Genomic DNA, 115,343 nt, shown 5'->3' on the forward strand with positions numbered 1-115,343 from the left:
ATTACTTCTCGTAAATTTTTGATTCGATTACCATGCTCTTCATAATCACCATGAGAGAAGTTTAAACGCATAACATTCATGCCTGCTTTTAATAATTTTGCTAACATCTCTTTTGATTCAGATTTAGGACCAATGGTGCAAACGATTTTTGTCTTTTTCATAATATTATCTACTAGTTGTTAAGGTTGAAGTTAAAATTTTAAATAAACTGTTTTTAAATAAAAAAAAATCAATGTCAGTACATTGATGGGAATGATAGGTAAAGGGAAATGAGTAACTGCAATATGGTTACTCAATTTAAATAAATTATTTGAAGAATTGATTATTTTCATCAAAGTGTGACCCTTAAAAAACTGTGGTCATTATATTCTTAACTATTGTTAAAATAAAGCTTTTTATCGTGATATGTGTCTTCTCTTTTTACAACTTAGTTACCTTAAAACCTTATGTAAAATTAAATACCTCAAGTGTTTTAAGGTAAACTATGGGGTTTGTGTCACATCCATTCTTTGACTTGATAGATAAGTTCGTTATCTTTATTTTTTAAAATAAGTTGATTATTTGTCAATTCAACTTTAGCGCCATTACTAATCAGTTGATCTATCACAATATCCAACTTATCAAGTTGGTCATCATTACAAAGCATTTTTGTCATAGCAACGCCAACACCTTTAATTTCATCATTTTTTAACGTAACTTGACCAGAAAATTGGTTGCACATTTTTCCTGTTATTGTCATCTTTTCACCAAATTCTAAGTCGGCTTGTTTATCTAAAGCAACGTCTTGACCATTGGCTTTAATCAACACAAAATGATGATGCATTAAATCTGTATCTTTAATTTTGCCTGACTCCCCACATCCAGATAAAGTGAAAAAAGCTGTGAGCAAAGAGATATAGCCAATCGTTTTTTTCATACCAACTCCTAATAATAAGTAAATTTTGCTATAATGACATAATTATAATTGTTTACTAATATACTTGACACTTTATGTTATCTCAACAACAATTCAAACTTCTCGAATCAACGACTTTAAGTGATAAACAAAAAATAATAAAACTGTCACGTACCAAAGCTGATTCATTAAAAATTAATGCTGCTATTTTGCAAGCTGTTGATCATTACCAAACTAAATTGCAATCTTTGCCGAAGCAAATTAGTTATCCTCAACATTTACCTGTTGTTGACAAAAAACAAGCAATTTATCAAGCTATAAAAAATCATCAAGTTGTGATTATTGCAGGCGAAACAGGATCAGGTAAAACCACACAAATTCCAAAAATTTGTTTAGAACTTGGTTTAGGTGTAAAAGGTTTTATTGGACACACTCAACCTAGACGATTAGCTGCTCGTTCGGTTGCTAATCGTATTGCGGAAGAGTTAAGCACTGAAATAGGGCAATTAGTCGGTTATAAAGTGAGATTCTCTGATCATGTTAGTGATAACACTTTAATCAAATTAATGACTGATGGTATTTTACTGGCCGAAATACAGCAAGATAAATTACTATTAAATTATGACACCATTATTATTGATGAAGCACATGAACGCAGTTTAAATATCGATTTTATTCTTGGCTATTTGAAACAATTATTACCTAAACGCCCTGATTTAAAAGTGATTATTACATCAGCAACAATAGATGTTGAGCGATTTTCTCAGCATTTTAATTGTGCGCCAATTATTGAAGTATCAGGTAGAACTTATCCTGTTGAGGTGAGATATCGCCCACAAGTTGCGAGTCGTGATTCAGATAATGACAATGAAAGTAGTAATGATTTTCAACCTATTGTTGATGCAATTGATGAGCTGTCTGCTGAAAGTCATGGCGATATTTTAGTGTTTTTAACTGGTGAACGTGAGATTCGTGATCTGGCCGATACATTAAATAAACTAGATTTACGTCATACTGAGATTTTACCTTTGTATGCTAGGTTATCTGCTTCTGAACAAAATCGTATTTTCCAATCGCATACTCAGCGACGCATTATTCTTTCAACCAATGTGGCAGAAACATCATTAACTTTACCCGGAATTAAATATGTCATCGATCCTGGTTTGGCGAGAATAAGCCGTTATAGTTACAGAACTAAAGTTCAACGATTACCGATCGAGCCGATTTCGCAAGCATCGGCTAATCAACGAAAAGGGCGTTGTGGTCGTACCTCTGATGGGATATGTATTCGTTTATATGATGAACAAGATTTTTTATCTCGTCCAGAATTTACCGAACCAGAAATTTTGCGTACCAATCTGGCCTCTGTTATTTTGCAAATGACCGCCTTAGGATTGGGTGATATCGCTGCCTTTCCATTTGTTCAAGCACCGGACTCTAAATATATTCGTGATGGGATTCGATTATTAGAGGAACTTGGTGCAATTAACGCTCATCATCATCAATATCGTTTGACCGAAATAGGAAAAATATTAGCACAACTGCCAATTGATCCAAGATTAGCGAGGATGTTGGTTGAAGCAAGGCGATCGGGCTGCACTAAAGAGATTATGATCATAACTGCAGCTTTATCTATTCAAGATCCGAGAGAGCGTCCTTTTGATAAACAGCAAGCGTCCGATGAGAAGCATAGACGGTTCACCGATAAGCAATCAGATTTTATTTCTTTCATTAATCTCTGGCATTATATTGAAGAACAACAAAACCAACTTTCAGGAAATCAATTTCGACGATTATGTCAAAAAGAGTATTTAAATTATCTTCGTATTCGAGAGTGGCAAGATGTTTATACTCAAATTAGACAAACAATCAAGCAATTAACTTTTCCAATAAATAGTCAACCTGCTGATTATCGTTCCGTACATCTAGCGTTAATAAGCGGCTTACTATCACATATTGGGATGAAAGAACTTGAAAAGCACGAATATATAGGTGCTCGCAATATTAAATTTGCTTTATTTCCGAATTCAACATTATTTAAAAATCAGCCTAAGTGGTGTATTGCAAGCGAACTTGTCGAAACCAGTCGTTTGTGGGGTAGGATAGTGGCAAAAATCGACGTTGAATGGATCGAGCCTTTGGCTAAACATTTGCTTAAGTATAGCTATAGTGAGCCTAGATGGTCAAAAAAACAAGGGGTTGCCATCGCCAATGAAAAGGCAACATTATTTGGTTTGCCAATTGTCATTAATAGAGTCATAAACTATAGCAAAATCGATCCTGATTTAAGCCGAACTTTATTTATTAGGCATGCACTGGTAGAAGGCGATTGGCAGACAAATTATCGTTTTTTTATACAAAATCAAAAGCTGATTAAAGAAGTCGAAGATTTAGAACATAAGTCTCGTCGACAAGATATTTTAATTGATGATCAAGAATTATTTGATTTTTATAATCATAGAATTGATCAGTCTGTTATTTCGGCCAAGCATTTTGATTCATGGTGGAAACAAAAACAAAAGTCAGATCCGGATTTGCTGAATTTTGAAAAAAATATGTTGATTAATCATTGTGCTCAACAAGTTAACCTTAATGAGTTTCCTGACTTTTGGCAACAAGGCAACTTCAAATTACCATTAAGTTATCATTTTGACATTGGCAATAAACGTGACGGCGTCACAGTTGAAATTCCTATCGATGCACTTAATCAAATTAAAAATAGAGGATTTGAATGGCAAGTACCAGGTTTTAGGAAAGAATTAGTTATAGCATTAATCAAGTCATTACCCAAATCACTACGTAAAAGTCTGGTTCCTGCACCAAATTATGCTGATGCATTCTTAAGTAGGGTGAGTTCAACTGACATTCCTTTACTTGAAAGTTTACAAAGTGAATTTAAAAAAATGACAGGTGTAAAAATACTCAATGAAGACTGGCAGTTAAATCAAATTCCTGATTATTTAAAAATGACCTTTGCTATTATTGATATCAATAATAAAGAATTAGCCGCAGGTAAAGATTTGGTTCAGCTTAAAGAACAACTTAAAGCACAAATACAGCATGCTTTGTCGAATATAAATACTAAAAAAACTGATTTAATAGAAAAAAAGAATATTATCGATTGGAATTTTGGAACACTACCCACTATTTATGAGGGACAACAAAAAAATTACACGATTAAAGCTTATCCCGCAATTGTTGATAATCAGACATCGGTAAGTATAAATCTAGTGGATAGTTACGAAGAACAACAACGATTAAGTAAATTGGGATTAAGGCGTTTGTTGTTGTTAAATATTCCTTCACCGATAAAGTATTTACACGAAAAATTACCCAATAAATCTAAATTAGGTCTTTATTTTAATTCGTTTGGCACTGTATTAAGTTTAATCGATGATTGTATTGCTTGTGCAATTGATGAGTTGATAGACAAAAATAATCAATTTGTCCAAAACCAAGAACAGTACCAGCAATTATTGAATTATACCAAAGCTAATGTGAATGAATATGTCTATCATATCGCCAAGCAAGTTGAATCAATTTTAACTTTACATTTCAGTATTAATAAAAAGCTTAAAGGGCGAGTTGACTTGTCTTTAGCTTTTGCATTATCAGATATAAAACAACAAATCGATGGACTGATTTATAAAGGGTTTGTATCTAAAACAGGTTATAAAAAATTATCTGATCTCTATCGCTATTTATCAGCAATCGAAAAACGTATCGAAAAATTAACAGTTAATCCAAATAAAGATAGACAAGCCATGAACATTGTTGAAGAAGTTAAAAATCAATACGAAAGTTGGCTAACTACTTTGCCTGAAAATCAAAGATTGCAAGATAATGTGAAAGATATACGTTGGATGATTGAAGAGTTGCGAGTTAATCTATTTGCTCAGCAGCTAGGTACACCATATCCAATTTCATCAAAACGAATAAAACAACAAATTGAATTAGTTAAATCGGAATTATAATTTTTATAGTGTTGAATTTAAATATGAACGCTGTTTAATCCGATTTAAATTAAGGTAGGAAAAGTTGAAAAAGTAGGGCGCCAAAGCGCCCAATACTGTTATTATCGATAAAGATCAACAAATACTGTGATATTTGGTCCGTTAGCATCTTGAGCGATGCGAGCAATATGATAATATTTAGCGCCAGCATCAATAGCACGTTTACCCGCTTGATACGAGATTTCCTGATCGGTTGGATAATATCCTCTAAACTTCACGGTATCATATGCAACCATTTTCGCCGCAGTTGCATCATTGAGTTCTTGAATTTTACGACCATCTGGCAAGGTGACAGTGTAACGGCTTGCTCGTTGTGGTGCATTTGCTGCATCTGCGGTTGCAGCTTCTGTTGTTGATGTACCACTCACTGTGCTAACATTGCTTGGTTTAGCGGTTTTATCAATAACTTTATTGTGGAATTTTTCGGCATAGAATTTTTCGTTAAATGCTGATGGTGAATAATAGCCTGGTTTTTCAACTTGCATTGCAGCTTCACCACCTTGAGCTAAGGCAAGTTGCCCAGCTTCTGAATCATAAGGAATAGCATTTTCAGGTTGTAATTTTCGTTCTGGCGCATCTTTTTTAAATAAATATGCAGCAACTTGCAAATTACTACCAAGTTCTGATCGCGAATCAATATAAAATGCATATGCACCTTGAGCTGAGGCTTCTTTTGCAATCGCTTGATTTACATCGTAATCATTAGGAAAATAACCACGAATTCTAACAATATTAAAAGGTTCTAATCGAATAGCTTTAGACTTAGGATATTCATAAACACCTTCAAATTTGCGAAGGTTTTCAGCGGGCTCTTCTAATTTTGGTGCATCTGATTTATATAATTTAGCATAAACAATACGCAAAGTATCATTTGAAGGACTAATATTTGTTGTTGTAATAAAAAAAGCAGCTGCTCCTTCTTTATCTGCTGCTTTAGACATTGCCATTACATAATCACTATCAGTGTAAAATGCACCACGAACAGTAATCTGTTTGAATGATTGCAAATTTTTAGCTTGCTCTTCAGTGAGCTGTTGTGCAGCAAATGAACTCATTGGCATAATGGCCACAGTTGCTGCTATAAGAGTTTTCTTTAAACTTATCATAGTTGTTAAACCTTAATATGAACTTTTTAAAATATTTTATCATGAAATAAATTACTTTCCCAAAACAATTAAAGCATTTAAATTTTTGATAAAAATATATTTTCCTTTTACTGATAATATATCTTGCTCTTGAAACTTAGACAAAATTCTACTAACTGTCTCAATTGTTAATCCTAAATAATTGGCAATATCAGTCCTACTCATTGATAATTTTATATTCAAAGAGGTGTGACCTCGTTTTTCATAGCGTTTATATAATGAATAGATAAAAAATGCTAATCGTTCATCCGCTTTTTTCTGGGAATAGCATAATAGTAATTTCTGATAGTTATAGATATCCGTACTTAACAACTTGAATATCATATCTCTAACGGTTTTATTGACTTCAATAAGTGACATTAATTCTTCATAATTAAGTTCACAAACGGCAACATTATTTAAGGCTTTAATAGTATAGTTATATACTTTTGTTGAAATAGAATCTAAACCAACAATGTCACCTGGCAAGTAAAACCCATTAATATGTTCATTACCATCGGCGGTGGTGATATAAGTTTTTAAAGCACCTGAATGAATAATATAAAATTTAGTGAAAGGTGTATTTTCTTCTATCAAGATCTGATCTTTGGTATAAGAACATTTACGATCTAAAACTGTATGCAATTTGTTATTGACTAACATAGGAATACATAATGAACCTACACTACATAATTCACAAGGGACTGAATAACTTTTGGAACGTAATGGCTTATAGTTACTTTGCATATTTTATTAAAAGGATTAATTCCAATTCGATAATTGATAATAATCGCATATTTTACAATAAAACAATATATAACAGTTAGCCATTATTTTTTTATATGTTAAAAAAGAACAAAATAAATGATAAATTCGATTAAAAGTGCCTGATTAAATTCGATAAGATCAAATCATAAATTTTTATGAGCTTCAACGTAACTTAAATTAAAAGCCTAGGTAGGTGAGAAGCATAGACTCAAAAGCTTGAATAAATAAGATGATATACGTAACATTTCACAATCAAAACTCAAGGTCTATAATTTAAATCAACAACAACTTAAACATTCAAATGAAATATTAATAATAAAATAACAATTTAATCAATTTAACATAATATACATTATGCGTACCGATATAAACGTAGATGAATTTTAGTAATTTAACTGACAGATTCATGACGCTAATTTAAAAATTTGTGGCATCTAATACCAATCTGGAATCGGTCAATCTGTAACACTATATAATCTCGGCACACTATATTGATAATTTATCGTTTAATCCTCCAGCTCCAGATCTTGCGATGTTATTTTTCCATGACTAATAAATTTTTCGGCTAACTTTTTTCTTGGAATATCCAATGTCCGGTCTAACATTTGACTTGATATCGTTGTGTACTTTTCTGGTTTAATTTCAGGGGGAAGTTTATCAAATGAAGTTTTATCTAATTGTTCAACATCATAAAATTTAATATTTCGTAATTTTTCATTATCTTTATATAAATCACTTTCAAAAAAGTTATCTTTCTCATCTGGTTTTATCTGTAAATTATGCCGCAGTCTATATAAATCATTGGCTTGATACACTTCTTGAGCATAGGGATTTTTAGGGTGATTGACATTGGTGGAGTCAAAATTTGAAATTCATTGTTTTTTTGCTGCCTGCGCTATCAGCTCAAAATTATCAAACATCTTTATTACACCTCAATTAGCCAAGAATAGTCTAAAGTTTCTTTAATTCGATTACGCACAAAATCTAAGGCTACAATTTTTTCATAATAGTTATTGATTTTAATCCAATCCTTATCATAAAAAGTTAAAGTATCTTTTATTTTTATAAAAGTAAGACGTTAATTTATTGAGCTCCTGCAGATAATTTCATGTTGTTCTAGTGTAATTAAATTTACCACAAATGCGTGTCTGAATTCATGTTTCATCATGCCTTCAATTGTTTCCGCTCGCTCTTTTTGGTCTCAAATACTGTACTCCTTAGCTAGTTTTGGTGATATTAACATTTGAATTATGAAAAATTTTTAAAAGACACCTAAGCGGAAAGCCTCGCGGTGCGTTCCTTCGACCCGCATTAAAGGATAAAACTTGGTGACTTCTCAATAGTTCACTGCGTGACTGCGACCGATTGACTATAGCAACACCGCGCAATTATTAACATAAAATGTAAATAACACTGTGTATAAAATTTAATTCATGATCTAAATCAATACGTTAATTAGATGCATAAAAAATAAACAGTATAAGAGCTACTAATCTTTCTATATCTTCTCAACATATAAAATAACAACAATATTAGTCTTATTGTCGTCACTTCCCTTTGATTTTAAGAATGGTAATAATGTAACCCTGTTGAATTATCACTAATTATTTTTTAGTCAAAATACCAAGCAAATAAAAATATTATTAATAATCAATAACATAAAGTTTGCATAATGTATATTATGTTAAATTAACATAATTATTGCGAACTTCTGTTTTGTTGTTACCTTACTAAACATGACTAAAAAATTTTTCATAATTAAATACTAAACTAAAAACGTCAAAAATTATTAACCAATTTACAATTTAACTATTTTTAGTCAGTAAAATGACCTCACTACCGGGTAATGGCATTTTTAGAATATGATTTTTTATTTTCCCCCAAACTTGCATTTCACACGCTTTACAATTAAATTTTAGCAGTAGCTCCTCATTGTTTTGAATAAGCTTCATTGGTGTAACTTTAGTTTTAACACCTTGTATACCTTTAGCTTGTTTAGGGCATAAGTTAAATGCAAAACGTAAACAATGTTTAGTTATCATTAATGGTGCATCATCTTTAACTTGGTGAGCTTCATAAGCACTTTCAATTAATTCAACCCCATGCTGAGTGTAAAATTCTCTAGCTTTATGATTATAAACATTGGCCAAAAACGATAACTGATTTTCAGGATATATTGGCTTTGGTATTAATTCAGGTTTGCGCTTTTGTCGACAGTAACTTTTTAGTCGTTCTGTGGTTAATTTTGCGATAATATCTCGTCTAAATTGGTTAAGTTGACTGCTGGGAATAAAATAGACTTTTGATAAATTAATTTTAAAATCAATTAGATAATATATAGTTTGACCAAGTTTTGAAAGATTATCACGAATATTGTTAATTGCTTTATCAGGTTGATCTGCAATAGCAAATACGCTATTTAGCTCTAATGTAACGCAAATGCCCTCTTCGCTTTTAGCTGAAAGAATAATTCCACCATCTTGATTACTTAATTCAAATATAACACCAATTCGTCGATCACTTGAGTTTTTAAGTAAATTTTGCTGCCAAATATGGTCTAAGTTTCGATTAACTAAATAAGGTAATTTCACCGAAAACAGCGCTTTAGGAATTTCATTCGGGAAAATTCGATAATGACCAACTGCAATTTTTTCTACTTTATCGGCTCTAAAACCATAAATTTCACGTTTAACTAAAACATTTAAACCATCACCGTTAGTTAACAATTTATCTGTTTTAACCTCTATCGTTTTGGATGTAACTTTTGTAATTTCACCTATGGATAAGCCAATAAATTTTGGTGAGTCAAAAGCCCCTATATCCGGTTTTCGGCCATGAACAAAATAATCGGTACTACCTCGATGGAAAGTTCGATTCGGATCGGGCGTAAAAAAGAACTCCGTTTTACCGCTTGATTCTGGAGATAAATCAGGATACTCACATAAAATGTGATCTAATTTTTGACGATAAAATGCAGTAATATTTTTTACATAACTTAAATCTTTATAACGCCCTTCTATTTTGAATGATCGCACGCCTGCGCTGATTAATTCCCGCAAATTATTTGATTGATTATTATCTTTCATAGATAAAAGATGTTTTTCGTAAGCAACAATTCGACCTTTATCATCTTTTAAGGTGAAAGGTAATCGGCATGCTTGAGAACAATCACCACGATTGGCACTACGCCCTGTTTGAGCATGAGAAATATAACACTGACCGGAAAATGCAACACAAAGTGCACCATGGATAAAAAATTCTATTTTTACATCTATTTGTTCATGAATTTTAGCAATTTCAATTAAATTAAGCTCTCGAGCAAGCACAATTTGCGAAAAACCAACTTCAGACAAAAATTTAGCTTTTTCAGGTGTTCTTATATCCATTTGAGTGCTGGCATGTAAATCAATCGGTGGGATATCCATATTTAATATGCCCATATCTTGTACAATCAATGCATCGACACCTGCATCATAAAATTGCCAAATAAGCTGTCTTGCAGCTTCAAGTTCATTATCATGTAATATGGTATTGAGAGTCACAAAAACTTTTGCATAATAGTGATGAGCAAATTCAACTAATTGAGCAATATCACTAACAGAATTACCCGCATTATGTCTAGCACCAAAACTCGGTCCACCTATATATACTGCATCAGCACCATGCAAAATAGCTTGTTTGGCAATTTCAATATTTTTAGCTGGACTAAGTAATTCTAATTTATTGTAGGTCGCTTTATGATGCAACATTTAACTATCTCACAAACTCAGGTTAAGCAGGTATGGAATTGACAAGTGTTATAGTGATTATCACAACACTTGTCAAGACAATATAAGATTAAATAATGGATTTAAAATTAACGGTTATATGAACCATTTCGTAAGGCATCGATCCGTTTTTCTAATGGTGGATGCGACATAAATAATTTAATTGTCAAACTATATAAATATTACCAATACAATTAAAAGGATTTATCTAATTCCCATTCAGCGGCAATTGGAAATGCTTTCATCATAAAACTAGCTACTTTCGATATTTGTTCTTCCGTAATAGTTCTATGATCATTTAGACAAAATACTTCACATTTACCTTCTTTAATTTTTAATAATAAGTTAGATAATTTAGAGTCCAAATTTGGATCATCAGAACTAATATATTCATATCTAATTGAAGATACAACGCTCTTTCCTTCTGAATAAGCGAAATACGATGACATAAGATATAAAGGAGAAATTGTTTCAGTCTCTCTAAATCTAGAACGACTTGTTTTATCTATTTGTTTTTGAAACAAATCAATCATTTTTTCAATAATATGTATATTTTTAATCATTGGAGCATGCAGAGGCCAAAATGAAGGCCACTTATTAAATTTTTCGTAAAAACATTGGGCTGTGAATAGAGATAACTGAGTTGTGGGCTCGCTATCTGCAAAAACTTCACCATAGGCATTAGGAATAGGCTCAAGAAATAACTTAGCTACACCATTAGGATGAATAAAATGTTGTTTGCTTACAGGAGAGCCGAAAAAATAGTCATCATTTGCATATATAAAATTATCCGATAATCCTTCTATTTTATGAATCCAAGATTCGATAGCTACAGAATTAAATACTGGTAAGCTCGTCTTATCATTACATATGTCATCATGGTTAATCATAACGATTTTGTCGTGATCTGTATCTAACCAATAAGGTATTTGATGATCAGTAACTATAAATATCTTTCTTATAAATTTAGCATACGCTGCAACACTACGTAGAGAATATCTTAGTTGTTCATAATCTATAAAACGTGTATCTTGATTCTGTATACTTTCTCCAGAATAATAACTTTTTTTTCTTAACCATTCAGGATCACTATCACTTACCCAAGTATATACTATATCAATTGGGCCTTCATATTCATCAAAAAGAAATGAATCTAGTCTTAGCATTGATTGAATATTGTCAATATGTTGAATATCTTTTCCTAATCTTATTGGAGCAAATGAATGCACCGTTCGATTAACATGAGCTTTTGGTATAAATTGAATTTGGGAGTTTTTATTTCTTGTCATAATTCCGTGTGGAGTCATATACCAAGGATCAAATTGAAATATTGTATTTTTATATACATATTTATCATCATGAAAATACAATCTAACTAAATCATATCGATTGCTCCCTTCTACAATATATACATTTTTTGTGAACTTCTCACTGCTCCTAATTAATTCAATAATGTTTGTTACAAATAGATCTTGCACAGCTATTCTAATAATATGATTCCAACCTGTATGAACAATATGATAATTTATCCCTGCTTTATCTAATAGGCTAAACAGCACTGCATCTTGTTCGTGAGGAGTAATAAAATCTTCAATTAAGGTTGATAATCCAATAGTGCTTGAATTAGTCTGTTTTACTTTTTCTGGAGTACTTTTAGTAGGTAAATTAAGCTGTTGCTCCATTCCCTTTGGAGTTTTTGTAAGAATAACATTCTCAGTTGAACTTGATTTTTGTGTTATGTTTTCTGGAGAATTTTTAATAATTACATTAGAAGCTTGTATTACGTTTTGCTTACGACTTAGTTTCTTAAATAAAAATGAATCTTCAACAAAAGCTTTAGGATTTTTTATTAGTTTACGAGTTTTTCTTATCAATTTAGACATTATAATTATCCTCAATAGTTACATTTTCAAATTCAAGGCAATTATGATTATTAGGAAAATATGCCAAGTCTAGTTTACGCATAGCATTTGATAATGAATATTGATCAATTTTTTTCTTATTTACAAACCCTATAGATGGATTGTCTATGTATTCTTTTATTTTATTTGATAATGCATTAACATTCTCATTTTCAAATAGATAATTATCCGACTCTAGTATTTCTTTAAATGATGGGATATTTGTTGCTATAATTCTGCAACCTGCATTTATAGCTTCTAGCAAAACAAGACCAAATGATTCAAAACGAGATGGAATAACACATATATCTGCAATATCTAGCATACATGCAGCATTGAATATTTTTCCAGTGAATATGATGTTTTTTGATGCAATTTTTTTTAAATACGCACTTTCTGTACCATCACCAATAATAATCAGTTTATATTTTTCTGAATTAAGTTTATTGAATGCTCTAATAAGTATATCAGCGCCTTTGACTAAATCTAATCTTCCTATATATACAATATATTTATAATGATCCCTAATATAAAACTTTCTTTTTAATAAGAATAATTGTTTTTTAAATGAATAAGTCGCATTACAAATAAAATTCTCTACAGTAAACACCTCTCCAGAATAATCATCAGGAATTTCTTGTTTTTGCCATTTTGCCACAGTAAATAATTTATCTGCAAAATAATACAACGGATGAAATCTTACATGCATTGTTACACAAATATTGAATGTTAGCCCAAATTTTTCTTTTATAAGTTTTCCAAGCAAACATCCATAAGGCAAATGAGCATGAAATATATCAACAAGAGAAATTTGGTGAATAAACAACTCATTTTTCATTAAATTTTTCATTTGATTATCTGGATGTGTTTCATTTTGTTCAACCCAAAATATATTTATAGCAGGCAGAAATTTTCTCAGAATATCTCTATCTTTAAATGCCTTATTACGTCTAAGTATAACGGTAACATTATCGCCTCTAGCTGCTTGTTCATTAGCAATACATGCTGCGATTGATTCTGAACCAGCCCACCCCCCGTGGGTTATTACATGAAGTATATTCATAAAATTAAAATCCAAACCAGTTTTAAGTATAAAATTTTTCTAGAAAAATCATTAAATTATCTTTATATTGTAATGACGAGTCTTTTTTTGATTGAAAATCATTTGCACAAAATGAATGAGGTAATAACTGCTTTTCCTTTTTAAAATTTAATAAACTATAATTTGTATTGGCAAAAGCAGAACGAATATTAAAATAATAGCAGATATCCCTCGCCAGCATGGATTGCCGTTCAAAATACATAATCCACGGAACTAAAAATGTAGCTAAATTAAGATCATTCTCATCTCTAAATCGATTACTAATAAAAGAGTTAATTTCAAAATTAAAATGTGACCATGCAAAAGAAAAATAAGCTTTTTTTAAAGGGATATATGTATGAACTAAAGGAACATTAATATTTTTTTTATACTGTTTGAATAATAATTTTCTTGAATTCAAACATGCTGATAGAGTTGGAGTTGTTATACCTTTTTGTAACATTTCATCTAAATTTCTTCTATTTAAGAAGAGTGAAGATATATTATTTCCAGACAAAAAGTGAGATTTTGGTAAGTATCTTGCAATAAATACATCATCATTGAAGTAAATAAAGTTCTCGGACAGATCAGGAACATTATGTAAATGAGCCTCAATAACATGAGAATTGAAAGTAGGAAGATATTTTTTATCAATAATTTGACTATGATTTATAATCTTAACTTTGCTAGAAAGATCAAATTTAGGAATTTGATTATCAGTAATTAAAAAGATAGTTCGAACCCAAGGCATATTTAGTTCAATACTTTTAATTACATAAAATAATTCTCCATGATCCTCAAACCTGGCATTGTCTATAGCAATAGGGTTAATATTATTAGCTTTTTGGTTTTTATAGTATTCAAATTTTATTATCCAATCAGGATCGCAATTATTTACCCATGTAATAACAACATCAACAGATTCATTTGTTTTGTTCTCGGTAATATCATATAGCCTTAAATCATTTTGAATTAAGATATTTTCATCTACCAAATTATGACCTTGTTCATCTAAAGACAAGGGATATTTTTTTATAAAATAATCTCTAAAAAATATTCCTGGATTTTTTAAAAATTTACTCAGTTTACTCATATAACCGCATATTATTTAAGTTTTTTTGTTATTTTTTCGAAATAAACAGTTTCTTGAATAAGATTTAATTTCAAAGAAACCATTTCATCTTCATAAAATGATTCCTTAAAATTTTCAATCTTTAGATCGCTATAATATTCCAATTCATTGAAAGTTGATTTAATCACTAATTTATATATGCCATCACAAATATCATCAATTAATAGCCCTTGATATTTAAAGGTGGACATACCAGCTTTATCATAGCTAATATAATCACCATTAAATAACTTTCGACTAATACTTGGGTCTGAAAATTTTGCCAATTTTTTGGAATAACATACATTTTCATTAATAAATAATAAGTAATTATTTATATGAGGGTTGAACTCTGGACAAGGCACACCAATAATAGCTGCAGTTCCTTTTAAATGAATCCTATTTTTTTTCAGATTAATTTCATATAAATCAATATAATGACGATGTTTTTTCTTATAAAGAAGTTTTTCTGGAGGCGTTAATTTGTATATATTATGAAATACACCTTGACCTACATATATAGGTCGATTCTCATTTGTTTCATTCCAATATTCTTTCTGAGGGATGATTTGATTTTCATGAGTCCTAATCCAAGGTTCATAAAGCATTACATGAGGCCTCTCCCAAGCAACATTCTTCTTAGTCACTTGAGCAGGCGTACCTACAATTACACAATTATTCGGATATTTGCCTTTAACTATACTAGCAAATCCTACAATTGAACCTTCTCCAATTTTACTTCCTGAAAGTACTACTGAGTTATAAGCAAACCAAACATGCTCACCAATAATAATATCGGTAGACTTATTTACTCTTTCTCCGGTATTAACATCATAAATCGCATGGGCATCATCAGAACGAATTTGATTTCCTGTAGAGAACATACAATCATCACCAATAATGATTTTTGTTTTTTCTGCTGATGTAATGTATATTTTATTAGTGGAAGTCACATTATTACCAATATTAATATAACAATGATATCCGGCCCTTATTTGCCCTGATAAATTTCCACCCTCTCCAATAAGAATAACGGCATTATGTGATGGAAAATCAAAATTAATATCATGAATTTTACTTGTATCTGAGATAATTAATTTATTGTTATTACCGACAAAATTTACAGTTACATTATTCAACATTTTTGGTGCAACAACTAGATTCCCTTTATTGTCTGAATAATTACCATCTACATTGATATTTGTTACTATATATCTCATTTGAATATTCTCTTTTAATTAAAATTATTTAGCATTTAACTTAAAGTCAGAGTAATAAACGGAACCTTTAATCTGAGATTTGTTATATAAATAGCTTCGATATCGTTCAAACAGTTCAGGATCAGGTTTTTGTCCTTCTTTCCAGAAACGATCAAGTCCGTCCTGAAAAGTTAATCCATTTATATCATAATGAGCATTACCTAAAGTTATTACAGGTAGTCCATGAATAAGCGCTGAAAGCCCACATGTACTGTTAACAGTAACTAATCCAATCGTTTTTCTAAGTAAAATTGGCATAGGAACACCATGAACATATATAACTCTTTTATCTACGCCATAACGGCTAGCTAATTTTTTTATTAAACGATTATAATTATTAAAGCCTTCATCCATAGGGTGATGTTTGATTAATAGATAGCTTTTATCATCTGCATACATAGAAAAAGATCGAATAACTCTAAAAATATATGACTTCATCGAATGATAGTGGCTATGAACTTGTATTTGAAAGTCTTGATTGCATTGCAAAGGAAAAACAAAAAAAGGTTTATATTCATTATTTATTACATTTTTTATTAATTTAGGTTGTATTAGTTTTGCCTTAAATTTTCGTAAAAGTGCTAATCCCCAACGAGATGCATAAAATGATAATGATGTTTTTCTATGATGTATGTAATTTGGATAATTATGTTTCTTCAACAACATAAAAATATAATAAATAGAGCTATAATAGACCATAGAGTAAAAATGAGATTTACTTTTATTTTCATCAATCGTTGTAACTTTGATGTTTTTATAAAAATCTTGGTTTTTAGGAATAAGAGAAAAGCCATTTACTCCATTTTTTTCAAACGTTATATAATGAGGTCTGAGATATCCCTCTTCAAAGGCCCAAAAAGATAAATTTGGATTAGAGTCAACTATTGACTTAGCAATTTTATGATAAGCGCGGCAATCACCAAAAACGATAATGGCATTAATTTGATGCTGTTTTATATAATCATCTAAAAAATGAGGAAATTTCTCAATTGATTCATAAAATGGAGTACTATTAATTGAATAGAAATGTTCATCTCCTCCATTGAAATTAATTTTATAAACATTACATCCAAATTTTTGTAACCATAATGATACCTTTTTAAAAAAAGGACCAACGGGACCTTGCAGCAATAATATATTTCTTTGAGTTGTGGCTAATTCATACAAATAATGACTCATTACAATCTTTATAACATATTATATATAAGAAAATTACTGTTCAAAATTAGATGATTAAGTTCCCACTAAGAACGAAATTTACTCTTATATTTTATTAATGTTATTCCTCAAATATCCGTTTTATGCAATACAAATCTTCCATTCAACTACTTTCCAGCCACTTATCTAAATGAATAAAAGCACAATAAAAATATGTTTTAAAAGTAATTAACGAAATACGTGTTCAAATGCAAAATATTTATGTTTAATGATTCTATTATGATAAAACAATATAAAAATTTTGTAAATTTTATTAATAAATATATGACATTTTTTATGTTAACTCATTAATAATAAATAATTTAATAAATATTAAGAAATACAATTTTTACAATTTAGTTTATAAAATGATAATTATCTAATAATATTAAGATTAAAAAATTAAAACCAATTAATTATTATTGGATAATGGTATGACATAGATTTAATGAGGAATTAAAATTTGAGTGATCAAAAGATCTTCAAATAAGCAGCGAAAGGAATTAGATAAATAATAGTTAATTATAAATGATAATATCATTGCTATGATAATTATCTAATTTTTGATGATTTTAGCTTATGAATAAGAAATATAATTTGTTTTAATTTGTTAAATTGCTTCTTAATCCAATTTTGCTTGATTGATGATTTATTACTTAATTTCTTATTATTTAGATAATGAATTAATGTTTCGGGATCAGTAAAATTTAATGAATCAGGATGTATATAAATAGCATATTCATACATTACAATATAAATTAATTCATGCAATGTTAATATCCGAGTTCTTCTGATATTAGGATATTTATCAACTGTTAATCCCCATCCTGAATAAAAAGGTTGTCCATAACATACAACTAGTTTATTGCGAATTAATGCTTCAAAACCAGCTAATGAAGTCATGGTATGGACTTCATCTACTTGCTCAATACAATCAATAATATCAACGAAATCAATAACTTCATTTACATATTTTAGTGCTTCTAATGTATCTATTTTACCTATACGATTTCCACTCAAAACATCTGGATGAGGCTTATAGATGATGTAATCATCAGGATTATTTTTTCTCACAAATTTTATTAAATCTAGATTTGTAGTGACCTTAGGAGAGCCATAAATAATAGATGCATCATCTTCAACCTGACCTGGTATCAATATAATTTTCAGTTTCTGATTAATTGACTTGATGCTAACCTTTTCGCCAACATTATACTTACCTAATTTTGTTTTTATTAGTAATTTTTGTAATGAAATGGCTTTTTCTATTTGGTACTGATCGACTTTTTTATTTTCAAGTAATAATTCTAATTCACTTTTATTTTGCGAATTAAAATAAATACCTAATTCATCAAAAACTAATGAATATGGCATTACTAAATTGGAGCCCAATCCAATTGATCTGATAAAACCATCCTCAACACGAATGGGATGTAAATTATCAATGAAGGGATATAAAGAATTTTTACCTTGTCCCCAAATTAAAATTTTTTGTGCTATCAGCTGGCTGTAATTATTTTGATTATTCGCTATATTTTTAAATTTTTTTATAGAATAAGCATTACATTTTATTGAAGGTAAATTTAAATAAGGTAATAAAACTTGCTTTTTCCAAAATGAAAATCCGACTAAATTAACACTACCCCTAAGTTTATTATTCAATTTTTTAATTTTAATTAAATAGTCAATAACATCAAATATTGTTCCTGTTTGGCCAGTATACGGATTAATATATTTACAATATAAAATATAACTGGCGATAAATAAATCAAGTATGCTAGCATCAGTTCTTCTATTATTATTCTTTATTTGATTTATACTTTTATGTCTATCATCTGTTACCCCCCATCCTGCATACCAAGGTAAACCAAAGGTAATAACTTTTTTTCCTAACAATAAAGCCTCAAATCCCATATGGGATGTTACAACATAAACTTTATCAATATTTTTTAATAGTGAAATTGGATTAACATCATCACTCATTAAAATGATTGATTTTTGATTAGCAACTTGAGTTAAATATCCTTTTTTGTATTTATTAATTACATCTGTATGAGTTTTTATATAAATAGTAGCATTTGGATTTTCTTTCTTCGCTGTATCCAACATTAATAAAAAAGTTTCTTGGTTAGCACCACCTAATTCAACGGCCATATCGCCATAAGTTTGATCAATAACTAATATCTTTTCATTTTCAGTATTACTTTTAAAACCAGAAAAAGTTTTAGCATGATTGTATTTTGATAACTCATTATCAATAATCAATTTTATGGCATGAGTTGCTTGTGCTTTATATTGATTTATAAGCACTTTATTTTTAATTAATCCTTCTAATTCTGAAGGTGTCCTTGAATCATAATAAATTCCTATAATATCAGCAATAAGAGATAAAGGAGGATATCCTTCAAGACCTAAACCAATAGAGCGTAAAAAACCGTCTTCTAATGCTATAAATGGTAATGAATTCTTTTTCGCATATGCTCTAGCTTTAATAGTCGTTGGGCGATAACCCCAACCAGCAACACAATCAGCATCATTTTTTCTATTTTTATAACTAAATGATAAATCGGAAAAAAAATGATTTATATTTTTTATAGATAAAATTTTTTTTGAGAAAACAACAACTTTTTTCATTCAAAGCTCTATTTAGTTATCAAGAAATTTTCTGTTGATTATTATGGTATTTATACGCTTCTTCTATTGTTTCGAACTGATATAGATTACCTGAATCTAATACCATTGCTTTATCACAATAATTTTTTATAGCATTCATATTATGTGAAACTAAAATAAGCGCACGATCTTTTTTATTTTCAAATAATTCTTTTTTACACTTTTCTGTGAATCTAGAATCACCCACAGCAATCACTTCATCGATTAGATAACAGTCAAACTCAATTGCTAATGATAAAGCAAAAGCCAGGCGTGCTTTCATTCCTGAAGAGTATTTTTTTACAGGTTCAAACAAGTAATCACCTAATTCAGCGAAATCTTCAACATATTTTTTGGTTTTTTCGATATTACATTCATAAATGCGGCAAATAAATTTTAAATTATCCATGCCAGTCAAACTACCTTGGAATGCACCTGAAAATGCGAGGGGCCAAGAAATACTCATATTCCTAATTATTGTTCCAGAAGTTGGTTTCTCAATTTCACTGATAAGCCTAATCAATGTAGATTTACCTGCTCCATTACGACCTAAAATACCTATTTTCTCTCCTTTTTTTAAGGAAAAATTAATATTATTCAGTACCGTTTTATAGCCTTTTCTAGTTGAATATTTTTTACAAACATCTTTAATGATTATCATTGGTTATTCTCAAGAATATAAGCTTCATTAGTTTTCACCATTGCTAAGCCCAAAAATAGCAAAGCAATATTACATAAGATTAGATAATTAACATTTTGATGTGTGTTTACTAAAGGTCCAAAATAGCCCGCACGAAACATCTCTGTACCATTAATTGGAGGAATTAGCAGCAAAACTTTCTGGACTTCGGGGGAGAAAGTATCAACCCAAAAAAAAGCTCCAGAAAGAGGAACAAGCAAAAAACTTAATGTTCCCCACATTTTATTAAAAACTTCATATTTAGCGGATAAAACGAAAATAATAAGCCCCAATCCTAAAGAAAACCAACACATCAACCCCCAAGCACATATCATGTAAAATGGATCATAAGGTATAACTATCAATCCTAGAAAAATAAATATAATCATAATAAATACCTGCGCAGCGCTTGCACCAATGATTTCAAGAGCAACACGTGCATAAACTAGATCTAAAATTCTTATATTTCGATGATATAATAGAGCCTGATTTGCGCTAACTGAATTTTTTGCTCGAGAAGATGCATTACGCCACATCATTACCATTGGATAACCAGTTATAACAAAAGCAATTATGTTGAGATTAGAAACGGAATTTATTTTAAAAAAAAACCACATCAAACTTATCAGTAAAGTAAATGACATTGGTTCAACAAATAACCAAAGAAAACCAATATTATTGCGCCCATAACGAGTAATAATCTCCCTTAAAACTAAAGCACTCAAAATATTAATTTGTATTTTAAGGGAACGTAAAAAAGAAGTTTTAGAGATAGAGTCAATCATCAATCTTTATGCTCTTTTATAGCCGCTACAAATAGGTTAACAATACCATAAATCATTAAACTAATAATAAATGTTGATAAAATATTATAGATACGAGCAGGTTTAAAGGAAACATCAGAAAGACTCGGTTGCTCGATTCGTTCAAGATAAAGTTGTTTTTTTGTTATTTCAACTTGCGCATTTCGTAATGACAATGTTGCAGCTTCGAATTGTTGTTTGGCTACAGTATTATTGATTAGAATTTGTTGATATTCTGCTAAATTAGCATCCTTATTTTTGTTTTTCTGAAATTCAGATAATGCTTGAGCCTCTTTTTTCATCAATAATTCAGCATTTTTCAATTCAGCCAAAGATGCAGTGATAAGATCTTGTTTTGCTCGTAAATTTATTTGGTTTACAAAACCTTCAGCTTTTCTCAACAATTGTTCATTAATCTCAGAAGCATCTTTAGCATCAAAAGCATTAACACTAATTGTAGCAATACCTGTAGAAGTATCAAAATTAACATTAATCATATTACTCATATATTGATAAAAGTACTCTTTTTTATTATAGAATGCGAAATCAAATCCATTAAAACGAGATATTACATCCCCTTTTTTTGTATACCAATCTTGCACAGGCAAAACTTTTTCAATTGAAGATAATGCATCTCTGGATTTGATGTATGAGATTACTACATAAGAATCATCATTAGAACGTGAAATTCCAACTTTTGAAAAAAAACTACCTAAACCACCTAATGAAGATTGAGTATCTGAAGAGCGTATGATATACGTAGCTTCCGATGTATAAATACTCTCGGCTATTAAACCAAAATAAATAATTGATAATAAAGTTGGCAATGTAACAATTAAATGTTTTAACCAATACTTTTTAGCTTTAACAATAGTAGAACTCATATGTTTTCGCAGGTAGATTAAAAATACTAATCGCTAATTTGATTGATCTGATTAACTACCCCTACCCCTGGTGAAAAAATCGCATATAAGAATTTTTGTAGTTCGATTATTGGAGCAGATGCAACATAAACAATATCATTATTCTGAATTTGAAAATTATTCATAATAAATAATGAATTAGGATCACTTAAATCAATTTGGTAAACTGTTGGGACCCGTTCTTGATTCTTACTAGTATTGATTGTATCTTGATACCTAAAAACAAATACTCCTTTGGCATTTGCTTGCGAATCACGTAAACCACCGATACGAGCTAAAGCTTGAGACAAATTAATACCAATAGCTTCAAAGCGTACCTCTTTAGTTGCCCCAGTTGCCCCCATTGAAATAAATGAACTAGGTTTATTAATTAGAGTAATCACATCATCTTGCTGAAGATGAATATTAAATTTAGGATTAGATAAGACTAGACTTAACGGTATTTGATCGATTTTATTGTTTCTAGTTATTTGTATTAAAGTATCTCGAATATCGTACATATTGTTACCTAGCATAGTAACAGCATCTAGTAATCGCTCTCCCTTAGCTGTGATGGGCATTTTCCCACTAAATTGATCGCCAATCACTGTAACACTTGATGATCTTTTTTCTAAAACTGTTACAATCACCTGTGGTCTATTAGCAATACCAGATAATTTTTCAACTATTTCTTTTTGTACTTGTGAAGGATTTCGATTAATAGCTTTTATATCACCTACAAACGGCAAGGAAATATAACCTTGAGAGTCAACAATAACAACAGGCAATTCGGTCAGTCCAGTTTTTGGAGCACTTGTATCACCGGTTCCTGTAAATAAAATTGCAGGCGGTGTCTCAATAACTGAAATTTTTAAGGCATCCCCTTTTCCAATATTATCAATTTTTCTTGATTTATCATTTGGTTCGTTGATGAATTTTGGATTATTAATTGGAAAATTTGTTTTAGGATTTTGAGATAAATTATTTAGATTAACAATTTTAACTTGACTATAAATCTTATCTAAATTTCCATTCTGCTTATCAATATTCTTAATTGCAGAAAAACTAGGTCCTGAATGAGGTAAAACAGAACAACCATTTAAAATCATTGCTATAGTTAATGGAAGAAGATATGGTGCTTTCAAAGTAAACTTCCTTATTCATCGATATTATCTATTCTAGGCTCTTATTTTATTAAGATTCAAGACCTATTTACTATTATATTTTATTATGAACTAGTTTGGAGGAGACCCTATCAGCCGCATCCCACACACATACTTTTTACTTTGGCTGCTTCCTTCCGGACCTGACCTGATGAGCAAAAAAACGTTGCAAGAGGACCCATAGAGCCTCCATAGAAGAGGCGTTATTATGCTTTATTTGGAAAAATAAAACAACTACTTTATTAAAAAAGAAAATAGCCTTTCCGCTTTTCAACTGAAGAAAGGCTATGTGATCAATGGATATAAGAAATTAATTTAGCGATTGATAACTAAATTTTTTTCAATTCGTTCTCTAAATTTTATCCCTGGTCTAAATGTGACAACTCGACGAGCTGAAATGTCTACACTTTCCCCTGTTTTTGGATTACGACCTGGGCGTGAATTTTTATCTCGTATAGCAAAATTACCAAAACCGGATAATTTAACTGGTTCCCCTTTTTCTAAAGCCACTCGAATCTCTTCAAAAAAAAGTTCAACAAGGACTTTAGCTTCTTGGCGATCTATATTAAATTTTTCGGCAAGACGATCTGCAATATCAGCTTTAGTTAATGTCATAGTTATTATTCTCTTAATAGGGCTTTAAAACGAATTTGTAAGGCTGTAATACATTTGCTTACAATGTTTGTTATATCTTCTTCTTCAAGTGTACGTGATTTGTCTTGTAAAATCAAACTGATAGCAAGGCTTTTTTGATCTTGTTTAATGTTATCACCTTGATAAACATCAAACAAATTGACTTTAATAAGTTGCTCTCCGCCAGCACGTTTACACTCAGCTATAATATCTGCTGCTGGAATTGTATTTGAGACGACAATAGCTATATCTCGTTTATTTGACGGATACTTCGATAGGTCTTGAGCAACAGGTACCTTCTTATCGCTAATTTTAGCTAAATTTATTTCAAAAACAAGCGATTTACTATTTAAAGATAATTTTTTTTCGATTTCTGGATGCAATACGCCAAAATAGCCAATAATTTCATTGTTCAAATATATGGCCGCACTTTGCCCTGGGTGTAATGCATTGATGTCTGCTTTTTTAAATTCAACAGTTTCGCTACAGCCTAATAGTGCCAAAATAGATTCTATATCCCCTTTTAAGTCATAAAAATCGATATTTCGTTTAGGCAATGCCCAATGTTCTTCATATAAGTTACCGGTGACAACGCCTGATAACATGAGTTCTTGACGAACGCCAAATTCACAACTTTGATCTGGAACAAAACGTAAACCAGTTTCAAAAAGACGAATACGTGATTGTTGACGGTTTTGATTGTACAACACTGCATCTAATAATCCAGACCAAAGCGATAAGCGCATTACAGACATTTCACTTGAAATTGGGTTTGGCAGCGTTATTGCAGTTTGCTCAGAATGAAGAAGACTTTGAATTTTTGGATCAACAAAGCTATATGTAACGGCTTCTTGATAACCACGATCAACCAATAAATCTTTAATTCGTTTTAACGCTATGTGGCTTTCTGGCTTCGGCTTCATAACTAATTCAATTTTCATATTCGCATTAGGAATATTGTTATAGCCATAAATACGGGCTACTTCTTCAACTAAATCTTCTTCTATTTGTAAGTCAAATCGCCAACTCGGTGCTTCAACGGTCCAAATCTCATTTTTGAATGAGACGTTACATCCTAATCTTTCAAGAATATCAATTATTTTTTGCGTTTCAATTTGATAACCGATAATGCGATCTATTTTTGAACGATGTAATTGAATGGTCGCTTGTTTTGGCAAGTGTTCTTCGTTGGTAATATTAACAACCGGACCTACCTCACCACCACAAATTTCAATAATTAATTGAGTTGCTCTTTCGATTGCAACATTTTGTAAAGCAGGATCGACTCCGCGTTCATAACGATGAGAAGCCTCAGTATGCAAACCATATTCACGTGCTTTACCGGTAATAGCTAATGGAGCAAAGAATGCTGATTCTAGAAAAATATCTTTGGTTGACGTTGTAACACTTGATTTTTCACCGCCCATAATACCGGCCATCGCGAGTACTTTTTGCTGATCAGCAATGACAAGCGTATTATCATTTAATTTGACTTCATTACCATTTAATAATGTGAGTTTTTCATCTTGATGTGCATAACGAACAACAATCCCTTTTTCGATTTGAGCTAAATCAAACGCATGCATTGGATGACCAAGTTCGAGTAATACATAATTAGTAATATCTACAATGGCATCAACTGAACGAATTCCACCACGACGCAACTTTTCTTTCATCCATAATGGCGTAGCTGCTTCGATATTGATGTTTTTGATTACTCTTCCTAGGTAGCGAGGGGCTGCCTTTGGAACATCTATTTGAATTGAGACGGTATCGGAAATTGACGCTGGTACGTTTGCTACTTTAAGCTCCTTCATTGGTATATTGTTAACCGCTGAAATATCACGAGCAACGCCAACAATACCAAAACAATCAGCTCGATTAGGTGTAACACTAATATCAATCATAACATCGTTAAGATTTAAATATTCTCGAATATCTTGTCCTAAAGGAGCATCTTCAGGTAACTCAATAATACCATTATGATCATCAGCAATACCTAATTCAGAATAAGAGCACAGCATTCCTTCTGAAGGTTCACCTCGGAGTTTTGCTGATTTGATTTTGAAATCTCCTGGTAAAACAGCCCCAACAGTTGCACAAGCAACCATTAAACCTTGACGGCAATTAGGTGCGCCGCAGACAATGTCTAATAATTCAGATTTACCAATATCGACTTTTGTCACGCGTAGTTTATCGGCATTAGGATGCTGTTTGCATTCTACCACTTTTCCAACAACGACACCTGTAAAATCACCAGCAACTTTTTCGATATCATCAACTTCTAATCCAGCCATAGTTAATTGATCGGCTAGTGTATCGCTACTTATTTCTGGATTGATCCATTCACGTAGCCAACTTTCACTAAATTTCATGTTTTGATCTCCAGAATTAATTAAATTGCTTTAAGAAACGTAAATCATTTTCAAAAAATGAGCGTAAATCGGTGACACCGTAACGTAACATGGTTAATCTTTCGATTCCCATACCAAAAGCAAACCCATTATAGACATCAGGATCGATACCGACATTACGCAACACATTTGGGTGGACCATACCACAACCTAGAACTTCAAGCCATTTACCGTTTTTCGCTTTGATATCAACTTCGGCTGAAGGTTCAGTAAATGGAAAGTAGCCAGGTCGAAAACGAATTTCCATATCATCTTCAAAAAAGCAGTGAAGAAAATCATGCAATAGCCCTTTCAAATGAGTAAAGCTAATATCTTTATCAATCAATAAACCTTCCATTTGATGGAACATTGGCGTGTGAGTTTGATCATAGTCATTGCGATAAGTTCGACCTGGAGCAATGATTCGAATAGGTGGTTTTTGTGTTTCCATTGTTCTAATTTGAACAGTGGATGTTTGTGTTCTTAATAAACGATTTGCATCAAACCAAAAGGTATCATGATCTGCTCGAGCAGGATGATGAGAAGGGATATTAAGTGCATCAAAGTTATGATAATCATCTTCAATTTCGGGTCCTGTTTCAACAACAAAGCCCAGCTCACCAAAAAATTCAACTAAACGATTTATTGTTTTGGTGACGGGATGTAATCCCCCTAATTCAAGCGTTTTACCCGGTAATGAGATATCGATGGTTTCGTTGGCTAATTTTGCATCAAGAGCCTGGCGCTCTAAAAGTTGACGTTTTTGATTTAATAATTCAACGACTATTTGCTTAGCATCATTGATTTTTTGACCGACCGCGGGACGTTCATCGGCAGGAACATCACGTAAAGAAGCCATTTGCATGGTAAAGTAACCTTTTTTACCAAAATATTCTACACGTATCTGTTCGATCGCATTAATGTCATTAGCACCTTCAATAGCGGATTTGGCATTATTCACCAGTTCAACTAATTGAGACATACAGTTCTCCTGCTTATTGTTCATTATATAAAAAAAGCCTCTTTTGAGGCTTTATAATTATTTTTCGTTTTTTCCTTGCCTCACGAACCAATATTGCTATTGAAGCTAAAAAACAAACGAAAAATAACTAAATTCATCATTAATCCACTTTTTTAAAATAAATCATTTATATTTAAAATAATAAAAGCCGAGATAACTCGGCTCTTATAAAGTTATTATAATGCAGCTTTTGCTTTTTCAACTAATGCAGCGAATGCATTTTTATCAAATACAGCAATATCTGCAAGGATCTTACGATCGATTTCAATTGATGCTTTCTTTAAACCATTAATGAAACGGCTATAAGAAAGACCACATTGACGAGCTGCCGCATTGATACGCACAATCCATAATTGACGGAATTGACGTTTACGTTGACGACGGTCACGATAAGCATATTGTCCAGCTTTGATTACTGCTTGGAAAGCAACACGATAAACACGTGAACGAGCTCCATAATAACCTTTTGCTTGTTTTAAAATTTTCTTGTGACGTGCACGAGCAATAACACCACGTTTAACACGAGCCATAAATCATATCCTCTAAATAGTTAACCAAAATTAAGCGTATGGAACACACGCTACAACTAAACCTAAATCACCTTTTGACACTGTTGTCAAACCACGTAAATGACGTTTACGTTTAGTTGATTTTTTAGTTAAGATATGACTTTTGTTAGCTTGCTTATGCTTAAAGCCACCAGAAGCTGTTTTTTTAAAGCGCTTTGCTGCGCCTTTTACAGTTTTAATTTTAGGCATTTTATTAATTCCTACTTCGCATTGTTAATAACACAAAATAATGGTGTAACGTTTAACAAAATTAAAAATTAACTTGATGAACCATTATTTCTTCTTCGGCGCAAGCACCATAATCATTTGACGACCTTCGATCTTAGTTGGATAAGATTCGATGATTGCCAAATCAGCTAAGTCTTCTTTAATGCGATCAAGCATTTCAGTGCCTAACTGTTGGTGAGCCATTTCTCGACCACGAAAACGTAGCGTTACTTTAGCTTTATCGCCATCTTCTAGAAAGCGCATCAGGCTGCGGAGTTTTACCTGATAGTCGCCTTCGTCTGTACCAGGTCGGAATTTAATTTCCTTAACCTGAACAACCTTTTGCTTCTTCTTCTGTTCTTTTGTTGCTTTACTCTTTTCATAGAGGAACTTGCCATAATCCATAATTCGACAAACAGGTGGCTCTGCATTAGGGCTTATTTCAACTAAATCTAGAGTTGCTTCTTCGGCTTGCTTTAAAGCTTCATCTAAGCTAACTATACCGAGCTGTTCACCATCGACGCCGGTTAACCTCACCTCGCGAGCAGTAATTTCATCATTGATTTTATGCGCGCGTGTTGACTGAATTCGTTTACTGACTTTAATATCTCATTCCTCCAAATTAATTTATCATTAATTCATCTGTTCTAATGAACGACTATGAATTTCGTTAAGCAACAATTCTATAACATGTTTCACTTCAAAGCTACCAAGATCTTTACCTTGACGAGTTCGAACTGAAATTGTTCCTGATTCCATTTCTTTGTCTCCACAGACAAACATATAAGGAACACGTTTTAGAGTATGCTCGCGGATTTTAAACCCTATTTTCTCATTTCTCAAGTCTGCTTTTGCTCTAATGCCAACTTTTTGTAGTTGCTCGGTTAATTGTTTTGCATATTCAGCTTGATTATCGGTAATATTGATGACAGCAACTTGTAGTGGTGCAAGCCATGTTGGGAAAAATCCTGCACAGTTTTCGGTTAAGATACCCATAAAACGCTCCATAGAACCTAAAATAGCCCTATGAATCATAACCGGTGTGTGGCGTTCATTATCTTCGCCAACATAAGTTGCATCTAAACGTTCAGGTAACATAAAGTCAAGTTGAACTGTACCACACTGCCATGCTCGACCTAAACAGTCATGTAACGTAAATTCGATTTTAGGACCATAAAATGCTCCTTCACCTGGTAAATATTCAAATTCAATACCATTTTCGGTTAAGCAATCAGCTAAATCTTTTTCAGCTAAATCCCAAGTTTCATCTTTACCAATACGTTTTTCAGGACGTGTTGATAATTTGACCGTAATATCAGTAAAGCCAAAAGTGCTGTAAGTGTCATAAACCATTTTAATACAGCTGTTTACTTCACCTCGAATTTGGTTTTCAGTACAGAAAATATGCGCATCATCTTGAGTAAAACCACGTACACGCATCAACCCATGCAAAGAACCAGAAGGTTCATTACGATGACAACTACCAAACTCTGCCATGCGCAAAGGTAAATCACGATAAGATTTCAAACCTTGGTTAAAAATTTGCACATGCCCAGGACAGTTCATTGGTTTAATACAATATTCACGATTTTCAGATGAAGTCACAAACATTAACTCTTTATAGTTACCCCAGTGACCAGTTTTTTCCCATAACACTCGATCCATCATAAATGGACCTTTTACTTCTTGGTAGTCATATTCTTTAAGTTTGGTACGAACAAACACTTCAAGCTCACGGAAAATAATCCAGCCATCATTATGCCAAAACACCATGCCAGGGGCTTCTTCTTGCATATGATAAAGGTCAAGTTGTTTACCGATTTTACGATGATCGCGTTTGGCCGCTTCTTCTAAAAATTGTAGATAACTATCTAATTGCTTTTTGTCAGCCCAAGCTGTCCCATAAATACGTTGTAACATTTTATTATCACTATTGCCGCGCCAATAAGCACCCGCAACTTTTTGTAATTTAAAATGATGACAAAAACGCATATTTGGTACATGCGGACCACGACACATGTCGATATACTCTTCATGATGATAAAGTGCTGGCGTTGAATCTTTCGGTATGTTTTCATCTAAAATAGCGATTTTATAAGGTTCATGACGTTCCCAAAAGACTTCTCTAGCTCTTTCCCAACTAACGACTTCCTTTATAACTTCATAATCTTTTTTAGCCAATTCATGCATACGTTTTTCAAGCGCATCAAGATCTTCTTGTGTTAAAGAATGTTCTAAATCAACATCATAATAAAAACCATTGTCAATTGTCGGCCCAATAGCCATTTTCGTATCCGGCCATAATTGTTTAATGGCGTGACCCAATAAATGTGCACAAGAATGGCGAATAATTTCAAGTCCATCTTCATCTTTAGCGGTAATGATTGCTAATGTTGCATCTTGATCAATGAGGTCACAAGCATCTTTACGCTGTCCATTAACACGCCCTGCAATACATGCTTTGGCAAGACCTGCACCAATACTTTGAGCGACTTCTAAAACAGTAACCGGTTTATCAAACTGACGTTGACTTCCGTCAGGAAGAGTAATAATTGGCATAATAAATCCTTATAACAGTGGTGCGCCACACGAAAGCGCACATGTGTGTAAATATTGCATCTAAAATAATAGATCGCGTATACTACCACTTATCATAAGGATTTCAAATAGAAATAGTGGTCTTATGAATATTAATAATGAATATTTTTTACTATACTGAATCGTATAATTAACATGAAATTTTTAACGAAATTTTCATCTTAAAACGGTTAAACGATTTATGATTGATAGTTGTTTAAGTTGAATGGTTTGTTAATGCTATTATGAACATTTGGATTGATGCTGATGCTTGCCCTAACCCAATTAAAGAAATTTTATATCGAATCGCTATTCGTAAATCAATCAAAATTAATTTAGTTGCTAATCAATGGTTAAATATTCCGCCTTCACCTTTTATTTCTCGATTGCTTGTTGAACATGGTTTTGATAAAGCAGATAACAAAATTGTCGAACTTGTTGAATTAAATGATTTGGTCATTACATCTGATATACCTTTAGCATCAGATGTATTAAATAAAGGCGCTTTTGTTCTTACACCTAGAGGTGAAGTTTATACGTTAGAAACAATTAAAGAGCGGCTAGTGATGAGAGATTTTATGGAAACAATGCGAGCAAGTGGAATACAAACTAAAGGACCCGCTCCCTTTTCAAGTAAGGACCGCGAAAAATTCGCCAATCAACTTGATATTTTAGTTAATAGGTTAACTAAATAAAGTTAATCATTTTGATAAGAAAATTATACCTATAATTTAAAATATTTATCTTTAATAACGTTACGACGTTATATTTTTAAAAATAATTCTCTACTTTTAAATGGTTTTGCACCTATATAAGGTTTCAATGCAATTCTGGTAAAACGTTTGGCCGCTTTAAGTGTATCTTCATTATTAAACTGACGTTTGCCAAAAGCTAAAACGTGTTCACCACTAAAACTAGTACTATTTTGCAGTAAACTACTAATAAACCCTTTTTCTGATTGATATTGATAATGCATTGTTTCAACAATATCATCACCGGTTGCACTGCAATGAAAAAAATCAACGTGATAACCTAAGTTTTCTAATAAAGATAGCTCAAAACTACGTAACACATTTTCAGCAGAAACTTGCTGTGCGAGTTGCTGTAAGCTTTGTAAATAGTCATCAAAAAGTGTAGGCATTTCTGTTTCGGCAACCAGCACTCGATGGAGTAACTCGTTTAAATAAAAAGCGCTATATAAATGAATTGAAACCAAAGGTAGTGTCAAAGATACCGCTTCAACCTGGCGTAATGTTTTTATTTCACCTTGACCAGAATATTGAACAATTAATGGAGTAAAGGGTTGTAAAATGCCCTTTAACGCGGATTTTTTACGTCTGGCACCTTTAGCTAAAATAGTTATTTTCCCTTTATTTTCAACAAATAAATCAGCTAATAGACTACTTTCACTGTAAGTTCTGGTATGAAGTATAAATGCTCTTTGCCAATTTTCCATTAAAAAAGCCTTTTAATTGCGTCGCAATTTTTTATCCACAAGGGTATCTGACCAAAATTTAAGTAATTTTATGAAATTTTCACCTGAAATCTAGCTGAAAATCCGATATAATCAATTGCTAAAAACTACAGGATTATAGGATAAATAAAAGACAAGCTATGGAACTTTTTTCAATAATTTTACTTATAGTATTAATTGTATCACTTTCTGGTGTCGTTGTTAAAATGTTACCAATACAAATTCCACTACCACTTATGCAAATATTGTTGGGATGTATATTGGCAGCGTTTGGTGTTTATGTGAAGTTCGATCCAGAACTATTTCTTGTTTTATTTATACCTCCTTTACTTTTTGCTGATGGTCGAAAAACATCAGTTAAAGATTTCGTCTATAATTTCAGAGAAATTGTTGGATTGGCCTTAGTATTAGTGGTGATATCCATCATTGCATTGGGTTATTTGTTACATTGGATTTTACCAAATGTGCAATTAGCCGCAGGTTTGGCTTTGGCTGCCGTATTATCACCAACCGATGCGGTTGCGTTAAGTGGCATTGTCGGTAAGGGTCGAATCGAAAAAGAAAAAATGGAAATAATTGAAGGTGAAGCTTTAATGAACGATGCATCTGGCTTAGTATCATTAAACTTTGCAATAGCCATCGCCGCAGGCGCGATACAGTTCGATTTATTACAAATTAGCGTGACATTCTTTGTTGTTGCCATTGGTGGATTAGCTATTGGTGTTTTATTTACCTGGTTATATGCACGCATTTTAAGAAAAATAAATAAACTTACCCATAATGATCCGGCAATCCAAATTGTGCTGTTATTCTTACTTCCTTTTGCTGCTTATATTATTGCCGAAGAATGCCATTGTTCAGGTATTTTAGCTGCAGTTAGCGCCGGCATGACAGTTAATCAATCTGGCATGATGAGAAATGCACCTTTAACAGCGCGTTTACAATCAGATAGTACTTGGTCAATGTTAACTTTTGTGTTCAATGGTTTTGTATTTATTTTATTAGGAATTCAATTACCAAGTATTTTAACGAATACTTTTGCTGAGAATCAAACCGATGCATCCATTGAAGTCTGGCAATTATGTTTAATTGTGCTGTTTGTCTTCATTGCTTTAATGGGAACAAGATTCGCTTGGCTTTGGGCAATGAAACATATGCCAACAATGCCATTTGGTACCAAACGCCCTCTTGCATTTCGATCTTATTCAACCCGAGATTTGTTAATTTCAACTTTTGCAGGTGTACGCGGCGCAATAACCCTTGCCGGTGTTCTCTCTATTCCAATGACAATCGGCGGCCGATATCAACTTGTCTTTATAGCAACAGGCATTATCCTTATTTCATTAATTGCCGCTGTGATTATATTACCGATATTATTAAGAGGTAGCGTCATTTTAGATAATTCCGAACAAGATAATGAAATTCTTACTGTAAAAGGTCATATGGCCGAAGAAGCCATTGTCAGTTTAGAAAAAATGCAAAATAACTTATTACAAGAAACAACCGAAAACAGCATGGATCAAGAAATTGTTAATGAAGTCGGTTCTCGTGTTATCGGTTCTTTAAGACGTAGAACGGGGCTGAAGGACTTAGAGCAAAAAGCACTTGAAGCCGAAAATCTTGAAAGGCGCATGCGTTTAGTTGCTATTGGTGCAGAGCGTACGTCGTTATTACAAATGAAAATTCGTAATGAAGTGAGTGAAGAAGTTTTCGAGCATTTAAATACAGATTTAGATATTTATGAAAAAATGATTTCTGGGGATGTATAAATGATAAGCAATCATCACTTATTAGGAAAAATACACTCAACATTTGTCGACAAAGCCCCTCAAATGTTGGGGGTAACGTTGCGTTGTATTCCTTTCAATTTAAAAAAACAAGTTATCGAACAATTGTTACAATTACAATTTAAGCATTCACTTGAGGATGGTGATCTTGATTTTTTAGAAAATCGTTGGCTCAAAATCGAAGTGACCGATTTACAACTAGTCTGGTTTGTAAGTCTGATTGAGAATAAATTAGTTGTTAGTCGTGAAGAGATTGCTGATGTTAGTTTTATAGGTAATGCAAACGATCTAATTATGATAGCAACTCGACGACAAGATCCCGATACATTATTCTTTCAACGTCGATTAATTGTTGAAGGCGATACTGAACTAGGTTTATATGTCAAAAATCTTATGGACTCGATTGAAATAGAAGCCATGCCTAAATTTTTAAGGATAACACTCGAAAAACTTGCAGATATTATCCAAACCGCACCTCAGAATTAAGTCAATTTGCTCAATTTTGTTTAAAATTGAGCAAATAAACGTTTCAAATACGACATTCTATTTTCAAAAACTAACAATAAATTATTTACTGTTATTTAGCTATCATTAAATAAACAACTAATTATATGTTTTGAGCCATAATAAATTTCTTAAAAATGGGGTTCTGTTTATTTTTCCTCTATTTATTAGACTGTTAGAAGATCAAATTAGACATAGCATTATCTCCTGTATAGCGTTATATTTAAGGGTGATGAAATAATTATCAAAGATATAACGAGTGTTCACTCCCCATGAACCTTAATCTTTGTTAAACAATTTATCAGCAAAACGGAAAAATATTACAGGAGGAACCTTTATGTCTTTGATGAAAAAATTGATGATAAGTATTGCGATTGTTACAACGTCATTTTCTAGCTTTTGTCTCGAATTTAATAATCAGCTTGAGGCTGACTACAACATACCTAATTTCAAATTTAATGATGGAAACACGGTCGAAAATTTACGAATACATTATACAACTCTTGGTAACCCAAATGGAAAACCAGTGCTAGTCTTACATGGTACAACGGGAAGTGGAAATGCAATGTTAAATAAAAGTTTTGGTCATGCCCTTTTTGACAAAGGTATGCCCTTAGATGCTGAAAAATATTATATTATTCTTCCTGATGCTATTGGTACGGGTAAATCATCGAAACCTTCAGATGGTCTAAAAAGTGATTTTCCACATTATGATTATACTGATATGGTAAATGCGCAGTATCAACTTGTAAAAAACGGTTTAGGAATAAAACATCTTACACTAATAATTGGTAATTCAATGGGTGGCATGGAAACTTGGAAATGGGTTACCCTGTACCCTGATTTTATGACTGCAGCAGTACCATTAGCATCCACACCAGCAGCAATGTCTAGTCGAAATTGGATAATGCGAAAAATGGTCATTAATGCAATTAAAAACGATCCTGATTGGCATAATGGCTTTTATGATAAACAGCCGACAAAGTTCCAAACTGTTTATAATTACTACAATATTGCAACCGATGGGGGGGATATCGCCTGGCAAAACCAAGCATATAATACCGAAATAACTGAACAGATTTTGACAAAAAAACTTAATGAACATGTGACAATGGATACTAATGATTTTCTATACCAATGGGATGCAGCAAGAAATTTCGATCCATCGAACGATTTAACAAAAATCAAAGCCCATCTATTAGTGATCAATTCAGCTGATGATGAAAGAAACCCTGTAAAAACTGGCGTGATGGAAAACGCATTAAAAAAAATTCCTAATGTTAAATATTTTTTAATCCCTGCCAGTGATAAAACTAGTGGACATAGTACAACCATGAAAGCGGATTTATGGAAAGATCAATTAACCACATTTCTTGAAGAAAACAAAATCAATTAATAATCGTAGTTTAATAAAAGTGGGTAATGCATTTTTACCTACTTTTTTCGCTATGTCATAATTGGTTTATTTAAGCCCGAAACACTTACCATTTGTTACAATGTCACAAAAAATATAATTCTCAATGAAATAATCCCCAAGAAAATACTTAGATTCTGTTATAATCAGCTAATTAACTAGTAACATTACTTTTTAGCCATTAAGCTGTCATTTTGAATATCAATAATCAACTATAAAATCATGCAACTTGGTTGACGGCTATAAGGCAGCAAAAACGATAAAAATGAAAAACAACACCGAACTTCCTACTTTTTACTTTCATGATTATGAAACTTTTGGTATCAATCCTGCTTTGGATAGGCCAGCGCAATTTGCTGGAATTAGAACAGATAGTGATTTTAATATCATTGAGGAACCTTTAGTCATCTATTGTCAAATTGCTCAAGACTATTTACCAAATCCAGAAGCAGTATTAATCACAGGAATTACACCACAAAAAGCAAATTCGAAAGGTCTGTGTGAAGCAGAGTTTACCAAATTAATTCATCAAGCATTCAGCCAAGCCAATACCTGCATCTTAGGTTATAACAATCTTCGTTTTGATGATGAAGTGACTCGCAATATTTTATATCGAAATTTTTATGACCCTTATGCCTATAGTTGGCAAAATGGCAATTCTAGGTGGGATCTTCTTGATGTTGTGCGTGCTTGTTACGCCTTAAGACCTGATGGTATCAATTGGCCTATTAATGATGCGGGTTTCCCAAGTTTTCGTTTAGAGCACTTAACAAAAGCCAACAATATTGAACATGAACACGCGCATGATGCGATGTCAGATGTTTATGCGACTATCGCTATCGGTAAATTAATTAAACAAAAGCAGCCTAAATTATTTGATTATTTTTTTAAACTTCGCCATAAAAATAACGTTGCGCAACTTATAGACATCATTAACATGACACCAATAATACATGTATCGGGCATGTTAGGTAGTTATCGAGGCAATATAACCATCGTGAGTCCAATAGCTTGGCATCCAACACAAAATAATGCGGTTATTGTCTGTGATCTTACTGGTGATATCGATTCAATCATTAATTTACCAATTGAACAAATAAGGCAAAAACTGTACACCAAAAACGAAGATTTAGCATTAAATGAATCGCGGATCCCATTAAAACTGATTCATATAAACAAATGCCCTATCGTTGCACCATTAAAAACCTTATTACCTGAAAATGCACAAAGGTTAAATATTAATGTAGCGCAATGTTTAATCAAACAGCAACAGTTATTTAAACATCAACACGCTTTACAAAACAAGATGAGAGAGCTATTTAACTCAACTGATGATTACTCCGCTAATAGCGATGTTGATGCTCAAATTTATGCAGGATTTTTAAACAACCAAGATAAATTACGGTGTGAAACTATTCGTACGACACCAATTCAATCACTTGAAAATTTATCAATGAATTTTGATGATGAACGATTAAAGACATTATTCTTTCGTTACAAAGCAAGAAATTATCCTCAAATACTAACCGAACAAGAGCGTATAATCTGGCAGGATTATTGTCAACATAAACTGAATATAACCAAAGTCCAAGATTATCTGTTAACATTAGAACAACTTGCTCAAACCTATATACAACAACCTGAAAAACTGAATTTAATTAAACAACTTTATCATTATTGCCATTATTTAGTTGGATAATTAAATTTGAGCGGCGTATCATATAAAGAAATATTCATATCATTTCTAAACTTTGAAGTGATCATCATTATCAAAGAAAAATTAATTAGTATTAACGTTATGAAACATTTTTTAGCAAAGCATGCCACAATCAAACACCGTATATACTCTTTATACTACACGTTATTTAGTTATGGTCGAGGATTACTCGTATTAACCGCTTGTTTATGGGTAGGTAATATCATCTCACTGATATTACCAATTATGATTCCAGGCAGTATTATTGGACTACTAATTCTGTTTTTCTTATTAGCTTTTCAATTAATTCCAACTTGTTGGATTAAAAACAGTTGTAATTTATTCATGCGTTACATGACCCTGCTATTCATCCCTGCTGCAATGGGGATTATGGATAATTACTCGTTATTATTAGACAACTGGCTCCCAATCATTTTTGGTAGTGTGGGTGGCTCAATTATTGTCTTATTATTAACGGCCTTTTTGACAGAACATTTACATAATAAATCAACAATAAAAGCCGCCAAAACAGTATCAGAAAATAATGGGGATAAGCAATCATGATATGGATGTTACCTTTAACGCTTTGTGTATTTCTTATTATTCGCAGAATTTCAATAAAAATTAAATCGCCATTATTTAATCCATTGGTGGTTTCTGTCATTGTTTTAATTCCTATTTTACTCATTACAAAAACTAGCTATATTCAATATGTAAATAACGTACAAATAATTAATGACTTACTACCTTATTCAGTGGTCGCATTGGCTTATCCTTTATACGAATTGATACCACAAATCAAAGCACGCTGGAAATCAATAATGCTAATCACCTTCACTGCATCAATCGCCTCAATGATAACGGGGGTATGCATCGTATTTTGGTTGGGGGGAAGTCATGAAATTGCGGCATCAGTTTTACCGAAATCAGTAACCACAGCTATTGCTGTAACTATTGCATCCAATCAAGGCGGCGTCCCTTCAATTGCTGCACTTTGTGTTATTCTAGTTGGCACCTTAGGCGGAATCTTTGGTCATCAATTATTAAATATGGTAAAAATTAAATCTGCTTCAGCAAGAGGTCTTGCAATTGGTGCGGTTTCACATGCTGTTGGTACTGCTCGTTGTATCGAAGTTGATTATAACGAAGGTGCATACAGTTCTTTATCTTTGGTACTATGTGGTATTATGACATCATTGACAGCACCTTTTTTATTCCCAATAATGGTTTTTATTTTTGATTGGTTATAGCATGAACTTAAAAAAGCTATTGGCTTATTTTATCGGATTTTGCTTTATTATAATAACGTTGATTCTTGGTCTTGATTACTGGATCAGTTATAAAACTGCGCCTTATATTTATCAAGACGAAAATCAACTACCGCATCGAGCTATTGGTGTCGTTCTAGGTACATCTAAATATGTACGAGGCGGCGGCATAAATGGATTTTATCGAAATCGCATAGATGGTGCCATAAACCTTTATTGGCAAGGTAAAGTGGATTACCTTCTGCTTAGTGGTGACAATGCATTACTCAGTTATAATGAACCAATTACAATGCAAAAAGATCTGATTAAAGCTGGTATTCCAAAAGAATCTATTGTTCTTGATTATGCAGGCTTTAGGACATTTGATTCGGTTGTTCGAGCAAATAAAGTCTTTGATGCCAATGATTTTACGATTATTACTCAAGAGTTTCATTGTGAGCGAGCAATCTTTATTGCATTAGCACAAGGCATTCAAGCACAATGTTTTGCAGTCCCCTCTCCTGACAATATGAAATTAGTAAGAATTCGTGAAATGTTTGCTCGTGTCAGTGCTTTTGTCGATCTTTATATTCTTAATCAAAAACCAAAATATTTAGGGCCAGTCATTCCTATTATTGCCCCTGATCGTTAACTTTGATGATCAGCATCTTAAAAAAATGAAAAATGTCGAACAAAACCAATAATTAATTTTTTGTCTCATTTTTGTGATTGCATTTTTATGCAAAAAAAAGTAATATTTAGTCAATTTGAATTTAAGAAAACGAATAATGAATATTGAATTAGACCATATAAACTGTTTTTATGGTACCCACCAAGCTTTAAATGATGTTTCTTTATGTTATCCCCTTGGCGAAACCATTGTTTTGTTAGGACAAAGTGGTGCAGGAAAAAGCTCTTTATTAAAAGTATTTAATTTACTTGAAATTCCAACATCAGGTAAAATGACAATTGCTGATTCTCATTTTGATTTCTCAACTAAAATTAGTGAATCAACAATACGACAATTACGTAAAAATGTTGGTATGGTTTTTCAAAACTACAATTTGTGGCCACATTTAACAGTACTAGAAAATTTAATTGAGGCGCCTTGTCAAGTTTTAAAGCTTTCTAAACAAGAAGCCAGTGACAAAGCTATGTCGATTTTAGCTCGGTTACAAATCGATGAAATGGCACATCGCTACCCACTTCATCTATCTGGCGGTCAACAACAACGTGTTGCTATCGCTAGAGCATTGATGATGGAACCACAAATTTTATTATTTGATGAACCAACTGCGGCTTTAGATCCGGCAATTACATCGCAAATAGCCGAGATTATTAATGAATTATCCCAAACAGGGATCACACAAATTATTGTCACGCATGAAGTTGATTTTGCTCGAAAAGTGGCTTCACAAGTGATTTATATGGAACACGGTAAAATTATTGAGCAAGGACAACTAGAATGTTTTGCTCATCCAAAAACCGAAGAATTTAAATCTTATTTATCACATTAATTAATATAAAATTGGGTGGATATATGAAAAAAACGTTACTAGCCATTTTGCTTGCAGGATCAGCTTTTGCTGCTCAAGCTGCAGAAACCTTAACCATTGGTACAGAAGCGACTTATGCGCCTTTTGAGTTTACCAACGAAAAAAATGAAATTGTTGGATTTGATATTGATGTGATTAATAAAATTTGTGATGAAATTAAAGCATCATGTAATATTGTTAATCAATCATTCGATGGATTAATTCCTAGTTTAAAAACTCGCCGTATTGATGCTGCAATTGCAGGTATTGATGTGACACCAGAACGCCAAAAACAAGTGGATTTTACTAAAATATATTATGATGATAGTTCTATTCAATTTATTACGCTAAAAGATTCATTAACCAGTTTAGATCAACTAAAAGGCAAACGAATTGGTATACAAAAAGGGACAACTTATTCAAAATATTTGAATGAAAAATATCCTGATGTTAAAGCCGTAAGTTATGACAGTTATCAATTTGCTTTTTTAGATTTAAAAGCCAAACGCATTGATGCGATTGTTGCAAGTTCATTTGTTGCTGGTGACTGGCTAGGTAAAGATAGTGAAATTGTCGCATTAGGTGATAAAATTACTGATCATGAATTTTTTGGTGAAGGTTTAGGTATAGCATTACGTAAAGGTAACGATAAATTACGTGATCAATTTAACCAAGCTATTGATAAACTGAAAGCAAATGGTCAATTAGACGAAATTTACAAAAAATGGTTTAATAAATAATCATTAAACTTTAATTTAGACTTTATGATGACCTCGCCGCATATTTTGCGGCGAGTTTATTTTTTTAATTTAACAACGGTTTTTTTATGTCAGACTTTCTTGCAAACGGGATGAACTGGATCTTATCATCAATGGATGGTTATATTTTGCCGCTTACTAAAGCGACATCTATTACCTTGTCATTAGCGTTTATATCGCTAATTGTAGGCATGTTTTTTGCGTTTATTTTTACAATTTTAGAATCCGTTCCTTTTAAACCCGTTGCATGGTTAATGTCACTGTTTAACTTAACCATACGTGCCCTACCAGAACTTTTGATAGTGGTAGCAATTTATACAGGATTACCTTTGCTATTAATGGCATTAGATGATGGTTTTTCTATATCATTAGGTTTTACATCATTCACACTACAAATGAATATCGAAAATACAAAACCCGATCCTTTTTTATGTGGTGTGATTGCCTTATCATTACTTTATGCTGTTTATGCATCACAAACATTACGAGGGGCATTCAAAGCGATTTCAAGTGGACAAAAACAGGCAGCACAGGTGCTGGGATTAAGTAAATCACGTACTTTTTTCCGTATTATTTTGCCTCAAATGTGGCGCCATGCTCTACCTGGATTAAGTAATCAATGGTTAATTTTACTAAAAGATACAGCACTAGTGTCAGCCATTGCTATTGATGATTTAATGATGCAAACGAAAACAATTATAGCTCGAACAAATCAACCCTTTCTCTGGTATTTTATTGCTATGATTATTTACTTGGTTATTTCGATTTTAAGCCAAAAAGTTATCGGGCGAATCGAAAAACGCTCAACCTATTTTGAACAATCTAATTCTGCTAATAACCAGTAAGGTCAATTTATGTTTGATAATTTTATTTACTATCTTAAAATCATTTTACAGGGGTTACCTAATACACTAAGTTTGGGTATTTTAGGGATCTTATCTGCTGGTTTATTAGCAATAATCTTTTCTTGCTTATTATCATTGAATTCGAAAGTATTAACTAAGGCAATTCGAACCTATATTATTATATTTACGGGTTCACCACTGCTAGTCCAATTATTTTTAATTTATTATGGACCATCACAATTTGGTCAAACGTTAAGTCATGTACCAGCATTTTATGATCTTATCTCCTCGCCTTGGTTTTGTGCTTACTTAGCTCTGACACTTAATAGTGCAGCTTATACTACTCAGATTTTTTATGGGGCTCTAAAAGCAGTGCCACAAGGGCAGTGGCAGGCTTGTAAAGCTTTAGGTATGAACAAATGGCAGACGTTGAAAGTTGTTATGCCTTATGCATTAAAACGATCATTATCAACCTATTCCAACGAAGTGGTTTTTGTAGTTAAAGGCACTGCTCTAGCGTCTATGATACCGGTAATGGACATTATGGGATACAGTAATGAATTAAATGGTGATTACTACGACTTTTCAATTTTTATTGTTGCAGGCTTAATTTATCTCTTGATAAATGGTTTATTAAGCACCATTATGAGAGTTATAGAGAAAAAAGCCCTCACATTCGAAAACTAATAAATATGAGCCAATTTGATTCGACATCTTTTTTAAAAACTGTTCCCCATAAACCGGGTATTTATCAGATGTTCAATGATAAAGACACGATTATTTATGTGGGAAAGGCCAAAGATCTCAATAATCGATTAAAAAGCTATTTTAATAATAGTAAAAAAACGTTAAAGACCGATAGACTGGTAAGTCACATTCATCGAGTTGAATTTACTATTACTAATACCGAAACAGAAGCTTTATTACTCGAACAGACTTATATTAAAAAGCATCAACCTCGTTATAATGTACTATTAAAAGATGATAAAAGTTATCCCTTCATCAAATTAAGTAAAGAACGTCATCCCCAATTATCACTTTATCGAGGGACAGTTAATCGCAAAAAAGATGAATTTTTTGGTCCTTACCCAAGTGGCTATGCAGTTAAACAAATTCTTGCACTATTGCAAAAAACGTTTCCGATAAGACAATGTTTAAACTCGACTTATCGTAACCGTACTCGCCCTTGCTTACAGTACCAAATAAAAAGATGCTTAGGGCCTTGTGTACCAGGGTTAGTCAGTGATGAAGATTATAACGAACAGGTTAATTATGTAAGATTATTTTTATCGGGACAATCTGAACAAATTTTACAAAAAATAACTGAAGATATGCAAACAGCAAGCCGCGAATTAAATTTTGAAAAAGCAGCGGTATTACGTGACCAGTTACAAGCTATCAAACACATTAATGAAAAACAGGCCATTTACAATAATAATGATAATCTTGATGTAATTGGATTCCATTATGAACTCGGTTTAGCATGTATCTATGTATTATTTATTCGTAATGGACAAACCTTTGGACATCGCTCCTACTTCCCTAAAGTTCCATCAAATACGGAATTAGAAGAAGTTATTGAAACATTTTTAGGTCAATTTTATCTACAAGGAAACCAAAATCGTAATATACCTAGAAAAATTTTACTCAATTTTTCATTATCAGATAAACTGCCAATGGAAGAGACACTGTCACTTATTGCTGAACATCAAGTTAAACTGATCGATGAGCCCAAAGGAGACAATTTAAAGCTTTTGAATATTGCAACGATTAATGCACAAACAGAAGTTAAAAATAAACTGCTAGAAAATTCCACAATTAAACAACGTTATGATGCCTTACAAACGTTTTTGGGAATTAAAAAAATTAATCGCATGGAATGTTTTGATATCAGTCACTTTATGGGAAAAAACACTATTGCATCTTGTGTAGTTTTTGATGACAAAGGTCCAGTTAAATCAGAATTTCGCCGTTATAATATCACCGGCATCACACCGGGCGATGATTATGCAGCAATGCAACAAGTGTTAACACGTCGTTACAGCAAAAAAGATCTACCTGAAGAAAAGATACCCGATATTATTTTTATCGATGGTGGTAAAGGTCAACTTAACCAAGCTCTACAAGTTTTTGAACAACTCGATGTAAATTGGGATAAACATCACCCTATTTTGATTGGTGTAGCCAAAGGGGCTGAACGTAAAGAAGGATTAGAAACACTCTTTTTTGAAGCGCATGGAATAGGACACTATTTAGATGACCATTCCCCTGCACTATTATTAATTCAACAAATACGTAATGCGTCACATGATCATGCCATTGTTGGTCAACGCAAAAAAGGGGTAAAACAGCTCACTGACAGCGCTTTAGAACACATTGAAGGCGTGGGAGGAAAGCGTCGACAAGCATTACTTAAACATTTTGGTGGTTTACGGGAATTAAAAAACGCCAGTATAGACGAAATTGCACAAGTGCAAGGGATATCTAAATCTTTAGCTGAAAAAATTTATCTCAATTTGCAACAATAACACATTGAAAAATTAAAATTTTTCAGGCAACATAATCATAATAAAAACACTGTTTTTTTAATTGTTACTAATTATTTGATTAATCAAACAAAAAAGAGCTTATGTCACATGAAAATTAATTTCCCTACAGTTTTAACCTTATTCCGAGTTATATTAATTCCTTTTTTTGTGATGGCTTTTTATCTATTTCCGCATGAGTGGTCAGGTTTTTTTTCTGCCTTAATTTTTTTAATCGCAGCAGTCACTGATGTGTTAGATGGTTACCTTGCGCGTCGTTTAGGTCAAACAACAAAATTTGGTGCTTTTTTAGATCCTGTTGCCGATAAAATTATGGTCACTATTGCTTTAGTTTTGATTACTCAATACTACCAATCGTGGTGGATCTCTATTCCTGCAATCATTATTGTTTCAAGGGAAATCATCATATCAGCATTACGTGAATGGATGGCTGAAATAGGCAAACGCGGTAATGTTGCGGTATCTTCAATCGGCAAAATAAAAACTATCGCACAAATGACAGCCTTGACTTGGTTACTCTGGCGGCCTTGTGATATTGTTATTTATGCAGGCCTTGCAGCTCTTTTTCTAGCAACAATTTTAACTTTACTATCCATGTTACAATATTTATGGATAGCACATAGCGATCTGTTGGATGAAGAGTAATTTATCTAAAAATCACTAAAAACCAGCTTTAGTGTAATTTTGTGATCGTCCATTATATTCACAAAATTACACGCCCTTTTCCCCAAAAAACACAATATTAAAACAACAATAAGTTAAACATTGAACAATTAAACAATTAATCAAAAATATCTGTTGACTGAAATCATAAGATAGGTAAAATGCACAGCATTCAAAACGAATTACATTTTAGTAAGCAGTTTTGAGCCCGGGTGGTGAAATCGGTAGACACAAGGGATTTAAAATCCCTCGGCCTTTTTGGCCGTGCGAGTTCAAGTCTCGCCCCGGGCACCATTTAAAACACGTCTAATGCGGGAATAGCTCAGTTGGTAGAGCGCAACCTTGCCAAGGTTGAGGTCGCGAGTTCGAACCTCGTTTCCCGCTCCAATATCACAATCCTGTATAATCTATTAAAGTCCGCAAAGTTCAGATATTGATTGATGCCTACTGATTCTGAACTGAAATGAAGTTTAAGCGATAGCTTATTTAAATACATCGACATTATTAATGTATCTTGCAATTCAAATTATCACCTCAAGCCCAAACATATTTTTCCTAAGCAAAATCCAATTCACGAGATGCTCCCGTGCTCAACCCTATTTTTTTATGAAATGAAATCCTCATAAACCATGGCTACAAAATGAAGTCCCCCATGGTTTTAATTTTTCAAGATATTATTTCACTCAAACTTTGAAGTATCGGTAGCACAAACACGGAGTCGATGACCATCGGGATCATTTCCTACAAATGTGTACCCGAAATCGAGCATTTGCGGTTCAAGTTCAATTTTGATGTTTAGTTCTTTCCAGGTCGCATAAATCTCATCTACTTTATTTTTTGTTACATCACTAAACGACAGCTCAAAACCGCCATAATGATTGGGTGCCTTTGGGGTTATTTTATTAGCCTCTTGAAGGCCCAAAATAAAATTATCATTCAATAAAAATACAGCAAAACCAGGATAAGTTTTAACTGGTGGGCGCCCTAGTATTTTTGTGTAAAACGCTGTACTAACATCGACATCTTTGACATAAACAATAACGCTATTAGGTTTAAACATTTTTCTTTCCTTTTAGTGATAAAAATTAGTTCAATTAATTTTAGTTGTCTCTATTTTGATGTAGCATTGCTGACAACTGTATGTCATATTTAAAATTCAATCTAAATTATTTTGCAAACATAAAGCATGAAAATTAATCGTATAATTACTACCATCATGGTATTGCTACAAAGAGAAAAAATAACTGGTAAAGAATTAGCAGAAAAATTAAATGTATCATTGCGTACTATTTACCGAGATATACAAGTTATCGAGGGAGCGGGTATACCCATTATTACCTATCAAGGAAGTGCCGGTGGAATAAGTATTTTAAAAAATTATAAAATTAGTAAAGGTCTATTCACTAAAGAAGATGTCATTGTTTTATTAAAGGGACTCAACTTATTATCCTCACCGGTTTTAAAAGAAAGTGAAAATTTAAGAACACTCGAGAAAATAAAGAGTTTTTTATCAGAACAAGAACTTGATGAAGTGACAAATAACTTAAATCAACTTATTGTTGATTTATCTCCCTGGTTTTCCAAACAAAATATTGATAACAAACTATCTATTATAAGACTGGCACTGAAAGAGCAAATGCTTTTATCGTTTGATTATTTGGGTGTTAGGAATAAACAAGCCTCACGTTTAATTGAGCCATATAAACTTATTTTTAAGGAAAAAGAGTGGTATTTACAAGCTTTTTGTCTAACTAAAAATGACTTTCGTGTATTTAAATTGTCAAAAATGTCAAACATTAGAAAAACAAACACTAAATTTATCAAGCAGACAACGCCTGAAGTCTTCTCTTTGTTCCAAACGGATATGAAAAAAAAGAGTTTTAAAATAAAATTACTAATAGATGAATCGCTTTTGGAACGTATTTTAGATTTTTGTGACGAAAAAGATATTAAGAAATTAAATGGACAACAGTATCTTGTAGATTTTAACTTTATTGATGATGACTACAGTTATGGCATTTTACTAAGCTTAGGCCATCAATGTATTTGTTTAGAGCCTGAGCATATACGTCAAAAACTTGTTGAACGAGCGGAAAAATTAGTTAAATCTTACAAAGAAACTGTCAATCCATTTAAGTCAAATTAGCCTCAATAACTAAAAATTTAAACATCTAATCTCCGGCTGGTTAACCATTTTACTTTTTCCGGATCTCGATGATCAAAAAATTGACTTGTATTTGTATCAAGCGCTGCTATTTGTTGCATATCTTTATCTGAAAGCTCAAAATCCCAGATATCTTGATTTTCAACTATACGCTCTTTACGCACAGATTTAGCCAAGCTTGCAATGCCTCGTTGTGCTAACCAACGTAATACCACTTGCCCTATTGTCTTACCATATTTAACGGCAATTTGACCTAACACAGGATGCGAAAATAAACCATTTTTCCCTTCAGCAAAAGGCGCCCAGGCTTGAGGCGTTATGCTCTCTTTTTGCATATAAGGCACGGCTTCAAGCTGTTGTTGGAATGGGTTAACTTCAATCTGATTTACGGCAGGAATAATAGAATGAAATGCAGTTAAATCAGCTAATCTATCAGGTTGAAAATTACTGACGCCAATAGCACGAGCTTTACCTGCTGAATAAAGCTCTTGCATTGCTTGCCAGGCACCATGAACATCACCATAAGGTTGATGAATTAAATATAAGTCAACATAGTCTAATTGCAAACGATTTAATGAACGTTCAAATTGAGCCTTAGCACCATTGTAATTGGCATCTTGCAACCATAATTTAGTCGTAATAAATAATTCTGCTCGATCAATCCCATGTGCACGAATAGCATTACCAACTTCAGTTTCATTTTGGTAACTTGCAGCTGTATCAATCAACCGATAGCCAGAATCAATCGCATCATGTACGGCTGTTTCACACTCTTTCTTATCTGTCATTTGAAAAACACCAAACCCTAAGATAGGCATCTCGATACCATTATTTAATGTTATTGTTCTTTTCATAGCTCATACCTCAGTTATTATAGTTAGCTTATTATTAAACAGCTTACTACAATGATAAAGTAGGTAATACAACATGCACTAATGAAAATTTTTCATTTATCCTACTTTTTAATATGTCAATGATTGCTATTGATGGAATTTTTTTAACGTAAAAACTCAATATAACCAAAAGGTTATATCATTAATTGTTAGATTAATTTTAAAAAAATCATTAAAATTGAGATCCATTGAGGTATTTACTGACACAAAATTAGCAGAATTAATTGAAAGACCAATATCAATAAGTAAGTTGGAAGTGATTATTCATTTTGTAACATCAAACTTTATAGTTGTGCATCTATTTTTAACCTCATGTCTAAATAAACTTTTTATTAATAACTGTAGGGCATCATCGTTTATTAAAACGCTAAAGTTTTTATAAAAAATTCCAGTAAACCATGCATACAAATGTAATAAGCATAATAGATAATAAAAACGTTAATAGTTTAATTCACCTTTTTCCACTAATAAAAGAATAAATGCGGCTATAGAAAACCAGTATTATCTACTAATTTTATCAGTAAAATACTCGATGAAAACCTTAAGTTTAGTTGAATTTTTATATGTAGAAGGATAAAGAAAGCAAAATTCCCAAGTATGTTCTTTATTATACTCAGACAAAATTTCAACTAATTCTTTTCTTTTTAACTCTTCTTGTACAGAGAAACTAAAAAGTTGAACTATACCGCCATCATTTAAGGCTAAAAATTTAGTCGCTTGAATACTATCAAAGATTTGTATTTGGCTATTTTCAATATTGTCTTTATCTATATTTTTATTTAAAGATGTCCATTGAAATCGTTTATTATTCTGACTTGAGCTAAAATTGATACATTTATGATTAATTAGTTCATCAGGACAAACAATCATGCCATTTTTGGCAAGATAATTGGGACTAGCATATAATCCAGTAGTAGCAATAAACAATCTTTTTTTGATGAGAAAAGCCTCTAGCTTGGTGTTTTCTTGTACCAGTCTAACTGATAGATCATATTCTTCTGCAACGAAGTCAATATTTCTATTAGTTACATGAAAATCAAGTTTTAAATTAGGATATTCTTCGGAAAAATTAGCCAGATAAGGTGATATTTTATAGTTAAAAAAGGTCTCTGGTACGCTTATTTTTAATCTACCACCAATTGCATTTTTTTCATTTTTAATAGAATGGCCAGCATTAATTAGCATATCGAATATTTCAGAACATTTCTTATAATAGATACGCCCTTCCTGAGTCAGTTTGACTTGGCGTGTACTACGTGAAAACAAGTCAAATCCGATTCTTTCTTCAAGTCTTTTAATAGAACGACTAACAGCAGCAGGAGTAATATTTAAGTATTGAGCAGTAACTGAAAAATTCTCATTTTCTGCTGCCACTAAAAATAACTCAAGGCTAGCGATATGCATAGTTTTAAACTGTTTTTTCATCGGATTGTCTTTATTTATGAATACTAACTGCTATCAAAATATTTTATATTTTGGCCTAATTGCTGACAAAAAAACTTATTTATAAGCAATGTAATGAATTACAAGAAATATTAATACATCAATTTTGCCACAAATTACATCTGTTTTTCATGCCCATTATGGATAAGTATCGTCTCCTAATTCTTATTAGGAATATCTTCAATGGCAATACTATTTTTCAATTTATTAAAATAGAAATAATCACTTAAAAAACCTGCTTACACTTTTGTGCGAATACATTTAGCAAGCGACGTTCTATTTTTTTTAGAATCCACTCCCTTTTTATTGATCCAATATTTATATTCCAACCATTATCTACAACCGTTTTAAAAAAGAATGAGAACTTATCATCACAAAACCAGTTTTATAACCGAGTTTAGCAATATGATGAATAAAAATAATAACAAATAATCTGTTTCTCATCGCAGTTTTTCTTATTTTTAATATTATGAATTTATTTATTTTTGTTTACTGTCATTTTTTCTCATAAAAATATTATTAAGAATCAGTGCAATTATAGTGATTATCGCACCTATAATTTCGATATATGAAATAGAATGACCTTGATAGATACCAATAATAAAAGAAATGACAGGGACTAAATTAACAAAAAGAATACCATTAATCGCACCAAGACCATTGATACCTGCATTCCAAGTAATGATCACTAATGTGGTTATGACAAGTATAAAAATATCAAATCCACTTGTGATAAATACACTCAGACTAGGAAGTTTTGCTAAGCCTAAAAAAGATGCAATTAAAGTAATCGTGATAATACTTATTACGCTAAGAGAAGAACTTAACGCTGTAACTCTTAACGCGCTCCATTTGTCTTTTGTCATCACCATATTTGCAAAATAGGTATAAATAACCCAACAAATTGTAGCGGCCAACAATAGTACATCACCTAAAAAGCTTGATGAAGCTATCAGATGATTAAAATCTCCATTCGTTATAACCAAAACTATTCCTACAAAAGCTAATAGCGTGCATAAACTTGTTTTAATGTTAGGTATATTGTGATTGAGGATAGATGATAAAATCATTGAGAGCATCGGCATTAACGCTAATATAATTGTTGCATGCTCAGCAGATGAAAAACCAATGCCGATAAACGTTAGGAAGTTTAATCCAGCAAAACCGATTGTGCCAAAAAGCCACAATTGAAAAGCTTTTCCTTCCGTTTGATAACTTTTTTTACCTTCGATAACAAGCAAAACAATGCTTACAAGAAAAGCACCAAGAACGTAGCGAATAACAGTAAGATAATAACCATCTATACCCGATGATACCGCATGTTTTGAAGCGGGATACATAATCCCCCAGCCAAAGACAGTCACCAATAAATATAATGTGTATTTATAATGTTCTATTCGAATATCCTTCATAAAAAAATAACCTACTTTTCGTATTATTTATTTTATTGACTTTTATAATATTTTTTTAAGAAAAGATCATTATCGTCGAGGTAATATCTTTTTTTACATTTTGTAATATCTGATATTGCATTCTTGAGTAAACATGATTTGATGAGTCTGTTTCTTACTGGATTTGGCTTATCAATGGTTTATCCACTTCTTGCCTTACCTGCAATAAAAAGTATGTCACATAAAGATATTGGTCTTGCTCTAAGTACCTATGAATCGTGTTTTGATATTGGAATTCTTTTATCTGGCTTTACAGGCGGAATTATTGTGTCGAGTTTTGGTTATAATGCAACGTTTATATTTGCATTTATATGTAGTTTATTCGCTATATTTCCTTCAATACTTTCATATAAACAAATTGAAAAAAATCAAAACTAAGCTAAATAACTAAACCAAGTTGGTACGCCAATAGCTATAAGTGCCACTTTAATTTATTAGGTTCATTAATAATTTTAATCCGTTTGAAGCTACGAGCATAAGATAAACTCAGTTCACAAGTAAAAAGCATTCAACTTGGGAGGATGCTTATAAATTACAAATAATCGGCAGAAATTATAACTTGTTATACTCTATTACCTTAGTTCACAATCATATTGTTGCCAGGAAGAGTATCGATGATGTCAGTTATTATTGATAATTTTATTGCTAGCAAAGTATTGCATAACTTTAATTATCTGAATTTTTTTGTTAAAAAATCAAACTATCCTCATCTAGCACTTGGCTAAATGAGGATGAGATTATTTAAATGATTAATGAACGCCAGGAATAGTGAATTCCATAATAAGTAATAACGTTGGTAAAATAAAGATAGATAAGATTGTTGAAGCAAAGAAAATACTCGATGCGTGCTCTTGTTCGACTTCCCAATCGTAAGCCAAAATAACTGCGGTTGATGCAGTTGGCATCGCTAATAAAAAGACTAACTCTTCGGCTTCGATACCTTTAAGTCCAAAAAGATGCACAGCAATTAATGCAACAACGGGAGTTACAAAACTCTTTAAAAGCACATTAACCACTAATAGTTTAGATAAATTTAATTGAACACCATATATCCCTACGCCAACAGCAATAAGTGAAATAAAGTTACATGCATTAGACATAATATCAAAAGTATTAAACACAAAATGCGGCATCCAAGTTAAACCATTAGTGACACTAACAATTAACCCTAAAATAACAGCCAAAAACATTGGTTTCATAAGCGAGTTTTTCACTGCGCTAAAAATCATATTGCCTGTTACTTTACCGCCAGATACTTTAGTATGACATAATTCTAATAAGAAAATTGTCATTGGAATTAATGATAAAGCCACAACAAAATTCGCAATAGCGACAGAAATGGTTGACGATGCACCTAACATTAATGTCAAAAATGGTACGCCCATCCCGCCCATATTAGGGAAACAGCATAACATTGAATTCATGGTGGTTGATTTTAAATCTTTACCCAATAAGTATTTATTAGTTAAAAAACAGATTATCCACAAAAATGACATTGTGCAGAAAAAAGCAATCATCCAAATGCCGTTAAATATCTCTGATGGCTTTGCATGGGCAGTGTGGACAAAAAGTAATGCTGGGAAGACAAAGTTTGATACCAAGCCAGATAATAGTTTTTTTGAATCTTTTGTGAAGATTTTTTGTTGAACGCAAAACCACCCCAGAAAGATCAATAAAAAAACGGGAAGACAAGAACTTACAACTTGCCAAACGGCAGACCAAATCAAATTCATTTTTTAAAACTCCTAAAATAATATTACTTAAAATACATATTCGGTATTTGGTTGGATTTTTGGATGAACGCTTATTTTTATAAACCAAATTAAATTAATTAGACAATAAAGCTGAACATACCTGATGTAAGCTTGGTATATTTAAGACATGGTTAACATTAAAATCCACAGCATCTTTATTGGTCACACTATAACTTGGGCGCTATTATAGCTTATTCCGATCTACCTTGTGTTAAGCAAGCCCTAGTAAGATTCTTAAAAAAAGAAAAAACCATTAAAACTTAGTCCGATTTATGTCAAAGGAATTTTTTTAAATCAATATAAAATATAATGTTATTAAAATCAAAAAGATGAGTGTTAAATTATAGTAAAAATAAAATCTATACAAAAAGGCCTTAAAGTATAGCCTAAGTATAGATTATTGGTGTAAATGTTCAGTCGATAATAAATCAATTTATTTAATTGACTTATATCTATTTATTTATCATTAAGCTGGTTTGTTATTTTACAAAAAAACCGCAAAATAATCATCAAAAGGTAACAGTATTTATGACAATTATCTTTAAAATTAATTAACGATTAATCAATATAATGTAAATTATTTATTGGTACGCAAAGATAAGGCATAAATTTTATAGGCAAATTATCGATTATTCGTTGTTTAACTCAATTTAAATTAAGATCATTTAGCCATCATTTTTTCATTTACTATATCGGCTAACCTAGCAGTAAACATATTAATTTTTGGCTATTATTTAGTCCATTTCGATCTATTTACACTAGTTTTTATTGAATCCTCAAAAATAAACTGTATATTTATACAGTATTATTCGTTTTTTATCACGAATTAAATAGATGTAATTCTGTTAGTATCGATAAATTATGTTAGGAGAGTATGCTTGCGTAAAGTTTCTATTATTGTGCTTGGCATGGTAGATGGTTCAGTAAAAAAACATTTACCTTTGGTTGATACGCCCGTCAGAGCGGGTTTTCCTTCTCCAGCGGATGACTATTTGGAAACTAAGCTTGATCTTACCGATCACTTAGTTAAACATCCAAGCGCAACCTATTATATCAAAGCACAAGGCGATTCAATGATTAATTACGGCATTTATAGTGGTGATCTGCTAGTTGTAGATCGCTCTTTAATGCCGCAGATAGAAGATATTGTGGTCGCCGCAGTTGATGGTGAATTAACCTGTAAATGTTTAGGGATTATTAATGGGCAACACCATTTATTATCGGGCAATGAATTTTATCCGCCTATTTCGCTAGCGGGTAAAGAGGTACATATTTGGGGCGTAGTAATACATACGATTCACTCCTTACGAAAGCGTGGCAACACATGATTGGTTTGATTGATTGTAATAACTTTTATGCTTCGTGTGAGCGAGTTTTTAACCCAAAACTAGAAAAAAGACCAATTGGTATTTTGTCCAATAATGATGGTTGTGTTATTGCTCGCTCAAATGAACTTAAGCCATTAGTACCAATGGGTATGCCCGCATATCGAATTGAACCCAAAATCCGTAAACACATTACCTTATTAAGCTCTAACTATGAACTTTATGGCGACATGAGCCAACGGGTTTTTAATACAGTCGGTCATTATACTGCCGATATTCAACCCTACTCCATTGATGAAGCTTTTATTCAATTAAATGGGTTTAACGATGTGATAGCACATTGCCAAAATTTAAGAACAATTGTAAAACGAGATACAGGTATTCCTGTCAGCATTGGTATTGCAACAACCCACACTTTAGCAAAGTTAGCAAATCATATAGCGAAAAAAGAGGCTAGATATCAGGGCGTCTACCACCTTCCTGACAAGCCTGTTTTATTGGATAAAATTTTAAAAACATTTCCAGTAGAAGAGATTTGGGGTGTGGGTAGACGTATTGCCCAAAAATTACAGACGTTAAATATTCATAGTGCATGGGATCTACGTCAAGCAAATTTAAAACAGATTAGGCAACAATTTTCAGTCGTGCTTGAACGTACAGTACTCGAGCTACAAGGTGTCAACTGCATTGAATTAGATGATCTCAACACGCCTAAACAAAACATCATGACATCGCGAAGTTTTGGACAACTAACTGGGGAACTATTTGATATACAAGAAGCCATTCGCATTCATGCCAGTCGAGGAGCTGAAAAACTAAGACAGCAAAATGCTATTGCTAATGCGGTGCTAGTCTTTTTGAAAACCAACCGCTTTCGTCAAGATTTAATGCAATATAACCCTTCAATTGTAGTCCCTTTATTAACACCAACTGATGATACAAGACTCATTATTCACGCTGCACAAAAAGGGTTACAGGCTATTTATAGAAAAGGTTTTTTGTTTATGAAAGCGGGCGTAATGTTACTTGATTTAAAGGTAAAAGATAACTTCTGTCAAACTGACTTATTTAGTTCTGAGCTTGCGCCTAACTCGCAACAAAAAAGTGATCAATTAATGAAAACAATCGATAACATTAATCAAAAAATGGGCAAAAATACCATTCAATTAGGGGGTAATAGAAAAACGGCACCTTGGCAAATTAAAAGAGAACTGCTCAGTAAACGTTACACTACGCGCTGGGATGAATTACCGCTAGTTAAATAAACATAAAGTTTACATCATAATCAATTTATGATATTGATTAATATCAACTTAATATCCTAAATAAAATAATAAATAAACGGTTTACGTTTGCTTAAATTTTGTTGCTAATAGATATAAAACACAGACTAGATAGTGAATTGCTTAATCAATCAGAACCGACCTTTTTAAAGGCTTTAGCGTCGAAAAATCAAATCACTGCAAATTATCACCATGATTAGATGGTAAATATTAAGATGCAGATGTTGTTAATAGAACAATCATTCAATTGTGTTATTCATGTTTTGAAAGTCAATATTTCAAATCTAATTAAAATCGCATCTAATATTACTAATTCATACAACTATGTAGCGATGTTTAAGTTTGTACACAAAATAGTCGTTCCAATAAAGAGACTATATAGGTGTAAGTCTCTTGCTTTAAACCTATATAGTAGCTAACTTGCAACTAATGAGGCATCTAAAAATACACCTAACTAACCATTACAACTTAGCTCCTATAAAATAGGAACTAAGTATATAGTTTCACAATATTTTTATCGACAAATCGGTGTACATCCCTGTGCTAACTGTAATAAGTTATAACCTATGGCTCCTGTTTCAATATCAGTACTAAACATCATTTTGTCCATGTATACTTGATTAGTCCAAGTACAACCTGTTGAGGTATCAAAGTTACTATTAGGATAAGCTTTATATAACTCGCCCCACTCTCCAGCAAACGTACCATCAATATCTCTTGATAAACGTTCTTCGTTATTTTTAATCCATGCAGGTAAGGAACCTGTTCCATGTCCTGTGACAGCGTATTTAGCACTAGGTACATTGGTTAAATCTGTAACTGGATAGAAATAACTCGCTGCAACAGAGGCACTAATAACACCTAATCCATTTGGTTTTCCTGAACAAGCATTGGCAGCAGGAAATATATTATCGCCCGAGCTCATGGTATCTGACATTTTATACTGTGTACTCGGAAGTGGGCGAGCCCATTTATTCACTGTAAACGTATAGCTAAATGTTCTTTGTTCGAGCGGTGCACCAACTTTTGTTCTAGCGGTTAATGTTATGGTAAATGGAATAGTAGGACGATTGTCAGATCTAAGTGTAACAACCCCCTCACTCGTAATTGGCGCTAAAGATGGATTACTTGAAGAAAAACTATAATCAGTCTGTGCATTACTCATTTTGAGTGTGAAATTTGCGTAGTTGAATCCTGTTGTTGGAAATTTTTTTGATGCTGTAGGAGAGTAACCGCGATAAGGTTGAAAAACCGCTGGATTATAACCATTGGCAAATTTACAATTGGTTGAATTACATGTGTTATATTGATCTCGTCGTGAAGAGTCAAAAAATCTCAAACTACCTGGTTTAATATGGCAGATTTGTTGTTCATCAACTTTTATTGTATAGATTTTGCTGAAACTGCCATAGTCATTAATATAGGGAATGCCATATTTTGTTTGAACGCTAATATTATTAGAACTAATGGTTAAAGTATAAGGGCTTAGACATGAATCCATAATGCTATTTAATTGATCTGCGGTCACTGTTTTAGTCGTACCATCATAATCTTTATAACTCCAAATAGCTGTCAGCTTTCCCAAGACGGGTGGTTTTTCATTAACATCTTTTATTGATGTAAATTCATCACCATCGATATCACCATAATGTAATCCTTCTATGGTAGAAATATTTTTTGCCACCCCGTCAGCAATGACTTTCGTTTCGACCTGATTAAATTTAGTATTGGCCGATACCCAAAGTATTTCGTTTGATTTTGAAGGCGTGATATTAATAACGCCTTGTTTAGTTATCGGTGCTTTGAAACTAAACAAATCATCTAAATCTAGATAGGGTTTATTACCTTGAATTATTTGTACCGTTTTTGAAGTTAGCGCATAACTTAACTGACTAAACATTAATGTCATGACTAACAGTAAAAATACCTTAAAACAAAATTTAATTTTGTGACAAAAGAGATGGACAATAAGACGATAAGACGATAAAGTAAGCGTATTAATTTTTGATCAAGATTTTTAAGAAAAGAATAAAATAATTTACAACAATAGCCTTTTTCAATGACAGACTGTTTGTTATACAACAAATGTATGCCTGCTGCCTGCTGCCTGCTGCCTGCTGCCTGCTGCCTGCTGCCTGCTGCCTGCTGCCTGCTGCCTGCTGCCTGCTGCCTGCTTTACCACTATATAATACCATAAAAAACACCCTTACACAAGTTAAATCCATAGATAATACATTAATTTATTTGAAGAAATTAATGTATTAATAAATACGAGCTGGACTAGCTATTTTTTTAAAATAGCATAACAGTAATAAAAAGATGAAACACAATTTGGTAAAGAAAGTTTAATTGCATTTATATATTTCAATAATAGTAATTTTTTGAATAATCACAATGTGAAATGTTAAGGTAATCAATGGGTTTATGTTATTAACCCCAGAAACTGGGGTATAAAATATGTAATTACGATCCCATATTGACAATTGATTTTCGAAAACGCTTGAGGGAGATGATAAAAAACACACTACCAATAGCTAATAACCACGCGAAAGAAGTCCACACCACACTTAGACCAGCCCCACGATATAATATAGCTTGTCCTAACTCAACAAAATGAGTAGTTGGCGCAATCATCATAATATTTTGAACAATCTCTGGCATACTTTCTCGAGGAGTGCTTCCGCCTGATAACATTTGTAATGGTAACAAAATTAAGATAAGCAACATCGCAAATTGAGCTGTTGATTTTGCTACTGTTGCCATGAAGATACCAAGTGACGTTGTCACAAATAAATGTAAAGCAGCACCAATAAGAAACAAGCTGATTGAACCTGCTATAGGTACACTTAACCAACTATGTACAACCAATAATAAAGCGACCCAAGTTGAAACCAGCACAACTAATCCCATTGACCAAATTTTAGAAAGCATAATTTCAAATGGTGTGACAGGCATAGAAAGAAGATGATCAATGGTGCCATGTTCCCTTTCTCGCATTAAAGCTGCCCCCGTTAAAATAATCGATAACGTAGTGACTATATTAATGATTTCCATAACAGAACCAAACCATGATCGGGTTAAGTTTGGGTTAAAAGCGGTATGCACTTGAATGTTAACGGGTAGATTTGTCGCTTTGCTATAACGATTCACATATTCAGTAATTTCACCTGTAATAATTTGTGTTATATAACCATTACCAACAAAAGCTTGTCCCATTCGCGTTGCATCAATATTAAGTTGTATTTCTGGATTTTGGTTATTAAGTACATCTCGTTGAAAATTAGGCGGAATATTTAATGCAAAGGTATAATTATCCGTATCCATACCCCGATCCACATCCTTCATTGAATATAATTTAACAGGATTATTAAACATAGGTGGATAAAACGCCGCAGTAATTTGCCTGGACAAGGGCGAGTCATCTTCGTCAACAATCGCAATTGACGCATGATGTAAGGAATCTGAAGTCGCAGTTGCAGCAATATAAATATCAAAGGTAAAACAGTAGGCTATTAATAAGAGCATAATAGGATCGCGTAATAATCCCCATAGCTCTTTTATACCTAGACGATAAATGTTGATTAACGTTTGCATAAGATCTACCCCTCCTGCTTTTTAAGCAGAAAAATACTAGCACCAAGCACTATTGGTATGGTAATTAATAAAGCCAAAATAGAGTTATGCAAATCAACAAAATTTAATGCTTTATTGAATATCCCACGCGCAATAATTAGCATATGGGTTGTAGGGTAAACTTCACCAATATATCGACCACTCCCTTCTAACGAGGCGACGGGATTTAACAATCCAGAAAACTGTATAGCAGGTAGCATGGTTCCAACACAAGTCAAGAAGATAACGGCAATTTGACTGCGTGTTATGGTTGATGCTAACAATCCAAATCCTGTAGAAATAATACAATAAGCAAAAGCAGCTAAACATAGAGTAAACAAACTACCTTTAATTGGCACCCCAAATATTGTAATTGCCATAATCAATAGCAATAGAAAGCTAAACATAGAAATAATAATATAAGGAACTTGTTTACCTAATAAGAACTCAGCCCGTGTTACCGGCGTGACATATAAATTAATGATTGAGCCCATCTCTTTTTCACGAACGACAGATAATGCCGCCAACATAGAAGGAATCATTAGCAATAAAATTGGAATAACGGCTGGTACCATCGATGGTAAGCTTTTAATATCGGGATTATAGCGATATCGAGTTTCAATATTAGCTAAGCTGGATGATTGTGAACTGGAGCTTTCTTTGTTTTTTTCACTTAACCAAGCAAGGTGCATACCTTGAACATAGCCTTTAATGGTATCAGCTCGCATTGGCATAGCACCATCAATCCATATAGCAATATCAACCGGATCACCACGTTGCACATCTCGACCAAAATTTGGTGGAATTTCAATAGCTAGCGCTATCTCATTGCTGCGTAATCTTGCATCCATATCATTATAGTCAGTTAAAGGAGGCTGTTCTATAAAATAGCGTTTAGATCCTGACAAATTAAGCGTGTAATTTTGACTAAGCTCACTCTGATCACGATCTAATACTGCAAAGCGTAAATCCTCAACATCCATCGTTATTCCATATCCCATCACGAGCATTAAGATCGCTGATCCTAACAAGGCTAATAATGCGCGAAGTGGATCACGTGATAATTCTAAAGTTTCACGCCATAAGCAACCAATCATGCGAGTAAAGCTGAAGCCTCGAAGGTGATGCTGCTCTTGAGTATGATCTTGATCATTAGTAACCGTTTTAGCATTCGTTGCTGAATTTTCATCGGAATGACTATCATCCGCACCTGCTTCAACTAAATAATCAATAAAAGCTTCTTCTAGTGTTTTAGCTTTTTTTGACGCAATAATATTATCTGGCGTGTCACTTGCTAATACTTTACCAGCATGCATTAACGATATTCTATCGCACCTTGCTGCTTCGTTCATAAAATGGGTAGTAATAAAGACAGTAACTTTATCTTGTCTTGATAATTCAATAATTAAACGCCAAAAGTCATCACGGGCTATAGGATCGACACCTGAAGTGGGTTCATCGAGAATAAGAATTTCAGGATTATGCACAACAGCAACAGAGAGTGATAACCGCTGTTTAACGCCTAAAGGTAAACTATCAGGTAAACTTTGCCTATGTTGTTCAAGTCCAAAACGTTTAACTAATTGTTCAACGCGTTCTGGTATTTTGCTTTCTGTGATACCAAATAGGCGAGCGTGCAACACAAGATTCTGTTCAACCGTCAATTCACTATACAATGAAAAAGCTTGTGACATATAACCTAAGTGGCGCCTGACATTAATATCACTGGCATCAACTGGCTTACCAAATAACCATGCTTGCCCTGACGAAATCGGTAATAAACCAGTAAGCATTTTCATGGTTGTTGATTTGCCACAACCATTAGATCCTAAAAAGCCAAAAATTTCCCCTTGTTTAATTGAAAAATTAACATGATCAACAGCGATAAAATCACCGAATTGTTTAGTTAAATCTTTTGCTTCGATGGCTACTTGTAAATCTTTTGAAAGATCTAAGGGTGGAATTTCGACGGGTTGATAACCTTGTTTTGCATCTTCTGGCATTAATTGGATGAAAGCATCATCTAAATTATCTTTTCCAGTTTGGTTTAATAGCGATTGAGGCGTTCCAGTTTCAAGGATTTTTCCGCCATACATAGCAACTAACCAATCAAAATTTTGCGCCTCATCCATGTAAGCAGTAGCTACAATCACGCTCATTTGTGGCCTTTGCGAACGAATTTTGTTAATCAGTTGCCAAAATTGAGCACGTGAAAGCGGATCGACCCCTGTTGTAGGCTCATCAAGAATTAATAAATCAGGATCATGAATTAAAGCAGAACATAAACTAACTTTTTGTTTCATCCCACCGGATAAACGACCGGCAGGTCTGGATAAAAATGGATAAAGTCCTGTGCTATGCGTTAATTCATCAATGCGACGTCGCCGTTCGGCCGCATCATTACCAAAAAGCCGAGCAAAAAATTGTAAATTTTCTTCAACGGATAATGTTGGATATAAATTTTTACCTAAACCTTGAGGCATGTAAGCAATACGGGTACAAACTTTATTGCGATGTGATTTATCGTGCATATCACCATCTAAAACATACACCAACCCTTCTTGAATAACATGTGCACCAGCAATAAGTGACAATAAACTTGATTTACCTACCCCATCAGGTCCAATCAATCCTACCATGCACTTTGGTGGAATTTGTAAACTCACATTATTCAAAGCACAGGTTTTTTTATAATGCAACGTCACATTTGAAACGGTTACCACTGCGTCATCTATCGATTTAACATTATGAGCGATAGATAAATCTTTATTGTCTGATTCTGACATGAGCTATCTCCAATTATTTAGTTGGACATTTAGCAACATCAGATAACTTAGCTGGCCACGGAGTTTTAGGATCGATCCGTACCCAAGCAACGCCAGGCACACCAGTTTTAACTTGAGTAAGATAACATTGTAATAATTCTGGGCTTAGTTGAGCTTTAACCCTGAACATTAATTTTTGACGCTCATCTTTGGTTTCAACAGTTTTAGGGGTAAATTGTGCCACACTAGAGACAAATGAAACTTTAGCCGAAATCGCAACATCTGGAAGCGCATCTAAGACTAATCTAACTTCATCACCAATCGCTACTTTTCCAGCTATGGTTTCGGGTAAAAAGAAAGTTAAGTAAACATCGGATAAATTAACCAGATTCAAAACCTTTCCACCGGCAGGCAATACTTCACTAACTTGTGCTATACGATATTGAATTCTCCCATCAACAGGGGCGGTTAATGTACTATCATCTATATCTGCTTGAATTTTTGTAATATTAGCACTAGCAACATTAATCGCTGAATGAGAACTATCCACACCTGCTTGAGCAACCTCAATAGCAGCATCAGCGGCTGTCACTTGGGATTTTGCAGAATCTAACGCCGCTTTTGCACTATTCACTTTTGCGGTATCGTCATCAAATTGTTGGATAGATAATGCCCCTTTTTGGTAAAGAGTTGTTGTTCGTTGTAAATGCTTTTGAGCAATATCGAGATCACTTTCCCGTTGATTCACATCAGCTTGAGCAGCGACTTTGTCACTCATTTTTAGTGAGACTTGGGCTTTGGAACTTGCTTCATTACTTATGGCCTGTCGATATTGAGCTTGTGCTTCGTTCAATTGAGCTTGCAAGGTATTGGTTTGCATAATAACTAATGGTTGGCCTGCTTTAACAAAATCACCTTCATTAACACTAATTTTCTCGATTCTGCCAGCAAGCTTTGTTGAAATATTAATTTCTGTCGCCTCTATACGACCATTGCCACTTACAAAATCTGGACCAAATCCATCAGTTTTTAATTGTTGCCACAAGATACCACCACCAATAACAACGACAACAACAATAAGACCCCATTTCTTACTTATTTGTTTCATGACCTACATCCCATTTTAAACTGATTATTTATATTATAAATTTCATAACGTTAATGTGTGTTTTATATGCATAATGCATCGACATGGGTTAAATAATATCAGATGTTTTTTATAAATAAAATCAACTATAAAAACAAAGGCAGTAAAAGCTAAAAAATTTAATTTAAAACATCAAGGATGTTTAAAAAACATGAGTAATCATAAAGAAAAGTGTACTTCAATTCAGAAAGCTTATTAATCAATTATTGGTAAATTAACCCTTTTTGATAAATACGTATTTATTATCTATGCCATGGATTTATCTAATTTATTTCAAATAATGTATTAATCCTCTATCTACAAATTAACTATTTTTGTATCAAAGCACGTTATCGACTATAACGTTTAATATTATCTGACTAAAACTTTATAAAATTGAATTTCATCTTATAAAATAATTAATGAAACCATTTAGTTGTATATAGGAAAATGATAATGTAAGTGGTATGCTTGCGAGAACGATTATTCGACATTAAGATTTTTTTCACAAGGTGATTTTTATGACACTTCCTTCTTTTTTAACACTTTATAACGAACTTATTTCGACTCCAACCATTAGTAATGTAACCAATGCTAAATTAGATTATTCCAATAAACCACTCATAGATAAATTAGCCAATTGGTTTGAAGAGCTTGGATTTACTATCGAAATTCAAGCTGTCCCAAATACGCGTCATAAGTTTAATATGCTCGCAACGTATTCAAATAGTAACAATAAAACTCAAGGTGGCTTATTATTAAGTGGTCATAGTGATACAGTGCCATTTGATGATGGGCAATGGACAAAAGATCCATTCAAATTAACTGAAGAAAATAATAAGTTATATGGACTTGGTACCGCTGATATGAAAGGATTTTTTGCTTTCATTCTCGATGCTTTGCGAGATATTGATCTAAAAAAACTCACCAAACCAATTTATGTACTAGCCACCGCAGATGAAGAAACCTCAATGGCTGGTGCTTCATTTTTTGCTAAACAAACTCAATTAAAACCTGATTGCACAATTATTGGCGAACCCACATCATTAATTCCTATCCGAGCTCACAAAGGTTTTTTATCCAATTCAATTAAAGTTATTGGTAAGTCTGGGCACTCAAGCGATCCGGACAAAGGCATTAATGCAATTGAAGTAATGCATTTAGCTATTGAACGTCTATTAATCCTTAAACAAAAATTCAAAGAACAATATCATAATGATGGCTTTAGTGTGCCCTATCCTACCTTGAATTTAGGTGTGATTCATGGCGGTGATGCGGCTAATCGCATTTGTGGTTGTTGTGAATTAATTATTGATATTCGGGTATTACCAGATAATGATGTTGACACATTATATAATGCGCTATGTGAAGCATTACAACCCGTAATGGATAAATATCCCAATAGGCTTTCAATTGAATACGAAGTTGCGCCAATTCCGGGGTATGAATGTAAAAAAGATCACCCTGCATTGCAGCACATTGAAAATTTAGTGGGTCATCAAGCACAAACTGTCAATTACAGTACTGAAGCGCCTTATTTAAATCAAATTGCGCCAACCATAGTTTTAGGTCCTGGCTCGATTGAACAAGCTCATCAACCAGACGAGTTTATTTCAATGGACTTTATAAAACCAACAAAAGTAACGATTGAAAATTTGATTAAAGATTTTTGCATCTAACCATAGAAACACGCCGACTCCGTCGGCGAATAAAGTTATCTTGAATTATGTTAATGTGTCATTTTTATGGTTATTTCCCCATTGGCAAAGCATATCTAAAATCGGTACCAAAGACTTGCCTCGTTCTAATAACCCATATTCGACTTTAGGAGGAATTTGCGGATATTCTTTTCTGAAAATCAATTTATCCCTTTCCATCTCTTTTAAAGTATTACTTAGCGTTTTAAATGAAATGTCATTAATACTTCGTTTAAGTTCATTAAATCGCATTGATGGTTGATTTTCGTTTAACCAATAAAGAATAACAATCTTGTACTTGCCTCGAATCATTGAAAGTGTGTAATTAAATCCACTATTCTCAAAATGATCCTTGGCACAATGATGATTTTCCATGCTTACACTCTCCCTAACGATAGTACATAACTGTAATTACCGTACTTTAAAAATAATGGTATCAAGACTATTATGGCTCAATTATAAATAGATAAGAGATATTTACAATGAAACAGACTTTAGTGATTATTGCTCATCCAGATTTAGCTTCTTCAAAGGTTAACCGATGCTGGTTTAATAAATTAAATCAATATCATGATCAAATAACCCTACATGATCTTTATTCACACTATCCCTCTTATAAAATTGATCCGAGTTTCGAACAAAGCTTAATTGAAAATCATCAAAACTTAGTTATTCAATTTCCAATATATTGGTTTAATTGCCCGCCATTATTAAAACAGTGGCTCGATGAGGTTATGACTTATGGTTGGGCCTTTGGCTCTTCGGGAAATAAATTAAAAAATAAAAAAGTAGGATTAGCGGTTTCAGCGGGCATAAAAAAAGCTGACTACTGCGAATCGGGACAGTATAAATATACGCTCGAGCAAATTCTAAGACCATTTGAGTTAACAATGAATTATGTTCAAGCTGATTATCAGCCCCTTTTTGCGATTTATGGCGCGAATAATGAGCCAGACTACCCAGATAAAATTACACAAAACGATATCGAAAAAAGTGCAGACAATTATGTAATTTGGATGAAAAATTTAGGAATGCTAATTTAAATTATTTAATTAAAGTACATTCATGCCTATCATTAAATAAAGCTATTAACGGTTAAAAATATAACTTAAATTACCAACAATGTAGCGAATTTTTCATTGAAATTGGTACATATGATTCTATTTTTAAACAGAAAAATAAAACAACCAAGGCACATAAATAGTGTTTACAAATATTTAAGGTTTTTAGATCTAATTGCCCTTTATTACCAAATTGATGCAGTAGCGAACAATCCGGCAATAACGGTAAACCAGATTAAACTTGAAAAGTGGCAAAATCAGTCGCGATCTCACTATTCGTAAATACTGTTTTCGCTTCCTCCACTAATTTTTGATTATCTTTTGCGTTATAACGAGGGCTAATATGCGTTATGATTAGGCGTTTAGCGTTAGCTTGTTTTGCAATTGTGGCGGCATGAACAGTAGTTGAATGCCCACGCTCAAGGGCTTTCTCACTTAAGGCATCTTCCTGTGTAGCTTCATGCACCAGCAAATCAACATCGTTAGCCAATTCAACTGACGCATCACAAGGTATTGTATCACCTAAAATTGCCAGTTTTTTACCTTTTCGAATATCGCCTTGATAATCACGCCCATCAATTACTCGCCCATCTTCAAGCGTGACGGTTTTTCCTTCTTTCAAGGATGAGTAAAACGAACCAATATGAATCCCATCTTGCTGTAATTTATCAATATCTAACGTTGCAGGTAGATCTTTTTGGATTATTCGATAACCAAAACACGGTACACGATGTTGTAATAATTTAGCTTCAACGCAAAACCGATGATCGTCAAAAACAGTGCCATCCGCTTCTAATTCAATAATATTTAGTGGATAAGTTAACCAAGATTGACTGACTTCAATTACTGTCTCAATAAATCGCTTGATCCCTTTTGGAGCAATTAAAGTTAAAGGTGATTGATTCTGCAGTAAAGAACGACTGGTTAACACACCCGGTAAGCCAAACAGATGATCACCATGCAGGTGGGTTAAAAAAATCACCTCCAATTTAGCCAAGCTAAATTTCGCTTTTTGCATCTGCATTTGTGTGGCTTCACCACAATCAAAAAGCCAGAGTCGCCCTCGTTCTTGCCTAACATCTAGCATAATACTACTAACATTACGTTCAGCCGTTGGTGAGCCGGCACTGGTGCCTAAAAAGGTTATGTTCATAAAATCTATCTATTATTTTTGTTTTTGTACTCAATATAAGAATAGCTCAACTGTTGGCTATTCAACTATTTATTATAGTAACCTTGGTTTATTTATTTTTTAAATTCAGATCAGAAAGTTCATGACCAAGGTGATCGGCTTGGCGATAATTAAGTTTGGTTACACAAGTTAAACGCCGCATTTCAAGTGCATTAGTTATTGCACCACCGCCTAAAGATTTGAAATATTGGCAATGTACATCACGATAATGAGCAAACGCTTCGTTAGATAGAGTCAATTTGCGTTTAGCTAAAAGCGTAAACTGCTCATCGTCATCCCATTTTGAAAGTAAATTAAAAGCGTTTTGCTCCGCCTGCTGTAAAGCAAGTTGGCTTTGTTTAGCCTGTTTTTGTAAACACACTAATCGATCTGATTGTGAAAAAGCCTCACACTCGTCAAGCTGGGCTATCATTTTATCGGCCAAGTCAGTAGTTGTAGAGGCAAAGATACCAAAGGATGATAAATTCAATGTTAACACTACAATTAACGTAACTATTCTCATTTTTGATTATTTATCATCACATACCTAACATATTGTTCATATCTGATAATGAAGGTACAGCATCAATTGATTTATGCAATCTTATTGATGAATAACGATATTGATGATGAGATATTAAATATTTTTTCGCTCAATAGTCTGCTCACCCCAAAATAGCTTGTCTGCTTTAGTTTTAGAAAAAGCAAGTTTTAAAACCTCATCACTCCCTTCTGACCAAATTTGTTCAGCTAACTTTTCATCGTGATTGGCTAATTCAAAAATAGCTTCTGCAATTTCAATTGAAGTTTCACGAACACTAGCCCACGCACGAATTTCATGTATATCTTTTTTAATTAAATTCATCTTATTGCTCCTTCTTTGATAAGATTATGTGTAAAATAAACCTAAATCAGACAAAATTCAATAGGTGATGAATATATGCTTACAGTTATCTCCCCTGCAAAAACACTTGATTATCAAAGTCCACTTATTACCAAACAAAATACTTTACCGCAATTTTTACATCAATCAGAAAAACTCATTATGGATTGTAAAAAATTGAACGTTGAAGATTTGTCTAAATTAATGGCTATAAGTTCTAACTTAGCTGAAGTTAATTATGAACGTTTTCAAAATTGGCATAGTGATTTTAATCTTGAAAATGCAAGGCAAGCTATTTTGGCATTTAAAGGCGATGTTTACGAAGGACTTCATGTTCAGGATTTTAATGAGAAAGAGTTACAATTTGCTCAGTCTCATTTAAGAATTTTGTCGGGACTGTACGGTATCTTAAGGCCGCTTGATTTAATTCAACCTTACCGCCTCGAAATGGGAATTCGCTTAAAAAATGGTAAAAATACCAATCTTTACCAATTTTGGGGTGAACAATTAACTGAGAGCCTAAATAAAGAATTAGCTAAAACACCAAAACCAACGTTACTCAACTTAGCATCAAATGAATATTTTAAAGCGATCAAACCAAAACAATTAAAAGCAACAATTATTCAACCCGTTTTTTTAGATAAAAGCAAAGATGAATATAAAGTGATCAGCTTTTATGCTAAAAAAGCACGTGGATTAATGAGTCGCTTTATTATAAAAAATAGCATTGATAACAGCGAGGATATTAAAAATTTTAATTTGGAAGGCTATCAGTTTGATGCCAAACGTTCAACTGAATTAGAATGGTACTTCACGCGAAAGCATTAACTTAATGTAGAATGATCAAATGGAATTCCTTTTTACCTTATGGTTACAATTTTTAGCAACGCTGCCTCTATTTATTTTAATTTTATTGGGTTACTTAGCCATTAAATTGGGTAAATGGCAAAAAACAGTGACTGATAGCTTAACCAAATTTACATTTTATATAGCGTTTCCAATTATGCTATTTCAGATAATGAGTCATTTTTCTGAGCACTCGCATATTGATATTAAGCTATTATTAGTCTTTTTTGGTGGTACATTTATAGTGTTTGCTATTGGTTGCGTTATTGCATCTAAATTATTTAAATTAAATGGCAGTGAAAGTACGATGTTTGCAATGGGCGGCATTTACACAAATACGGTTTTTGTCGGCATCCCCATTATTAAAATGTTGTTAGGCGATAGTGCTATCCCAATCGTTGCCATCATTGTTATATTTAATGCATTAATTTTATGGACATTGGCTAGTGTATCGATTGAATTTGTCCAAATAGGTAAACTATCGTTTAAGAGCATACTGCAAGCGTTTAAAAAAGTATCAAAAAACCCTATCATTATCGGCATTTTTTTTGGTCTTATTGTAAATTACTCTGGAATTCCTTTGCCAAAATTTATTAACCAATCAAGCCAAATGGTTAGCGATATGACTGCACCACTTTCGCTAATCGTATTAGGCATGGGGCTTGCCGAATATAAGCTTCGCGATAATATTTTGATTACGACAGCAATCTGTACATTAAAATTAGCGGTGTTACCCATTGTTACCTATATTTTAGGTAAACTCATTGGGCTACCAACTTTAGAATTACAAGTCGTTGTGCTATTAAGTTCTGTGTCGATTGCCATCAATTGTTATATGATGGCAAGGCAATTTGCTGTATTACAAGGTCCAATTGCTTCAAGTTTGTTGATATCAACGGCATTATCATCCATGACAACACCGTTAATTCTATCCATAATGTTACAGCTTGCTTAAAAAAATTAATTTGCCTCTAATTTTTTGAATTTATGATGCAAAATCAAAGCAAAAACAATAACGACACTACCTAGTGAAAAACGGCCCCAATCAATCGATTGATGCCAAATAACAACATTCACTAAAATACCTGTTGGTATAACCACATTATTCATAATGGCTAAGGTGCCAGAATCGACTTTTGTCGCACCATAATTCCATAAAAAATAGCATAACCCCGATGCCACAACTCCAAGCCATACAATAATCCACCATTGTATGCTACTCGTCGGCAATTTAGATGAATTGCCAAATATTAACCAGCCAATACTTGCAACTATAATCGCGCCTAAATAGACCCACGCAAAAGCGTGATGTTGCGGCAGTGGATAGAGTTCCATGATTCGTTTATAACCAACCTGCCCTAATGCAAACACAATATTCGCGCCTTGAATCAATAAAAATCCAATAATAAATTGACTACTAATATGATCATAACGAATTATTGCTGCACCAATAACAGCAATAACAGCCGTTAATAAATACGACAGTCTTAACCGATGGCGCTGCAATAAATCATAAATAATTGTGACATAAATAGGGGTAGTAATAGTAAAGAGTAATACTTCTGGGACTGAAATATATTGGAAAGAATTATAATAAAAAAAATACATAATGCCCAATTGACATGCGCCAACCCCCATTAACGATACCATCTGTTTTGGCAAAATATTTTTGATACGAAAAAAAGGAATAAAAGTAACAAATGCTAAAAGTACACGCATTACCACAGCAAACCAAGTATCCACTTGTCCACTTAAATAAATGCCAATAAAACTGAAAGAAAACGACCAGACAATTGTCACAATAATAAGATATAGCATAATTAATCTAAAGTAATAATGATCAGGCAGGCATGGTATCAATCCGTGCCTTGAATGTAAACAGAATTTAAACTTAAATGTTTACCATCATTGACCACATTAAATAACCAATAAAAGGGAGATATAAAACACTAAACAATAATCCTCAATAACGATTAATTATGGCATAATGTGCGCCAAATTATATTTTGGCTATTTTACAACATGGCTTTGAGCAAAATAGCCTTAACAATTCGAGAGTATAAATAAGTGTTAAGTACAAATAACATCACAATGCAATTTGGCAGTAAACCTTTATTTGAAAACATTTCTGTTAAGTTTGGTAATGGTAATCGCTATGGTCTTATTGGTGCCAATGGTAGTGGTAAATCGACTTTTATGAAGATTATTGGTGGTGATTTAGTTCCAACTTCAGGTAATGTTGCTTTAGATCCACATGAAAGACTAGGTAAATTGCGTCAAGATCAGTTCGCCTTTGAAACATTCACGGTTCTTGATACTGTCATTATGGGCCATACTGAACTGTGGCAAATTAAACAAGAGCGTGATCGCATCTACGCTCTGCCCGAAATGAGTGAAGAAGATGGTTTTAAAGTTGCCGATTTAGAAACGCAGTATGCCGAAATGGATGGTTACAGTGCTGAAGCTCGCGCAGGCGAATTATTATTGGGCGTTGGTATTCCCATTGAACAACATTATGGATTAATGAGTGAGATAGCACCAGGTTGGAAGTTAAGAGTCCTTTTAGCACAAGCACTGTTTTCTAATCCCGATATTTTATTATTAGATGAACCAACCAATAACCTTGATATTGACACTATCCGTTGGTTAGAAGATACCCTTAATGAACGTGAAAGTACCATGATTATTATTTCGCATGATCGCCATTTTCTCAATATGGTTTGTACCCATATGGCAGACTTGGATTATGGTGAATTGCGTATCTATCCAGGTAATTACGATGATTACATGACGGCATCAACGCAAGCCAGAGAGCGTTTATTAGCCGATAATGCCAAAAAGAAAGCACAAATTAATGAATTACAATCGTTTGTTAGTCGCTTTAGTGCTAACGCATCAAAATCAAAACAAGCGACATCACGCGCAAAGCAGATTGAAAAAATTAAATTAGAAGAAGTTAAAGCTTCTAGTCGGCAAAATCCATTTATCCGTTTTGAGCAAGATAAAAAATTATTCCGTAATGCACTTGTCGTTGAAAATCTCACCAAAGGATTTGATAACGGACCACTATTTAAAGATCTTAATTTAATGGTTGAGGTCGGTGAAAAAGTGGCTATTTTGGGGACTAATGGTATTGGTAAATCAACCTTACTTAAAACGTTAATGGGCGAACTAACACCTGAATCAGGTGATATTAAATGGTCAGAAAATGCCAATATTGGTTATTATGCCCAAGATCATGAATATGAATTTGAAGAAGACTTAACGGTATTTGACTGGATGAGTCAATGGAAACAACCAACCGATGATGAACAAGCGGTTCGAAGTATTTTAGGGCGTTTACTATTTTCACAAGATGATATAAAGAAACAAGTTAAAGTATTATCTGGCGGTGAAAAAGGTCGTATGCTATTTGGTAAATTAATGATGCAACGTCCAAATATCATTGTCATGGACGAACCAACCAATCATCTTGATATGGAATCGATTGAATCGTTAAATATGGCATTAGAGCTTTATCAAGGAACGCTATTTTTTGTTTCGCATGACCGTGAATTTGTTAGCTCACTTGCAACTCGTATTATCGAAATCACCCCAGAAAAAGTGATTGATTATACCGGTAATTATGAAGATTACTTGCGTAGCCAAGGGATTGAATAATAATATTGTTTCATTAATAAAAAATAGCCACGTTAGTGGCTATTTTATTATTTATCGAATTAAATGATTAAAAATCTAGTTCATCCCACCAAATATCAATCAATTCACTAGTTTTGACATTTTTTAAACCATGGTTTTCAAGCCATTTAGTGACAACGTCACGGTTCTCTTCGGTACAATTACCCAATTTTTGCGTACAAATGATACCTTGCCAACTTAAATACCCACTGCCTTCGTAGGCCAAACCATTTGCTTGTATCGCTTCAATGATAAATTGATCGACAATAGAATCGATGGTTTCTTCACTCGTCCCTTCGTCAAAAGACCAACTGACAGTAAAACCTAACTCTTTAAACTCTTCAATATGTAATTTTTTTCTTAAACGACGACTGCGATTAACTTTAGCCATAATAATATCCTTCTACTTTAGAAAATTTAGTGAGTTTTAGAATATGTATGATGGCTAGATTGCGTCATACTATTCTGATTATTTTTTGAAGTTCGCGTTTGATTAACACGTCTTCTTTTTGCCGGAACCTGTTTTGCTGTCACTTTTTTTACGGGTTCGGCTTTAATTCGAGGATCGACTTCGAATCCCTGAGTAAAAATTTCTGGAATGGTTTTTTTAATCAATTTCTCAATTGATTTTAATTGAGCAAGCTCATCAATACAAACTAATGATATCGCCTGCCCCTGATTTTGAGCTCGTCCTGTTCTACCAATTCGATGCACATAATCTTCTGCCACTTGAGGTAATTCATAATTAACAACATAAGGCAATAATTCAATATCTAAACCTCTGGCCGCGATATCGGTAGCAACCAGCGCTCGTATTTGTCCCGACTTAAAGTCCGCTAAGGCTTTGGTTCTTGCTCCTTGACTTTTGTTACCATGAATTGCCGAAGCTTTAATACCATCTTTGGTGAGCTGTTCAGCAAGATGATTAGCACCATATTTCGTCCGGGTAAAAATTAACACCTGCTGCCATTGATTTTTGCCAATCAAATAAGAAAGAAGTTCACGTTTACGGCGTTTATCAACTCGATGAATATATTGAGTAATTTGTTCTGATGCACTATTAGTTTTGGCTACAGCGATCGATTCGGGTGAATGCAAAAGCGTATTGGCTAATGATTTAATTTCATCCGAAAATGTCGCTGAAAACAATAAATTTTGACGTTTTTTTGGTAACTTTGCGATCACACGACGGATATCATGAATAAAGCCCATATCAAGCATACGGTCAGCTTCGTCCAGAACTAATATTTTAACGGTTGAAAGGTCAACTGCATTTTGCTGAACTAAATCTAATAATCGTCCGGGTGTGGCGATTAAAATATCTACACCACCGCGAAGTTTCATCATTTGTGGATTGATACTTACCCCACCAAACACTACTAATGATCGAACAGCTAGATAGCGACTATAGTCACGAATATTTTCCCCAATTTGCGCAGCAAGTTCACGAGTTGGTGCTAAGATCAAGGCATATAAAGGACGTTTGCCCCTTTTCGGTTCAGATCGATTATTTGTTTTTGCTTGCTGTTCGACTAATTTCTGCAAAATCGGTAAGCCAAAACCTGCCGTCTTACCCGTACCAGTTTGAGCACTGGCCATTAAATCTTTACCTGACAATATTACCGGAATAGCTTGTTGTTGGATAGGGGTCGGATCGGTATAGTTCTGTTCTTCAATAGCTTGTAAAATCTTGGCATCTAAGCCAAGAGAGTCAAATGACATGAAAGGATTCCTAAATAAACGTAAAAAATGAATTATTCATGTGTATTATAAAGCAATTCAATATTAAATGTTTGATTATTTAACCATGCATTAAGGAAAACCTAACACGGTTTAGCTTTCACGGCTTATATCAGGAACAATTCTTTTTTCTCAATTGAAATTAGATAGATAAATCAAAACGAGATAGAACTAGTCCTTTTTTATTCAATAGTAGACTAGTAAAAAGGACAGTAATTCAATGCTCAAGTCTATTTTTTTGTTTATACGTCAAGTAAAGACTTTTAAAAAGTTTAATGAGAAGTAGGACAAAATAACCTATAACGCCCAGGCAGAAATGAAAAGGTATGACTAAAGCGAAAGCTAAAACATCCAAACCAACACTTAGCATTGAAAGCACAAATAAAGCAAGAAAAAAAGCGATGAAACAAACGACTAATCCGTAAAACAACCCAATATAAGAAGAAAAACGATCATGATCAGGTAAAATAATTATATCAAATAGTATAGAACAAAATAAAAGAAGCTGGATTAATAACATCGTGCACACCAATACCAACTCAATACTCAATAAATAATCAGGGCAACGAGAGTCCATATTTAATACGTAAATAATGAACAAAACATTTATGCCATAAAGTAAAAAAAACAGAGATAATAAAACTAAATTTCGATTTCTAACCAGTTTTTCCATATATCATTTATCCTTGAAGCTTGGATTTTAATTTCACACTTTTATACGATTGCAATTGAATGTTAATATTGTAAAGTGATTAAAAACCATCCTTGTTATAGGTAATTTTATATAACTTATTACTCTAAAACTAGCCGTTTAACTAACGTAAAATATTTAGGATAATTGTCAAAGCACATTGGTTTAAATTATATTTTTGTTTATCAATTCGTTGACAAAATGCGTGGCGGCCCAATTACAGCGTATTTGTATTGTTCGCATAAACGCAAATTTTATCGTTATTGACCGATTTATAAAAACAATTACATTTAACCAGTAGCTTTATTTCGCTGATTTAACGACAATTACCTATCTATATGATCGAGTACTGTTTTTTATCAAGGACAAATTGTTGAACAATTAGGTGATGTTAACATGCGTATTTTAAACAACTTCTAGAATCTATATTAGGTTTCTGAATTTATGACAATACAATCAAACAGCCAGCTTAGTTTTAAAGATTATTTAGCATTGGTTATTCCTTTTATCATTGCAACTATCACAACCCCATTATTAGGTGTGGTCGATACCGCTTTAGTCGGTCATCTATCTAATCCAGCATTTATTGCTGGTATAGCGGTTGGTGCAGTTATCTTTAATACGCTATATTGGTTGTTTGGCTTTTTACGTGTGAGTACCACAGGATTTGCAGCTCAAGCATTAAACGATCCACGATTACTGCGCTCTTCGCTGATCCGTCCCCTGTTTATTGCTATTGTGTTGGGCATATTATTTATTATTTTTCAGCAATTCATTTTTAGCGTGTCGATGCAAGTCATCAAACCTAATCATGAGGTTAGACATTATGCCGATATTTATTTTTCGATTTTAATTTGGGGTGCGCCGTTTGTACTCATCAATTATGTCCTTGTTGGTTGGTTAATGGGGATATCAAAAATAAAAGCTGTACTGTTTTTGCAGGTGTTAATTAATGTGCTCAATATTCTTATGGCAGCCATTTTGGTATGGGGGTTTCATTTCGATATTCAAGGCGTGGCGTTGGCAACGTTCAGTGCGCAAGTGATTTGTACGTTGTTAGGGATCGGATTTATTGTTCGCTATTTACCCCAATCACACCAAAAAACTGATTTGAAATCGGTTTTTTCTTGGCAATCATTGAAAGAAGTCATGTTGGTTAATACCAATTTAATGATTCGAACTATTTGCCTGTTGGTAGTTACCAATCATTTTATTTCAATTGGTTCAAGTTTTAGTACTAACGTGTTAGCAGCCAATGCGGTATTGTTTCAAATTCATTATTTAATGGCATATTTATTTGATGGTTTTGCTAATGCGTCAAGTGTGTTTAGTGGTAAAGCTAAAGGAACCAAAGATATAGTCCTATACAATCAAACCTTACGTTGGTCACTACAAGCATGTATTATTTGCCCTGTAATTTTAATTACAATTTGGTTTGCGTTAGATACCACCATAATAAAATTATTAACCAATCAAACCGACATTATTGATCTTTGCCTCCAATATCAATTATGGTTAATCATTTTCCCGATTGTCGTCGCGGGTGGATTGATCTATTATGGCGTTTTTTCGGGAATTAGTTATACCTCTGCTATTCGAGATTCCATGATTCTTGCCCTTTTACTTTGGTTGATTGCTCAATCTATTTTTGTGCCAATTTGGGGAAATAATGGTTTGTGGTTTTCCTATATTTTGTTCAGTTTAGGGCGCACCTTATTTCTAGTGATTTGGATTAATCGATCGAAACAATATCTTATGCGTTGATTTAAACAGACCAGCAGCAAATGGATTTTATTGGTTGCCTACAGGTAAATATCGTTACTTACTTTCTGCAATCGAATTCCTATTTCAATCCATCTCTTATATAATTATCCGCATTTTTGAGACAAAACAGGCATTAAATTAAATGAATAAAGGAAACAAAACCGTTATTGTAACAGGCGCTTCAAGTGGAATTGGTTTTGCGATTGCTAAAGCCTACCTTGAACGAGGTTTCAATGTCGTTGCAAATGGTCGAGATAAAGCCCGTTTAGAACAGGCTGCCATAAACTTAGGTGAGCCCGACAATCTATTACTTGTTGCTGGGGATATTGCAAAACCGCAAACAGCAGAGTTACTTTTTTCACACGCTATCGCAAGGTTTGGTAAAGTCGATATTTTAGTCAATAATGCAGGCATATTTATTTCTAAACCCGCTATTGATTATACGCAAGATGATTTAAACACCATTATTGATACAAACCTTAAAGGGTTTTTCTACCCTGCACAAACTGCCGCTAAACATATGATGGCAAATCAATCTGGGCATATCATCAATATCACTGCTGCCATTGCTATGCAACCCAATTTGACTGTTCCGGCTTTACTACCGATTATGATCAAAGGTGGTATTAATAGTGCTGTAAAAGGCTTAGCGTTAGAATTAGCATCAAGTCAGGTTATGGTTAACGGCATTGCGCCAGGCATTATCGAAACTCCAATGCACCCAACGGATCCTCAAGTTCAAACAGTTTTAAAATCCATGGCGCCTGTCAATCGGATCGGACATGTGCAAGACATTATTAACGCGGTGATGTACTTAACTGATTCCAATTTTGTAACAGGCACAGTTATGGTTGTTGATGGCGGCTCAACTGCTGGTAAGTGGTAAACAGATTCAACGACGATCGGGTCAAACTGCCAGTAAACTGGCAGTATTTAAATTTTAACAAAATTTAAAATCGGTATGAAACACTCGCTTTAAAGTTACGTGCAAGCCCATAGGTGTTTTCGCCTAAATAAAGCCGATAATCCTTGTTAAATAGGTTATCAACAGAAAATCTTACTTCTGCTTTTGGTAAAAAAGTTGGTTGCCAAGTGGCAAATAAGTTATGTAGAGAATAACCCGACGAAGGTGATAAAGAATAAGCACCAAGATCAGTAAAACCGTCATGATTTCTATCTTCATGCCCTGTGCGATCTTGCTTTCTAACAAATTGCGCATTCCAACCTGCTCGAAGATTCCATTCTGGGATTTTAAAACCCGTTGTTAATGTTGCCGTGCGTGGTGCAATTGTTGCGACATAGGTTTTATGATGCATCCATGGTGCTTGAGGCGCCGTATCTCTTTCTCCTTTTTGAATTGAGTAGGTGGCACTTGCAAACCAATATTTACTGTCATAGAAAGTTTCTAATTCAAACCCGTTTACCACTAATTTACCCGGTAAATTACGATAATTAGGTTGTCCTAGCGGGCACGCCCTATCAGGACCACAAATTGAGTTATTAAATCCTCGAGTAACAAAAATTTCATCCTTGACACGCTGTCTAAACAGGGTACTACGAACTTGTAATTTATCGTTTTCTAATAATAAGTTGTTAAAGTCGAGAATATTTCCTACTCTAATTGATAAGTTACGCTCCTTATTAAGATGTCGGCTGGTCGCTGTAATCTTACCTGATCCACCATTTTTAGGTGTAAATTGAACCTCATAAGTTTCATCAATTGTTGGTGCTTGCCAAGCATAACTGATATCGCCAAAGAACCCAACATTTTCAGTTGTTTGCCAATAAGCCCCAAATCTTGGTGTCCAACCAGAATAACTAACCGGAGAATAATCATGTCCAAAGCGAGGATCAGGATCATTATAAGCTGATGCATAATTTTTTTGTCCGTGATTACGTACATAATCGTAGCGAAGACTTGGTGTTAAGACAAAGTTATCAATAGAAAGTTCATCTTGAATATAAAAACTATAATTTTGTTGTTTACCGGAAGGCATATAAGCTGGTTGGAAATAACCATTATGATAATTAGGCTTATTGGCGTAATTCTTATAATACATCAACGTATCACGATCATGTAAATGCACTTGAGCACCAATTTTTAATGCATTATCAATAGCACCAGTAGTAAAAATACTAATATTTTCAAGTTCTACAGTTTTATCGGTATAACTTGTCCAACTTCTATTTCCCATTGTTCCTAGCGCAGCTACTGGATTGTATTTTTCTGGTCGATTATCATTTTGCTTTGTTTTGGAATAGGTTGTGTGTAAAGTAAAATTAACCAAAGGATTATACGTTGGTTGGTAATTCCATTTAAATTGCGCCGACTCATCGGTTTGATCGCGTTTAACTAATTTTCTTAACCAAGCTGCTCGATAACCATATTTTTCAATTTGTGCAGCTGTCGGAGGCGTCATTTTTTCAACGTACTTTGCCGCCCATGGTTGCCATGAATCAACTTTAGAACGAATGCCTGACACAGTGAATGTGTTTTCTTCATTGGGCCTAAAGTTAAGTTTTGCCATATAAGAGTCCATGTCATCTTTCGAAAACTCAAATCTTGACCCATCTGGACGTTTAAAATTACCGCTATTACGGTTAGTATAGTAAACGAGTCCATCAAACATATCATTTTCGGTTCTGCCATACACAGCAGAGGTAACCATATTTTGATGGTTATTAGAATGAAAACTATATTTAACTAATGCGCCAGCTAATTTATTGGGTTCAAGCAAATCAATTGCATCTTTGGTTTCCATTCTAATAACCCCACCAAATCCCCCATTACCAAATTTCACATCATGGGGACCTTTATTAACTTCTATCTGTTTAAGTAGTTCAGGCTCAATAAAAACTGAACCTTGTTGATATTTTTGGAATCCTTTTTGTGAGCCATCAACAATAATTTTAACATCCTCAACTTTACCAAACCCCCAGATATTTAATGTTTGCCCACCCGGCCTTACTGAACCGGCCGAGCTTACGCCAGGCAATGTATTTAATAATTCCGCAACATTGTCAGCTTGTTTTTGTTCTATTAAACCCGAAGAAAGCGTTGAACGACCAGCAATAACACTATTTATTTTTTTCAGTTCATTTTGTTTATTTGCACTAGCAATCACAGTAATAACATCATTTATATCTTCACTACTACTTTGATTGTCAGCTTTAGTTTTTTTATATTGCTTTTCTTGTTCTTCATTTTTACTTGTTTCATTATTCTCATTGATTGACTGATCAGCTTGAACAGTAAAACTGGTTAGAAATAGTAACAAACCTACCTTTTTATAAATCATATTAAATTCCTTTCATAAAAAATACTGAATAATTAATTAAATAGATAAAATAACATTAACCACACAATTAGTAATGATAATCATTATCAATTAGGTGGACTGCAAAGTATATGTGTTTTATGAAAGAATACAAAGAAAAACATGAATTTATTTTGTAATAGTTTTATTCAATACAAAGGTTACAAAAAATTTGATTTACCATTAAAAAAGCAGAAAGACTAGGCACTAAAGCTCGCTTTTTAGTCAAAAGAGATTTATTTAGCGCCTTTGTTTTATTGATAATAATAAAATTAATAATTTTTTTAGAATGCTTAAAAAATAACAAAAAATTCAATGATTAATTGGATAAAATCATTTTTATTTGTCACAAAACGCTTCACCATAAAACACTAAGCAACTATTACCTCGAGGAATAACATCATGAAATCGTTGACGAATCTCTTTTTGTTGTTGATATTGTTCTTCTTTATGTTCAGCCAATTTATGAGCCAATAGCAGTTTTGCCAAACGTTTATTGGCATGTTGGCTACGTTCTGATTGAACTTTGACAGTCATACCGGTTGCAATATGTGTTGCACGTACAGCTGACTGCGTTTTATTCACATGCTGCCCGCCTGCTCCGGAAGATTTCATTGTCGAAAACGCAATAGAGCTATCTTGTATTGGAACAGGATTAGGTAAGCAAGTAATACCAATAAACCAATTTTTACGTTTATGATGTGGTCGGTAAGGACTTTGACACACCCACTGTACGGTGCCAAGCCAACGTGAGATTAATTGTTCACTTAGACAACCTTCAACAGAAATCAATACTGAACGAAATGTATTGGGCTTGTCGCCCAATATACTTTTTAACATTTCAATTGATAACGATAATTTATTCGCTTCGATAAAAAATTGTTTTATGGCTTTTGCAACCATCAATGAGCATTCATCAGGCCCTCTGGCAGACGAAAAAAGCAGTAATGCCATTAGTGACCTCCTTGTGTTTTATAATTCAATATTGGTGTAAGTTGAGCAATAACTGTTACAATATTGGCTTGTTGCATCGATTCAATCACACTATCTATTGATTTGTACGCTTGTGGTGCCTCTTCGAAAATTAAACGACTATCCTCACAAATGACACGGCTACCTAATTTTGTTCGTTTTAATTCAGCAATTGTGTAACGAGTATCGAGTTTGCTTTTACAGTCTGCTCGGCGCCATTTTCGCCCTGCCCCATGAGCTAGTGACAAGAGTAGCGCTTCATTCGGTATCGGTTTAACTAAGTAGCTATAATCCCCACGAGAGCCTAGTACGATAACAAGCTCATCCAGCGCTGAAGATGCGCCTTTACGATGCAACCAATAGTCGTTATGGTCTAATGTCACTTGTTGCAAAAAAATTATGACAAACATTGAGTATTTCACGCCCATGACTGTTGAGGTTATTGAGTAACCGTTCAGCTATCACTTGACGATTTAGCATAGCAAATGCGACAGCGTTATCATGTTTTGCTAAATATTCAAGTGCGGGTGCACTTTGATCTGCTAAACCTTGATAACCAAATCGTGATATTTGGTTTTGCAAAATTGCATGCCCTAATCCCCGTGAACCACTATGCACTAGCAAAAATAATTTTTTAGCATCAAGTTGGTAATGCTCAAAAAGTTGCTCGCTAAAAATTTTACTAACCTTTTGTAACTCGGCAAAATGATTCCCACTGCCAATCGTACCAAGATTATATTTATGTCGCATATCGGGTTGATCAATATTGCCTATTTGGCGTGTTAATTTATCTATGCTTAACTTAGCAATACTAATATCGGTTTGCCAAAACCCCATACCACAACCAATGTCACTGCCAATTAATGCAGGATAAATTATTTCACGACTTAAATAAGCCGCACCAATCGGGTAACCTTTTCCGGGATGCAGGTCAGGCATTCCAACCACTTTAACCATATTGGGTAATGCAGCCGTTACCTCTAGTTGCTCAATAGCTAAACCATCAATCCATGTTTTGTTTGAAGCAATTAATGACACTTTTTCAGATAGTATCTGTATAGAATTGTCCATATATCAATCCATTAAAAATATTTTTATTGTTTAGTGCCTATAATTTAAATGCGATATAACAGATAAATAACAACCACACCAGTAAGAAAAACCACCATGGTCAAAACATTATTGTTTTGTCGCCAATAAAAGCGATAAATTAACTATCAAATCATTTTTAGGTTGTAAAACTCTTTAATTTACATCAATAAACTAAGATTGGTTTTAAATTATAGGTATGCATCTAATTGGCAGGCTAAGATCAGCAGAATGAATTGAAGCAAGAATGGAAAAGTTAATCACCCAATTATTGTGCGATAAGCCTGCAAAGGTCATCTAAATAAATCATAATCAGTTCTCCTTTGCAGTTAATAATGGCGCGTATCATAATGAGCTTTTTTACTATTGTAAATAGCCTAATCATAACATTTTTTAACCATATGCGCTAAATCATAGTTAAAACATCATCAATTAACACGTCTGTTTTAAAACAATTTTTAATGCCTTGTAAGTCGCATACAAGGCATATTATTACTATTGAGGCGTTAAAGACATCACAACGGTTTCAAATGGTTCAAGGGTGATCATCGCTGTTTTATCAATAACAGCTGGTTTTGGTGCATGTGATTGACTATTGTAATCAATGTGAATGGTAAAATTCGAGTTTGCCGTTGCTGGTAACTCTAAATCATTCTGTAAATCAAGATAATACACTTGTTGTTTATCTGACGGATTACGTAAAGTAATAATGGATTTATCTTGCGTCCATCCTGCCCAACCATATACCCCTAATTTTGTGGGATCTTTACCGATCCAGTGAGTATCAAATAACACTTTTTGGTTATCTCTTGCCCAATTAGCCGCCGACGCTAACGTATCCCAATTGTTTGTTGTCATCAGTTCAGGGGTGATATACATTTCTTGCAATTGCGTTCCAGTTGCAAAATAACTCCAAACTTGATCGGCAAAGTCATTTTCGGTTTCTTGTTGCAAATTTTTTGCTTGTTTAGCATACACAATGCCATGCAGCATTAAAGAATTTAATGGGAACAATGGACCTTTAAGTACAATTGATCGATAAGTTTCTGCATCACGATAAGTCAACCACTGTTGAACTTTACTGCCTGGCCCATAATAATTGACATCATCGCCTCCTCGCCAGATGGAGTCGGCATAAAACAGCCAAGATGGCGTAGCCTGGGTTCCGGTTGTTAAATTAATATATAAATGATCACTCGCTTTACGCATATCTTCAATTAAATGGATCGCCGCATCAAAATCACTAGTAAATTGGCTACCAGCAATCACTTTATCCGCATTGCCTGTCCCATCAAGTTTAAACATCGTAATATTTTGATTTTTGATTAATTCTAAAATCCGTTTATGGAAATTAGCATAATATTTAGGACCAGATAAAGCCAGTTTACCATCCATTGTCTCATAACCTAGTTTTAACGCATTGGCAACACGAGTATCACGTGGTTTATTGTATCCTCCCCAAGGTGACAACCAAATACCAAGTGCCGCACCATATTTTTCAGATGCAGTTTTTAATTTATTAAATTCATTAGGAAAATTTGCACTAAATCCCCAGTTTCCTTGTAAATTATCCCATCCATCATCAAACAGATAACCATCAAGTTTGACTTTACGTTTTTCAACCAATTGCTCACCATATTGATCAATGCGTTGTAAAGCTTCTTTTTCGGTATAAGGATTAAAAAAACCGATATCTAGCCAAGAGTTATAATGCAAATATGGGCTATATGGTCGTTCTCGAACGTGATTAATAAATTCATTTACATTGCGTCTTAATTGCCCATTTTCATAGGTACCAATATAGGTTTTATAACTCAAGGTATGATTAACTTGTAACGGGATCGCTTGCGGAATTTTTTGCAAAACACCGCCTTCATAGGCAACCGTATTGGTTAATGGATTTTCGGGAATGATAAAAAAGGTATCACTAATAATAGGTGAACTTACAACAGAACCATAAACAAATGGCGCTTGTGAATGGAATGGCATTAAAGAAACGGCTGACATTGAGAGTGCTTGTTTTTTAGGGGTGATTTGCAGCTCATAACTGGCAAAATGTTTATCGTCATTGAGAATCAATAGGGTTTGAATCGCAATATCATGACCACTTAAATTTATATAAATTTGATTGTCTTTTTGTTGCAAATTATCTAATTGGAAATCTTTATCGGTCAATTTTTGTCCGGAATTCAAAGTAATCTCAAATAGCGTATTAACATTGATTGAATCATGGGTTATAGGGTTAGTAATATTAAAAGATGTGACATTTTTGTGATTATCATTATCAGATAGCGTGATTTGTGTATTTTTCCCCGTTAATTGATACTCTTTAGCCCATACCGAACCAATAGGCAGGCAAAATGCAGTGAGTAATCCGATTGTGATCCAATTTTTGACATATTTTTTCATTACTACCTCCTGATAAATATAAAATTCGGAAAAAAATTAACCGAAGTATTAATATCAGTATAGGCAGTAAAATAACCATAAATTGTGATCTTTATTGCAGTTTATTGGTTATTAAAATTTGGTATAAATGACTTTTGTTTGGTTCAAAACGAAATAACAGACTGGCGTTAATAAATTGTGATTTTATCTAATTTAATTCGATTTAACTTATGGTTAAAAACAAAATTGATAATTTTAACGAAAGTATTTTGTACCAATTAACTTTGCACTTCTTTTATTATACGATGTGATAAAGCTCACATTTCTAATAATTAAATTTTGTTAAGCAGATCAATGAACTGATTTTATTAAACGTAACTTGTTCAAATAGAATGATCAATATTTTCTATATTGAGATCGTTTTTTCGAAAAATAATAAATATTTTTCTTGTTAAAACAATCCCATTTATTTAATTGAAGATCAACAGTATGCTAAAGGTTAATTTTGAATTGATGAAAGTATTTGATTAATATGCAAAGCCTCAAACAAAAATTAGAGCAACAACAAATAGCTATTTATTTTTTATCGGTTTTTATCGCAATGATTGTTGTTTTTTGTATAAATGGAACCTCAGTTTTTGCGATAGCCATTACTCCTGCCTTAGGGGTCATGCTATTTGTGACTTTTCTACAAGTTCCAATTGCCGATATAACAAAATTTTTGCTTTATAAGCGATTTATTGTTGCTTTAGTCATTGCCAATTTTGTTGTTATACCACTATTTGTAGGGATATTGTCTATTTTTATACCCAATGAACCTTTGATTAAGCTTGGCATCTTATTTGTATTGTTAGCCCCCTGCATTGATTACGTTGTCACTTTTGCACATATTGGTCATGCTGATGCCCGATCACTGTTAATGGCGACACCTTTACTGTTATTGCTTCAACTGTTTTTGTTACCTGTTTATCTAAATATATTTATTGGTGAACAGGTTAAAGGACTCATTGAACCTACACCATTTATTCATGCTTTTGTATGGCTAATTTTACTTCCACTTACCATTGCTGTAATAATCCAGATATGTGCAAGTCGAAGTCAAATTATGACAAAAACAGTCAATCTATTGAATATACTACCGGTCCCCATCACCGCTTTAGCCTTATTTATTGTAATTATAGCGATTTTACCTCAACTTAAAGGGAATTTGTCACAAGTCATATCAGTTATTCCATTTTATCTACTATTTGCTATCTTTGCGCCTTTAATTGGGTGGTTTGTTGGTCGTTTTTTTCGTGTTTCCATCGCAGAAAGTCGAGCTATCGCCTTTAGTGCTGGTACACGCAATGCGTTAGTGATATTGCCAATAGCAATGGCTATTGCAGACATCATGCCAATTTTACCGGCAGTAATTGTCACCCAAACACTAGTCGAATTATTCAGTGAGCTAGTCTATATTTATTTGATTGCTAAATTAGGTAGATCATCAAAGTAAAAGTGGGCATATTGCCCACAGGTTATTGTTCAATTAATTTTAATTTTGCTATAACGGGAATATGGTCACTGACTAATGGCCATTTAATACCATTCCATTCGTTACCATCATTAGGAATCGTTAATTGTTCAACTTTCCATATTTGATTGCGACTGGTAAAGATATGATCTAAATCTAATCCTGGATTTCCTGCTGGCCAAGTGCGAGTATCTACATAATCTTTTTTAACCAAAGACCAGTATTTTTCAAGCTCTTTTATCACTTTATCATTTTTGACTGAATTAAAATCGCCGAGTAACAACATAATACCAGAAGCCAAATTAGGAAATTCAGTATCTAAATCTAAATCATCAAACACAATACTATTAATAAATCGTGCTTGTGCCATTCTTACTTCATCTTCTTCATGCCAATCAAAATGGGTATTAAATACATAAATAGGCGAATCAAAGCCAGGGACATTAATTTTACTTAACATCAATGCTCTTTGTTCAAAAGAGCCAGACGGTAACAAAAAGGTTTTGCTTGTTTCAATAGGATATTTCGAAAGTATAGCATTACCATAATTGCCGCCTTTCATATCGGTAGCTTTACCAAATAGATAGTGCATTCCTGTTTTTTCAGCGATGATTTTAGCTTGATCTACGCCGCCACTACGGGTAGTATTTTGATCAACCTCTTCAAGTGTGACAATATCAGCATCCATCGCTTTAATTGCTTTAGCAACCAAGTCTAAATCGACCTTGTGATGTCTAAGTCCCCCTGCAATATTAAAATTAGCAACAGTAATCTGCGGTTGAGCATTATCGGCATACACTTTATTCGGTGAACTTTGATATTGAGAAACCACTAAATCATCTGTAGCAAGTGCACTTGAAGACAGTGAAAACAATCCCAGAAAACTGAACACAAAAAAAATTTTTTTCATATATTTATCCTACTGCTTTTTTAGTTAAATTCATTCATATTGATTATTTGACGTTATAGCTGATATTAATTAAATTTAAATTGATACATTGCGATCGCAATCACAATTTAGTGTTAATCAATAAAAAAACGTTCATATAAAAATAACACGATAAGCCATGCAGCTTATGCATGGCTTTACCGATCTTGGTTAAAACTATTTATTTTTAATTATCATTTGCACTGGGTAATGATCAGAATATTTATCTGTAAAATCATCTTTTAGCACTTTAACGTCAATAACATCCTTTTTGAGGGGAGGAGAAATATAGATATAATCATAACGTAGTGGCGTTGAAGCTTGATCATAAAATACTTTCGTTGGCGCTGTTGCGATAAATTGTTTATTTTTAATTTTCAAGGCATCAATAAAACCTGCATCCAATAAGTTTTGTTGCACGGTATAACTTAATTGTCCATTAACAAGATTTTCTAATATTGGTCTTTGTTTCTGCTTTTCTTTAATATCATTTAACAGATTACTTTTATCGTAGGTTTGTTTATCAGCAGGTGAAAAAGAGTTCAAATCACCAGCTATAATCCATTTGCCATTGGGATCACGACTATACTTAATTGAATCAATAATTAAGTTTATTTCATCGATTCTTTTTGCCGTCCAAAATGGATTCATGTGAGTAATAACAAAATGATAATTGCCAATATCGGCATATAAAGCGCCATGCCACATATTATCAACGACTTTATTGACATTAACTATAGGATATTTTGAGGTAATTGCAACAGGGAAAAAAGCGGCATCATCTGGTTTTTCTTTCAAAAGTACAGCATATTTATGTCCATAACTTGCTGCAAATTTTTCAAGCTTTTCACGCGTAAAAAAATTCATCTCTTGCCAAGCAATAATGTCAGCATCTTGTGCTTTTGCCCAATCAATAAATTTTTGTTTACCTTCACTTTCGTCTAACTTCATCCCATTATAAACATTGTAGCTAATAATTTTTAAATTCTTCACATCCTCGAGCGAGGCAAAAGCAGTCGATGTACTTAAAATAATACTGCCAATAATTGCAGCTAATTTTAATTTAGGTTTATTCATAACCGATTCCTTGTTTTTTTATACATGGATAGATATTATCCTGAATCTTGAGACCGCCAAGATTTTTATGTAATTTATGTGATATAGCTCAATAATTTCAACGAGTATAATGTTACTTGACTTTGTCATCTGGCAAATCAATTATTTTATTTAACTAACGAAGTGATAAAAGTTTGATTGAGGAAATGTAAGACATAAAATTGATAGAATCGATTCTATGTCTTATTAATCAGAATTAAGTAACGTATTATCTAATTTTTACACTAGACTAAAGACATTATTATTGTGTGATAAATAGATTAACTTGTTCTTGTGGTTTGACTGTTTCATCTATCTTATCAATTTCTGTTGCGTAAGTTCTATTTTTATCTTCACCATTAGTTGAACATTCACTTAGGATTGCATGTTTAGTTTGGAATGTTTCACTTGAAGTTAATTGATTATAAACGTTGGCTAACTCTTTCCCTGTTGAATTGAAAAACTTATTCCAATCTTTTACTTGTGTGTCAACAAACTCGCGCCCTTTTTTACATGTAATCGAATCTAACGAAATGGTTGGCATCACAACTTTTGGTAAATCTGCAAAATTCTTAGGCTGATAAGGAAAACTGACCTTCTCATTTTCTGGGATATCTAACGTTTTCAAAAACTCATCTTCGCGGTAGAGTTTACGTCGTTGAGATTGATATTGGTTTTCACCTTTTACAGTAACCGAGTCAGGTAATGCTTCATCAATAGAATAATCCCAAGGCGTTTTATTTCTTTCAATAAATACGTCATTAACCACATTTATTGGTAATTCAATCTCAGTCTGTTCACCATTAATAATGATAGGAACATTCTTAAGTTTTGAAGCAATCATTTTTTCGTAGACTTGTTGGTTGTTCGTATAGTAAGTCGTTAACAAAATATAATTACTCTGTGTTGGATTAATAAATCCTGAATTAGATACTATTGCAGGTTTAGCTATAAAATTAAGCGTCTGATTATTATAAGATAAACTGTGTTTTCCATAGTCAAATGTATAATTTATACCAGATTTAGCCGGTACAATTAACTCTTTACCATCTATAGACACTTTGATTTCATTAGCAGTTGGATTATCTATCCAACGGTCTACTGAGCCTGATTCAATAGGGTTAGAATCAAAACAACCAACCAACCCTAAACTACAAGTAAGTAATAACGTATATTGTATTTTTTTCATCACATTCTTTTCTATTAATATTTAAATCGAGCATACACTTTACCATACTTAGCACAAAAAACGATATCTATTTTTGTCAATAAAACAACAATTAACACATTTTAAACATATATTTAGATCATATTGCCAGCTAAAATGAGGTTGGCAATATAAACAAAATTATCTATCTAAAACTATTTTAATAAACTATATTGATAATTAACTTCTGCCATTGCTTGTTTTAGATCCGTTTGAAATTTGGGAAGCGTTTGTAAAAAAGCGTATTCAACAGCACCAACCATTCTACCGGCAGTAACATCACTTTGCCAATGAGCTCCGCAAATCACCCTACTTTGTCCAAATTCATAACCACGTTTAATTATTGCTGCCGCATGATCTGGTGATATTTGTGCCAAAACTAAAGCTAGTGTCCAACCGTATGAAGTATGCCCAGAAGGAAATGAACCATTTTGCAGTAATCGCTCTTCTTCATCTTGAGGTTGACAAGGATGGTTGCCAAAATAAACGAATGGACGGGTTCGTTTGTAAAATTCTTTCGCTGTTTTTGTGGCATTATCGGCAGAATCAACTAGCAAATCACCAAACATTTTGTAAAGTGTCGGTGTTGTTTTTGGTGAGATTTTTATACCTAATGGTATTGAAAATATCTTAGCAACATTATCTGTATGTAAATCAGCATCAGACGTTGCTTGTTGCCAGCGCGGTGTATCTTTTAATTGATAACCTTGTAAGTAAGCGATTTTGTCGGCTTCAAATTCAGGGCTATCTTTATCAGGGAAAGGAGGTAAATAATCTTTACTACTCACAGCTTGTTCGGCGGTATGATAAGTAATACCAACTTCATGCCCTAAAAAGTCTTCAGTCGAACCTTTTTGAAAAGCACATACCTGACATGAGATAAAAAATGAACTCACTACCGAGCTAATCATAGTCAATTTAAACAATTTATTGACGTTATACATAAATAGGCTCTCCTTAGTATACGATTATGTTTAGTTTCTAGACTAACCAGTACTATTACCTCTTAAAGTTAATGTTAATATTACATAAGGAAGAAAATGAAAAATGAGAGCTCAATCAATTTTTTATAACTATTTTATAGCCAAAGTAAAATGACTTTCTGGTGAAGAAGTACACGAATTGTTTTTTTAATCATAAAATTAAAATCGATAAAACAATGTGTTAAAAAAATAAAAGAAAACACAAAAAATTAAAGCATAAAACTATTAAAAATAATTTTATGCTTATTTATTAAATAGCTTAGATAAAGCTTATCTTAAACAAAGCAATTAGATAATATTATTGTTTAATAAGAAAAAAGTTAAAATCTCTAGCATCTCTGAGGATATTATAATTATAATCAGTCATAGCTGTATGATAGGTACGATTAGGATCAATCTGGTTGTTACAAATATTTTCTAATTGTTTTTGCTTATCAAAATCACTATCGTCCATTAACTTATTATATTTACTTACAAAATCCCCCCCTTTAAGGGTAAAAAGATGCTGCCATTGATCGTAAAGATTTTTAATATATTCTCGACCTGGTTCACATTCTATTGCATTAAGATCAACTGTTGGGAAAAAATGAGTAGAACTGATTTCACTAAATTTTTTAGGTTGATAGGGAAAACTGATTTCTTCTTCAATATCATCTTGTTTTAAAAGTTTGATATATTCACTTTCACGATAAAGTTTTGTAAGTGTCTCTGAGTAAGCATAATTTTTTGACATTTCTCGCGTTATTTCTTCAGGTAAATCCTGATCAAGTCCATAATCCCAATCATAATCCTGTTGATCAATAAATACATCATTAATTAGTTTTGCGGTAAGCGGTATTTCGGTAACTTCCCCATTAATAATGATGGGAATATTATTAATTTGTTTTTCAATAACTTTATCAGATTCGCTCTCTTTCATAGCCGAGGTAACGTAAACATTAGTATGTAAAATATAGTTACTTTGGGTAGGATTAATAATTGTAGTTCCGCCGAATTTAGCGGGCTTTATAATAAAATTGATTGAATCGTTATTATAAGTCATCGTATGTTTACCATACTCGAAACTATAATTAACTTCTGACTTAGCAGGAATAGTTAATTCTGTACCATCAATTATTAATTTAATGTCGCTGGCTGTTGGATTATCGATCAAACGATCTAAAGTATTTTTTTCAAAACATCCCGCTAAAGCAATGCTACAAAAAAATACTAAAATATATTTAATTTTTTCCATTATTTGCAAATTTCATGTCTATTAAACGAACAGTAACTTTATCAAAATAAAGTCAATAATTCCAATTAAATTAATAGATTTAAAATCTTTTAATTAATATTCATGAAAAAAATTAAGAAAAATTTTATATTGATTATTTATCTACATAAGATAACCAATCATAGTTTACAATAACGACAAAAATATCCTAATCAATTAATTAGGATATTGGGTCACCTGATAACAATTTTCTACTATTGTTGTGGCCAAATAAATCGACCTTTAGCATCAGGATCTTCATTAATAAACGTTTTAAGTTCATCAGATTGATAAAGTTGTTTCACATCTTTAGCCCACTGAGTATTTAAATTTTCTTTTTTAACAACCACCATTAACTCTAAATTAGGTGACAGTTTTTCTTGTAATAACACATTATCAGCAGGTACTTTACTTAACCAAGCAACACCGCCGGGCATAATCGCATAATCAACTTCGCTAAGCGTTCGAGGAATAATTTCGGATAATAATGTTTTAAATTTTAAGTTATATTTATTTTCAGCAATATCATTAACACTGACAGTGCCCGATTGCGCTTGAGGTTTTAATTTTATCCAACCCAAAGATTGCAGTAATAACAATGCTCTAGCGGTATTCGAAGGATCATTTGGTATAGCGATAGTTTGTCCTTGAGCAATATCGTCTAAAGATCGATGAGTTTGTGAAAATAGCGCTGCTGAAATAGAAGGTATGTGCACTAAAGAGACTAAGTCGTTATTCGTTTCTTTATTATAAACATCTAAATAAGCTTGATGCTGAGCAGCATTCATATCGATACTACCTTCAACCAATGCTGTATTGGAGTCTCGTAATGAACTAAAATTGACTAACTTGACCGTATAACCTTTTTTTTCTAATTCAGGCTTGACCACCCTTTCCATTAAAATATTATGCATACTTGGCGGTAAACCGACGACAATCTCTTTTTTTTCTAAATTATTAGCATTTGTTTCAGACTTTTGTTCACAACCAAATAAAATAAACCCCGTCACTATTATTGCTAATATATTAAAAAGTTTTTTCATTATCACTCCTCTTTTTTTAACTAGTTAAATTAACTAATTACAATCAATATCTATTATTTTAGTCACCACATTATAGGCAGCTATTTTAAATAGCGATAATACAAAAAAATTATAACTATATTCAAACTAGTTATATTAAGTTTGGTAATGATGATAAACTAAAAACAACTAATCCTCATTGCACTCTGAGCATTACTTAACTATTATTGATAATAATAAGTTTCATCGTTTGAATCGACTTGTAATTTATTTTCTTTACCCCATTGTTCAAAATCAGGATGATGACTTGCCTGCCACTGAATATAATTATTAACAAGTATAAGTAATTGTTCTAACTCTTTTTGCCAAAACGGTTGGGCTTTTTTGTCAATTAATAAATTGATATGTTGCTGTACTTCCTTTCCCCACTCAATTGCCAATAAAGGATCGCCAATATAATAGTCAGGTAAATGATGCGTTGCAAAGTCAATTTTTTCTAGCAAGTTAGTGATAATCCATTTTCTTGCTTTGTCATCACAAGGATCGATTTGAAGTGCGTGATAGATATAAGAACTGTCACAAAAGAATTTTCCATACCAACGAAAAGGCTGGCTATTGACTTTTTCTTGCTTACACCACTTATCAAGCGTCGGTTTTATCAATTTGCTCATTAGCGGGTAGCATAGATAAATAAGTTGAAGCTCAAGATCGTCCTCACAAAGATTGAATACAAAGGCTACAAACTCCTTCTGCTCATTAAAACACCATTGCAGGCTATCGGCTAAAAAAATATCAAGTGCAGAAAAAGCTTGCTTTCGCAATCCCTGTTCACGTAACTTACAATATTCGGCATAACTCTGCCATTTGCGATGAGATTCAATAGCGAGTAGAGTCGGTCTTAAAGAGTGATTTTGATCGTTTAACATTATTAGCAAAACAAGTTTTGAAAATATATCGGTCTATAATAAGTGATATTTTTAAACTATAACAACTTGTTTTGCTTAGTTTGCTTTTAAATTGCACCAACAATACGATGAGGAATATAAAGGGCTTGTAAATAATTAATGTCGTCTTGACTTAATGATACTTGTAATGCGCCAACCGCATCGTCTAAATATTTTGTTTGAGTCGCACCAATAATTGGAGCGGTAATGCCCTTAGCAAATTGCCATGCTAATGCTATTTGAGTCATTGAGGCATGATGTTTTTCAGCAATTTCCGATACTCGCTCGACAATAGCCATATCTGTTTTTTCTGTACTATCATATTTATCAACAGCGGTTTTGTCGGTTTGGCTGCGTAAGGTATCTGTATGCCATTGTGAGCGAGCAAGTCGGCCTGCCGCTAGAGGACTATATGGCGTTAACGAAACATTAAATTGTTTACAAATTGGAATTAACTCCCGCTCATCTTCACGATAAAGTAAATTATAATGGTTTTGCATTGAAACAAATTTAGTCCAGCCATTTTGCTCAGCAGCAAGTTGCATATTGAAAAACTGATAACCATACATGGCTGAAGCCCCTAATGCTCTAACTTTACCTGCTTTTACTAAATTATGTAATGCCTCCATTGTTTCTTCTATAGGGGTGTTATAGTCAAAGCGATGTATGATATATAAATCAACATAATCGGTGCCAAGCCGTTTTAATGATCCATTGATTTCTGTTTCTATCGCATTTTTAGATAAGTTACCTGGATTAAAATAGACTTTTGTTGCGAGTATGACTTTATCTCGAGCTATGTTATTTTTAATTGCTCGCCCAACATACTCCTCACTGGTACCCGCTGAATAAATATTTGCAGTATCAATAAAGTTAATCCCCAAATCCAAGGCATGCTTAATAATTGACTCACTCTCTGTTGGATTAAGTGTCCATGCATGCATTTTACTGGCAGGATCGCCAAAGCTCATACAGCCTAAACAAAAACGTGATACGCTAATATCCGAATTGCCAAGTTTTATATAATCCATAAAAGCCCCTCTTGTTCCACATTAGTTTTAAATACATTGATGTTTAATAACATTAATATTCACGCCACAATGAATAACCTTCGAATATAAATTCACGCAAATAAATTAATGTCGATGATTTATTTTAGGCACAGGTTTTATTGAGATAAATATGGTATTCATTTATAGTATGATGAAATAAATTCATTAATCACATGCGTGTTTATGTATAATTTTAACGAACTGCACTATTTTGTTGTCGTCGCACAAGCTTCTAGTTTTGTAAAAGCAGGAAAGGCATTAGGTATTTCATCTTCAGCGTTAAGCCATAGTATGAGCAACTTAGAGACCAAGCTAAATCTACGTTTGTTTAATCGAACCACACGAAGTATGTCATTAACCGAAGCTGGCGAGCAGTTATATAAGCAAATAGCCCCACTATTTCAATCGTTAAATCAGCAAGTTAGTGCATTATCAGATTTTCTAAGCACGCCGTCTGGAACCATTAGAATTAATGCACCACATTTAGCTGTTGAGAGTATTATTTATCCTAAACTACGTCAATTTTTACCCCGTTATCCTCAAATCAAGATCGAAATTGAAGCAGACAATAATTGGGTAGATATAGTTAAACAAGGTTTTGATATGGGGTGCCGTTTGGGTAATGATATTGCTAATGATATGATTGCAGTAAAAATCTCTGCGCCATTAACGATGGCTGTCGTTGCCAGTCCTGATTATCTAAAAAACAGACCTCTACCTAAGCAAATTAAAGATCTTGATAAGCACCAATTAATCGGTAAGAAAATTTCTGCTCAACATGCGACAGAATTAGCTTGGGAATTCAATGACAATGGCAATATTATTAAATACCAACCTTCTTCTCAATTATCAAGCAATAGTAATTTACGTAAACAAGTGGCTTTAGATGGATTAGGCATCACATGGATAGGTAGACCAACGGTAGAAGACGATCTGGCCAAAGGCAATTTAATAGAATTATTGGAGGATTTTGCTATCACTTATGAACCATTTTATATCTATTATCCTAGTCGCAAAGGACATTCTCAAGTATTTAAATTAGTGTTAGATGCATTAAAATTTTAATCAAATTTTTAGGTGCTCAATAAATTAATACATAGCTTAAAACTGTGCATAACCGCTATCACACAAAATAAAAATTTTTGTGTTATTAAATATGATCGCGCTTAACTTCAATTTTATTGCTATCGATTAACGATCAACTAAATCAATCTATCTATACCATTATGGAATTTGAATGAAAATTAAAACAGATAAATTCAGTTAAAAAGCTTGTCTAAGCTACCTATACACAACTAACATGATTTTATAAACACTCAAAACTTGAGAACATAAAGTTGCAATTTTACTTGCTGGTAAGTTGACGATAACATCGCATAAAATATGCTTTTTTAACATAAGTTAACCTATCACTATTCCAATAACGCTTTTTGAAAAACATACTGTTCACAATTATTTAATGTCATCATTCTCATATAAAAAAAGCTTTTGTCGTTCATAACGGCAAAAGCCCATAATTTGATTTAACTGTCTTTAATAAAAGACATGATATTTTGATAGCTTATTGATTTAAATATAGTATTATCGCTAACGGTTAGTTCACCTCGCTATGGGTAAGCGCAAATAACAGTAAAGATAGGATCTTGGCTTCTTTTTGGGTAAACGCCTCCACCTGCCATATTGACTATCCACGGCCACACTCCAGAGGCATCACTAAATTCACTGGTGATTAACATCGCGCCGCTAAATACTGCATCGTTGTAAAAATCAAGCACTCCCCATTCGGACATAAACCCTGCACCAATTTGACGTTCAAAATAGTTTCCGTGTGATTCAGGTTTGGCACCTACAAATCCTTGATTCTCTGCAGGACTATTTGGGTCTGGAATGGCATTGGTCAAATCTTTAACGCGTGGCACGCGATAACCAGTGCTATTACACCAAGCTTGATGATTTACCATATTCGATAGTTTTTTACCACGTGCAATAAACCACTGTTTTAATATAAAACCATATTTTATCACCGGTTTGTTATTACGATCATATCCAACGAGTTCGAATGTCTGTGGCAATTGTGGTCGGTATATTGCTCCTGGTGAATTAGAGCTTTGTTGTGTAGTCGTTGCAGCCGGGCCCGTTAAGGTTACTCGCGTCACAACTTTAGGCGTAGGATTTAGCCAAAGTTCATTATGCTCAGATCGGGTCACAGTGGCCGTGATTCCTTCATGTGTAACTGGAGGCCAAGTTAACTCACTTTCATCAATACCGGAAATTTCTAAATCGAAAAACAAATTATTTCCCCCTGTAGTTGGGAAATTGCGTTCATAAGTTGCCGGATCGCGAGATTGAGCATAAAACCCTTTTGACCAACGCCATACCTCGGTATTAGCCGGTGACGCAAATAAACTCGGTACTAACATACACACTGCCGGAGCAGAATTAGGCTTAATATAATATTTGACAGGGCGCATGTATAACGTGGCTATGTTAGGAATTCCATATTTGGTAGATAAGCTCCAAACACCACTTGTATCAAAATCAATAAGGTAAGGTGCTTTACAAATATCTAACGCCGTATCAGCATTGACAATACTACCATTTTTATCAGTAACATTAACACTTATGTTTCCTGTAGCAGAAATACCATCGGCACCTTGCCCATCACCATCATCATCTCCCCAATAACTATAAGGAGGTCCAATTATAGTTTTTAAGTTTATAGACCTATTGATGATGGGAATCATCATAGAAATGTCTTTAATGGTTTCACCTTCCTTGGGTAAGGCTATAGGATTTTCAGAAGATGAAGTATTGGTTGTTGAACTCATGGTAGTACCGTCAGAAAAGGTAATAACAGACAAAATATTAGCATCTGTAACTTTGGTTTTACCTTTATCAAAGGTTAAATACGGTTCACTACCTTGAATGATTTTAATAGTAACAGCCGAAAGTGCCTTTACATTAAATGAGCAAAACAATAATATCAATACAACTACAAAAAAAAGCTTAAAAAACAAACGTGATATTAAAGAAAATAAACAAGATAAAAGTAATACTGAAAAGAATTTGGAACTTAAAACATAGATCTGATAATGCCTGTAGCCATAATAATACTGCATAACATTTCATCCGTCAGTTGTTATTGTTTTATTTAAGTTTTTTTACCTTCCATTATTTATAAAAATATCTAAATCCATTTGTTGAAAAGTATAATTCTTTAATAAAAAATAATCACCTATTAACACAATAGATTTGTAAAGAAATGTAAATTTTAGATAATTATTTAGTAGTAATCAAAATTAAGTGATTAGTGTAATCAACTTTTTAGATTAAAGCGTTCAATAATATTTATATAAATATAATATTTTCCGGTCAAAGTTAAGGATGCTTTTTTATTATTACATACTGAAAAAATTAGAAATTTAACTATATCAAGCATTTTAGGCTCTTCAATATTATTCTTTATTGCTAAAAAGCAACCAGCATCTACATAATTGTTATGTTGTCTATTTTCACACCTTAAGCTTGCAACAAGACGGGATTCACTTAAAATGACCAACAAAGTAACAGATCATTTAACTTACAAACTGTGCTGACTGTATTGGTAGTTTAATCTACCGTCGGAGCGGTTTTATACAATTAAAGTCTGTGCGCTAGTTTACTAATGATCATGTGCTTTACCATTCATTGGTGAAATTAAAATAATCGTCTAGTTCTAAGTGTATTAATAGCAATAGAGGAATATCTGTTCGGTTGCCATGAGGATAAAATAATTAATGTTACACGGTTAAAGCCTTATTTATGATTTATGTTACTCCCCCCTATTTTATTTGTCTGTTGATAATGAGCAATAATTTTAGATCATGATTGAATGATTAATTCATCATTTGTTACCGTTTTGCTTGTTTGCTGAATATTGGATTGCTTTGATTTTTTATTTAACATTGTAGTTGGTGATATTGGTATAGCTAATCGTTTACTTCTTTATACTTCAAATGCCATAGTAGCGAGATTAGTAGCCGCGGCGGATTTAAAATCCACCGCTGTTATCTAAATCATCATTCGTTATTGACTCGTAAGTACAAATGATAGAGGGCTACATTTGGACAGCATTAATTCATGAAATTTTCCTAAAAATCACCATGAATAATAATTTGATCAAATTTTTCATAAATTAAATTATTGATTCAAACTTATACGACAATAATTACTTAATCACATAAAACGATTGAAGAAATGCTTTTAAAAGCATTTCTTGTATCAAGACAAGAATCCACTTTCTCTTAATGCTAATTTTTTTAATTTTATTTATACAGCGTTCGATTGCTCTTTTTTGGAATCGGCAACTTGGTCTGCTCGGGCTCCCCTGCGCTGCAACTTTACATTAGCAGTTTATCCTTTATTACCTATTATGTAGTACTACCCACAACTTAAGGATTAAGCACTAAGGATAGACGCAAACCAAGTTGTAGGTAGTATTTTTGGCATTGCCAATAAAGTTAACGGCGCCATTGCCAGCATAAGCACCGAACAACAGGTCCGAACCATCGCTAGCGGTAGCCCAGTAGCCGCCCCTGTTGAAACCGGCAGAGCGATAGTAAAGCCAGTAGTACATATCTCCCCATTCAGTAAAGAGACCAGCACCGATATTACGCTGAAAATAATTACCACTGGATGGCGGTATGCCGAGTGTCGGTAACGGCGACTTCCCACCACTACACACAGAAGTCGCCCCACACCAATCAGAACGTCCAATTGAGTTAGTTAACTCTTTTACCAGTGGCAGACGATAACCACCACCTAAACTGCCACACCAGGATAAGGCGTTATCAACTGTGATATCGCCTACGCCTAATGGGCGGGCAACGAACCACTGCTTTAACTCAAAACCATAGCTTAATACCGTTTTATTACGACTATCTTTACCCTCTATCACAAAAGTCTGCGGCAAGCTAGCTGGAGCCACACTACCCGGTAATGCTGAATCCTGTTGGGCTTTTGTTACTGCTGGACCAGTAAGCGTGACACGTATGAAATTTGGATTAGCGGGTGATGGTGTCATGGTAGCGGTAATACCACCTTGAGTGACAGTTGGCCAGGTTAATGTAGAACCATCAATACCTTCTATGTCTAAATCAAAATACAGATTATTAGCACCGGTAGTCGGGAAGTTAAGCTTGTACTGTGATGGCTCAGCTGCTTGCTTTACAAAACCTCGTTCTGGATTCCAAATATCGGCCGGACCGGCGAAGAGTTGGGAAAGAGGGTTCAGATTCGGCCTGGCGTAACAGATTTTAGGCACGGATTTAGGTCTGGTGATATAATAGGCAGCCGTGCTACCACTAAAATTACCACTATTTGGTACCCCATACTGGGTGGTTAAACTACCATCAGTACTGGTTAATTCTACTTTATAAGGTGCCATACAGCTATCTATGTTGGCACTATGCGTCACGGCTCGATTCAATTTATCGGTAATGCTCACGCTTAAATTACCGGTCGCGGTAATTCCATTAGCACCCTGACCATCACCATCACCATCACCATCCCCCCAATAATTGTAAGGCTCACCAATTAAATCGTTTAAGGCGATAGCGTTAACAGTGGCAGGGACCAGCATACCAATATCGCTAAAGTGTTCATTAGCTTCTGGGAGAACGATTGGATTATCTGCGGTTGAAGTATTATTGTCCGATGTGTAGATGGTTTGAGTCGTGCCGTCAGAGACGGTAATACCTAACAGCCCCTCAGTCGTGGTGACCTTAGTGACCCCATTATCAAAGGTTAAATACGGCGCACTACCATGAATGACTTGCGCCGTCGTTGCCGACAATGCTTGAGTCGTAGCGGCATACAGCAATAATAACCATGGTATCGATGTTAAAGTCAGTTTAGATAATTGACCTGATACTTGAGTTTGCGTAAAAAACAAGGTTGGACGTAAGATTAACCTTAAATTTATCGCTTTAAGTAAGCGATAGCATAACGCTAAACTAAATATGCATCTTTTGCTTACTCTGAATGCTGAAAAACGAGGGTGAGTTACCTTGCTTTGATGAAATAAGTTAAGTGTAGAAGTAAGAGTTGAATTAAATTTTAGCCTAAAGAGAGATTGGTGAGTTTTTAAAACATTGTTTTGCCAGCGCTGGTGTCTGGTGTCTGGTGTCTATAATTATACTGCATGGCGTTCCACCCGTCAACTAATCTGTTATTTTATTTGATTTTTTATGTTAAATGGCTATAAATCAAGCTTAAATAAGCTTAATTTTCGGAATTATAAGGCTATGATAAAAAAAAGCCACTCATTCAGCCGAATTATTTGTAAAGAAATGTAAATAACACCATAAATAATAAATGTTAATAGCCTTTAAATAGTCAAATATAGTTAAAATATAGCGGATTATTTTTTTATTCAAAAATATATCACCCGCTTGTTTATTAAAGTTCTGAATAGATTTTATGGAATTTAGATGGGTTAAGATTGTTGATTTTAAGTCGTTCATCTAAAACGATGTAAAAAGTAAAATAACTGAAGAAACACAATGCAACACTTTTTTCACTCAATAACGTTAACGTTTGTAAGGAATATCTAAAATATAATCAGTTATTTACTGTTTTAAATGAATATATTTCCATTATAAATCTTTAAAATTAAGATTATTTTTCCTAAAAAATTTATTTTAGTCTTTAAAATCGTGGTTTTGATCATTTAATAATTTTTAAGCGGAATTTAGGACCTTCTATCCCCGCTACTCAACTTTCTTGCGATAAACACACAACCCATTCGCCTCAATCGAGGCGAATGGGTTAAGTTTCGACATCATAAAGTTTTGGAAAATCTACGCTATTTTACTCTCCCCCCCAAAATAAGAACTAAGGTTTGAGTTCTGAAGCACAAATCCCATAGTACAAACCTGCAGGCGTTACCCAATGAATAAGTCCGTAGTCGCCGTGCGCATAATACCAGTAGTCACCATGGGAGTATTTGTCATTAGTCCAATAATACCAATAAAAGTTAGCATTAGTGTAATATAGCATATAACCCCACTCAGAAAAAAGACCAGCCCCGATGTGACGTTGGAAATAATTACCCGATGATACAGGTGTAGCAGTAATTATATCGTCATATGGATAAACAGCATTGGTTAAATCCCTTACATTAGGAAGTTGATAACCTATATTTTTACACCAAGATAGTTGGTCGTTGTAATTTCCCATAACGGTTCCACGATTGACAAACCACTGCTTTAATTCAAATCCATATTTAGCGACAGCGTTACCACTACTGTCACGACCAACTAACTCGAATGTCTGGGGTAAAGATGGTTTAGCTATTTTATCCGGCACTCGAGAATTCCATTGTGATGAGGTTGCAGCAGGACCAGTTAAGGTAACGCGAACACTAGTTTTTGTTGAATTAGTCATCGTCGCTGTAATTCCACTATGAGAAACCGGCTCCCAAGTTAATGCCTGATCAGTATTGCTAATATCTAAATCAAAGAACAAACCATTAGCTCCAGTAGTCGGGAAATTTGAACTATAAGATGATGGTGTAGCTGTTTGAGTTAGGAAACCTTTACTATAATGCCAGATATTTTCGGGACCTGCATAGATACCTATGTTATATACCAAATTACTCGGTTTAGCAAAACAAACCCCTGGTGATTCTTTAGGATTAAAATAATAGCTAACATTATCTGCACCGAACTTAATGCTATTAGGAAAGCCATAACGAGTGGTTAATGTGCTTTCGGTACTAGTTAATGTAGCTTTATAAGGCGCGTTACAATACATTGGTACGGTATTTCGTGATACAGTTCTATTATTTTTATCAACAATAGACAAACTTAGACTGCCTGTAGCTGTAACATCAGAATCACCATCATCATCTCCCCAATAATTATAATTTGAATCAATAAGAGTATTTAAATCGACGGAATTAGTATCAGTAGGAACCAACATCCCTATATCAGCAAAACTCTGATCTACATCAGGTAAGACGATTGGTGTTACAGTTGAAGGGTTGGTTGAAGGTGTGTATTGTGTACCGTCGGATAAAGTAATACCTAACAGCCCCTCAGTCGTGGTGACTTTAGTTACCCCATTATCAAAAGTTAAATAGGGTTCACTACCATGAATAACATGTACCGTAGTCACCGATAACGCTTGAGTGGTAGTGGCATACAGCAATAATAACCATGGCATCGATGCTAAAGCAAGTTTAGATAACTGGCCTGATGCTTGAGTTTGCGTATAAATCAATGTTGGACGTAAGATTAACCTTAAATTTATCGCTTTAAGTAAGCGATAGCATAACGCTAAACTAAATGTGCATCTTTTACTTACACTGACTGCTAAAAAACGAGGGGGAGTTACCTTACTTTGATGAAATAAGTTAAGAGTAGAAGTCAGAATTGAATTAAGCTTCAACCTAAAGAGAGATTGGTGAGTTTTTAAAACATTGTTTTCCCATCGCCGGGGGCTATAATTATATTTCATGGTGCTCCATTAGTAAACTAATCCGTTATTTTATTTTATTTTTTTATGTTAAATGGTCATAATTTAAGCTTAATGAACTTAAATGAAACTTAAATAAAGCTTAAATAAGCTTAATTTTTGGAATTATAAGGTTATGATAAAAAAAAGCCACTCATTCAACCGGATTATTTGTAAAGAAATGTAAATAATACCATAAATAATAAACTCTCATAGCCTTTAAATAGCCAGATCTCTTTGAAATATAACGGATTATTTTTTTATTCGAAAATATATCACCCGCTTGTTTATTAAAGTTCTGAATAGATTTTATGGAATTTAGATGGGATAAAATTTCGGACGTTGCTTGGTTTGTAACGTTTTATTTTCGGTGAAAACGCCCGAGTAAAGAGAGGTTTATGTGATCTTCCCCAAATTACTCGCACCATCCATTTTTGCTAACTAACTCTGTCGGTTCGGGTTACCCTTTCCGCAGCAATTTTACATTAGCAGCTTAGCCTTTATTACCTCTTATGTACTATCCATAATTTAAGAATTAATTTGATGTTCTAGACGTTAACGCTTGGCTAAAATAGGAAGTTACAAGCAAAAAACAAGCAATAGCACTAAAAAGATCTGTCAGGATAATTTGGTTTGATAAAAAGATTGACGCAAGAATAGGAAAAACGATCGCACGAAAGCTCGTGATATTTTACTTATCTTCGTGTAAAAATAGAATTCTGTGGAAAATGTATTTTGTGATCTTAACTTTAACAAATTTAAATTATCGTTTTGATCTGTAGAAAATTATAATCCCCATGTGAAAACTCTATCAATTAATCATTTGATTAATTTATTAATTTTATTGATTCAGGTTGATTTTTAGTCGTTCATCTAAAACGATGTAAAAAGTAAAATAACTGAAGAAACACAATGCAACACTTTTTTCACTCAATAACGTTAACGTTTGTAAGGAAGATCTAAAATATAATCAGTTATTTACTGTTTTAAATGAATATATTTCCATTATAAATCTTTAAAATTAAGATTATTTTTCCTAAAAAATTTATTTTAGTCTTTAAAATCGTGGTTTTGATCATTTAATAATTTTTAAGCGGAATTTAGGGCCTTCTATCCCCGCTACTCAACTTTTTTGCGATAAACACACAAACCATTCGCCTCAATCGAGGCGAATGGGTTAAGTTTCGACACTATAAATTTGTTACAAAAACCTACGCTATTTTACTCTCTCTCCACCAAAAAATAACAACTAAGGTTTGAGTTCTGAAGCACAAATCCCATAGTAGAAACCTGCAGGCGTTACCCAATGAATAAGTCCGTAGTCGCCGTGCGCATAATACCAGTAGTCACCATGGGAGTATTTGTCATTAGTCCAATAATACCAATAAAAGTTAGCATTAGTGTAATATAGCATATAGCCCCATTCAGAAAAAAGACCAGCCCCGATTTGACGTTGGAAATAATTACCCGATGAGACAGGTGTAGCAGTAATTATATCGTCATCTGATGGATAAACAGCATTGGTTAAATCCCTTACATTAGGAAGTTGATAACCTATATTTTTACACCAAGATAGTTGGTCGTTGTAATTTCCCATAACGGTTCCACGATTGACAAACCACTGCTTTAATTCAAATCCATATTTAGCGACAGCGTTACCACTACTATCACGACCAATTAACTCGAATGTCTGGGGTAAAGATGGTTTAGCTATTTTATCCGGCTCTCGGGAATTCCATTGTGATGAGGTTGCAGCAGGACCAGTTAAGGTAACGCGAACACTAGTTTTTGTCGAATTAGTCATCGTCGCTGTAATTCCACTATGAGAAACCGGCTCCCAAGTTAATGCCTGATCAGTATTGCTAATATCTAAATCAAAGAACAAACCATTAGCTCCAGTAGTCGGGAAATTTGAACCATAAGATGATGGTGTAGCTGTTTGAGTTAGGAAACCTTTACTATAATGCCAGATATTTTCGGGACCTGCATAGATACCTATGTTATATACCAAATTACTCGGTTTAGCAAAACAAACCCCTGGTGATTCTTTAGGATTAAAATAATAGCTAACATTACCTGCACCAAACTTAATGCTATTAGGAAAGCCATAACGAGTGGTCAATGTGCTTTCGGTATTAGTTAATGTAGCTTTATAAGGCGCGTTACAATACATTGGTACGGTATTTCGTGATACAGTTCTATTATTTTTATCAACAATAGACAAACTTAGACTGCCTGTAGCTGTAACATCAGAATCACCATCATCATCCCTCCAATAATTATAATTTGAATCAATAAGAGTATTTAAATCGACGGAATTAGTATCAGTAGGAACCAACATCCCTATATCAGCAAAACTCTGATCTGCATCAGGTAAGACGATTGGTGTTACTGATGAAGGGTTGGTTGAAGGTGTGTATTGTGTACCGTCGGATAAAGTAATACCTAACAGCCCCTCAGTCGTGGTGACTTTAGTCTTACCATTATCAAAAGTTAAATAGGGCGCACTACCATGAATAACTTGCGCCGTCGTTGCCGATAACGCTTGAGTCGTAGTGGCGTACAGCAATAGTAACCATGACATCGATGCTAAAGTCAGTTTAGATAACTGGCCTGATGCTTGAGTTTGCGTAAAAAACAAGGTTGGACGTAAGATTAACCTTAAATTTATCGCTTTAAGTAAGCGATAGCATAACGCTAAATTAAATGTGCATCTTTTGCTTACACTAATTGCTAAAAAACGAGGGTAAGTTACCTTGCTTTGATGAAATAAGTTAGGTGTAGAAGTAAGAGTTGAATTAAGCTTCAACCTAAAGAGAGATTGGGGAGTTTTTAAAACATTGTTTTGCCAGCGCTGGTGTCTGGTGTCTGGTGTCTATAATTATACTTCATGGTGCTCCATTCGTCAACTAATCTGTTATTTTATTTCGTTTTTTTATGTTAAGTGGCTATAAATCAAACTTAAATTAAGCTTAATTTTTAAAATTATAAGGTTATGATAAAAAAAAGCCACTCATTCAGCCGAATTATTTGTAAAGAAATGTAAATAATACCATAAATAATAAACTCTCATAGCCTTTAAATAGTCAGATATCTTTGAAATATAACCGATTATTTTCTATTCAAAAATATATCACCCGCTTGTTTATTAAATTTCTGAATAGATTTTATGGAATTTAGATGGGTTAAAATTTCGGACGTTGCTTGTTTTGTAACGTTTTCTTTCGGTGAAAACACCCGAGTAAAGAGGGGTTTATGTGCCCTTCCCCAAATTACTCGTACCATCCATTTTTGCTAACCAACTCTGTCGGCTCGGCTTACCCCTGCCGCTGCAACTTTACATTTGCAGTTTAGCCTTTATTACCTCTTATTGCCTTCCTGTGATTTAAAGATTAAGGATAGGCGCAAACCCCAATATAAAAGTTGCGAGGACCGTCGCCTCGAGCGAGAACACTACCATCGGTAATCTTAACAATAAAGCTTTGAGAATTGTCATTGCCAATTGCCCAAATAGAACCGCTAGAATTATTATTCAGGTCATTTCCCCATTCAGGGATCAAACCTGCACCAATATTACGATTTGAATAGTTACCTGTTACTGATGATGGTACCCCACCAGTCCAGGATCCTCCGGTGGCGTTTGTTAAATCTTTTATCTTTGGCATACGATAGCCTATCATTGCTGAACACCAGGAGTTTTGATTCGCAAAGGAAACACCTTTACTGAACCCTCGCAGGATAAACCACTGCTTTAATACAAAACCATATTTTAATACCGCTGTATTATTACTATCATAACCGACTATTTCGAAGGTTTGTGGCAAAATAGGAGTAGCAACAGAACCTGGCGATGCTGAATTCTGTTGGGCGGTTGTTGCCGTCGGACCATTGAGAGTGACTTCAACATAATATGGAAAATTTGGATCTGTTATCATATTGGCGGTAATCCCACCATGAGAAACGGGTGGCCACGTTAATGATGTGACATCAATACCACCTAAGTCAATATAAAAAGATAGTTCATCAGCACCGGTTGTAGGAAAATTACGACTGTAGCTTGCTGGCTCAGTTGATTGTACAAAAAAGCCTTTATACGGATCCCAGATATTGGTCGGACCGTATAAATTTTCAGGATAGCTCATCAGATCTGAACTTGGTTTAATGGCACAAATGGTCGGAGTACCTTTAGAATTAATATAATAAGTGGCACTACTACCCACGAAACTACGATTATTTGGTACCCCATACTGCGTAGTTAAACTAACATCAGTACTAGTTAATTCTAATGTGTAAGGCGCATCACAGATATTTAATATTTCATTACGATTACTTTGAAACAGTTCATATTTATTAGTAATATTGACACTTAAGCTACCCGTAATTGTAACGCCATTAGCACCCTGGCCATCACCATCATCATCCCCCCAATAATGATAAGGTTCGCCAATAAAAGCACTTAAGTCAATGGAATCGGCATCGGTAGGTACCAACATATCAATATCGGCAAAGCTCTGGTTAAGTTCTGGGAGTATTATTGGTTTAGCTTTGCTTGATGTGTTATTAGCTGGAGTGATGCGCGTACCATCGGATAAGGTAATACCAAGCAACCCATCACTAGTGGTAATTTTAGTTATACCATTATCAAGAGTCAAATAAGGTTCATTACCATTAATTACCTGCACTGTAACGGCCGATAGTGCTTGAGTAGTAGTGGTATAGGGCAATATTAACAACAGTATTAACGCTAAATAGCGCTTTATATTGAAAACAATATATGGCGGACGATTAACCAATAATAGCTGTCGTCGACAATGATGTTGGGAGCTGGGTTGGCGAACGTGCGATACTAAACCACATAGCAACCTCTGCCTAAAATTAGATACGCAATCACACTTTAATTTGAGCAGAAAACGAGGGACTAAATCGAATACTAAACTAAGTTTTAAATTAAGCTTTAGGTGTAATAAATCAACTAAGGTGTGTTGATATAGATTTTTGACGTAAGGCTGCCAATGCCTTGTGTCTTTATAAAGCATAACGCACAATCCTTTAAACAACTTTATGTTTTATTTACACTTTTCCATTTTGGTGCGCAAAAAAACTAAACGATTAATTTAACGCTCAAAGTATAGCATCTTAGTAAAATTTAACTACCGATTAACGGCGATTATTTGTAAAGAATGGTAAATGAATAGGGAATGTTATTACTATATGAAAGTTATTAATTTCTGCTTATAAGTTATTTAGCTAAAATTGCGAGAAAGTAGAAAAATAGACTTAAGTCAGTAACGTTCTTGTCATGCTTATTAACCTTAATATATAAAGGCATTAAAGCCATATTACCGATGCATGCCATTATTGAAGCCAATGTACCTGTCTGTGTATTAAATATTGTACTTGATTTGATTTAATACTGGTGAAAGTTGATTGATAAAAAAGCGAATTGATAGGCCTATTCGAAATAGTTTTTAAATATAAATCAATTTTTAACTGGTGTGATATTAGCTAGCTTGGTGCCAGTGGTCGGACTCGAACCGACACGCTTTTAAGGGCGGCGGATTTTGAATCCGCTGCGTCTACCAATTTCGCCACACTGGCACTTAATGTGTAAAGAAGTAAACGTTGGCATTATACTAAGCTTTACAATATCTGCAACAGTTATTCTTGCAAACTGTTTTAGTTGCCTAAAATTCCAACTATTACCGACGTTTCCATGCTGGAAGTTTTTTTAAGATTATATAAGCGGTTTGCTTAGCAACAGAATAATCTATATTGTGATTTTTTGCATAACGTAATGTGACTTCTTGCCATTTTTCGTCAAACGTTTTCATACTACCATCTTGATGTGCACAGTGTTTACAATAATTTTTAGACATATCGTGCAATGGATAATCACCAATAGTTGTCATTGGCATGCCACAAGCAATACACATTTTCATAGCAACATCTCGTTTGAATGATTAAAAAATTAAAAATTTTATTTTCAATACAATGTTGAAAATGCTACTCCGAGTTTAAGTCGATTACAAGACACCGTGAAGCAATAGACAATAAAAATAAAATTAAGTGATTTAATATAATAGTTAGGTCTTATTGTTAATAAAGATATAATTAGTTTAGGCAAAAAAACATATTTCTTATCTTAATCAATATGTTAGATATTAAAAATTATTTTTAACAAAATATAATTCAGCCATTACTAACTCTGTTAGCAATAGTTACTTTTTATTTGATCATCTCAATAAAATCATAAGAAAATTTAATTCAAAGTTTAGTCAGCAACGATAACCGAATTTGAAGATTGATGATATTTATCAATCAAGATCAGAAATTAATTAATGATCTTTCAAACCTAAACCTTTACTTAATACTTTAAAGCAATCATCACAATCATGTGTCGCTGCTTGTAACAAGGTTTGCGTTGGTGCATGAATAAGTTTATTCGTCAATTTATGCGAAAATTCAGCAAAGACTTCATCTATATTGGCACCTTGCTTAATGGCATTAAGTGCTTTATATTCTAATTCTTTCTTAATATGTTCGGCATTAGTACGATATTGCTTAACAAAATTAACAGCCTGCCTAGCTTTAAGCCAATCGATAAATTGTTCAGCTTGTTCTTGAATAATATATTGCGCCTGCTTGGCCGCAATTGAGCGCTGCTGTAAATTACTTTCAACCGTTTTTTGGAGATCATCAATGGTATAAAGATGAACATGATTAAGTTGATTAATCTCTTCTTCTACATCACGAGGAACAGCTAAGTCTATAAATAACATTTTGCGGTTATTTCTTGCTACCAATGTCCGCTCAACCATGCCTTTACCAATAATAGGTAAAGGGCTTGCCGTTGAACTGATTACAATATCAACATCTTTAAGTCGATTGGCAATATCTGGTAATGAAATAATTTCTGCATCAATTAGCGAGGCAAGTTTTAATGCTTTTTCACGGGTACGATTTGCAACAATAACATGATTAAAACCGTGCGGCTTTAAGTACCGAGAAATAAGCTCGATGGTCTCTCCTGCCCCAACTAACATCACATTTAATTGTGGAGTATCAGTAAAAAGGTTTCTAGCAATTAAACAAGCAGCATAAGCAACAGAAGCAGTATTAGCACCAATATTGGTTTCACTACGAACGGTTTTGGCAACATGAAAAATTTTTTGAAATAATTTTTCTAATGTTAATGACAAACAATGATTTTTTTGCGCCTGCATATACGCAGCTTTTACTTGTCCTAAAATTTGTGGCTCACCAATAATCATGGAATCGATGCCACTTGCAACCGACATCAAATGTTCAACCGCTTGTTGACCTTCATACCAATAAATGGCGTTTTGATACTGAGCAATATCAACATGATGAAATTGACCTAACCAAATCTCAACAGACTGTTTTAATTTTAGAAAATCAGTATCATGCTCGTAACTTAAATAGATTTCTGTGCGGTTACACGTAGACACAATAACACACCCTTCAACTAAAGGATGTTGATAAAGGCTATATAATGCTTTATCCACAATTTCATTGGGAAAAGCGATTTTTTCCCTTAATGAAAGTGGTGCAGTTTTATGGTTAACACCTAATATTGTAATTGACATTGCTTTGTTTCTATTATGAGTGATATAACGATATTATTAAGCGTTTTATTATTTTTATTATACATAAAAAAACAATAAAGGTTAATTACAGTTACTTTTTCTTATTCTAACGATTTTCAGTTATAATAAATTTATATTAGGCAATTTTAATGGGCTAATTCATGACTAAAATCAATTATCTATTTATTATCGTTTTATCTTTGTTTATGACTGCTTGCCAAGTCAGCCAACAACAAAACTCGACATCTATTGTAAACCAATGGCAAAATCATCAGCACGATCTTGAACAGATAAATACGTTTCAAGTTAATGGAAGTATTGCTCATTTCAGCAACAAAACCCGTAGTTATGGTCGCTTTTTAATTAACCAACAATCAGATGATCGTTTCGACATAAAATTGACCACTCCTGTTGGAACTAGCATCTTGAGCCTAAAAGTAGAACCTAATTATGCACAACTTATTGATAAAGATGGTAATAATTATAATGGCAATAATATCGAAGATTTGATGAGTAAGGTGTCTAACGTTAATATTCCACTAAACTCCCTTCATAATTGGTTAAAAGGTTATTCTAATAATAGTTCTGCCGATAAATTAGATAAATCAGGCAGATTAACCGCGACTGAATTTATACAGAATAATAATAAATGGCAGTTAAAGATTGCGAGTTACTCAACGTATACTTTTAGAAATAAAAAAATTGATCTACCATCGTCAATTGAGCTAAATCATAATGATGAGCTTATTCGTTTAAAAATTAGTAACTGGATCTTACGATAGTAGGTAATCATAATGAAACAGTGGTTATCGCCTGCAAAGCTGAATTTATTTTTATATATAACGGGTCGCCGTCCAGATAATTACCATAATTTACAAACGTTGTTTCAATTTATTGATTTATGCGACAGCCTCACTTTTAACTTGCGTAAAGATAATAAAATTAATTTATTAACGCCTTTTGATAACGTTCCTTATGATAAAAATTTAATCGTTATTGCTGCACAGTGTTTAAAAAACTATACTCAACGCCTCGATCTAGGCATTGATATTACCATCAACAAGAAAATACCTATGGGTGGGGGGCTTGGTGGCGCTTCATCAAATGCAGCCACAGTATTAGTTGCGCTCAATGAGTTATGGCAACTCGCTTTACCAATGGAAACATTAATTACTCTAGGACGAAAGCTTGGCGCAGATGTGCCTATTTTTATCTATGGGCACGCGGCATTTGCTGAGGGAATTGGTGACCAGCTACAATCTGTTGATTATCAAGAAAATTGGTATTTAATTACTTACCCCAATATTGAGATTTCGACAGTCGAAATCTTTAATGATCCCGGACTAAAACGTGATACTCCTGTTCGCACTATTGAGCAACTGCTTTCTCAACCATTCGAGGCGTTCAGCAACGATTGCGAAAATATTGTCGGTAAACGTTATCCTAAAGTACATCAAATTATTAGCTACCTATCGCAATTTGCGCCGACCAAACTGACAGGTACTGGAGCTTGTGTATTTAGCTTATGTCACTCGCAGCAGCAAGCGCAAGAAATACAATCAACACTTAATAAGTTTTCGGTAGAAAGTTTTATTACGCGATCGCTAAATACCTCACCGTTATATCAATAGTTATCTATAATTTTAGAGAAGCATCGGTTAAAAATACCTTAACTTTCACAATAAGGTTAAGGTTTATTCAAAAAAAATTCGGTTTAAAAACACCATTGTTAATTTTTATTGCTTGACCGATTCAACGGGAATAATAAATAGATGTTTATCATAATATTCAACGCAATATAATCCTTCATAGCTGGTATAGCCTTGCTCGTTCAATTTGGCTTTTAACCAATCTTCATTTTTATCAATCGATTGTAACGCTTCATCATTTGGTTTTTCGTTTTCAAGAACAATAACAGATATATCCTTATCACCTTTTTTCACAATAGTTAGCTGACCATTAGGCTCAAGAATTGCTTTTTCAACAGCATTAATAGTAAAAATATTTTTCATCCTTAATAATACTGCAAAGCTAGCAAAATCAATATTTACACCAGCAAAAGCATCTAACTTAATTTTACCTTTATCCATTAATATAATTGGATTACCGACAATAAAAGCTTTTGCATTTTGACTTCTTTTCTTCAGATAATTAGAGGTATACATAATAGTTGTCCACATCAACAACACCACTAAAAAATCAAACACTGTTAATTTAGGATTATAAATAATACCGCCTGCAATACCACCTAAAATCATATTACCGATAAAATCAATGCTCGACATTTGAGATAACGAAGTTTTTCCGGTTATTTTTAAAAATAAAATTATACAAATAAAAACAACCAATAATTTGAATGCAATAACTAAAAAATCATGATAATCCATACTTGTATCACCCCTATAATGATATTGCCAAAATTACACAATCAATGAAAAAGTTATTCAGCTTAAAACAGAGTTTTAAAGCCGAATTTCACTTTATTTTTATAACCTTCGCTATCAACTGAAAGAAGTAAATTTAATGATCAATTAAGATGCGTAATGACACCCCATTTTATTGCAAGCTGTTCTTTATTTGAATTTGGTAACCAATTATTAATTTCATCCATTAATTTTTTATTATTCAACTGTACCATGTAAGCTTTATAACTTTCGGTACCTTCGAATGGCTTAACTGTCGCTAAACATAAGACATTAGGCTCTTTGTTTTCATAATAATGACCTTCGATCAGATCTGTCACCATCATATCAGCGGTTTTATCACGTAACGCTTGAAGATTATCAATATTATTTTTTACACGAATGATGTGTGCAGTATGAATATTTTGATTTACAAAGCTTTCATTGGTCCCACCAGGGTTAACGACAACTTTAACATTAGGTTGGTTAATGGCGTCTAAATTTGATAATTGAGGTGCCATATCACATGCGGCTAACGCAATCTTACCATTAGGAACAACTTGGTCAGATAGTAAAAATTTAGCTGCACGATCTTTGGTGTAGGTCACGCCACCCATTGCAACATCATACTTATCAGCAGCTAAATCTTGGGAAAGTGTGGGCCAGCTTGTAATATAAAATTCAGGTGTAACATTTAATTTTTTAGCTAAATCTTTTGCCATATCAATATCAAAACCAACCAACGAATTTTGATTATCATAGAAAGCAAGTGGTGCATAATCAGCAGGCACACCAATTCTAATTGTTTTTGAGCTGATGATTTCATCATAAGTACGAGCTTGAGTAAGTCCTGAGCAAAGCAATAATGCCATAATGGCAGTTAACTTTTTCATCTAATTATTCCTTTTAATAACCTGTTAGATCCAAATAAAAACATAAATAAGACAAATTAAATCAATTAATTTCATCTAAAAAGATTTAATTTCAATAGTTAATTTACTTCAACTTTACTATTAGATTGGATATTAAGCCATTTAGCAATCAATTTCTCACCTTGTAATAGTTTGTTTTTAGACTTTTGGATGAATAACTGTGAGTTTTTGATAGTCAGCTAGATTATTTTATGATTATTAAATTACATAAAGCAAAAGTTATGATCACCATAGATTTTTTTGAAAAACAATGCTAACTATCGATAATTGCTGTTTTTATAGCAATATATCAAACAAAAGAAGCAAAAATTGAGCTTATTGAAGTTTAAACAGCATAACTAGGACAAATTTAATGACTGCCCTATTTTCTTCTCAAAAAACATAGTTACCCTAAATGTAAAACATCCCTCCCCCAAAAAAAGATAACAAGTACATTGAAAAGAATGATTTAACATCCAACAGTAAAAATTTAAATGTCTACAATCTATTCAAACTAAAATATATAAGATAGATACAAAAAACATTATAGTCTGATTTCTTGAAGTTTATTTATGCCGCTCTATACCTGCAAGAACTAAAAATAGACAAAAATTGAATATAGAAAATTAGGAAGAATTCATAAAATAAATTCCCAAACATATTAGATCTATTGAATTGCACACAGAACCAACCCTTTTAATACCTATAACCAATACCATGAATTGTTTTAATCAAACAAGGGTTTAAAGGATTAATTTCAATTTGTTTGCGCAATTTTGAAATGTGTTGATCTATAGTTCGACTATTTGGCGAGTAATCATATCCCCAAACATAATCAAATAACGTGTCTCTAGTAACAACTTGATTTTTATGTTGATATAAGCATTCTAATATTCTGACTTCACGTAATGAAAGTTCGATAATCTGATCATTACGCTTAGCACATAATTCAATGGGATAGATTTTTAAATCCCCAAAAGGAAAAAAATCATTAACGAGTTGACTAGATTGCTTGGATTTCAAGCAACGTTTAACTATAGCTTTAATTCTAGCCCGTAATTCATGAACGCCAAATGGTTTACCCATATAATCATCTGCACCTAGTTCTAAGCCAATTACTCTATCAATCTCTTCATTTTTAACTGACAAAAATAAAATTGGAATATCTTCGTCAGATTTACGAATTTCACGGCAAACCGAATAACCATCAAGTTCTGGCATCATGATATCCAAAATAATAAAATCAGGCAGGCTTTGCCTGAATAATTTCAAAGCAATTTTACCATTGGCGGCTTCTATAACTTTATAGCCTTCTTGTTCTAAAATATCCGCAATTACCGTACGAATATTTTTATCATCTTCAGCAATTAAAATCTTCATGTTTACTCCGTCAAAATCAATGAGAAAGCAACACCTGGTTTTTGATTAGTTACTTCAATAGTTGCATTCAAATTATTTGCTAATTGCTTAGCAATTGTAAGTCCAATACCTGTGCCAGATAATCCTTCTGCAGATGATAAATTTATGCTGTAAAATGGTCTAAACATCTGTTCTAATAAATGATTAGGAATACCTTTACCATAATCACGAACAGTAACCATAATTTTATTTTTTTGTTTATTTAATACTAAATC

Annotated in this window: 93 protein-coding genes, 3 tRNA genes, 1 other RNA gene, 1 pseudogene and 1 other annotated feature (2 of these 99 cut by a window edge); of the genes and pseudogenes, 32 read left to right on the forward strand and 66 right to left on the reverse strand. The window is 33.3% G+C overall.

What is annotated here, in order from left to right; translation table 11 throughout:
• A protein-coding gene (gene pykF, locus J3U57_RS07100; RefSeq protein WP_267332828.1) for a pyruvate kinase PykF crosses the window boundary here: on the reverse strand, window positions 1-161 show its 5' end (the start). Its footprint begins 1,252 nt before the window's first position; only the first 161 of its 1,413 coding nucleotides appear in the window; the start codon lies at window positions 159-161; the stop codon falls past the left edge of the window.
• A 335-nt stretch (window positions 162-496) separates the two neighbouring features.
• A complete protein-coding gene (locus J3U57_RS07105) occupies window positions 497-916 on the reverse strand; it encodes an META domain-containing protein (protein ID WP_267344128.1) in 420 nt (139 codons plus the stop codon).
• Window positions 917-990: 74 nt separating this feature from the next.
• Between J3U57_RS07105 and hrpA the strand changes: the two genes are divergently transcribed.
• Window positions 991-4,869, forward strand: a complete 3,879-nt coding sequence (hrpA, locus tag J3U57_RS07110; RefSeq protein WP_267344127.1) for an ATP-dependent RNA helicase HrpA — start codon at window positions 991-993, stop codon at window positions 4,867-4,869.
• Window positions 4,870-4,970: 101 nt separating this feature from the next.
• Here the strand turns inward: hrpA and J3U57_RS07115 are convergent, their stop codons facing one another.
• From J3U57_RS07115 to thrS, 22 genes are all read right to left on the reverse strand, one after another.
• A complete protein-coding gene (locus tag J3U57_RS07115) occupies window positions 4,971-6,014 on the reverse strand; it encodes a YdgH/BhsA/McbA-like domain containing protein (RefSeq protein WP_267332831.1) in 1,044 nt (347 codons plus the stop codon).
• 51 nt (window positions 6,015-6,065) lie between these two features.
• Window positions 6,066-6,779, reverse strand: a complete 714-nt coding sequence (locus J3U57_RS07120) for a helix-turn-helix domain-containing protein (protein ID WP_267344126.1) — start codon at window positions 6,777-6,779, stop codon at window positions 6,066-6,068.
• A 527-nt stretch (window positions 6,780-7,306) separates the two neighbouring features.
• Complete coding sequence (locus J3U57_RS07125; RefSeq protein ID WP_267344125.1) at window positions 7,307-7,615, reverse strand: hypothetical protein; 309 nt, start codon at window positions 7,613-7,615, stop codon at window positions 7,307-7,309.
• A 990-nt stretch (window positions 7,616-8,605) separates the two neighbouring features.
• Complete coding sequence (locus J3U57_RS07130) at window positions 8,606-10,549, reverse strand: peptidase U32 family protein (RefSeq protein ID WP_267344124.1); 1,944 nt, start codon at window positions 10,547-10,549, stop codon at window positions 8,606-8,608.
• Window positions 10,550-10,761: 212 nt separating this feature from the next.
• Window positions 10,762-12,450 (reverse strand): Stealth CR1 domain-containing protein, encoded by a 1,689-nt coding sequence (locus J3U57_RS07135; RefSeq protein ID WP_267344123.1) that lies wholly within the window; start codon window positions 12,448-12,450, stop codon window positions 10,762-10,764.
• The gene (locus J3U57_RS07140; protein WP_267344122.1) at window positions 12,443-13,531 is read right to left on the reverse strand and encodes a glycosyltransferase family 4 protein; all 1,089 of its coding nucleotides are present in this window, start codon (window positions 13,529-13,531) and stop codon (window positions 12,443-12,445) included. Before J3U57_RS07140 ends, J3U57_RS07135 begins: the two co-directional genes overlap by 8 nt.
• Window positions 13,532-13,553: 22 nt before the next feature.
• Complete coding sequence (locus J3U57_RS07145) at window positions 13,554-14,642, reverse strand: Stealth CR1 domain-containing protein (RefSeq protein ID WP_267344121.1); 1,089 nt, start codon at window positions 14,640-14,642, stop codon at window positions 13,554-13,556.
• Between the two features lie 11 nt (window positions 14,643-14,653).
• Complete coding sequence (locus tag J3U57_RS07150; protein ID WP_267344120.1) at window positions 14,654-15,880, reverse strand: acyltransferase; 1,227 nt, start codon at window positions 15,878-15,880, stop codon at window positions 14,654-14,656.
• A 24-nt stretch (window positions 15,881-15,904) separates the two neighbouring features.
• Complete coding sequence (locus J3U57_RS07155) at window positions 15,905-17,086, reverse strand: capsule biosynthesis protein (protein WP_267344119.1); 1,182 nt, start codon at window positions 17,084-17,086, stop codon at window positions 15,905-15,907.
• Between the two features lie 582 nt (window positions 17,087-17,668).
• Window positions 17,669-19,750, reverse strand: coding sequence for a capsular polysaccharide biosynthesis protein (locus J3U57_RS07160; RefSeq protein ID WP_267344118.1), 2,082 nt, complete (start codon window positions 19,748-19,750; stop codon window positions 17,669-17,671).
• Window positions 19,751-19,769: 19 nt separating this feature from the next.
• Entirely contained in the window at window positions 19,770-20,429 is a 660-nt protein-coding gene (locus tag J3U57_RS07165) for an ABC transporter ATP-binding protein (RefSeq protein WP_267344117.1), read from the reverse strand.
• Entirely contained in the window at window positions 20,426-21,229 is an 804-nt protein-coding gene (locus J3U57_RS07170) for an ABC transporter permease (protein WP_416379666.1), read from the reverse strand. The genes J3U57_RS07165 and J3U57_RS07170 overlap by 4 nt, the downstream gene beginning before the upstream one ends.
• A gap of 2 nt (window positions 21,230-21,231) precedes the next feature.
• Window positions 21,232-22,134: a hypothetical protein gene (locus J3U57_RS07175; RefSeq protein WP_267344115.1), complete on the reverse strand. Its 903-nt coding sequence runs from the start codon at window positions 22,132-22,134 to the stop codon at window positions 21,232-21,234.
• 26 nt (window positions 22,135-22,160) lie between these two features.
• On the reverse strand, window positions 22,161-23,297 hold the full coding sequence (locus J3U57_RS07180; RefSeq protein WP_267344114.1) for a polysaccharide biosynthesis/export family protein: 1,137 nt from the start codon (window positions 23,295-23,297) through the stop codon (window positions 22,161-22,163).
• 105 nt (window positions 23,298-23,402) lie between these two features.
• An RNA gene (ffs, locus tag J3U57_RS07185) (signal recognition particle sRNA small type) lies at window positions 23,403-23,498 on the reverse strand.
• Between the two features lie 132 nt (window positions 23,499-23,630).
• Window positions 23,631-23,930, reverse strand: coding sequence for an integration host factor subunit alpha (locus J3U57_RS07190; protein ID WP_267332835.1), 300 nt, complete (start codon window positions 23,928-23,930; stop codon window positions 23,631-23,633).
• 5 nt (window positions 23,931-23,935) lie between these two features.
• The gene (pheT, locus tag J3U57_RS07195) at window positions 23,936-26,323 is read right to left on the reverse strand and encodes a phenylalanine--tRNA ligase subunit beta (protein ID WP_267344113.1); all 2,388 of its coding nucleotides are present in this window, start codon (window positions 26,321-26,323) and stop codon (window positions 23,936-23,938) included.
• Between the two features lie 16 nt (window positions 26,324-26,339).
• Entirely contained in the window at window positions 26,340-27,323 is a 984-nt protein-coding gene (gene pheS / locus J3U57_RS07200) for a phenylalanine--tRNA ligase subunit alpha (protein WP_065633608.1), read from the reverse strand.
• A gap of 27 nt (window positions 27,324-27,350) precedes the next feature.
• Window positions 27,351-27,464, reverse strand: a sequence feature (Phe leader region).
• Between the two features lie 74 nt (window positions 27,465-27,538).
• Window positions 27,539-27,892, reverse strand: a complete 354-nt coding sequence (rplT, locus tag J3U57_RS07205; RefSeq protein ID WP_024496189.1) for a 50S ribosomal protein L20 — start codon at window positions 27,890-27,892, stop codon at window positions 27,539-27,541.
• Between the two features lie 30 nt (window positions 27,893-27,922).
• On the reverse strand, window positions 27,923-28,120 hold the full coding sequence (gene rpmI / locus J3U57_RS07210; RefSeq protein ID WP_065557738.1) for a 50S ribosomal protein L35: 198 nt from the start codon (window positions 28,118-28,120) through the stop codon (window positions 27,923-27,925).
• An 84-nt stretch (window positions 28,121-28,204) separates the two neighbouring features.
• On the reverse strand, window positions 28,205-28,744 hold the full coding sequence (gene infC / locus J3U57_RS07215; RefSeq protein WP_065633609.1) for a translation initiation factor IF-3: 540 nt from the start codon (window positions 28,742-28,744) through the stop codon (window positions 28,205-28,207).
• A 27-nt stretch (window positions 28,745-28,771) separates the two neighbouring features.
• Window positions 28,772-30,697, reverse strand: a complete 1,926-nt coding sequence (gene thrS / locus J3U57_RS07220) for a threonine--tRNA ligase (protein ID WP_267332837.1) — start codon at window positions 30,695-30,697, stop codon at window positions 28,772-28,774.
• Between the two features lie 263 nt (window positions 30,698-30,960).
• Between thrS and J3U57_RS07225 the strand changes: the two genes are divergently transcribed.
• On the forward strand, window positions 30,961-31,410 hold the full coding sequence (locus J3U57_RS07225) for a YaiI/YqxD family protein (RefSeq protein WP_267332838.1): 450 nt from the start codon (window positions 30,961-30,963) through the stop codon (window positions 31,408-31,410).
• A 68-nt stretch (window positions 31,411-31,478) separates the two neighbouring features.
• On the opposite strand, the gene recO is transcribed toward J3U57_RS07225, so the two are convergent.
• A complete protein-coding gene (recO, locus tag J3U57_RS07230) occupies window positions 31,479-32,171 on the reverse strand; it encodes a DNA repair protein RecO (protein WP_267332839.1) in 693 nt (230 codons plus the stop codon).
• 158 nt (window positions 32,172-32,329) lie between these two features.
• Between recO and J3U57_RS07235 the strand changes: the two genes are divergently transcribed.
• The 15 genes from J3U57_RS07235 to J3U57_RS07305 all read left to right on the forward strand — a co-directional run bounded on the left by J3U57_RS07235 (window position 32,330) and on the right by J3U57_RS07305 (window position 45,571).
• A complete protein-coding gene (locus J3U57_RS07235) occupies window positions 32,330-33,958 on the forward strand; it encodes a Na+/H+ antiporter (protein ID WP_267332840.1) in 1,629 nt (542 codons plus the stop codon).
• Window positions 33,959-34,462 carry a ubiquinone anaerobic biosynthesis accessory factor UbiT gene (ubiT, locus tag J3U57_RS07240; RefSeq protein ID WP_267332841.1) on the forward strand — a complete coding sequence of 168 codons (504 nt, stop codon included), beginning with the start codon at window positions 33,959-33,961 and terminating at the stop codon, window positions 34,460-34,462.
• Window positions 34,463-34,817: 355 nt separating this feature from the next.
• Window positions 34,818-35,876 (forward strand): alpha/beta fold hydrolase, encoded by a 1,059-nt coding sequence (locus J3U57_RS07245; RefSeq protein WP_267344112.1) that lies wholly within the window; start codon window positions 34,818-34,820, stop codon window positions 35,874-35,876.
• Window positions 35,877-36,159: 283 nt separating this feature from the next.
• Window positions 36,160-37,593: an exodeoxyribonuclease I gene (gene sbcB / locus J3U57_RS07250; RefSeq protein WP_267344111.1), complete on the forward strand. Its 1,434-nt coding sequence runs from the start codon at window positions 36,160-36,162 to the stop codon at window positions 37,591-37,593.
• A gap of 99 nt (window positions 37,594-37,692) precedes the next feature.
• Window positions 37,693-38,154: a CidA/LrgA family protein gene (locus J3U57_RS07255; RefSeq protein WP_267332844.1), complete on the forward strand. Its 462-nt coding sequence runs from the start codon at window positions 37,693-37,695 to the stop codon at window positions 38,152-38,154.
• Window positions 38,151-38,840 carry a CidB/LrgB family autolysis modulator gene (locus J3U57_RS07260; RefSeq protein WP_267332845.1) on the forward strand — a complete coding sequence of 230 codons (690 nt, stop codon included), beginning with the start codon at window positions 38,151-38,153 and terminating at the stop codon, window positions 38,838-38,840. Before J3U57_RS07255 ends, J3U57_RS07260 begins: the two co-directional genes overlap by 4 nt.
• A 1-nt stretch (window position 38,841) precedes the next feature.
• The gene (locus J3U57_RS07265) at window positions 38,842-39,489 is read left to right on the forward strand and encodes an ElyC/SanA/YdcF family protein (protein WP_267344110.1); all 648 of its coding nucleotides are present in this window, start codon (window positions 38,842-38,844) and stop codon (window positions 39,487-39,489) included.
• 136 nt (window positions 39,490-39,625) lie between these two features.
• Window positions 39,626-40,354: an arginine ABC transporter ATP-binding protein ArtP gene (gene artP / locus J3U57_RS07270; RefSeq protein ID WP_065633617.1), complete on the forward strand. Its 729-nt coding sequence runs from the start codon at window positions 39,626-39,628 to the stop codon at window positions 40,352-40,354.
• Window positions 40,355-40,377: 23 nt separating this feature from the next.
• Window positions 40,378-41,112, forward strand: coding sequence for a transporter substrate-binding domain-containing protein (locus tag J3U57_RS07275; RefSeq protein WP_267332847.1), 735 nt, complete (start codon window positions 40,378-40,380; stop codon window positions 41,110-41,112).
• A gap of 86 nt (window positions 41,113-41,198) precedes the next feature.
• The gene (gene artQ, locus J3U57_RS07280) at window positions 41,199-41,975 is read left to right on the forward strand and encodes an arginine ABC transporter permease ArtQ (RefSeq protein ID WP_267344109.1); all 777 of its coding nucleotides are present in this window, start codon (window positions 41,199-41,201) and stop codon (window positions 41,973-41,975) included.
• Window positions 41,976-41,984: 9 nt separating this feature from the next.
• Complete coding sequence (gene artM / locus J3U57_RS07285) at window positions 41,985-42,662, forward strand: arginine ABC transporter permease ArtM (protein WP_267332849.1); 678 nt, start codon at window positions 41,985-41,987, stop codon at window positions 42,660-42,662.
• Window positions 42,663-42,667: 5 nt separating this feature from the next.
• Window positions 42,668-44,503 (forward strand): excinuclease ABC subunit UvrC, encoded by a 1,836-nt coding sequence (uvrC, locus tag J3U57_RS07290; RefSeq protein WP_267344108.1) that lies wholly within the window; start codon window positions 42,668-42,670, stop codon window positions 44,501-44,503.
• Between the two features lie 108 nt (window positions 44,504-44,611).
• Window positions 44,612-45,166, forward strand: coding sequence for a CDP-diacylglycerol--glycerol-3-phosphate 3-phosphatidyltransferase (gene pgsA, locus J3U57_RS07295; RefSeq protein WP_267332851.1), 555 nt, complete (start codon window positions 44,612-44,614; stop codon window positions 45,164-45,166).
• Between the two features lie 224 nt (window positions 45,167-45,390).
• Window positions 45,391-45,478, forward strand: a tRNA-Leu gene (locus tag J3U57_RS07300).
• 17 nt (window positions 45,479-45,495) lie between these two features.
• Window positions 45,496-45,571: transfer RNA gene (locus J3U57_RS07305), tRNA-Gly, on the forward strand.
• A gap of 292 nt (window positions 45,572-45,863) precedes the next feature.
• On the opposite strand, the gene J3U57_RS07310 is transcribed toward J3U57_RS07305, so the two are convergent.
• Window positions 45,864-46,244: a VOC family protein gene (locus J3U57_RS07310; protein ID WP_267344107.1), complete on the reverse strand. Its 381-nt coding sequence runs from the start codon at window positions 46,242-46,244 to the stop codon at window positions 45,864-45,866.
• A gap of 126 nt (window positions 46,245-46,370) precedes the next feature.
• On the opposite strand from J3U57_RS07310, the gene J3U57_RS07315 reads away from it, so the two are divergent.
• The gene (locus J3U57_RS07315; protein ID WP_267344106.1) at window positions 46,371-47,330 is read left to right on the forward strand and encodes a helix-turn-helix transcriptional regulator; all 960 of its coding nucleotides are present in this window, start codon (window positions 46,371-46,373) and stop codon (window positions 47,328-47,330) included.
• Between the two features lie 17 nt (window positions 47,331-47,347).
• On the opposite strand, the gene J3U57_RS07320 is transcribed toward J3U57_RS07315, so the two are convergent.
• The 3 genes from J3U57_RS07320 to J3U57_RS07330 form a co-directional block, all read right to left on the reverse strand.
• Entirely contained in the window at window positions 47,348-48,202 is an 855-nt protein-coding gene (locus J3U57_RS07320; RefSeq protein WP_267344105.1) for an aldo/keto reductase, read from the reverse strand.
• Between the two features lie 540 nt (window positions 48,203-48,742).
• On the reverse strand, window positions 48,743-49,666 hold the full coding sequence (locus J3U57_RS07325; RefSeq protein ID WP_267344104.1) for a LysR family transcriptional regulator: 924 nt from the start codon (window positions 49,664-49,666) through the stop codon (window positions 48,743-48,745).
• A 497-nt stretch (window positions 49,667-50,163) separates the two neighbouring features.
• The gene (locus J3U57_RS07330; RefSeq protein WP_267344103.1) at window positions 50,164-51,096 is read right to left on the reverse strand and encodes a DMT family transporter; all 933 of its coding nucleotides are present in this window, start codon (window positions 51,094-51,096) and stop codon (window positions 50,164-50,166) included.
• Window positions 51,097-51,237: 141 nt separating this feature from the next.
• On the opposite strand from J3U57_RS07330, the gene J3U57_RS07335 reads away from it, so the two are divergent.
• A complete protein-coding gene (locus tag J3U57_RS07335; protein WP_267332858.1) occupies window positions 51,238-51,513 on the forward strand; it encodes an MFS transporter in 276 nt (91 codons plus the stop codon).
• Window positions 51,514-51,884: 371 nt separating this feature from the next.
• Here J3U57_RS07335 and J3U57_RS07340 read toward each other — a convergent pair whose 3' ends face one another.
• Window positions 51,885-52,868: an AEC family transporter gene (locus J3U57_RS07340; protein ID WP_267332859.1), complete on the reverse strand. Its 984-nt coding sequence runs from the start codon at window positions 52,866-52,868 to the stop codon at window positions 51,885-51,887.
• Window positions 52,869-53,767: 899 nt separating this feature from the next.
• On the opposite strand from J3U57_RS07340, the gene J3U57_RS07345 reads away from it, so the two are divergent.
• Both J3U57_RS07345 and J3U57_RS07350 read left to right on the forward strand, forming a co-directional pair.
• Window positions 53,768-54,217, forward strand: a complete 450-nt coding sequence (locus tag J3U57_RS07345) for a LexA family protein (protein ID WP_267344102.1) — start codon at window positions 53,768-53,770, stop codon at window positions 54,215-54,217.
• Window positions 54,214-55,479, forward strand: coding sequence for a Y-family DNA polymerase (locus tag J3U57_RS07350; RefSeq protein ID WP_267344101.1), 1,266 nt, complete (start codon window positions 54,214-54,216; stop codon window positions 55,477-55,479). The genes J3U57_RS07345 and J3U57_RS07350 overlap by 4 nt, the downstream gene beginning before the upstream one ends.
• Window positions 55,480-56,011: 532 nt before the next feature.
• On the opposite strand, the gene J3U57_RS07355 is transcribed toward J3U57_RS07350, so the two are convergent.
• The 5 genes from J3U57_RS07355 to J3U57_RS07375 all read right to left on the reverse strand — a co-directional run bounded on the left by J3U57_RS07355 (window position 56,012) and on the right by J3U57_RS07375 (window position 62,982).
• Window positions 56,012-57,406 carry a hypothetical protein gene (locus J3U57_RS07355; RefSeq protein ID WP_267332862.1) on the reverse strand — a complete coding sequence of 465 codons (1,395 nt, stop codon included), beginning with the start codon at window positions 57,404-57,406 and terminating at the stop codon, window positions 56,012-56,014.
• Between the two features lie 88 nt (window positions 57,407-57,494).
• Window positions 57,495-57,692: a hypothetical protein gene (locus J3U57_RS07360; RefSeq protein ID WP_267344100.1), complete on the reverse strand. Its 198-nt coding sequence runs from the start codon at window positions 57,690-57,692 to the stop codon at window positions 57,495-57,497.
• Window positions 57,693-57,960: 268 nt separating this feature from the next.
• Window positions 57,961-59,091, reverse strand: a complete 1,131-nt coding sequence (locus J3U57_RS07365) for an ABC transporter permease (protein ID WP_267332863.1) — start codon at window positions 59,089-59,091, stop codon at window positions 57,961-57,963.
• A gap of 5 nt (window positions 59,092-59,096) precedes the next feature.
• Window positions 59,097-61,895: a ribosome-associated ATPase/putative transporter RbbA gene (rbbA, locus tag J3U57_RS07370; protein ID WP_267344099.1), complete on the reverse strand. Its 2,799-nt coding sequence runs from the start codon at window positions 61,893-61,895 to the stop codon at window positions 59,097-59,099.
• Between the two features lie 13 nt (window positions 61,896-61,908).
• Entirely contained in the window at window positions 61,909-62,982 is a 1,074-nt protein-coding gene (locus tag J3U57_RS07375) for an HlyD family secretion protein (protein ID WP_267344098.1), read from the reverse strand.
• 533 nt (window positions 62,983-63,515) lie between these two features.
• Between J3U57_RS07375 and argE the strand changes: the two genes are divergently transcribed.
• Window positions 63,516-64,679, forward strand: coding sequence for an acetylornithine deacetylase (gene argE / locus J3U57_RS07380; protein ID WP_267344164.1), 1,164 nt, complete (start codon window positions 63,516-63,518; stop codon window positions 64,677-64,679).
• 45 nt (window positions 64,680-64,724) lie between these two features.
• Here argE and J3U57_RS07385 read toward each other — a convergent pair whose 3' ends face one another.
• On the reverse strand, window positions 64,725-65,072 hold the full coding sequence (locus J3U57_RS07385) for a winged helix-turn-helix transcriptional regulator (RefSeq protein WP_267344097.1): 348 nt from the start codon (window positions 65,070-65,072) through the stop codon (window positions 64,725-64,727).
• A 107-nt stretch (window positions 65,073-65,179) separates the two neighbouring features.
• Here J3U57_RS07385 and J3U57_RS07390 point away from each other — a divergent pair, with 107 nt between their 5' ends.
• Window positions 65,180-65,740, forward strand: a complete 561-nt coding sequence (locus J3U57_RS07390) for an NAD(P)H-dependent oxidoreductase (RefSeq protein ID WP_267344096.1) — start codon at window positions 65,180-65,182, stop codon at window positions 65,738-65,740.
• Window positions 65,741-65,993: 253 nt separating this feature from the next.
• Here the strand turns inward: J3U57_RS07390 and rnz are convergent, their stop codons facing one another.
• The 3 genes from rnz to J3U57_RS07405 form a co-directional block, all read right to left on the reverse strand.
• Window positions 65,994-66,911 carry a ribonuclease Z gene (gene rnz / locus J3U57_RS07395; protein WP_267344095.1) on the reverse strand — a complete coding sequence of 306 codons (918 nt, stop codon included), beginning with the start codon at window positions 66,909-66,911 and terminating at the stop codon, window positions 65,994-65,996.
• Window positions 66,912-66,999: 88 nt separating this feature from the next.
• Window positions 67,000-67,419, reverse strand: a complete 420-nt coding sequence (locus J3U57_RS07400; RefSeq protein WP_267344094.1) for a lysozyme inhibitor LprI family protein — start codon at window positions 67,417-67,419, stop codon at window positions 67,000-67,002.
• 147 nt (window positions 67,420-67,566) lie between these two features.
• Window positions 67,567-67,794: a YccJ family protein gene (locus J3U57_RS07405; RefSeq protein ID WP_065633582.1), complete on the reverse strand. Its 228-nt coding sequence runs from the start codon at window positions 67,792-67,794 to the stop codon at window positions 67,567-67,569.
• A gap of 75 nt (window positions 67,795-67,869) precedes the next feature.
• On the opposite strand from J3U57_RS07405, the gene yaaA reads away from it, so the two are divergent.
• Both yaaA and J3U57_RS07415 read left to right on the forward strand, forming a co-directional pair.
• Entirely contained in the window at window positions 67,870-68,640 is a 771-nt protein-coding gene (gene yaaA, locus J3U57_RS07410; protein WP_267332870.1) for a peroxide stress protein YaaA, read from the forward strand.
• Window positions 68,641-68,659: 19 nt separating this feature from the next.
• Window positions 68,660-69,613 carry an AEC family transporter gene (locus J3U57_RS07415; protein ID WP_267344093.1) on the forward strand — a complete coding sequence of 318 codons (954 nt, stop codon included), beginning with the start codon at window positions 68,660-68,662 and terminating at the stop codon, window positions 69,611-69,613.
• A gap of 5 nt (window positions 69,614-69,618) precedes the next feature.
• Here the strand turns inward: J3U57_RS07415 and J3U57_RS07420 are convergent, their stop codons facing one another.
• Window positions 69,619-70,476, reverse strand: a complete 858-nt coding sequence (locus J3U57_RS07420) for a carboxylate/amino acid/amine transporter (RefSeq protein ID WP_267332872.1) — start codon at window positions 70,474-70,476, stop codon at window positions 69,619-69,621.
• A gap of 249 nt (window positions 70,477-70,725) precedes the next feature.
• On the opposite strand from J3U57_RS07420, the gene J3U57_RS07425 reads away from it, so the two are divergent.
• The gene (locus J3U57_RS07425; protein ID WP_267332873.1) at window positions 70,726-72,318 is read left to right on the forward strand and encodes an ABC-F family ATPase; all 1,593 of its coding nucleotides are present in this window, start codon (window positions 70,726-70,728) and stop codon (window positions 72,316-72,318) included.
• A gap of 67 nt (window positions 72,319-72,385) precedes the next feature.
• Here the strand turns inward: J3U57_RS07425 and J3U57_RS07430 are convergent, their stop codons facing one another.
• Both J3U57_RS07430 and rhlE read right to left on the reverse strand, forming a co-directional pair.
• On the reverse strand, window positions 72,386-72,727 hold the full coding sequence (locus J3U57_RS07430; RefSeq protein WP_267344092.1) for a YggL family protein: 342 nt from the start codon (window positions 72,725-72,727) through the stop codon (window positions 72,386-72,388).
• A gap of 26 nt (window positions 72,728-72,753) precedes the next feature.
• Complete coding sequence (rhlE, locus tag J3U57_RS07435) at window positions 72,754-74,058, reverse strand: ATP-dependent RNA helicase RhlE (RefSeq protein WP_267344091.1); 1,305 nt, start codon at window positions 74,056-74,058, stop codon at window positions 72,754-72,756.
• A 1,153-nt stretch (window positions 74,059-75,211) separates the two neighbouring features.
• Here rhlE and J3U57_RS07440 point away from each other — a divergent pair.
• Together J3U57_RS07440 and J3U57_RS07445 are read left to right on the forward strand one after the other, a co-directional pair.
• Window positions 75,212-76,531 (forward strand): MATE family efflux transporter, encoded by a 1,320-nt coding sequence (locus J3U57_RS07440; protein WP_267344090.1) that lies wholly within the window; start codon window positions 75,212-75,214, stop codon window positions 76,529-76,531.
• Window positions 76,532-76,673: 142 nt separating this feature from the next.
• On the forward strand, window positions 76,674-77,417 hold the full coding sequence (locus tag J3U57_RS07445) for an SDR family NAD(P)-dependent oxidoreductase (RefSeq protein WP_267332877.1): 744 nt from the start codon (window positions 76,674-76,676) through the stop codon (window positions 77,415-77,417).
• A gap of 64 nt (window positions 77,418-77,481) precedes the next feature.
• Here J3U57_RS07445 and J3U57_RS07450 read toward each other — a convergent pair whose 3' ends face one another.
• The 4 genes and pseudogenes from J3U57_RS07450 to J3U57_RS07470 all read right to left on the reverse strand — a co-directional run bounded on the left by J3U57_RS07450 (window position 77,482) and on the right by J3U57_RS07470 (window position 84,318).
• Complete coding sequence (locus tag J3U57_RS07450; RefSeq protein WP_267344089.1) at window positions 77,482-79,830, reverse strand: TonB-dependent hemoglobin/transferrin/lactoferrin family receptor; 2,349 nt, start codon at window positions 79,828-79,830, stop codon at window positions 77,482-77,484.
• A 357-nt stretch (window positions 79,831-80,187) separates the two neighbouring features.
• Window positions 80,188-80,802, reverse strand: coding sequence for a peptide chain release factor H (gene prfH / locus J3U57_RS07455; protein WP_267344088.1), 615 nt, complete (start codon window positions 80,800-80,802; stop codon window positions 80,188-80,190).
• A pseudogene (locus tag J3U57_RS12835) lies at window positions 80,802-81,891 on the reverse strand (RNA ligase RtcB family protein). The gene prfH and the pseudogene J3U57_RS12835 overlap by 1 nt, the downstream one beginning before the upstream one ends.
• A gap of 513 nt (window positions 81,892-82,404) precedes the next feature.
• Window positions 82,405-84,318, reverse strand: coding sequence for an enterotoxin (locus J3U57_RS07470; RefSeq protein WP_323849456.1), 1,914 nt, complete (start codon window positions 84,316-84,318; stop codon window positions 82,405-82,407).
• 511 nt (window positions 84,319-84,829) lie between these two features.
• Here J3U57_RS07470 and J3U57_RS07475 point away from each other — a divergent pair.
• The gene (locus tag J3U57_RS07475; RefSeq protein ID WP_267344085.1) at window positions 84,830-85,792 is read left to right on the forward strand and encodes a hypothetical protein; all 963 of its coding nucleotides are present in this window, start codon (window positions 84,830-84,832) and stop codon (window positions 85,790-85,792) included.
• A 22-nt stretch (window positions 85,793-85,814) separates the two neighbouring features.
• Here J3U57_RS07475 and J3U57_RS07480 read toward each other — a convergent pair whose 3' ends face one another.
• The 8 genes from J3U57_RS07480 to J3U57_RS07515 all read right to left on the reverse strand — a co-directional run bounded on the left by J3U57_RS07480 (window position 85,815) and on the right by J3U57_RS07515 (window position 94,272).
• Window positions 85,815-86,720, reverse strand: coding sequence for an endonuclease/exonuclease/phosphatase family protein (locus J3U57_RS07480; protein WP_267344084.1), 906 nt, complete (start codon window positions 86,718-86,720; stop codon window positions 85,815-85,817).
• A 195-nt stretch (window positions 86,721-86,915) separates the two neighbouring features.
• A complete protein-coding gene (locus J3U57_RS07485) occupies window positions 86,916-87,815 on the reverse strand; it encodes an endonuclease/exonuclease/phosphatase family protein (RefSeq protein ID WP_267332883.1) in 900 nt (299 codons plus the stop codon).
• A 280-nt stretch (window positions 87,816-88,095) separates the two neighbouring features.
• Window positions 88,096-89,022 (reverse strand): hypothetical protein, encoded by a 927-nt coding sequence (locus J3U57_RS07490; protein ID WP_267344083.1) that lies wholly within the window; start codon window positions 89,020-89,022, stop codon window positions 88,096-88,098.
• Window positions 89,023-89,195: 173 nt separating this feature from the next.
• Window positions 89,196-89,984, reverse strand: coding sequence for an acid phosphatase (locus J3U57_RS07495; RefSeq protein ID WP_267344082.1), 789 nt, complete (start codon window positions 89,982-89,984; stop codon window positions 89,196-89,198).
• Between the two features lie 337 nt (window positions 89,985-90,321).
• Window positions 90,322-91,257 (reverse strand): hypothetical protein, encoded by a 936-nt coding sequence (locus J3U57_RS07500; protein ID WP_267344081.1) that lies wholly within the window; start codon window positions 91,255-91,257, stop codon window positions 90,322-90,324.
• Window positions 91,258-91,490: 233 nt separating this feature from the next.
• Complete coding sequence (locus J3U57_RS07505) at window positions 91,491-92,318, reverse strand: MetQ/NlpA family ABC transporter substrate-binding protein (protein WP_081297467.1); 828 nt, start codon at window positions 92,316-92,318, stop codon at window positions 91,491-91,493.
• A gap of 203 nt (window positions 92,319-92,521) precedes the next feature.
• A complete protein-coding gene (locus tag J3U57_RS07510) occupies window positions 92,522-93,223 on the reverse strand; it encodes a hypothetical protein (protein WP_267344080.1) in 702 nt (233 codons plus the stop codon).
• Window positions 93,224-93,309: 86 nt separating this feature from the next.
• Window positions 93,310-94,272 carry an aldo/keto reductase gene (locus J3U57_RS07515; RefSeq protein ID WP_267344079.1) on the reverse strand — a complete coding sequence of 321 codons (963 nt, stop codon included), beginning with the start codon at window positions 94,270-94,272 and terminating at the stop codon, window positions 93,310-93,312.
• A 204-nt stretch (window positions 94,273-94,476) separates the two neighbouring features.
• Between J3U57_RS07515 and J3U57_RS07520 the strand changes: the two genes are divergently transcribed.
• The gene (locus tag J3U57_RS07520; RefSeq protein WP_267332890.1) at window positions 94,477-95,358 is read left to right on the forward strand and encodes a LysR family transcriptional regulator; all 882 of its coding nucleotides are present in this window, start codon (window positions 94,477-94,479) and stop codon (window positions 95,356-95,358) included.
• A gap of 542 nt (window positions 95,359-95,900) precedes the next feature.
• On the opposite strand, the gene J3U57_RS07525 is transcribed toward J3U57_RS07520, so the two are convergent.
• The 8 genes from J3U57_RS07525 to hemA form a co-directional block, all read right to left on the reverse strand.
• On the reverse strand, window positions 95,901-97,280 hold the full coding sequence (locus J3U57_RS07525; RefSeq protein WP_267344078.1) for a hypothetical protein: 1,380 nt from the start codon (window positions 97,278-97,280) through the stop codon (window positions 95,901-95,903).
• A 1,457-nt stretch (window positions 97,281-98,737) separates the two neighbouring features.
• On the reverse strand, window positions 98,738-100,225 hold the full coding sequence (locus J3U57_RS07530) for a hypothetical protein (RefSeq protein WP_267344077.1): 1,488 nt from the start codon (window positions 100,223-100,225) through the stop codon (window positions 98,738-98,740).
• 941 nt (window positions 100,226-101,166) lie between these two features.
• Entirely contained in the window at window positions 101,167-102,555 is a 1,389-nt protein-coding gene (locus J3U57_RS07535; RefSeq protein WP_267344076.1) for a hypothetical protein, read from the reverse strand.
• A gap of 1,483 nt (window positions 102,556-104,038) precedes the next feature.
• Complete coding sequence (locus J3U57_RS07540) at window positions 104,039-105,430, reverse strand: hypothetical protein (protein WP_267344075.1); 1,392 nt, start codon at window positions 105,428-105,430, stop codon at window positions 104,039-104,041.
• 751 nt (window positions 105,431-106,181) lie between these two features.
• A complete protein-coding gene (locus tag J3U57_RS07545) occupies window positions 106,182-107,825 on the reverse strand; it encodes a hypothetical protein (RefSeq protein ID WP_267344074.1) in 1,644 nt (547 codons plus the stop codon).
• A gap of 475 nt (window positions 107,826-108,300) precedes the next feature.
• A tRNA-Leu gene (locus J3U57_RS07550) sits at window positions 108,301-108,387 on the reverse strand.
• Window positions 108,388-108,488: 101 nt separating this feature from the next.
• Entirely contained in the window at window positions 108,489-108,728 is a 240-nt protein-coding gene (locus tag J3U57_RS07555; protein ID WP_267334259.1) for a zinc ribbon domain-containing protein, read from the reverse strand.
• A 396-nt stretch (window positions 108,729-109,124) separates the two neighbouring features.
• A complete protein-coding gene (hemA, locus tag J3U57_RS07560) occupies window positions 109,125-110,396 on the reverse strand; it encodes a glutamyl-tRNA reductase (RefSeq protein WP_267334258.1) in 1,272 nt (423 codons plus the stop codon).
• Between the two features lie 161 nt (window positions 110,397-110,557).
• Here hemA and lolB point away from each other — a divergent pair, with 161 nt between their 5' ends.
• On the forward strand, window positions 110,558-111,178 hold the full coding sequence (gene lolB / locus J3U57_RS07565; RefSeq protein WP_267334257.1) for a lipoprotein insertase outer membrane protein LolB: 621 nt from the start codon (window positions 110,558-110,560) through the stop codon (window positions 111,176-111,178).
• 9 nt (window positions 111,179-111,187) lie between these two features.
• Window positions 111,188-112,027, forward strand: a complete 840-nt coding sequence (gene ispE, locus J3U57_RS07570) for a 4-(cytidine 5'-diphospho)-2-C-methyl-D-erythritol kinase (protein WP_416379667.1) — start codon at window positions 111,188-111,190, stop codon at window positions 112,025-112,027.
• A 105-nt stretch (window positions 112,028-112,132) separates the two neighbouring features.
• Here ispE and J3U57_RS07575 read toward each other — a convergent pair whose 3' ends face one another.
• The 4 genes from J3U57_RS07575 to J3U57_RS07590 all read right to left on the reverse strand — a co-directional run.
• A complete protein-coding gene (locus tag J3U57_RS07575; protein WP_267344072.1) occupies window positions 112,133-112,783 on the reverse strand; it encodes a DUF421 domain-containing protein in 651 nt (216 codons plus the stop codon).
• 140 nt (window positions 112,784-112,923) lie between these two features.
• The gene (locus tag J3U57_RS07580; protein ID WP_267344071.1) at window positions 112,924-113,691 is read right to left on the reverse strand and encodes a transporter substrate-binding domain-containing protein; all 768 of its coding nucleotides are present in this window, start codon (window positions 113,689-113,691) and stop codon (window positions 112,924-112,926) included.
• Between the two features lie 714 nt (window positions 113,692-114,405).
• Window positions 114,406-115,089: a response regulator transcription factor gene (locus J3U57_RS07585; RefSeq protein ID WP_267344070.1), complete on the reverse strand. Its 684-nt coding sequence runs from the start codon at window positions 115,087-115,089 to the stop codon at window positions 114,406-114,408.
• A 2-nt stretch (window positions 115,090-115,091) separates the two neighbouring features.
• Window positions 115,092-115,343 carry the 3' end of a sensor histidine kinase gene (locus tag J3U57_RS07590; RefSeq protein ID WP_267344069.1) on the reverse strand. Its footprint extends 1,194 nt past the window's final position, so only the last 252 of its 1,446 coding nucleotides appear in the window; its start codon lies off the right edge, out of view — the gene reads right to left on this strand; it ends in the stop codon at window positions 115,092-115,094.

The organism is Gilliamella sp. B3464 (genome assembly GCF_026536145.1).
Lineage (GTDB): Bacteria > Pseudomonadota > Gammaproteobacteria > Enterobacterales > Orbaceae > Gilliamella.

What these genes read in the sequence shown, in the direction of transcription:
- J3U57_RS07475 (WP_267344085.1), top strand. Translation starts at nt 84,830, where the DNA reads ATGCAAAGCCTCAAACAAAAATTAGAGCAACAACAAATAGCTATTTAT.
- J3U57_RS07485 (WP_267332883.1), bottom strand. Translation starts at nt 87,815, where the DNA reads ATGAATAAACCTAAATTAAAATTAGCTGCAATTATTGGCAGTATTATT.
- pheT (WP_267344113.1), bottom strand. Translation starts at nt 26,323, where the DNA reads ATGAAATTTAGTGAAAGTTGGCTACGTGAATGGATCAATCCAGAAATA.
- J3U57_RS07450 (WP_267344089.1), bottom strand. Translation starts at nt 79,830, where the DNA reads ATGATTTATAAAAAGGTAGGTTTGTTACTATTTCTAACCAGTTTTACT.
- rhlE (WP_267344091.1), bottom strand. Translation starts at nt 74,058, where the DNA reads ATGTCATTTGACTCTCTTGGCTTAGATGCCAAGATTTTACAAGCTATT.
- J3U57_RS07120 (WP_267344126.1), bottom strand. Translation starts at nt 6,779, where the DNA reads ATGCAAAGTAACTATAAGCCATTACGTTCCAAAAGTTATTCAGTCCCT.
- J3U57_RS07310 (WP_267344107.1), bottom strand. Translation starts at nt 46,244, where the DNA reads ATGTTTAAACCTAATAGCGTTATTGTTTATGTCAAAGATGTCGATGTT.
- J3U57_RS07490 (WP_267344083.1), bottom strand. Translation starts at nt 89,022, where the DNA reads ATGAAAAAAATACAATATACGTTATTACTTACTTGTAGTTTAGGGTTG.
- J3U57_RS07430 (WP_267344092.1), bottom strand. Translation starts at nt 72,727, where the DNA reads ATGGCTAAAGTTAATCGCAGTCGTCGTTTAAGAAAAAAATTACATATT.
- J3U57_RS07165 (WP_267344117.1), bottom strand. Translation starts at nt 20,429, where the DNA reads ATGATAATCATTAAAGATGTTTGTAAAAAATATTCAACTAGAAAAGGC.
- J3U57_RS07245 (WP_267344112.1), top strand. Translation starts at nt 34,818, where the DNA reads ATGTCTTTGATGAAAAAATTGATGATAAGTATTGCGATTGTTACAACG.
- pheS (WP_065633608.1), bottom strand. Translation starts at nt 27,323, where the DNA reads ATGTCTCAATTAGTTGAACTGGTGAATAATGCCAAATCCGCTATTGAA.
- J3U57_RS07420 (WP_267332872.1), bottom strand. Translation starts at nt 70,476, where the DNA reads ATGCTATATCTTATTATTGTGACAATTGTCTGGTCGTTTTCTTTCAGT.
- uvrC (WP_267344108.1), top strand. Translation starts at nt 42,668, where the DNA reads ATGAGCCAATTTGATTCGACATCTTTTTTAAAAACTGTTCCCCATAAA.
- J3U57_RS07115 (WP_267332831.1), bottom strand. Translation starts at nt 6,014, where the DNA reads ATGATAAGTTTAAAGAAAACTCTTATAGCAGCAACTGTGGCCATTATG.
- J3U57_RS07385 (WP_267344097.1), bottom strand. Translation starts at nt 65,072, where the DNA reads ATGGAAAATCATCATTGTGCCAAGGATCATTTTGAGAATAGTGGATTT.
- J3U57_RS07495 (WP_267344082.1), bottom strand. Translation starts at nt 89,984, where the DNA reads ATGTATAACGTCAATAAATTGTTTAAATTGACTATGATTAGCTCGGTA.
- prfH (WP_267344088.1), bottom strand. Translation starts at nt 80,802, where the DNA reads ATGGCATTACTGCTTTTTTCGTCTGCCAGAGGGCCTGATGAATGCTCA.
- J3U57_RS07275 (WP_267332847.1), top strand. Translation starts at nt 40,378, where the DNA reads ATGAAAAAAACGTTACTAGCCATTTTGCTTGCAGGATCAGCTTTTGCT.
- J3U57_RS07365 (WP_267332863.1), bottom strand. Translation starts at nt 59,091, where the DNA reads ATGCAAACGTTAATCAACATTTATCGTCTAGGTATAAAAGAGCTATGG.
- J3U57_RS07445 (WP_267332877.1), top strand. Translation starts at nt 76,674, where the DNA reads ATGAATAAAGGAAACAAAACCGTTATTGTAACAGGCGCTTCAAGTGGA.
- J3U57_RS07520 (WP_267332890.1), top strand. Translation starts at nt 94,477, where the DNA reads ATGTATAATTTTAACGAACTGCACTATTTTGTTGTCGTCGCACAAGCT.
- J3U57_RS07130 (WP_267344124.1), bottom strand. Translation starts at nt 10,549, where the DNA reads ATGTTGCATCATAAAGCGACCTACAATAAATTAGAATTACTTAGTCCA.
- ubiT (WP_267332841.1), top strand. Translation starts at nt 33,959, where the DNA reads ATGATAAGCAATCATCACTTATTAGGAAAAATACACTCAACATTTGTC.
- J3U57_RS07470 (WP_323849456.1), bottom strand. Translation starts at nt 84,318, where the DNA reads ATGAAAAAATATGTCAAAAATTGGATCACAATCGGATTACTCACTGCA.
- J3U57_RS07415 (WP_267344093.1), top strand. Translation starts at nt 68,660, where the DNA reads ATGGAATTCCTTTTTACCTTATGGTTACAATTTTTAGCAACGCTGCCT.
- J3U57_RS07325 (WP_267344104.1), bottom strand. Translation starts at nt 49,666, where the DNA reads ATGAAAAAACAGTTTAAAACTATGCATATCGCTAGCCTTGAGTTATTT.
- J3U57_RS07505 (WP_081297467.1), bottom strand. Translation starts at nt 92,318, where the DNA reads ATGAAAAAACTTTTTAATATATTAGCAATAATAGTGACGGGGTTTATT.
- artM (WP_267332849.1), top strand. Translation starts at nt 41,985, where the DNA reads ATGTTTGATAATTTTATTTACTATCTTAAAATCATTTTACAGGGGTTA.
- lolB (WP_267334257.1), top strand. Translation starts at nt 110,558, where the DNA reads ATGACTAAAATCAATTATCTATTTATTATCGTTTTATCTTTGTTTATG.
- rnz (WP_267344095.1), bottom strand. Translation starts at nt 66,911, where the DNA reads ATGAACATAACCTTTTTAGGCACCAGTGCCGGCTCACCAACGGCTGAA.
- J3U57_RS07480 (WP_267344084.1), bottom strand. Translation starts at nt 86,720, where the DNA reads ATGAAAAAAATTTTTTTTGTGTTCAGTTTTCTGGGATTGTTTTCACTG.
- thrS (WP_267332837.1), bottom strand. Translation starts at nt 30,697, where the DNA reads ATGCCAATTATTACTCTTCCTGACGGAAGTCAACGTCAGTTTGATAAA.
- J3U57_RS07510 (WP_267344080.1), bottom strand. Translation starts at nt 93,223, where the DNA reads ATGTTAAACGATCAAAATCACTCTTTAAGACCGACTCTACTCGCTATT.
- recO (WP_267332839.1), bottom strand. Translation starts at nt 32,171, where the DNA reads ATGGAAAATTGGCAAAGAGCATTTATACTTCATACCAGAACTTACAGT.
- J3U57_RS07105 (WP_267344128.1), bottom strand. Translation starts at nt 916, where the DNA reads ATGAAAAAAACGATTGGCTATATCTCTTTGCTCACAGCTTTTTTCACT.
- J3U57_RS07335 (WP_267332858.1), top strand. Translation starts at nt 51,238, where the DNA reads ATGAGTCTGTTTCTTACTGGATTTGGCTTATCAATGGTTTATCCACTT.
- J3U57_RS07190 (WP_267332835.1), bottom strand. Translation starts at nt 23,930, where the DNA reads ATGACATTAACTAAAGCTGATATTGCAGATCGTCTTGCCGAAAAATTT.
- artQ (WP_267344109.1), top strand. Translation starts at nt 41,199, where the DNA reads ATGTCAGACTTTCTTGCAAACGGGATGAACTGGATCTTATCATCAATG.
- J3U57_RS07340 (WP_267332859.1), bottom strand. Translation starts at nt 52,868, where the DNA reads ATGAATTTGATTTGGTCTGCCGTTTGGCAAGTTGTAAGTTCTTGTCTT.
- J3U57_RS07360 (WP_267344100.1), bottom strand. Translation starts at nt 57,692, where the DNA reads ATGGTATTATATAGTGGTAAAGCAGGCAGCAGGCAGCAGGCAGCAGGC.
- J3U57_RS07585 (WP_267344070.1), bottom strand. Translation starts at nt 115,089, where the DNA reads ATGAAGATTTTAATTGCTGAAGATGATAAAAATATTCGTACGGTAATT.
- J3U57_RS07150 (WP_267344120.1), bottom strand. Translation starts at nt 15,880, where the DNA reads ATGAGATATATAGTAACAAATATCAATGTAGATGGTAATTATTCAGAC.
- J3U57_RS07265 (WP_267344110.1), top strand. Translation starts at nt 38,842, where the DNA reads ATGAACTTAAAAAAGCTATTGGCTTATTTTATCGGATTTTGCTTTATT.
- J3U57_RS07350 (WP_267344101.1), top strand. Translation starts at nt 54,214, where the DNA reads ATGATTGGTTTGATTGATTGTAATAACTTTTATGCTTCGTGTGAGCGA.
- J3U57_RS07355 (WP_267332862.1), bottom strand. Translation starts at nt 57,406, where the DNA reads ATGACATTAATGTTTAGTCAGTTAAGTTATGCGCTAACTTCAAAAACG.
- J3U57_RS07140 (WP_267344122.1), bottom strand. Translation starts at nt 13,531, where the DNA reads ATGAATATACTTCATGTAATAACCCACGGGGGGTGGGCTGGTTCAGAA.
- J3U57_RS07575 (WP_267344072.1), bottom strand. Translation starts at nt 112,783, where the DNA reads ATGGATTATCATGATTTTTTAGTTATTGCATTCAAATTATTGGTTGTT.
- hemA (WP_267334258.1), bottom strand. Translation starts at nt 110,396, where the DNA reads ATGTCAATTACAATATTAGGTGTTAACCATAAAACTGCACCACTTTCA.
- pgsA (WP_267332851.1), top strand. Translation starts at nt 44,612, where the DNA reads ATGAAAATTAATTTCCCTACAGTTTTAACCTTATTCCGAGTTATATTA.
- rbbA (WP_267344099.1), bottom strand. Translation starts at nt 61,895, where the DNA reads ATGTCAGAATCAGACAATAAAGATTTATCTATCGCTCATAATGTTAAA.
- yaaA (WP_267332870.1), top strand. Translation starts at nt 67,870, where the DNA reads ATGCTTACAGTTATCTCCCCTGCAAAAACACTTGATTATCAAAGTCCA.
- J3U57_RS07330 (WP_267344103.1), bottom strand. Translation starts at nt 51,096, where the DNA reads ATGAAGGATATTCGAATAGAACATTATAAATACACATTATATTTATTG.
- J3U57_RS07555 (WP_267334259.1), bottom strand. Translation starts at nt 108,728, where the DNA reads ATGAAAATGTGTATTGCTTGTGGCATGCCAATGACAACTATTGGTGAT.
- J3U57_RS07175 (WP_267344115.1), bottom strand. Translation starts at nt 22,134, where the DNA reads ATGAGTTCTACTATTGTTAAAGCTAAAAAGTATTGGTTAAAACATTTA.
- rplT (WP_024496189.1), bottom strand. Translation starts at nt 27,892, where the DNA reads ATGGCTCGTGTTAAACGTGGTGTTATTGCTCGTGCACGTCACAAGAAA.
- J3U57_RS07135 (WP_267344123.1), bottom strand. Translation starts at nt 12,450, where the DNA reads ATGTCTAAATTGATAAGAAAAACTCGTAAACTAATAAAAAATCCTAAA.
- J3U57_RS07260 (WP_267332845.1), top strand. Translation starts at nt 38,151, where the DNA reads ATGATATGGATGTTACCTTTAACGCTTTGTGTATTTCTTATTATTCGC.
- J3U57_RS07515 (WP_267344079.1), bottom strand. Translation starts at nt 94,272, where the DNA reads ATGGATTATATAAAACTTGGCAATTCGGATATTAGCGTATCACGTTTT.
- J3U57_RS07315 (WP_267344106.1), top strand. Translation starts at nt 46,371, where the DNA reads ATGAAAATTAATCGTATAATTACTACCATCATGGTATTGCTACAAAGA.
- J3U57_RS07235 (WP_267332840.1), top strand. Translation starts at nt 32,330, where the DNA reads ATGGAACTTTTTTCAATAATTTTACTTATAGTATTAATTGTATCACTT.
- J3U57_RS07440 (WP_267344090.1), top strand. Translation starts at nt 75,212, where the DNA reads ATGACAATACAATCAAACAGCCAGCTTAGTTTTAAAGATTATTTAGCA.
- rpmI (WP_065557738.1), bottom strand. Translation starts at nt 28,120, where the DNA reads ATGCCTAAAATTAAAACTGTAAAAGGCGCAGCAAAGCGCTTTAAAAAA.
- J3U57_RS07405 (WP_065633582.1), bottom strand. Translation starts at nt 67,794, where the DNA reads ATGAATTTAATTAAAAAAGATATACATGAAATTCGTGCGTGGGCTAGT.
- J3U57_RS07255 (WP_267332844.1), top strand. Translation starts at nt 37,693, where the DNA reads ATGAAACATTTTTTAGCAAAGCATGCCACAATCAAACACCGTATATAC.
- J3U57_RS07500 (WP_267344081.1), bottom strand. Translation starts at nt 91,257, where the DNA reads ATGGAAAAAATTAAATATATTTTAGTATTTTTTTGTAGCATTGCTTTA.
- J3U57_RS07225 (WP_267332838.1), top strand. Translation starts at nt 30,961, where the DNA reads ATGAACATTTGGATTGATGCTGATGCTTGCCCTAACCCAATTAAAGAA.
- hrpA (WP_267344127.1), top strand. Translation starts at nt 991, where the DNA reads ATGTTATCTCAACAACAATTCAAACTTCTCGAATCAACGACTTTAAGT.
- J3U57_RS07545 (WP_267344074.1), bottom strand. Translation starts at nt 107,825, where the DNA reads ATGCTTTATAAAGACACAAGGCATTGGCAGCCTTACGTCAAAAATCTA.
- artP (WP_065633617.1), top strand. Translation starts at nt 39,626, where the DNA reads ATGAATATTGAATTAGACCATATAAACTGTTTTTATGGTACCCACCAA.
- sbcB (WP_267344111.1), top strand. Translation starts at nt 36,160, where the DNA reads ATGAAAAACAACACCGAACTTCCTACTTTTTACTTTCATGATTATGAA.
- J3U57_RS07390 (WP_267344096.1), top strand. Translation starts at nt 65,180, where the DNA reads ATGAAACAGACTTTAGTGATTATTGCTCATCCAGATTTAGCTTCTTCA.
- J3U57_RS07145 (WP_267344121.1), bottom strand. Translation starts at nt 14,642, where the DNA reads ATGAGTAAACTGAGTAAATTTTTAAAAAATCCAGGAATATTTTTTAGA.
- J3U57_RS07320 (WP_267344105.1), bottom strand. Translation starts at nt 48,202, where the DNA reads ATGAAAAGAACAATAACATTAAATAATGGTATCGAGATGCCTATCTTA.
- J3U57_RS07375 (WP_267344098.1), bottom strand. Translation starts at nt 62,982, where the DNA reads ATGAAACAAATAAGTAAGAAATGGGGTCTTATTGTTGTTGTCGTTGTT.
- J3U57_RS07580 (WP_267344071.1), bottom strand. Translation starts at nt 113,691, where the DNA reads ATGAAAAAGTTAACTGCCATTATGGCATTATTGCTTTGCTCAGGACTT.
- J3U57_RS07160 (WP_267344118.1), bottom strand. Translation starts at nt 19,750, where the DNA reads ATGAAAAAAGTTGTTGTTTTCTCAAAAAAAATTTTATCTATAAAAAAT.